We start from the raw sequence: 115,343 nt of genomic DNA on the forward strand, positions 1-115,343 counted from the left end.
GTTATATTGAATTAAATCAATGAAAATAGATTTTGTCACATCAGTGATATTTTATTTTTGTATGATATTTAATGTGAACGTCTGATAATCGCTCAATGTCGTGTGTGATTATCTTTTTATCTATTGGGCTAATTTTAACCGATTGAGGTTTTCCTATAGGTATTCATTCAAATATAACCCAGTTCAGGAGTACTACTATTGTGAGTAAACGTCGCTATCTTACCGGTAAAGAAGTTCAGGCAATGATGCAAGCGGTTTGCTATGGGGCAACGGGTGCCAGAGATTATTGTCTTATTCTGTTGGCATATCGGCACGGGATGCGTATTAGTGAGCTACTTGATCTTCATTATCAGGATCTTGATCTCAATGAAGGCCGGATAAATATTCGTCGGCTGAAGAACGGATTTTCTACTGTCCATCCACTACGTTTCGACGAGCGTGAGGCTGTAGAACGCTGGACCCTTGAACGTTCTAACTGGAAAGGTGCTGACCAGACCGATGCCATATTTATTTCTCGTCGTGGAAGCCGACTTTCTCGCCAGCAGGCCTATCGCATCATTCGTGATGCGGGTGTTGAAGCTGGAACCGTGACGCAGACTCACCCTCATATGTTAAGACATGCTTGCGGTTATGAACTGGCCGAGCGCGGTGCAGATACTCGTTTAATTCAGGATTATCTGGGGCATCGAAATATTCGCCATACTGTGCGTTATACCGCCAGTAATGCCGCACGTTTTGCCGGATTATGGGAAAGAAATAATCTAATAAATGAAAATTTAAAAAGAGAAGAGGCTTAATGTAACCTATTGATAAAAAAATAAAAAATTAGATTAATACAAGACAATTGGGGCCATTTTGACTCATAGAGGAAAGCATCGCTCGCTTACTTATTTAGTTTATTCGTTGGATTAATGAACTTTATTTAATTGATTTTATAGATTTTTATGCTATATGAGGTGGTTTTTGAAGAGAAGAATGAGGAAGTTGCTTCGAGAGTCAGAAACGCTATCTTTACGTAACGCGGAGGCAATGTGAAATTAATTTACAAGAGAAATAATTTACATATCAAATGGTTAGCTGGTTTTCGTCGATTTTTTATATTTTTATGCTTGAGAAAAAACACAAAACTTTTTTATGATATGGACAGTTTGGCCCCAAATGTTTCATTTTTTTGGGGAAAACTGTGCAGTGTTGGCAGTCAAACTATCTATCTGAACAAAGTGTACAGAACGACTGCCCATGTCGATTTATACGTAGATTTAAAAAGGAAAGCAGTATGAAAATTAAAACTCTGGCAATTGTTGTTCTGTCGGCGCTGTCCCTCAGTTCTACAGCGGCTTTGGCCGATACTACTCCCACGACGGTAAATGGTGGGACCGTTCACTTTAAAGGGGAAATCGTTAATGCTGCTTGTGCGGTTGATGCGGGTTCTGTTGATCAAACCGTTCAGTTGGGCCAGGTTCGTACTGCTACTCTGAAGCAGGCTGGAGCAACCAGCTCTGCTGTCGGTTTTAACATTCAACTGAATGATTGCGATACTGCTGTTGCAAGCACAGCCGCTGTTGCCTTCTTGGGCACAGCGATTGACAGCACTAATCCTAAAGTACTGGCTCTGCAGAGTTCTGCTGCAGGTAGCGCAACAAACGTTGGTGTGCAGATCCTTGACAGAACAGGCAATGCGCTGACGTTGGACGGTGCGACATTTAGCGCACAAACAACCCTGAATAATGGCACTAACACCATTCCGTTCCAGGCGCGTTATTATGCAATCGGGGAGGCAACCCCGGGTGCTGCTAATGCGGATGCAACCTTCAAGGTTCAGTATCAATAATCCACTCAGGTTTTAGGGAAATAATTATGGGCAAGGATGCCCGCCCCCTGCGCGATAAAAATAACGATGAAAAGGACGAAATTATTTCTAGTAGCGTCGTTACTGCCGATGTTTGCACTGGCCGGAAATAAATGGAACACCACGTTGCCCGGTGGAAATATGCAATTTCAGGGCGTCATTATTGCGGAAGCTTGCCGGATTGAAGCAGGTGACAAACAAATGACGGTCAATATGGGGCAAATCAGTAGTAACCGGTTTCATGCGGTAGGGGAAGATAGCGCCCCGGTGCCGTTTGTTATTCATTTACGGGAATGTAGCACGGTGGTGAGTGAACGTGTGGGCGTGGCGTTTTACGGTGTCGCTGATGGCAAAAATCCGGATGTGCTTTCTGTGGGTGAGGGGCCGGGAATTGCAACCAATGTTGGTATTGCCTTGTTTGATGACGAGGGAAACCTCGTACCGATTAATCGTCCACCAATACACTGGAAACGGCTTTACTCAGGCGCGACTTCGCTACATTTCATTGCTAAATATCGCGCAACAGGGCGTTGGGTTACTGGCGGCATGGCTAATGCTCAGGCCTGGTTCTCCTTAACCTATCAGTAATTGTTCAGCAGATATTGTGATAACAGGAACAGGACAGTGAGTAATAAAAACGTCAATGTAAGAAAATCGCAGGAAATAACATTCTGCTTACTGGCAGGTATCCTGATGATCGTTGCAATGATGCTTGCCGGACGCGCTGAAGCGGGAGTGGCATTAGGTGCGACTCGCGTAATTTATCCGGCAGGGCAGAAACAAGTTCAACTTGCCGTGACAAATAATGATGAAAATAGCACTTATTTAATTCAATCATGGGTAGAAAATGCTGATGGTGTAAAGGATGGTCGTTTTATTGTGACGCCACCTCTGTTTGCGATGAAGGGAAAAAAAGAGAATACCCTGCGTATTCTTGATGCCACAAATAATCAATTGCCGCAGGATCGGGAAAGTTTGTTCTGGATGAATGTAAAAGCGATTCCGTCAATGGATAAATCAAAATTGAACGAGAATACGTTACAGCTCGCGATAATCAGCCGCATTAAACTCTATTACCGCCCGGCTAAATTAGCGTTGCCACCCGATCAGGCCGCAGAAAAATTAAGATTCCGTCGCGGCACAAATTCTCTGACGCTGATTAACCCGACACCCTATTACCTGACGGTAACAGAGCTTAATGCCGGAACTCGGATTCTTGATAATGCATTGGTGCCTCCAATGGGCGAAAGCACGGTTAAATTGCCTTCTGATGCCGGAAGCAGCATAACTTATCGAACAATAAATGATTATGGTGCACTTACCCCAAAAATGAAGGGCGTAATGGAATAACGCAGGGGGAATTTTTCGCCTGAATAAAAAGAATTGACTGCCGGGTGATTTTAAACCGGAGGAATAATGTCATATCTGAATTTAAGATTTTACCAGCGAAACACGCAATGCTTGCATAATCGTAAGCCTTGTCTGGCTGGTTTTTTTATCCGGCTCTCTGTTGCCTGTGCATTTGCTGCACAGGCACCTTTTTCATCTGCCGAACTCTATTTTAACCCGCGCTTTTTAGCGGATGATCCTCAGGCTGTTGCCGATTTATCGAGTTTTGAAAATGGACAAGAATTACCGCCGGGAACGTATCGTGTCGATATCTATATGAATAATGGTTATATGGCAACACGAGATGTCACGTTTAATACGGGGGAGAGTGAACAAGGGATTGTCCCTTGTCTGACACGCGCACAACTCGCCAGTATGGGGCTGAATACGGCCTCTGTTTCCGGTATGAATCTGCTGGCGGCTGATGCCTGCGTACCATTAACTTCGATGATCAATGAAGCCACTGCGCATTTAGATGTTGGCCTGCAGCGGCTTAACCTCACGATCCCGCAGGCATTTATGAATCAGCGTGCGCGTGGCTATATTCCACCAGAGTTGTGGGATTCAGGTATTAATGCCGGATTACTCAATTATAACTTCAGTGGAAATAGTGTGCAGAATCGGATTGGGGGTAACAGCCATTATGCATATTTAAACCTGCAGAGTGGGTTAAATATTGGTGCGTGGCGTTTACGCGACAATACTACCTGGAGTTATAACAGTAGCGGCAGTTCATCAGGTAGCAAAAATAAATGGCAACATATCAATACCTGGCTTGAGCGAGACATAATTCCGTTACGTTCTCGCCTGACGTTGGGCGATGGTTATACCCAGGGCGATATTTTCGATGGTATTAACTTTCGCGGCGCACAGTTGGCCTCAGATGACAATATGTTACCCGATAGCCAGAGAGGATTTGCCCCGGTGATCCACGGTATTGCACGTGGTACTGCACAAGTATCTATTAAACAGAACGGGTATGACATTTATAATAGTACGGTGCCACCGGGGCCTTTTACTATTAATGATCTCTATGCCGCAGGTAATAGTGGTGACTTGCAGGTAACGATTAAAGAGGCCGACGGCAGCACACAGATCTTTACCGTACCCTATTCGTCAGTACCGCTCCTGCAGCGTGAGGGACATACACGTTATTCCATTACGGCTGGAGAGTACCGCAGTGGTAATGCGCAACAGGAAAACCCCCGCTTTTTCCAGAGTACGTTACTCCACGGCCTCCCGGCTGGCTGGACAATATACGGCGGTACTCAACTGGCGGATCGTTATCGTGCTTTTAATTTCGGTGTCGGGAAAAACATGGGGACATTGGGGGCTCTGTCCGTGGATATGACGCAGGCTAATGCCACACTTCCCGATGAAAGTCAGCATGACGGACAATCAGTGCGTTTTCTTTATAACAAATCGCTCAATGAGTCAGGCACGAATATTCAGTTAGTGGGTTACCGCTATTCGACCAGCGGATATTTCAATTTCGCTGATACAACATACCGCCGAATGAATGGCTACAACATTGAAACGCAGGATGGTGTTATTCAGGTTAAGCCGAAATTCACCGACTATTACAACCTCGCTTATAACAAACGCGGAAAACTACAACTTACTGTCACTCAGCAAGTTGGGCGCACATCAACACTTTATTTGAGTGGTAGCCATCAGACTTATTGGGGAACGAGTAATGTCGATGAGCAATTCCAGGCCGGATTAAATACCGCATTCGAGGATATCAACTGGACGCTCAGCTATAGCCTGACGAAAAACGCCTGGCAAAAAGGACGAGATCAGATGTTGGCTCTTAACGTCAATATTCCTTTCAGCCACTGGCTGCGTTCTGACAGTAAATCTCAGTGGCGACATGCCAGTGCCAGCTACAGCATGTCACACGATCTCAATGGTCGGATGACCAACCTGGCCGGTGTATACGGTACGTTGCTGGAAGACAACAACCTAAGCTACAGCGTACAAACCGGATATGCCGGAGGTGGCGATGGGAATAGCGGAAGTACAGGCTACGCAGCGCTGAATTATCGCGGCGGTTATGGCAATGCCAACATAGGTTACAGCCATAGCGATGATATTAAGCAGGTCTATTACGGAGTCAGCGGTGGGGTATTGGCCCATGCCAATGGCGTAACGCTGGGGCAGCCGTTAAACGATACGGTTGTGCTGATTAAAGCGCCTGGAGCAAAAGATGTAAAAGTCGAAAACCAGACAGGTGTTCGTACCGACTGGCGCGGTTATGCCGTGCTGCCTTATGCCACTGAATATCGGGAAAATAGAGTGGCACTGGATACCAATACCCTGGCTGATAACGTCGATTTAGATAACGCGGTCGCTAACGTTGTTCCCACCCGTGGGGCAATCGTGCGAGCAGAGTTTAAAGCGCGCGTTGGGATAAAACTGCTCATGACGCTGACCCACAATAATAAGCCGCTGCCGTTTGGTGCGATGGTCACATCAGAGAGTAGCCAGAGTAGCGGCATTGTTGCGGATAATGGCCAGGTTTACCTCAGCGGGATGCCTTTAGCGGGAAAAGTTCAGGTGAAATGGGGAGAAGGGGAGAATGCTCACTGTGTCGCAGATTACAAACTGCCACCTGAGAGTCAGCAGCAGTTATTAACCCAGCTATCAGTTGAATGTCGTTAAGGGGGCGTGATGAAAAGCAAACCTTTTTATCTTCTGTGCGCTTTTTTGTGGCTGGTTGTCAGTCACGCTTTGGCTGCGGATAGCACGATTACTATCCGCGGCTATGTCAGGGATAACGGCTGTAGTGTGGCAGTTGAATCAACCAATTTTACCGTTGATTTGCTGGAAAATGCGGCGAAGCAATTTAACAACATTGGGGCGACGACTCCGGTCGTTCCTTTTCGTATTTTGCTGTCACCCTGTGGTAATGCCGTCTCTGCTGTAAAGATCGGATTTACCGGTGTTGCAGATAGTCATAATTCCAACCTGCTTGCACTTGAAAAGACTGTGTCAGCGGCTGCGGGACTGGGAATACAGCTTCTGAATGAGCAACAAAATCAGATACCACTTAATGCCCCATCGTCCGCGATTTCGTGGACGACCCTGACGCCGGGTAAACCAAATACGCTGAATTTTTACGCCCGGCTAATGGCGACACAGGTGCCTGTCACTGCGGGGCATATCAATGCCACGGCAACCTTCACTCTTGAATATCAGTAACTGGAGATGCTCATGAAATGGCGCAAACGTGGGTATTTATTGGCGGCAATGTTGGCGCTCGCAAGCGCGACGGTACGGGCAGCCGATGTCACCATTACGGTGAATGGTAAGGTCGTCGCCAAACCGTGCACAGTTTCCACCACCAATGCCACGGTTGATCTCGGCGATCTTTATTCTTTCAGCCTGATGTCTGCCGGAGCGGCATCGTCCTGGCATGATGTTGCGCTTGAGTTGACGAATTGTCCGGTGGGAACGTCCAGAGTCACCGCCAGTTTCAGCGGGGCGGCTGACAGCACCGGATATTATAAAAACCAGGGAACCGCGCAAAACATCCAGTTAGAGCTACAGGATGACAACGGCAACACATTGAACACCGGCGCAACCAAAACTGTTCAGGTGGATGATTCCTCTCAATCTGCGCACTTTCCGTTGCAGGTCAGAGCATTGACGGTAAATGGTGGTGCCACCCAGGGAACCATTCAGGCAGTGATTAGCATCACCTATACCTACAGCTAACCCGAAGAGATGATTGTAATGAAACGCGTTATTACCTTGTTTGCTGTACTGCTGATGGGCTGGTCGGTAAATGCCTGGTCATTCGCCTGTAAAACCGCTAATGGTACGGCTATTCCTATTGGCGGCGGCAGCGCCAATGTCTATGTTAACCTTGCGCCCGCAGTGAATGTGGGGCAAAACCTGGTTGTGGATCTTTCGACGCAGATCTTTTGCCATAACGATTACCCGGAAACCATTACAGACTATGTAACACTGCAACGAGGTTCAGCTTATGGCGGCGTGTTATCTAATTTTTCCGGAACCGTAAAATATAATGGCAGTAGCTATCCTTTTCCTACCACCAGCGAAACGCCACGCGTTGTTTATAATTCGAGAACGGATAAGCCCTGGCCAGTGGCGCTTTATCTGACGCCTGTCAGCAGTGCGGGCGGAGTGGCGATTAAGGCTGGTTCATTAATAGCCGTGCTCATTTTGCGCCAGACCAACAACTATAACGGCGATGATTTCCAGTTTGTCTGGAATATTTATGCCAATAACGATGTGGTGGTGCCTACCGGTGGTTGTGATGTTTCTGCGCGAGATGTCACCGTCACTCTGCCGGACTACCCCGGCTCGGTGCCGATTCCTCTTACTGTTTATTGTGCGAAAAGCCAAAACCTGGGGTATTACCTTTCAGGTACAACCGCAGATGCGGACAACTCGATTTTCACCAACACGGCGTCGTTTTCGCCAGCACAGGGCGTCGGCGTGCAGTTGACGCGCAACGGTACGATTATTCCAGCGAATAGCACTGTGTCATTAGGGGCAGTAGGGACTTCAGCGGTAAGTCTTGGGTTAACGGCAAATTACGCACGTACTGGAGGGCAGGTGACTGCAGGTAATGTGCAGTCAATTATTGGTGTGACTTTTGTTTATCAATAAAGAAATCACAGGGGTTGCCAATGCGAGTACGCAATATTTGCCTGATGGCTATCAGGCTTACAAAACCTGTATGTTAGCTTTTTGTAGGCCAGATAAGACGCGCCAGCGCCGCATCTGGCATAAACAAGGCGCACGTTGCCAACCATCCGAACTGAGCCTGCCAATGGCAGGCTCTGATATTCCTTTACGCCACCATACTGATAATCAACACAATAATCAGCCCAACCACGGAGTTGACCAGCTCCAGCAGACCCCAGGTTTTCAGGGTGTCTTTTACTGACAGATCAAAATAACCTTTGAACAGCCAGAAAGAGGCATCGTTAATGTGGGTGAGGGTGTTGGAACCCGCGGCAGTTGCCAGAACCAGCAGCGCCGGATTTACACCAACCAATTGACCGGTTGCCGGATCAAGAATTGCGGCACTGATAATCCCGGCGGCGGTCATCGCTGAAACGACACCCTGACCAGTCGCCAGACGAATCAGCACGGTGATCAGCCACGCCATGATGTATGGAGAAATGTTGCCGTGCGACATCAGCATGCCGATGGTGTCACCAATGCCTGTGTCGATAATGGTTTGCTTCAGCACGCCGCCTGCACCGATGATCAGAATCACCATCGCAATACTTTTTACCGCGCTTTCAAAGGCGTTCATCACCCACTGCATGTCGTGGCCGCGTGCGGTGCCAAAGAGTACGAACGCAACCACCATCGCGATAAACATCGCAATTGGGGAGGAACCAATAAAGTTAACCACTTCCCATGCCGGTGTGTCTTTTACTAACCAAATATTAGCGATGGTGGTGGAGATCATAATGATCGCCGGGATCAACGGCACAAGAATGGAAATGCCGAAAGAGGGCAGGTTATTCATATCTACCGGTTGATCCGCTTTCAGGAATGACGGCGTTGGGCGCTCAAGATTACCGAGAAACTTCGGCAGGATCAGCCCCGCACAGATAACGCTGGGAATAGTCACCAGCACGCCATAGATGTAAACCATCCCCATATCTGCGCCGTAAGCATTGACCAGCGCCACCGGACCCGGCTGCGGTGGGAACAGTGAATGTGCGGTGGTTGCAGCCGCTACTGCCGGGATAGCCAGTTTCAGGAAGGGAATTTTAGCTTCGGCGGCAATCACGATCACCAGCGGTGCCAGCATGATAAAGGCCACTTCATAGAACATCGCCAGACCGAAAATCAGGCCGATGATGATCACCGATATCTGAACATAGCGCAGGCCGAGACGCGCCAGCAGCGTGTGCGCTATCTGGTGAGCCGCACCAGAGTCAACCATCAGCTTACCGATGACCGCACCGAACACCACGATGATCGCCAGTTCCCCCAGCGTGTTGCCAAAGCCCGCTTTCATGGTGTGCAGCAGCGACATCAGATCCATACCCGCCAGCATCCCAACGGACAACGCTGCCACCAGCAAAGCCACCATCGAGTTGATCTTGAACTTCAAATTCAGTACCAGCATCAGGCCGATGCCGAATACCACCCAAAGAATGTTAAGCACATGCATAACGTTTTACCTTACCTGGTTGAACCATTGCTATTTTGGGCGACATGTTATGCAAATTGGTCAACCATTGTTGCGATGAATATCACATCCCCCGATCAATAACCGCTGAATACCCTTTGCTGTAATTTGCATCAACCTGTGTGAGAGTGGATTTCTTGTGATGTGGTTAACCAATTTTAGAATTCGGGTTGACATGTCTTACCAAAAGGTAGAACTTATACGCCATCTCATCCGATGCAACGCCACGGCTGCGGTCTGGTTGTTCATCCGGATACCTAAACAACTCCGGGGTTCCGCGTCTCTTCGCTGTGGAACCCGCTATGTGAAAGAGGAAATATCATGGAACAGACCTGGCGCTGGTACGGCCCTAACGATCCGGTTTCTTTAGCAGATGTCCGTCAGGCGGGCGCAACTGGCGTGGTTACCGCGCTGCACCATATCCCGAACGGCGAAGTATGGTCCGTTGAAGAAATCCTCAAACGCAAGGCTATCATTGAAGACGCGGGCCTGGTGTGGTCTGTCGTGGAAAGCGTGCCAATTCACGAAGATATCAAAACTCACACTGGCAACTATGAGCAGTGGATTGCTAACTATCAGCAGACCCTGCGCAACCTGGCGCAGTGCGGCATTCGCACCGTGTGCTACAACTTCATGCCGGTTCTCGACTGGACCCGTACTGACCTCGAATATGTGCTACCGGACGGCTCCAAAGCACTGCGCTTCGACCAGATCGAATTTGCTGCATTCGAAATGCACATCCTGAAACGTCCAGGCGCAGAAGCGGATTACACCGAAGAAGAAATTGCTCAGGCAGCAGAACGCTTCGCCACCATGAGCGATGAAGACAAAGCGCGTCTGACTCGTAACATCATTGCGGGTCTGCCGGGCGCGGAAGAAGGCTACACCCTCGATCAGTTCCGTAAGCACCTGGAACTGTACAAAGATATCGACAAAGCCAAACTGCGCGAAAACTTTGCTGTCTTCCTGAAGGCGATCATTCCGGTTGCGGAAGAAGTTGGCGTGCGCATGGCTGTTCACCCGGACGATCCGCCGCGCCCGATCCTCGGCCTGCCGCGCATCGTTTCCACCATTGAAGATATGCAGTGGATGGTTGACACCGTAAACAGCATGGCGAACGGTTTCACCATGTGTACCGGTTCTTACGGCGTGCGTGCTGACAACGATCTGGTTGATATGATCAAGCAGTTCGGTCCGCGTATTTACTTCACCCATCTGCGTTCCACCATGCGTGAAGAAAACCCGAAAACCTTCCACGAAGCGGCGCACCTGAACGGTGACGTTGATATGTACGAAGTGGTGAAAGCGATCGTTGAAGAAGAGCACCGTCGTAAAGCGGAAGGCAAAGAAGACCTGATCCCGATGCGTCCGGACCACGGTCACCAGATGCTGGATGACCTGAAGAAGAAAACCAACCCTGGTTACTCCGCTATTGGTCGTCTGAAAGGCCTGGCCGAAGTTCGCGGTGTCGAACTGGCGATCCAACGCGCTTTCTTTAGCCGTTAATACTCACCGGCATGGCTTCGCGCCGTGCCGGTTCCTTCTTCCTTGCCGTCACTCTCTGAAGACGGATTCTGGAGTTTACGATGACTACTATTGTTGACAGCAATCTGCCGGTTGCCCGCCCGTCATGGGATCATTCTCGTCTGGAATCACGCATTGTGCATCTCGGTTGCGGGGCGTTCCACCGCGCGCACCAGGCGCTGTATACCCACCATTTGCTGGAAAGCACCGACAGCGACTGGGGGATCTGCGAAGTTAACCTGATGCCAGGTAACGACCGCGTGCTGATCGAAAACCTGAAAAAACAGCAACTGTTGTATACCGTGGCGGAAAAAGGCGCAGAAAGCACCGAGCTGAAAATTATCGGTTCGATGAAAGAAGCGCTGCACCCTGAAATCGACGGTTGCGAAGGCATTCTGAACGCGATGGCGCGTCCGCAGACGGCAATTGTTTCCCTGACTGTCACGGAAAAAGGCTACTGTGCCGACGCGGCAAGCGGTCAGTTGGATCTCAATAACCCGCTGATTAAGCACGATCTGGAAAACCCGACCGCGCCGAAGTCTGCAATTGGTTACATCGTAGAAGCCCTGCGTCTGCGTCGTGAAAAAGGGCTGAAAGCTTTTACGGTGATGTCTTGCGACAACGTGCGTGAGAACGGTCATGTGGCGAAAGTCGCAGTACTGGGACTGGCTCAGGCTCGTGATCCGCAACTGGCGGCATGGATTGAAGAGAACGTGACTTTCCCGTGCACAATGGTTGACCGCATTGTTCCGGCGGCTACTCCTGAAACATTGCAGGAAATTGCTGACCAGTTGGGCGTTTACGATCCGTGTGCCATTGCCTGCGAGCCGTTCCGTCAGTGGGTGATTGAAGATAACTTCGTCAATGGTCGCCCGGACTGGGATAAAGTCGGCGCACAGTTCGTTGCGGACGTTGTTCCGTTCGAAATGATGAAACTGCGTATGCTTAACGGCAGTCACTCTTTCCTGGCGTACCTCGGTTACCTCGGTGGTTATGAAACCATCGCTGATACCATGACCAACGCGGATTATCGCAAAGCGGCCTTTGCTCTGATGATGCAGGAACAAGCGCCGACGCTGTCGATGCCGGAAGGTACAGACCTGAACGCGTATGCGACGCTGCTGATCGAGCGTTTCAGCAACCCGTCTCTGCGTCATCGCACCTGGCAGATTGCGATGGACGGCAGCCAGAAGTTGCCGCAGCGTCTGCTGGATCCTGTTCGCTTGCATTTGCAAAACGGCGGTAGCTGGCGTCATCTGGCACTCGGTGTCGCGGGCTGGATGCGTTACACCCAAGGGGTTGATGAGCAAGGCAACGCCATCGACGTGGTCGACCCGATGCTGGCGGAGTTCCAGAAGATCAACGCGCAATATCAGGGGGCGGAACGTGTGAAAGCTCTGCTGGGTCTGAGCGGTATTTTTGCCGATGATCTGCCGCAGAACGCGGACTTTGTTGGCGCGGTGACGACTGCATATCAGCAACTGTGCGAACGTGGTGCGCGTGAGTGCGTGGCTGCTCTGTAACTGACTGATTACCCTACAGACTGACTGGTCAATCAAATTTATATTTGGTTGACCAGTTTTCGTTTTTTTGCCCACCTGTACGTGCCAACTTCCAGTGCAAATGGTATAGTTTGAGATTAACGGGTGCCGTAAAATTGCCCGTTGTAGGCCGGATAAGGCGTTCACGCCGCATCCGGCAAAAATTTGATTAACCGCACCTAACGGACACAACACCATGAAATCTGCCACCTCTGCGCAAAGACCTTACCAGGAAGTCGGGGCAATGATCCGCGATCTGATCATTAAGACGCCGTACAATCCTGGCGAACGGCTGCCGCCGGAGCGTGAGATCGCAGAAATGCTCGACGTCACGCGTACTGTGGTACGTGAAGCATTGATCATGCTGGAGATCAAAGGGCTGGTAGAAGTACGCCGTGGTGCCGGTATCTATGTTCTTGACAGTTCCACCAGTAAGAGTGCGGACAGCGCAGATGTTAACGCCTGCAACGACGCTGGTCCTTTTGAGCTGTTACAGGCGCGCCAGTTGCTGGAGAGCAACATAGCCGAGTTTGCCGCCTTGCAGGCAACACGGGAAGACATTGTGAAAATGCGCCAGGCATTGCAGCTTGAAGAACGCGAACTGGCTTCCAGTGCGCCGGGCAGCAGCGAAAGCGGTGACATGCAGTTTCACCTCGCCATTGCCGAAGCAACCCATAACAGTATGCTGGTGGAGTTGTTCCGTCAGTCCTGGCAGTGGCGGGAAAACAATCCGATGTGGATCCAGTTGCACAGCCATCTGGATGACAGCTTATACCGCAAAGAGTGGCTGGGCGATCACAAACAGATCCTCGCGGCGTTAATCAAAAAAGACGCCCGTGCGGCGAAGCTGGCAATGTGGCAGCATCTGGAAAATGTGAAACAGCGTTTGCTGGAATTTTCCAACGTCGATGATATCTATTTTGATGGTTATCTCTTTGACTCCTGGCCATTGGATAAAGTTGACGCCTGAACCCTTATTTCTGGTGCAAAGTTGAGCTGCTTTGCACCGGGTCTTGTAGCCATGTAATAACATATATTATTAATAATAAACTATGAATAATTTAATAATTACTTATTACATATCTTTTATAAATATTATATCTCTATTTAAATCTGAGTAATCATTCGGAATAATCAAAATATATTGATTTGTTTCTATCTGATTTAGTGATTTTTATCAAATTATATCTTTTTAAATAAAAAGTAAGTGGATCTTCATTTCTGTTCAGGGTCTTATACTTCGCGGGCAAGAATTAGGCCTGTATCAGTCACGGACGTAATGAGCAAAAAGGAATGACTATGGAAAATGAGCATCAACTCAGTGGTATCCTGCCGTCAGGGCAAGATATCGATGCCGCTAAACGTCAGGAGTGCGCAAAATGATGCGCCAATTACTTCAGACCGTATTACCTGAAAAAACAGGAAGCAATACATCATTGCTGCGTGATTCCGTATGCCAGGATCTCTTTCAACTTTTTAATTCTCCTCATTCACCGCTACCAACATTACTTGTTTCTGGCATGCCTGAGTGGCAAGGGCATAATAAGTGCGACAAACGTCTCCAGAGTTGGTATTGCCGCCAGTTGCGTTCCGCTCTTTTATTTCATGAACCACGTATTGCAGCATTGCAGGTGAGTCTGAAAGAAGTATATTGCCACGATCTGGCAATCAGTCTGGAGATGATGCTGTACCACGACGATGAACCGCTAACATTGGAATTGATCTGGCAGCATGGCGGTTGGTGCAGTGCGATGTTGGGGAAAGTCAGCTAAATACAATCTCCTGCGTTTTACTCAGTCAGCCACCCGTGCGGGCATTCTACGTCTATTCGGGCGGCTGACAACCGCTTATGCAGTTTCAAACGTTCCTTTCACACACGCCTTGCCGTCTTTGACCATCAGTTTGCCGCGAGCGTATACCTGCGCAATGCGCAGCTTCGGTGTCAATACCAGCAAATCCGCGTCATTACCTGGCAGGATTTCACCTTTCCCGGTCAGGTTAAGGAAACCGGCTACGCTACTGGTGAGCGGGCGCAGGGCATCGCTGATACTGAAACCGTAGTCTTTAACCAGCACCTGTACGGTTTCCAGCAACGTCTCAAAACCCGCAACGCCGATATGGGTTAAATTCCCTTCGTCGTCGAAGAAGGGTTGGCTGCCGTTGCCGTCGGAGCTAAGGGTGACGCGTGCCAGCGGAATACCCGCCTGAACGGCGCGGGCAATACCTTCGGCAGGGGCGACCGGTTCGTCAATGCTGCTGGTAATGTCGATGGTGCCACCCTGGCGCGCGAACTCCAGCGCCTGCTCAAACAAAGGCACGTTGCGGTTAACATGCGTCGGCAGCAACTTACTGATTGGCACATCGCAGTTTTCCAGGAGGTCATAGATGGGCTGTAACGCCTTTTTGCTGTCGCCCATGTGGAACACGGTGACGCCAGGCTTACCGCCGAGCAAGCCACCAACGCGGGATTCTGCTGCCATATTGGCCAGATGGTAAACATCCGGCGCGGCGGAGCGGTGATCAGAGATGGCACATTTCACGCCAATCACGCGATCGATAATCGCCACATCCTTTTCCACAGAACCCGTAATGGTGCGGGAAGGTACATGATAAGCACCGGTCAGCATCCAGGCGCTGATGCCTTCTTCATTGAGTGCTCGGGTCTTGGCGAGTAGGGATTCCGGATGGCGAGAGATAGAGTCAGTGCCCAGCAGGCCAACTACCGACGTGACGCCCGCTTCCGTCAGGCGGCTTAATGCTACTTCCGGCGTGCGTGTTGTGGGGCCAGCTTCACCGCCGCCGCCAATCAAATGGACGTGTTGATCAATAAAACCCGGACAGAGGATCTGCCCGCTGAGATCGACAACCGTGCAGTCCGGTACGATGTCAGAAGGGATATTGCTGGCAACGGCGATAATCTTGCCGTTAGCGATTAACACATCGCAAATACCCCGATCCTCCGGCGCATACAAATGCGCTCCCTGCAACAGGGTAAAACCGGCTGCGGAATAATCAATCATGGTAACTCCTTGTTAAACAATAAGCTGCATAACCCAAATCGACAGCAATGCGTTAATCACGCAGACCGTAATGATATGCGGGTAATATTTGGCATTCACTTCGGCTGTCTCCAGGCAGCGACCGACATTTTGCACCGGGTTGCCCATTAAATACATCGCGAGCAGTAAAACGGTGACATCATGAGCGGTTAATGCGCCCGCGGTCGCCTGGCTGGCAGCAACGCCGACCGCGTCGTCCATACTCATCAACGTGGCTAAAAGACAGTTGCCGCTTCACCGGGCATTCCCACAACGTTTTTGTGACCGTGTGTTGCTACGTGTTTTTTGCAGAGTGGAAAAATAGGATTGAGTTGCAGAAAATTCATAAACACAGTGACAATAACGATGAGTAAGTAAAGGCAGAAAATACAAGGATGAATGCAAAATGGCAAAGTACAGTGAAAAAGATCTGGCGGATACGAGTAAGTTTTTAAGTTTTGTCCTCCGACATAAACCAGAGGCGATTGGCATCGTGCTGGATCGTGAAGGGTGGGCGAATATCGATAAGCTCATACTCTGTGCACAAAAAGCGGGCAAGCGGTTAACGCGTGCATTACTGGATTCCGTGGTCGCCACCAGTGATAAGAAGCGCTTTAGTTATTCCAGTGATGGTAGGTGTATTCGTGCTGTTCAGGGGCATTCGACTTCGCAGGTCGCTATTGCTTTCACCGAAAAAACACCGCCACAATTTCTCTACCACGGTACGGCAAGTCGTTTCCTTGAGGCGATAAAAAGTCAGGGATTAATTGCAGGGGAGCGTCACTATGTGCATCTCTCTGCTGATGAAGCGACAGCTCGCAAAGTAGGAGAAAGACACGGAGCGCCGGTTATCTTAACCGTCAAAGCACAGGAAATGGCGAAACGAGGAATACCTTTCTGGCAAGCGGAAAACGGGGTCTGGCTGACATCAACCGTTGCGGTTGAGTTTCTTGACTGGCAAGGGAAACAGCCCTTATGAAGTCACCACTTGCAGCTTAAACAATTGCACTGTGCAGATCAGCGCCGCAATAAACAACGCCGCTGCGCCACAGAGAGTGGCACTGGCGAGAGCCGATGTTCCGTTGCCGAGCAAACTGGTCAGCGCCGGGCCAAGAATTTGCCCAATGCCGTAAATAAGCGTCACAAAGCCTAACAGGTTGAGGTTTCCCGGCACACTAAGCTGGCGGGCGATGGTCATCACCAGCGAGGTGGTGCCCATAAAGGTGCCGCCAAACCCAACACTACTGATGATGAGTAATAAAGGCGAGCTGCTGGCGAGGGTTAACAGTACGCAGATCGCCTGCACCAGTAAGTTCGCTGTCAGGCAAGGTAACGCTCCCCAGCGTTTTGCCGCCCACAGCCAGCTAAAGCAACCCGGGACAATCGACAAGCCAACCAGCGTCCAGAGATGGGCGGTTAACAATGGCGAGCCTGCATCTTTCGCCATCAGCGGCAGGTAAGTGGCGACGATGATATAACCAAAACCTGCCAGACCATACAGAATCGCCAGCAACCACCAACTCATCATCTGTTGATCGTTTTTTGCCAACGGCGCAGGCGCGATGAGGTGTTTTTTCGACGGGATCAATAGTGCCAGAACAATCAATATAATGGCAGAAAGCGCTCCGGCTCCTTGCCACAATGTTTGCGAGGAGAGGGTAAAATGCAGTCCCGCCAGCACATATTCATTGCCCAGCGCGATACCGACGCCAACGCCAGAAAACAGCGCCGCAAGCACAAAGGGATGGCGGGTATGTTGCATAATCAGCGTCGAGCCGAATATCAGCATTCCGGCGCTGGCGACGCCCGCCAGAAAGCGAATCAACAACACCAGAACAAAAGTTGGCAACCATGCCATCGCGAGGATCAATAATCCGGTTGCCAGGGCGCAAGCCAATAAAAACGGGCGCAGACGCGACGGCAGATGAAACGCGCCGAATGAAAACAGCATGCTGCCTGCCAGATACCCTGCGTAGTTGCCGCTGGCAATCCACGACAGTTCGCTAAATGAAAACGTTCCTTCCGCCAGCATGACAGGTAGCATTGGCGTATACAGAAAGCGGCCTAACCCCATCCCTAAGGTCAGAACCAGCATCCCAAAAAACGCGGTGCTGAAAGAGAAGCGTTCTACGGGATGCAATGAAGGGGACATGTTTTACCTTATTTGTATTTTTTTGTTGTTAACAAGTTAATAACAAAAAAGGAAAACATGCCAGCCTGTTAATGTGATGATGTAGGGGTAAAGCGATAAAAAAGATTGGGTTCGCCAACGATATAGATATTGCCAGTGGCGTCCATCGCTATCCCTTCGGCCTGTTTGATGTTATGTGACAAACCCCGGCTACCTTTGGTAAGCGACATCTCACCGATGACCTCGCCTGTTTGGGTGACTTCCTGGAGTGCGCGAGACTCATGAGACAGCACCAGAAGTGTATTTTTTTGTGGGTTAAATTCCGCGCCAGACACGTCGTCTAAAGTAAATTGCCGTTGTAATGATTTATCCTTGCTAATGTGCAACTCGTCACTACGTAATAGTCCGGTAACTTTATAGATCTCAATCGGGTTTTTCTCTTTAAAAAACCAAAAAGTGTGGTCCTGGCGAGAATAAGCCAGTCCTTCAAAACCACTATTGGTCGGCGTTTCCTGCAGCGGGATTTTTATTTTTTTGAGGATTTTCACCTCTGAGTTTTCATTAAGAGAAATGACATAAATGGCATAATCGCGCTCATCGCTAATGACAAACTGATTATCGCCAATGTATTCGATCGTCTCGAGATCTTTCACAAAATCCAGAGGAATAGTGCGGATCAAGTCGCCATTGGTGGTCATTTCAACAATTGCCGCGGGCTTGTTGATAGTGCTAAACAGGGTATTGCTCTGTGCCGACCAGGTCAGCGAGGAGATATTATTCGTTACACCTTCAATTTCTTTGCCGTCAATGGTGGCGTGGTAATTCTGAAATGATGTCGCATGATTGCTTTTACGGGCGCAAGATTGCACAAAGAAAAAACTCACGACTACGATGGCAAAAAGAATAGCAATACCCGTGATGCGTTTATGTAACGAAAAACTTTTTGTCATGGCATTCCCTTTAAGGCAAATCAATAAGATATCGAGAAGTATACGTAGCGATCTTAATGAATCCTTAACGCGGAGTTGAATCGTAATCTGCAATACACAGCCAGCTCCCATCCTGCTGATAATAAATTGACTCTGTTTGACCTGGGATAACCCATTGTGTTTCCTCACCAGCAGGACACCTCAACCAGATGCATAGCCCACAGCCTCCACGTAACTCACGGGGAATATCCGAGACGCGAAAAGCCATGCCCGCTGCTTGCAACGCCTTGCGCGTTTGCACGACGCCGACCGTTGAGTGAAATAAAAAAAGATACTCTTTCATGTGCGTTTTCTCTGCCGCTGACCAATCACCGCTGCGCCAATTGCGCCAGCGAATTGTGCATCAGGATGGGTATGTACTGGCATTCCCAGGTGAGTTTCCAGCATCCGGGAAAAGACCTGGCAATGGCTGACACCGCCAGTAAACAGAATCGGCGCTTCACAGGAGAGACGAGCAATGAAATTGGCGCTGCGGCGCGCCATAGCGTTAATCACTCCGGCGAGAATCGCTTCCGGCGCTACCCCGGCAGAACGCAGACTGATCACTTCTGATTCGGCAAACACCGTACACATACTGCTGATGGCGTGCGGTGGCACATTTTCGGTAATACAGTCGAGTTCCTCGATGCTGGTGCCCAGCGTACGCGAAATCACTTCCAGAAAACGTCCGGTTCCTGCCGCACATTTGTCATTCATCAGGAAGTCACACAGATTACCGTCACCATCAAGTTGAATCACTTTGCTGTCCTGGCCGCCGATGTCGATCACCGCGCGCGTTGCTGGCGCAAGAAATCGCGCTCCCAGCCCGTGGCAGGAGATTTCCGTCACCTGTTTATCGGCAAAATCCACCAGTTGCCGCCCGTAACCGGTGAGCGTCAGAAACGGCGTTGTCTCTAACCCTTCGCGCAGAGTTTCCCAGGCTTCTGTAATTGCTATTGCCGGGCGAAATGGCGTTGGAACGAGGAAACGGCGCATAATTACGCCGTCTGCCAGTAAGATCCCTTTGGTGGCGGTAGAACCGGAATCAATGCCTATCGAATACCTCACAGCCACCTCTTACAGCATCTCAATAAAGGCCGCGACGCGGGTACTGAGCTGCCCGATATCCGAAGTGGAGTAGTCCGTTTCAATGGCGATATAAGGAATGTTGTGCTGCTGGCGCACGTGACGTTTAATCGCCAACGATTCCACCGCGTAGGTATGGCACGCCTGCAAAATCACGTCTACCACGCCATCGACCTGATACTCCTCCACCATCTGGCTGAGCATTTTCAGACGTTGATCATTCGGAGAAACACAGGAGCAGCCAATCGCCAGATACTTGTCGGCCAGCGCATCATAGACATCGCCCGTTTCCGCCACACATTGCTCAGTCGCTTTTGCCCCCGTGCAGTTTTCATAACCGACCACCCAGCCGCCGTTCTCTTCAATCGCGCGAACCACTTTCTCTGCTGCGCCGCCAATTGGGCAGCCGGTAATTAAAATGCGTGGACGCGGCTCCAGCCGCTGACCTTCTTCCCATTGCTGACGAACGCGGGCGGTCATTGTATCCAGTTCATTGATCAATGCGTCTTTATCGAAACGGAAGGTTGCGCCGTAAACGACTTTCAGAATGTCGCTGCCGCTAAGCGCCGGGGGATTTAACTGCCCCAGATGATAGAAGTTCGCCAGTGCACGGCGTTCGCGATTTTTCAGTGTAATGGCATCGCGCAACGCGTCTTCTGTGATCTCTTGTCCGAAACGTTCTTCCACTACCTTTTGCAAGCGCAGCATTTCAGCTTTCCACAACGCGCGCGAAGCCTCGTCCTGCACACTGTTCGGCAGTTGCATCACATGCACGGGTTTAAACTCCGCCATGTACTCGTACATTTTCTTTTTGCCGTCGCAGGTAGTTTCACCGACCACCAGATCAGAAAAGTAAAAGTAAGGGCATTTATCAGTTTTGCCGAAGCCGTAGCTACTTTTAATCAGCGGACAGAGGTTGCGCGGCAGATCTTTCTCCGCTTCTTCAATGGTTTCATCAGAGGTGGAACAGAGCGAGACAACAACCGCCCCGGCGGCCATTGGGATCTCCTGCGGCATAAACGTGCAGTAGGTGCCAACCAGCGGAATGCCGCGCTCTTTGAGATCCATGACGGTGAGAAAGCCTTTTTGGCGAGCTTCGGAGAACTGATCGAAAATGGCGGGTAGATCGGTGACAAGTGACATGATTTTCCTTCCCCGTAACACGGGAGATGATGAAAAGAGGCCACATTATTACCATGTTTTTAGTGTGGTTTATTTGATCTCTCTCGCGGTTAGCCTCTTAGCGTATTTTCATTGATCTCTAAAAATTGCCGATGGATAACAAGGTCGGGATTTGCGATAAAAGATACAGTATCAACCCGATACAACCCCCAACCAGCGTGCCGTTAACGCGGATAAACTGGAGATCTTTGCCGATGTTTAACTCGATTTGCCGTGACATATCGCGCGCGTCCCAGCTTTTTACCGTGTCAGTAATGTGTCGCGTCAGGAATGCCGAAAACTCAGGCGCGACGCGGTGCGCGGCCTGTTCGAGATGACCATTTAACGACGCCCGCAAGGCGTCATCGGCAATTAACGTCTCGCCAAACCACTGACCTGCCCGCGCGATACGCTCCTTCACGCGAGAGTCTTCGCTGTTGATATCCGCTTTCAGCCACTGCCGTAAATCCCCCCACAATTCACTGAGATAGCGGTTAAAGGCTTCATCTTCTTTCAGATACGCTTTGATATTGTCGGCGCGCGCCGCCATTTCGGGATCGTTTTTTAGCTTATCGATCAACGCAAAGGTGGCGCGATCAAACGCATGGCGGATCTGATGAGCGCGATCGCGGCTGATATCATCAAGCAAAGAATTCACGGCGTCAGAAACCAACTCTGCGCTATGTTCACCCAGCCATTCGGTAGGCAAAATTTTGGCTTTTAGCGGGTGTTCACTCTCCAGCCAGCGGACAATCTGCTGGGCGATAAATTTGCGCGATTTATCACGCTGGAGCAGGGCAATCAACTGTGCGATCAGCGTATCGAGCAGCACCTGATGACGATCGTTTTTGGTCATGCTCTCCAGCATCAATGCACTGGTGCCGGAAAGATCCACTTTATCAATCGCCCGATGCACCGCGCGCTTAAGCAGACGCTGAATACGTGCATCATCGGTCAGTTCGAGAAAACCACTCATGATCTGCAACAGATGCTGACCGACACGGCGGGCGTTTTCCGGCTGGCTGAACCAGTTGCCAATCAATAATGCCGGTTCATGACGACGAATCAGCGCGACCAGCGATTGGGTATCAAGAAATTTTTCCTGAACGAACTGGCCGAGATTTTCGCCAATCCGGTCTTTATTTCGCGGAATAATCGCCGTATGGCGAGAAATAATCGGAATCGGCACGCGGCGAAACAACGCCACCACCGCAAACCAGTCTGCCAGCGCGCCGACCATTGCCGCCTCTGCGATAGCCTTAACACCACTCACCCAAAAATTGGCGGGTAGAAAAAGCGTAACAACAAAGGTCGCAGCGGCGACGAGCAGCAAAGAGAGCGCCAGCATTTTGGCGCGTCGGAGTTCAATGATTTTATTCATATCGTAAGGATAGAGCCTGGCGGTAGATTCACGCAAAAATCGAGATGCCTTCCAGAAAAATGTATCGCTTGCAGGAGAACCAAAATAGCCTGGAAAGCGCCTCGGGGAATGGGAAATTACCGGGTGAGAGTCGGTTTATTAATCGCTAAAGTCAGGCCATCTCTTTTATAGGTGATGGCTCGCCATGACAAACTTCACGACCAGCACGCCGCATGACGCATTATTTAAATCCTTTCTCTCCCACCCTGACGCCGCGCGGGATTTTATGGAGATCCACTTACCCAAAGATTTACGTGAACTGTGCGATCTCGACACCTTAAAACTGGAATCAGCCCGCTTTGTCGATGAAAAATTGCGGGTGCTACACTCCGATATTCTGTGGTCGGTAAAGACCCGCGAAGGTGATGGCTATATCTATGTGATGATTGAACATTAGAGCCGCGAGGATATTCATATGGCCTTTCGTCTGATGCGATATTCCATGGCGGTGATGCAGCGCCATATAGAGCATGATAAACGCCAACCGCTACCGCTGGTCATCCCTATGCTGTTTTATCACGGTAGCCGTAGTCCTTATCCCTGGTCTTTGTGCTGGCTGGATGAATTTGCCGACCCGGCTACCGCACGGAAACTTTATTCCGCCGCGTTCCCGCTGGTGGATGTCACCGTGGTGCCGGACGACGAGATCGTGCAGCATCGCAGAGTCGCCCTGTTGGAGTTGATCCAAAAGCATATTCGCCAGCGCGATCTGATGGGGCTTATCGATCAACTGGTAGTATTACTGGTTACAGAGTGTGCTAATGACAGCCAGATAACTGCGCTGTTAAATTACATTTTACTGACTGGTGATGAAGCGCGTTTTAAGAAGTTTATCAGCGAACTTACCCGTCGAATGCCACAACAAAGGGAGCGAATAATGACGATTGCAGAGCGAATTCATCATGATGGATGGCTGTTGGGGAGGGAGAAAGGGAAAGAAGAAGGGGAACAGCGCCTCCTCCGATTGTTATTGCAGAATGGGGCAGATCCTGAATGGATACAAAAAATCACCGGACTTTCGGCAGATCAAATGCAGGCATTAGAGCAGCCCTTGCCTGAAAGCAAGCGCGATCCATGGATCGAGTACTAATCAGAGACTGATGGCATACGAAAAACTGCCTGATGCGCTACGCTTATCAGACTTACATTTTATCTGCAATCTATTGAATTTACGATATTTGTAGGCTGAATAAGGCGTTCACGCCGCATCCGGCATGAACAAAGTGCACTTTGCCTAAGTCAGGTTGGAACGTGGCGATGATCCAGCAGAGATAAAACGAGTTACAGGCGATTCGTGAGAGGAAATTCCAGCGCTTCGCTACTATTTCGTATTTATTCCATTGCCCGATACACGGCCTCGCCAATGTGCTTCAGCGCTTCGCGATAAGTTTCGCTGAGCGGTAAAGCGCAGTTGATGCGCAGACAATTACGGTATTTGCCGGAAACTGAGAAAATCGAGCCTGCCGCTACCTGGATTTTCATGCGGCACAGTTGCCGCGCGACGCAGACCATATCGACCTGTTCAGGCAGTTCTATCCACAGTAAAAATCCGCCTTTCGGGCGTGTAATACAGATTTCGCAGGGAAAATATTCCCGTATCCAGCAGGTATAAAGTGCCATATTGCGCTGATAGTTCTGCCGCATCTGCCGGATATGGCGATGATAGTGACCTTCCAGCACAAACGTTGCTGCCGCCATTTGCGTGGACGGTACATTAAAGCTGCTGGTGGCTGGGTTTTATGTTGCGCAACAAAATAGCCCGAACGTGGCTGCGGAGTGATGAGCTTCATCGTCTCCAGCGTCTGATACGCCTGCTGCACGGTACTGATGCTGACGCCGTGCTCCTGACTTAAGCTGCGCACCGACGGTAATTTCTCCCCGTGACGATACAGCCCTTGCTCAATCTAACGTTAATTCAGAATGGCCGGATAACAAAGTGTATCCGGCCTTCATAATTAATTTAAAGCACTCATATGATGTTCTTTAAAATTCTCTGCCTGTGCCAGCACACCCATATAAACATCATCATTCGCTACTGGCGGGAATTTATGCTTGTGTAGAAGCAGAATAAGTTCAACTTTTAGTTTCGCTTTAATATCATCGCGTTTACTCCAGTCAGGATATTTCGATGTGTTGTCAACCACGCTTTTCATCTCTTTTGCCAGCGACAGCATTTTTTCATCGTCATAGGTGAACTGATATTTATCGCGCATATGGGCAAGAATGTCGTAAAACGCTTTTTCTTCAATATCAATACCTAAATCGGCCCAGGTGCCCATTTCGGTTTTAATATCATAGATAATATCGGTCATTTCCTGGCTGAATGTATCAAATTCTTCACCGTTGAGTACATCATCTTCTCGTCGCTCATTATAACGATCTATAATCGCCTGGAAGCGGCGGGTGAAGTTAATCCCTTGCAACTGGTTCACTTTTTTGAAGTCGCTGATCGCTTTCTCCAGTAATTTTTGCAATAACTGGATCTTCGTTGCCGGAAGTTTGATCTTGTTAATTCGTGCCAGATAATCTTCGTCAAAAATATCGATAGATTCCGCTTTTTTGTCGCCAAGAAAATAAATTTCTTCTACGCCATCAGCTTTTAACGCTTCTGCAATCATTTCACGAACGCGTGCATTCATCTGGGTGACATCCGGTGCGTCACCTTTCGTCAGCTTGAAAACAATTGAACGAACAGCAAGATAATAGTGAATATAGTCACGTTCTGTCTGTGATAGTGCTTCGCTGCCACAGCAGACGTCGTAGGCGGCTTTCATGCGTTTAACCAGTCCCATAAAACGACGTTCAACTTTCTGGGTGCGCAGAACAAATTCCGCTGCGCGGTTGAGGCAGGATAATTGCGCTTGTGGTTCACCACTAAAATAATCCCGGCTGTCAAATTCGTAAAAGACTTGCCCCAACAAATCGAGATGGTTTTTAACTTCTATAACCGATTGCTGAATATCTTCAAAGTTGGTGGCATCAATGCGGGAATACATTGCCAATGCCTGGTTCATCTGGCTCTTAATGCCGATGTAGTCCACCACTAACCCTTTGCTTTTGCCTTCCAGTTTACGGTTAACGCGCGAAATGGTCTGGATAAGGTTATGTTTTTGTAAGGGTTTATCAATATAGATAGTATCCAGTTCCGGGACGTCGAAACCGGTCAGCCACATATCAACAACAATGGCAATTTTGAAATTCGATTTAGCGTTTTTGAACTGCTTATCCAGCTCTTTACGATATTCTTTTGTGCCCAGTAAATCATAAAGCGCCTCGTCGTCATCTTTACCGCGCGTCATGACCATCTTCACCATTTCAGAAGGCGGTAACTCTTTCTGCTCCTGTTCCGTCAGGACGACGCCATCGGGGGTTTGCTTCACTTCAAACCAGGCAGGGCGAATAGCTTTAAGCTGACGGTAGAAATCCCAGGCAATTTCACGGCTGGCACAAACAAACATGGCTTTACCTTTTACGGTGGAACCTTCGGCTACGCGTTTTTCATAATGTTTAGCAAAATCTTCCGCGAGGGCTTTTAACCGGTCTTCATCACCCAGAACCGCATTCATGGTTGCGGTGGCTTTTTTGCTTTCGTCGATTTGCCACTCATTGGTGCCTGCGTTTGCGCACTCTTCGTAATACTTTTCGACTTCTTCCAGTTTGCTGGAGTCCAGGATCACTTTAGCCGCACGGCCTTCGTATACGATGCGCACAGTGATTTCATCCTGAACGGATTCGGTCATGGTGTAACTGTCGATCACCTCACCGAAGACATCGAGCGTCGCGTCAATCGGTGTGCCGGTAAAGCCAACATAGGTGGCGTTTGGCAGTGAATCGTGCAGATATTTCGCAAAGCCATAAGTTTTGCGCACTTTTCCGCTTTCTTTATCGACGATGACTTTCTGGTCGAGGTTAACCTGGCTACGATGTGCTTCGTCCGAGATGCAAATGATATTGCTGCGTTCAGAAAGGAGTTCGGTGTCTTCGGTGAATTTATGGATCGTTGTCAGGAAGACACCGCCACTATTGCGTCCCGCTAGCTGATTACGCAGATCTTCACGGCTGGTAACGGGAACGATGGTGTCGTCGCCAATGTAATTTTTGGCGTTGCACATTTGCGCAGAAAGCTGATCGTCCAGATCGGTGCGGTCGGTGATCAAAACAATGGTCGGGCTGGCAAACTCCACGCTCTTCATCAAAAGACGCGTTAAAAATTGCATGGTGTAACTTTTGCCACAGCCCGTTGCGCCAAAGTAGGTGCCGCCTTTACCGCTACCGAAAGGTTTACGCGCTTGCTTGATGCTGTAATAGAGTTTGCGGGCGGCATAGTACTGCGGATATCGGCAGCAAATTTTAGCTTCGTGCTTGGCTTTATCCGGGAAGCAGATAAAGTTTTTAATTACATCCAGCAGACGTACCGGATGAAACAGCCCCTGAATCATTGAGTGCAATGACGGAATTCCGTCCTGTTCACGGTTTTCATTACCGGTAACTTTGCGCCATGAGTAAAAGTATTCATAGGGCGCAAACAGGTTACCCATCCGGTTATTTACGCCATCGCTAATAATGCAGAGCGCGTTGTAGATAAACAGTTGCGGAATATCCCGGCGATAGCGTTTACAGAGCTGCTTCCAGGCATCGCCAATACTGGCATCCTGCTCGCGCACCGCACTTTTAAATTCAAAGACGACCAGTGGCAGACCGTTGATATAGAGAATGCCGTCAGGAATACGAGTCTGATTATCTTTACCGGAGATTTTAAGCTGGTTAACAATCTTAATCCGGTTAAGCGGCGGATTAATATAGGAAGGCGGGAGTTCCGCCGCCTGTTGCAACGGGACATCTTCGGCGTCAAATATCTGGCGCAGTGCGGCAGGTAGATGCCGGGTGTCGAGCAATTCAATATAGAGATCTTTTTGTTGCCGATCGTCGCGTTTGAACAGAAAACCATTTGCCAGCCAGCGACAAAATGTTTTGTTGCTTTCATAAAGATCGGAAGCAGGAAGCGTGGTGAACTGTTTGATCAGTCGCTGAATCTCTTCTTCAGTAATGCCATCAGGCTGGTAGCGTGCCGCTAAATAATGACGGAGATCGTCTTCGATAATGACCTGATCGAGACTCGAACGTGGGACATTATCGCCGATCAGGTGTTGATATCCCTGATCCTGTAACAGTTCAATGATCGCTTGTTCTAATTTTGCTTCACTGAAAGAGAGACTCATATCGCGCTCCAACCCTGGCTAATTTCTGGTAAGCATTCCCGTATCAGTAGAAAACCTTACCAGAAAGCCCCTGATTTTACAGGGGCAAAATGCGTTACGCGGCTTCTGTATCGGTGCTGAGATCGGGAAGATCTTCCAGGGATAGCTCGCCGGAGATGAGTTTTGGGAGTAGGGTGTCGCGGAGGTTGCTCAGGACTATTTGATTATTATTATGTGACTTGTCAATCCAAGGCATAACGATATTATAAAAAGTATTAATTATTTCAACATCTGGCATAACTATATGTTCAGCCTCAAGAAAATATTTTGTCTGGAAGTTAGCGATTCCTGTACTTTGGTTTTGGTATTCCCACATTTTTCCATCGTTATATATTTTATTGAGGTGTAAACTAATTATTAGCCCTATCTCTATAGATAACGGCTCAAACTTGCGACAAAAACTAGCAGGTTCAATAATACCCCCTAATCGGCTTATAATCTGTTCAGTCATGAAAATTGAACGGCCAGTTGACTGCGTTGGACTTCCTCCTGAAACTTCTATTATAATATCACCATTATTAATTTTTCTTTTTTCAAGTTTTTTGGGTTCTACCCATCTACATGGAGCAGAACTCATTCTCCCTGAAATTAACTCAGGGATATCAGTACCGCGCACTATCACTGCTTGAATTGTATGCTTTTCATCTCTGGAATCACACCCCCAGTCACCACCAATTGTATTTTTTAGTAAGCTATTAACATTTGAAAATTTCCAACCTTTAGGAATTAAACCCAACTCCGTTTCTTCAAATTCACTTGGGAAAAGCGAGCGGATTTCCGCCGGAAGCGGTTTGAAATCTGCACTATTACGTACTTTTTGACGTAATTCGGCGCGAGTTTGCAGGGCTTCCGGGATTGGATTTCCCGTATCCAGAGCGTTATCAATCACCGGATCAAAATCCACAAACCAGGATTTGAACAGGGCTTGGGACATTTGTTCTAAGGTTTGGCTGATTTTTGTATTGATCTCAATACGATCATCAAGGCATTTCAATGTTTTTACGATTGATTTTTGTATTTCTAGCGGAGGAAGATTAATCTCGAATTTAGAGCAATCACCAACCCTTATATGACTAACAACAGATCCGGAACCTTCATGCATTGAGAACTGTTGCTGAAGATCTGGTGATAAAAATGAATACAATAAAAAATACGGGTCAATTTTATTTTTATCTGCTCTATATTGCATTATCCTTTGACCCAAAAAAATATTCTCGTCGGTTGTTATAATCCCAACTTCTCCAAGGGGAGCTTCGCGAGTAAGTAACACGTCTCCTTTCTGCGGCTTTGAGCGCCTTGTCCAGGTTTCATAAACTTCTTTTTCTACAAAACGGCAGCCATCTAGTGTTACTTTGCCTGAACGAATATTAGGTGTCCGAATCATTTTATAATTAGTTGGATATTCCACAACAGGCGCAGTCTTATTCACACAATCAACAATTGAAGTGCATACATCTGCTACTGTAATTCGTTCCCACTTACTCCCCATAACCTAACCTCTCCAAATTCTGGCGAATCACACGATCCAGTTCTTCCGCCTGCTTCATCTGCTCAAACAACGTCTTCGACAACTCCCGCATTTTTGTCTCGAACGCTACGCCGTCTTCTTCCTGCTCGGCTGCACCCACATAGCGGCCCGGTGTCAGAACGTAGTCGTTATCTTTAATGTCTTGCAGGGTCGCAACTTTGCAGAAGCCTGCCAGGTCTTCATATTTTTCCAGCTTGCTGTCACCGCGCGCAATCCGTGCAGCCAGTTCTTCCGGCGTACTGCGCCAGGCATGGTAGGTATCGGCGATGGTGGCAATATCTTCCGTCGTTAACTCTTTAGTTGTGCGGCTAATCATAGTGCCGAGGTTACGCGCATCAATAAACAGCGTCTCGCCCTGACGATCACGATAACCTTTGGCCGGATCGGCAGCCTTCGATTTGGTCATAAACCATAAACACACCGGGATCTGTGTGGTGTAAAACAACTGGCCTGGCAGAGCGATCATGCAGTCGATCAGATCATTTTCGATCATCTGTGCACGGATCTCGCCTTCGCCGCTGGTGTTAGAACTCATCGAACCGTTTGCCAGCACAAAACCTGCTGTACCGTTAGCCGACAGCTTGGAGAGCATATGCAAAATCCAGCCGTAGTTGGCGTTACCGGTTGGCGGCATACGATAACCGGCAAAACGTGGATCTTCGGTTAATTCGGCTTCATTACGCCAGTCTTTCAGGTTGAACGGCGGGTTCGCCAGAATGTAGTCGGCTTTCAGATCCGGGTGCTGGTCGTTAAAGAAAGTGTTTGCCGGGCGTTCGCCAAGGTTTGCTGAAAGACCGCGAATAGCGAGGTTCATTTTTGCCAGTTTATACGTCGTGGCTGTCAGTTCCTGACCATACAGCGCGATATCACGGCTTTTACCCTGGTGGCTCTCGACAAATTTCACCGACTGCACGAACATCCCCGCCGAGCCGCAGCACGGGTCATAAATTTTGCCCTGGAAGGGTTCGAGCATTTCAGTTAACAGCGTAACCACACATTTGGGCGTGTAGAACTCACCACCGCCTTTGCCTTCGGTTGCGGCAAACTTACCGAGAAAGTATTCGTAAACGCGTCCGACCAGGTCTTCTTTCGATAACGTTTCAACGTCAGTTTCGTGTGCCAGCGTTTCGATGTTGTCGATGGTATCAATCAGTGACGCCAGCTTTTTGGTTTCCAGATTCTGGCGGCTGAAGTAGTTATCTGGCAGCGCGCCTTTCAGGGTTGGGTTACGTTTCTCAATGGTCGAGAGGGCGGTATCAATACGAACCGCAATATCGTCCTGTTTGGCATTTTGTTTGATAAACGACCAGCGCGCCTCTTCCGGCAGGTAGAAAATGTTGTCCTGCTGGTAAAACACTTCCATCTCAAGGAAGTCTGCTTGCCCATCGGCAATCATTTTTTTGCGGCGTGCTTCAAACTTATCGCTGATGAATTTCAGGAACACGAGGCTTAACACCACGTGCTTGTATTCGGAGGATTCAACGCTACCGCGAAGCTGGTTTGCGGTATCCCATAATGTTTCTTCAAAGCCTTTTTTTGCTTTGGCTTTTTTAGTTGGTGCTTTGGCCATGATGAACTCTGTTCAGATAAATTGGGTCGCTATTGTAATGGTAGAGGCGGCAGATTTCGCCCTTTAATCCATCTCCAGCTCATCAAACAACTGCAAATCTACATCCAGCAATTCCACTGCATTGCTGCGGCGAATGCCGACGTTATTTTCGATTAACAGTTCCAGTAAGCGATCGCCATCGATAAGCGTAATGGGCGCGGCACCCGGAAAGAGTGCTGCTTCTGCACATTTTGCCGCAAATTTCCCGGTGGTGATGAGCGTACCGCGAATGGCTTTGTGGTAAGGCAACGCCCCGCGCAACTGGTCGATATACGGGCGAGTGATAGTGTTCTGCATTCTTTTGACCTGCACCACTTCGGTAATGGTGGTGATGCCGACCTGCACCTGACCAATCACGTCCACACCTTTATCGCCTGAGGCTTTGGTCACTTCGACCTGTTCGTAGCCCATTGCCTCCAGTAATTGGCCGACCAGTTGCTCAAACTTGTACGGGTTCATCGTGCTGATTTGTTCGCGCAACAGCTCTTTTTGCTGCTCGTTGTAGCGTTTCACTGCTTCCAGCAGCTCTTTACGGGGATCGCTTTTTCGTGCTGGCAACGCTTTTCCAAGCCAGGCGCGCCCGGTGTCGGTGATGCGATAGCTCATGCCTTCACGGTTAACCATGTCACGGTCGATAAGGTTATAGAGACGGGAGTAGAGCGTGCTTTTTACCGAACTGGCGGAAGCGAATTTCGAATGCTGATGCAAAAAGGCCTGCCATTCCGGCAATAAATCGGCGCGGCGCGACATTTCGCGGCCAGCCAGCAGCTCAAGCAGTTGCAGAATGCCTTCCTGATCGTCCAGTGAACGCAGCGTTTTTTCGTCATCTTGCAGGAATTTTTCCCCGCGCGAGGTGGGCTGCCAGGTATCATCTGGCGTGCTTTCCATCAGCTCAAACTGAGGATAGTTGAGGAATAAGTAGCAGCCGTAGCTGTGGCGCGGGTTCAGAATATGATTATCAGTATCCCAAATACGACGGGCGATGTCGGCATCTTCACCCGTTAAGCGTTCGCTGATCCACAGGTCGGGTTCTGACCAGTCAACGGGTTTTTGCGGCGTACCGGTTTGCTCGTGAATGGCGGTAATCATATTGCGCACCGCTTTCAGAGAATAGCCTGATACGGCTTTCATCATAGCCTTAACTTGCGCATAGGTAGGAAAAAGCGGAGTAATAACTTTGTAGTTTTTCACGGTAATCCCTTAACGACAGCGAGGTGCTTAGTGTGCCACGTCAGGCGAGAAATTCTATTGGATGAATCAAGTCCAACTCACACATTGTCAATTTCATGGTTGATTATCCAAAACGTGATGCTATTTCCAACATCAACGCTATAATTACAGAACAATTGTAGATACATTTTTGTATATACAATCAGGGATGGCAATTATGCCAATGGAGTTTGAATGGGATGCAAACAAGGTCAAAAGTAATCGGGTGAAACATGGCATCCGCTTTGAAGATGCGGTGTTAGTGTTTGATGATCCACAACATTTGTCACAGCAAGATCGCGTAGGAAACGGTGAGTATCGCTGGCAGACTATCGGCCTGGTACACGGCATCGTAGTTATTCTGGTTGCGCATACCATCCGTTTCGAAAGCGGAAATGAAATTATTCGAATCATTAGTGCACGAAAAGCAGATCGTAAAGAGAGGAGTCGCTATGAGCATGGTTAAACATAAACGAGGGACACCCTCTACACTCGATGTGCAGCATGAGGCCGAACTGAAGGCTCTGGCGAATAAATCCGACGAGGATATTGATTACAGTGATATCCCTCCTTCCAGCGATGAGCAATGGTCAAACGCCGAACGGGGTAAGTTTTATCGGCCATTGAAAACCCAGGCTTCGGTGCGTATTGATGCTGATGTGATGGAATGGCTGAAGCGGCCAGGTAAAGGCTATCAAACCCGCCTGAATGCAATTTTACGTGAAGCGATGCTGCGCGATCAGAACAAAAAATAATTCAGGCCGCCAAGTGGCGGCCATCATCCCAACTTACTTCCTCAACCCCGCAAACGCTGCCCTTATTTCTTCCTCCGGCAACTGGATCCCAATAAACACCATCGTGCTATGCGGTTTTTCATCGCCCCACGGGCGGTCCCAGTCGGCGCTGTAGAGGCGCTGGACGCCCTGGAACAGCAGGCGGTTAGGTTCGCCGTCAATCCATAGCATCCCTTTGTAACGCAGCAGCTTATCTGCCGATTCCAGCAGCAGGTTTTCCATCACCCGGGAAACTTCGCTGATATCTACCGGGTAATCCAGTTCCACCACAATCGACGAAATATCGTTTTGTTTATCCGCGATAAAGTGGAAACGCGGTTTGGTGCTGACAACGTTTTCTTCCAGCATAAAACCGTTGGTGTTGAACAGCAGACCCAGGTCGATGTCGCCGTGAGTGACGGTGTAGACCGGTGCACGGGCGTTGATTCGCGCCAGACGTTCACGCAGTTTTTCTGCTTCGCCTGCGACGTCGGTTTTGGTCAGCAGAATACGGTCGGCGTAGCCAACCTGTGACTGGGCGATAGTGAACTGGTTCATCTGCTCATCGGCATGTACCGCATCCACCAGCGCAATCACGCCGTCCAGCAGGTAACGTTGGCATAAAATCTCATGGGAGAAAAAGGTCTGAATAATCGGGCCGGGATCGGCCATGCCGGTGCATTCAATCACCAGACGGTCGAACTGAATATTGCCCTTGTCGAGATTATCCAGCAGGTCGAGCAGCGCATCTTCCAATTCGTTGGAGCGGGAACAGCAGATGCAGCCGTTGGTCAGCGTTTTGATCTGCGTGGCGCGGTCGCCAATCAGTTGATCATCGACGGAGACTTCGCCAAATTCGTTTTCAATTACGGCAATCTTATAGCCGTGCTGTTCGTTAAGAATATGGCGTAGCAGGGTGGTTTTGCCCGCGCCTAAAAAACCGGTGAGTAGGGTGACTGCAATCGGGTTCATGCTCTCTCCATTAACAACAGCGCATACCGCCTTTACCATCGCCGCCGTAGCGCGCGTTCTGGCGTTCGCGGAAGAATTCTTCATAGCTCATGTACGGCTTGTCGGGATGGTTGGTCTTCATATGCTCGACGTAGTTGTCGTAGTCTGGAATGCCAATCAACATCTTCGCCGCCTGGCCGAGATATTTTTTTGCCTGTCCTAAGTTACCAAACATTTTGCCTTCCAGATATGCGTAAAGCCCGGAAGAGCCGGGCCGGGGATTTGCCGGATGCGGCGTAAAACGCCTTATCCGGCCTACGATAGACACTTTGTAGGCCGGATACGCGCAGCGCATCCGGCAACCGGTTAGTGATGCGAAGAGATCTTCACGCCGCCTTCCGGGATTGGAACGTACGGTGTTTCTTTGTCAGTACGTTTGTCACTGTTACGCACCTTCAGCCAGGTTTTGAAACCGTAGAAGATGATGCTGTACACCACAATCAGGAACAGAATACTCAGGCCTGCGTTGGTGTAGTTGTTCACAACGATGTGGTTCATGTTGGCAATCTGCTGTGCCGTCAGGTCAGTACCGTTAGCAATCTTCTCTTTGTACTGGCTTGCCATGTAGAAGAAGCCTTCCATCTGCGGGTTGTTGCTGAACAGCTTCAGACCCAGCGCCCAGGTAGTGCAGATAAGCAGCCATACTGCCGGGATAACGGTAACCCAGATGTATTTAGTGCGCTTCATCTTAATCAGCACCACAGTGCTCAGTACCAGCGCCACGGCTGCCAGCATCTGGTTAGAGATACCGAACAGCGGCCACAGGCTCTTAACGCCGCCCAGCGGATCGACCACACCCTGATACAGCAGGTAGCCCCACAGACCCACACAGCCCGCAGTACCGATGATACCGGCAACCAGAGAGTCGGTTTTTTTCAGGAACGGGATGAAGTTGCCCAGCAGGTCTTGCAGCATAAAGCGGCCAGAACGCGTACCGGCATCCAGCGCGGTCAGGATGAACAGTGCTTCGAACAGAATACCGAAGTGATACCAGAAGCCCATGTCAGCCATCGGCAGCACTTTGTGGAACACGTGAGCGATACCTACCGCCAGCGTCGGCGCGCCACCCGCACGGTTCAGGACAGAGGGTTCACCAATGTCTTTCGCAGTTTGCAGGATCTGTTCCGGCGAAATCACGAAGCCCCAGGAACTGACAGTTGCCGCCGCGTGTGCGGTAACGTCTTTCAGTTGTGCCATGATGACAGGCGCGTTCTCGCCACCCATTTCATGCAGGTTAGGCATGGTGATGCCGAGACCCGCTGGCGGGGTGTTCATTGCGAAGTAAAGACCCGGTTCGATGATGGACGCAGCAACCAGCGCCATAATCGCCACGAAGGACTCCATCAGCATTGCGCCGTAGCCAATGAAACGCGCGTCGGTTTCGTTAGCCAGCAGTTTCGGCGTCGTACCGGAAGAGATCAGCGCGTGGAAGCCAGATACCGCACCACAGGCGATGGTGATGAACAGGAACGGGAACAGAGCGCCTTTCCACAGCGGGCCAGTACCATCAATGTACTGAGTCATCGCAGGCATTTTCAGTTCCGGGTTCAGCACCACGATACCCAGCGCCAGGCCGACGATAACGCCGATTTTCAGGAAGGTTGCCAGATAGTCGCGCGGTGCGAGGATCAACCACACCGGCAGCAGCGCGGAAACAAACGCATAGCCAATCAGCGCGAAGGTAATGGTGGTGTCTTTAAAGGTCAGTGCCGGACCCCAGTAAGGGTCGTGAGCAATCACGCCGCCGAAGTAGATAGAGGCAACCAGCAGCACAATACCAATGACAGAGACTTCACCTACACGCCCCGGACGAATAAAGCGCATGTAGATACCCATAAACAGCGCAATCGGTACGGTTGAGCAAACGGTGAAGACACCCCACGGACTTTCGGCCAGGGCTTTAACCACGATCAGCGCCAGTACCGCCAGGATGATGATCATGATTAAGAAACAGCCAAACAGCGCGATAGTCCCAGGTACTGGCCCCATCTCTTCTTTGATCATCTCACCGAGAGATGCGCCGTTACGGCGAGAAGAGATAAACAGCACCATAAAGTCCTGAACCGCACCGGCCAGCACCACGCCTGCCAGCAGCCACAGCGTGCCCGGCAGGTAGCCCATTTGCGCGGCGAGAACCGGCCCCACCAGCGGACCAGCACCGGCGATAGCGGCGAAGTGGTGACCAAACAACACGTAACGGTTGGTCGGAACATAGTTCAGACCGTCGTTGTTAATAACCGCAGGCGTCGCGCGCGTGGGGTCGAGTTTCATCACCTTCTGGGCGATGTACAGACTGTAGTAGCGATACGCCACCAGATACACCGACACAGAGGCGACCACGATCCACAGGGCACTGACGTGCTCCCCCCGACGTAATGCAACTACCGCGAGGCAGAATGCACCGATGATTCCGAGAATCACCCAGGGTATGTGCTTGAATATCTTTTTAGTATCCATAGTAAAACCTGGCATGTATTGATTAATAGTTGGCCGAAGCCGTTCTAGGTTTGCGTTGCGTTTGAGGAGGTAAATTGACCGCTATCCTGCAGTGATGTTGCCAGAGTTACGCGCGCGTAAAGTAAGGTAAATAACTGAGCGGTTATATTAGGGATGTAAGCGGTCAGTTTTGCAGTTGAGCGGTATTGGGCGAGGTTTACGAAGGTTATTTATGTGATGATGATCACACCCAGGGCGAATTTTATCTCCCGGTTGTGTTACTCATATAAAAATTATATTTATTCTATATATATTAAATAACAATATAAAACCACACTTCCCAACCGGTAATATTGTTTTGGCCAATAATATTAAACTATTGGCAAATATTCTCATGTTCAAAATAGATACAATTAGTGTGAAAAAAATAAGAAAAGAAAATGTACCAATGCGTGGCTATTGTATTTTTGAACAAAAATAAAAAAAGTGAGGTAAATTTAGCCAGTTTAAAGCCGCTACCTATAAAGTTTTCTCATTCCAGGCCGAAAATCCTGCTATCGGTCAACAGGAAAAGAGAAACCATGCTAAAACGTATCAGGATCGTGACCAGTGTACTACTGGTTTTGGCCATTTTCGGCCTTTTACAACTAACATCAGGCGGTCTGTTCTTTAATACCTTAAAGAAGGACAAAGAATACTTCTCCGTTTTACAAACCATTCGCCAGCAGCAATCTACGCTGAATAGCAGTTGGGTTGAGTTGTTGCAGACGCGTAACACCCTCAACCGCGCGGGCATCCGCTACATGATGGATCAGAACAATATTGGCAGTGGTTCAACTGTTGCCGAGCTGATGCAGAGTGCCACTCTTTCACTGAAACAAGCGGAAAAAAACTGGGCAGATTACGAAGCACTACCGCGTAACTCGCGTCAGAGCACAGCGGCTGCTACTGAGATCAAACGCAATTACGATATCTATCACAATGCACTGGCGGAGCTGATCCAGTTGTTAAGTGCGGGCAAAATCAATGCGTTTTTTGACCAACCTACACAGGGATATCAGGACGGGTTCGAAAAGCAGTATATGGCGTATATGCAGCAAAATGATCGTCTCTATGACATCGCCGTCACCGATAATAATGCTTCCTATAACCAGGCAATGTGGGTGCTGGCGTGCGTGCTGATCGTCGTACTGGCGGTGATTTTCGCCGTCTGGTTTGGTATTAAAACGTCGCTGGTGGCACCGATGAATCGCCTGATCGACAGCATTCGCCATATTGCTGGCGGTGATCTGGTGAAATCGATTGAGGTGGACGGTTCCAATGAAGTGGGTCAACTGGCAGAGAGTTTGCGTCATATGCAAAGTGAGCTGGTACGTACCGTAGGCGATGTGCGTAACGGCGCGAATGCTATCTATAGCGGGGCCAGCGAAATCGCCACCGGCAACAATGACCTCTCTTCGCGCACCGAGCAACAGGCTGCTTCGCTGGAAGAGACGGCAGCCAGCATGGAGCAACTGACCGCGACAGTGAAACAAAATGCCGAGAACGCGCGGCAGGCCAGCCATCTGGCATTAAGTGCTTCTGAAACAGCACAACGCGGCGGAAATGTGGTGGATAGCGTGGTACAGACCATGCGTGATATTTCTACCAGTTCGCAGAAAATTGCCGACATTATCAGTGTTATCGACGGCATTGCTTTCCAGACTAATATTCTGGCCTTGAATGCGGCGGTCGAAGCGGCACGCGCGGGTGAACAAGGTCGCGGTTTTGCGGTAGTTGCGGGAGAAGTGCGTAATCTGGCTCAGCGTAGCGCTCAGGCGGCGCGTGAAATTAAGACTCTGATTGAAGACTCGGTTGGCAAAGTGGATGTTGGCTCTACGCTGGTCGAAAGTGCCGGGGAAACGATGGCGGAGATTGTCAGCGCCGTGACCCGCGTGACCGATATTATGGGTGAAATTGCCTCCGCTTCTGATGAGCAGAGTCGTGGTATCGATCAGGTTGGTTTAGCGGTTGTCGAGATGGATCGGGTAACGCAACAGAACGCTGCGCTGGTGGAAGAGTCTGCCGCCGCTGCCGCCGCGCTGGAAGAGCAGGCCAGCCGCCTGACTGAAGCTGTGGCTGTATTTCGTATTCAGCAAGAGCAAAAGCGTCAGCGCGAAGCGTTGGCAGTAAACAGTGTGGCACCGGTTGCGCCGCGCAAAATTGCCGTTGCCGATAGCGGGGATAACTGGGAGACGTTTTAACACAATGACGCCGGATGAGTGCTTCATCCGGCGTTTTTATCGTTATACCAGGAACAGCGAAATTGCCGGGATATATGTGACCAGCAACAGCATCAGCAGCAGGGCTACCAGCAGTGGCAGAGATTGCTTAAAGAAATTACCTACAGAAACTTGCGTGATATTACACACCAGCAGCATCACGGTGCCCACCGGCGGCGTGAACGCGCCAATCGACAGGTTGAAGATCATGATGATACCGAAATGTACCGGATCGATACCAAAGTGTTCGACCACCGGTTTCAGTAGCGGCACCAGGATCAACAGAATGGCGTTTCCTTCCAGAAACATCCCCAACGTCAAAAGCAATACGTTGATAATCAAAAGGAACATATATTTGTTTTCAGTCAGCGAGGTGACGAAATTCGCCACCGCGACGCCAGCATGTTCCATTGAGAAAATCCAACCCAGGGCGGCGCTGGCCATAATCACCAGCATCACCGACGCCGTGGCGCGTGCGGTTTCACCGAGAGCTTTAACTACGTGGGAAACTTTCATTTCACGGTAGATGAAAAAGCCAATCGCCAGAACGATTAATACCGCTGCGGCACCTGCTTCCGTCGGGGTGAAGATATTCGCCCGAATGCCGCCGACTACGGCAAAAATCAGAAATAGCGCTGGCCACGCCTGACCGAGAGAGAACACCACTTCTTTGCCCGTTGGCCAGCTTTCACGCGAGGGTTTGGCGTTTGTTCTGCGGGCGACGAGGTAGACGGTAAACATCAGCACGACCGCACACAGCAAACCAGGCACCAGTCCGGCGATAAACATTTTGCCGATAGAGACATCCGCAACCAGACCGTAAATAATCAGGGCAATTCCCGGCGGTATGATTGGCGTGACTAACGAACCGCCAGCGGTAATGGCGGCGGCAAAGGCACGGTTGTAACCTTTGCGTTCCATTTCCGGCACCATCATGCGTGATAACATTGCTGCATCTGCAAGGTTAGAGGCACTGACACCGCCCATCATGGTGCTGACGAGAATATTCGCTACGCCCAGACCACCGCGCATTTTCCCCACCAGGACGTTGGCAATTTGTAAAATGCGTTCTGCAATGCCGGTGTAGCTCATTAGCGTACCCAGCAAAATAAAAAACGGAATAGCCAGTAGTGAAGGACTTTGCGTCGGGGCGATTAGCCTCTGGACGGCAATTTCGATCGGCACGCTGGAGAAGAATAAAAAGTAAGCGATGATGCCAATAAACATCGCCAGATAGACCCGAATGTTAAGAAATAAACAGACGATCATTAGCGGGATAATCAATAACCAACTCATTGTTTTTCGTCTCCGCTATGGGGTTGCTTTATATCGGTGATTAACCAGTAAAGGGTATAGAGAGCAGTTGCCAGCGCGCCGACGGGGACCGCCAGATCGATCCAGAACCAGGAAACTTTCAGTATTTGTGTCACTTTAAACTGCGCCATTTCCGCCAGCCGGTAGCCCAGCCAGGCCATATAAAGCAATACGCAGAGGGAGAGAAGGGCGACCAGAACAGCAATCACTCGTCTGATGGTGGCTGGCAGCATATCCATTACAAAAGGGATGGTCAGATGTGCCCGGTCGCGCTCTGCCACGATACCACCTAGCATCACCACCCAAATCATCAGCATCCCGGACATCTCTTCTGTCCACTGAATCGGTTGGCCGATGAAATAGCGCATAAATACTGCTCCAATTGTCATCACAACCAGAACAAACAGCGCAAAGGCAGCGCTAAACTCTGCCAGTTTGCCGAAAAAACGCATGAAACCTCCTGTAAGGGCTTGTCCTGCTTTTGTGAAAAAAGCAGGACGATTAGCATCGATACTTATTTCAGTTGTTGTTGAATGGTTTCATAGAGGCCAGGTGTCCACTCCGGGAACTGTGAGTAAACTTCGCGGGCTTTCTTACGGAATGGTTCGGTATCAGGATAGATAACCTCTACACCTTCAGCTTGCATGGCTTTCAGCATTTCAGCATCGCGCTCAAGAGTGAGCTTCTGGCTATAGAGCCCAGCTTCATAACCAGTCTGGTGAATCATTTCCAGTTGTTCCGGGGAGAGGGTGCTAAAGAAAGCTTCGCCACCAATCCAGACGGAGGTGTTGGTAAGGTAATTCACCATCGTCAGGTATTTCGCCTGCTCATAGAGTTTTTGTCCTTGCAGAACAGAAATCGGGTTTTCCACTCCGTCAATAACGCCCTGGGTTAACGCAGGATAAACTTCACCTAATGGCATTGGCGTTGGGGTTGCTCCCATCGCCTGAATAGCTTTTATCTGCATGACATTATTAGGCACACGGATTTTTAATCCCGCGAGGTCTTCAACTGTGCGGATAGGTTTTTTAGAAATGATCTGCCGGGTGCCATAAAGATAATTATTCATAACCACATGAATACCTTTTTTCTTCAGGCTTTCATTTTTCTGCTTGAACCAGTCACTTTCATATATTTTGAACAGTTTTTGCGGATCGTCGGTTAAATAGGGGCCAAACAGAATGCCCAAATCTGGTTCATAATCAGCGAGGAATGCGACATCACTCAGGGTAATAACATTCATCCCCATCATGGCTTGTTCAGTCACATCCTGTTTTGATCCCAATTGGGAACTGGGGTAAAGCGCCAGTGTTATTTCACCACCACTTTTTTTATTCAACAGATCCGCCCAGTGGCGCATGACAACATCCAGTGGTTCGCCGGGGTTATTTTCATAGGCAACTTTTATCGAAATCGGTTTTGCCTGAATTATTGTCGGCAGAAAAAGGGTGCTGACAGTAATTAGCATTGCTATTATTTTACTCATCTTCCACGTACTCCATGTTATAGAATAAATAACTCCAACATTACTATCTGGAGAGAAACATCATGAAAAAGTTGTCGTCTGTGCGAAAATAATCAGCGAATAGACTGACTGCTGCAAATGTTTCGTGAATTCGTGCTCCTGGTATGACTTTGCTGCTTTTAATCGGTTTTTAATATGATTTTTATTGTATATCCTTAAGTTATGCAATGTCTGATGAGTAATGGTCTGTTTTCAGATAGATAAGCATTTTTTTAGTATGCGTGTAGTTAGCGTATTTGTTGCGATTTTATAAGGCGGCGACAGGCTATTTCACATAAGGAGTGATTGTTTTTATTTTATAATCTACTGATAATTATTTAAATTGATAATATAAACAGAATAAATTTTCGGTTGACGGTGTATAGCGATATCCTTTAAATTTGTTAAATGCTGAATTGATTCATTTTTGTCAGTTATGTTATCGCCGGGTATTAAAAATGAGAGGTTATTCATATCTGGTTGAAATGTTTGAGTAAAAAAGTTTTTCTGTTGCGTATGCATGAGGAGGGTAGATCATAACCATTCACACTATGAATAAACAAAAGAAAAATAATAAGTTGCATTTCTTAATATACTCTCGTGAGTAAATGTTGCGATTAACGATTAATTGTAAGTAATAGATTGGATGTTATTCTTATGAAGTTAGGTTAGTTATATCCATTATTTATGCATGAGGATGCGGAGTAATTATATGGAAATACTTTTAACGATTTTAATTCTTACTCTGGTTGTTTCATTAACCAGTGTGCTGACACGTCTGTCTCCCATCCAGATTCCACTTCCTTTAATCCAGATTGCTGCCGGTGCATTACTGGCTCAGCCCATTTTTGGTTTACATGTGGAATTTAATCCTGAACTTTTCCTGTTATTGTTTATTCCACCGTTGTTGTTTGCTGAAAGTTCAAAAATACAACCTAAAGAGTTGATCAAACACAGTCGGGAAATCGTAGGTCTGGCGCTGATCCTGGTCTTAATCACTATTTTTGCCGTCGGCTACGTTATTCATTTACTGTTACCGAATGTTCCGCTTATTGCGGCGTTTGCATTGGCTGCGGTGTTGTCGCCAACGGATGCTGTCGCATTGTTGGGGATCGTCGGTAAAGGACGAATCAACAAAAGCATTCAGGAAGTGCTTGAAGGCGAAGCATTAATGAATGATGCCTCCGGTTTGGTGGCGTTGAAGTTTGCTGTCGCAGTGACTATGGGGACGATGGAATTTAGCGTGTATGGTGCGACTATCGCCTTTTTTGTCGTGGCAGTGGGCGGTATTGCCGTTGGGATCGCCGTTACCTGGTTATATGGTAAAGGACTGTTGTTGATCAGCCGTTACGCTCACGATGAGCCTTCAATCCAGATCGTGTTGATGTTGCTGCTGCCGTTTATTGTTTATCTGGTGGCGGAGCATTTTGGTTTATCCGGCATCCTCGCCGCTGTTGCCGCAGGGCTAACGACCAGCCGTATTGGCGTCGTGCATCATGCGCCTATACGACTGAGAATTAAGGCGAAAAGCTCCTGGTCAATGCTGGAATATGTCTTCAACGGCATGGTATTTTTGATTCTGGGCTTGCAGCTTCCGGCCATCATTTCGGAATCACTGACCCGCGCACAACACGATCCCTTAGTGCAAACCTGGTCGCTGGTGCTGGATATTGTGTGGATCTACCTTGCATTGATGGTTATGCGCTTTGGTTGGCTATGGTTGATGCGTCTGTACAGCCGCAGGCGGAAAAGTAATCATCCAATGCTGTTTGCCGGATACAAAACACGCCACTTGTTGTTAGCGACTTTTGCTGGCGTTCGTGGGGCTATAACTCTTGCGGGGGTGCTTTCTATACCGTTATTACTGCCCGATGGTGAACCGTTCCCTGGGCGCTATTTGCTGGTGTTTCTCGCTACCGGGGTGATCCTCTTTTCGTTGCTGTGCGGCATTATCATTCTGCCGCTGTTATTGGGGAAAAATGTTAGCCTGTTTAGCGATAACCGGCAGAAAGAAGAGATCGCCGCCGATTTGTTTATGTCTAAAATGGCTATCCTGAGCGTGCAAAAAACTCAGCAACGTTTGCTTGGTGCCAGCACGGAAAACCTCGATAATGAATTAATTATGGAAACCGGGGCCAGAATTATCGATTATATGCGGCGTAATGATGATGATATGTCGGCAAACGATAATTCGTTGCATATGCAACGGACAAAACTGGAAAGAACATTTAATCTGGCGGCGCTGAATGCCAAACGTGCAGCTATTTATCAAATGCGAGCAAGGCAAGAAGTGTGTGATGAAACACTGGCTAAAATTGTCAGTGAATTAGATGTACTGGAAGCATTAATTATGGACAGCCAATAATTTTATTGTTGTTTAATCAATAAATGATGGCTGAGTGTTGTTAACTCAGCATCGTTTATTATTGGCTTGATTTTTATGCCGTGATATAAACTCGGAATAGTAGTTTTTAATCTGTACTTAATTTAACGATGATGCTGTTTGACTGAGCGAATCATCGATTGCCTGGCGGTATCGAGATGATTACGCAGCGCGAGTACGGCATCTAAATCACTGCGGCAAATTAGCGCGCTAAGAATCGTCATATGCTCATCAATGGCAATAATATTACGTTGTTTCAGATCGCTTTCATCCCACTGATAATGACAGTGAAAAATCACCGATATAATTTCAAGTGTTTGATTAAAAAAGATGTTGTCAGCAGCAGATAGCAGCATGGCATGAAAATCGCGGTCTAACTGCGAAAACATACGAAAATTACTGCCAATGCTGTCACGCAGTGTCCGGTGGCGTTCGAGCAGTGTTTTTGCCTGTAACCAGCGTGAATCATCATCTGGCAAATTCAGAAAGTGCTGTAACGCGTGTGTTTCCAGCATCTCCCGCAGTTCAAACAGTTGTTCGGCATAAGACTGATCGAACTGCTTCATGCTCCACTGCCCGCGTTTTTCGCTCTGAATCAGACCATAGCGGCCAAATTTTAAAAGGTATTCTCGTACTACGACCGGGCTGACGCCTGCCGTCCGCGCCAGTTGCAGCTCGGAAAAACTCTCTCCGGCGCGTAGCTGACGCTGGTTAATCATGGTGAAAAATGCCTGCTCGAAAATGTAGTTTTGCTCTGTCAGCGAGACTGTGATGCAATCGAAACCATCGTTCTGTTCGGGTTTGCGGGCGACAACATAATCCTTTCCCACCTGGGTGAGCACGCCGCATGCGCTTAAATGCTGGAGTATGTGGCGTACCGTGGTGCGGCTAATGTTATACATTTCTGCCAGCCCACTTTGTGAAGGGAGTGGGGATGGAATATTTCCCCGCGCCATATCTTCAATCACCTGGTTTATGACGTTATGACGTAAATTCTGTGAACGACTCATTGTTCCCTCCAGTACGGTATTAAAAACCGATTTAAAACATTTTTATGCGTGATCATCCGCATATTTCATGGGCAAATTCAGTCGCTCTTATAAATTCGACGATATCTGGGAGTAATAAAATAAAAGGAGCAGTGAATCATGTCTACAATGAAAGTCTTAATTTGTCAGAAAATAAAGAGTTTAGTCTGGAAAATCCGGGAAAGGCCGGTGGCAGGCGACGATGAAGCATTAATTAAAATTAAAGCTGTCGGAATTTGTGGTACAGATATTCATGCCTGGGCGGGTAATCAGCCATTTTTTAGCTACCCACGTGTTTTAGGTCATGAAATATGTGGGGAGATTATTGATGCAGGGAAAAATATTCACAATTTTAATATTGGGCAGCAGGTTGCAGTAATTCCGTATATCTCTTGTCAGCAGTGTCCTGCGTGTAAAAGTGGTCGCACCAACTGCTGTGAAAGAATTTCAGTCATTGGTGTGCATCAGGATGGTGGTTTTAGTGAGTATCTGGCAGTGCCTGCGGCTAATTTGCTACCCGCAGACGGCATTGACTCGCAGGCGGCTGCGTTGATTGAACCTTTCGCCATTAGCGCTCATGCGGTACGTCGTGCGGCAGTTGCGCCCGGCGAGCAGGTGCTGGTGGTCGGTGCGGGGCCAATCGGTCTGGGCGCGGCGGCAATCGCTAAAGCTGATGGTGCACAGGTGGTAGTGGCAGATACCAGTCCGACTCGCCGTGAGCATGTAGCAACGCGTCTGGAACTGCCGGTGCTGGATCCTTCAGCAGAGGATTTTGATGACCAGTTGCGGGCGCAATTTGGTGGTTCTTTGGCGCAGAAAGTGATCGACGCGACGGGTAATCAACATGCGATGAATAACACAGTTAATCTGATTCGCCACGGCGGCACGGTGGTATTTGTCGGCCTGTTTAAAGGCGAGTTGCAATTCTCTGACCCGGAGTTCCATAAAAAAGAAACCACAATGATGGGTAGCCGCAACGCCACGCCAGAAGATTTCGCGAAAGTCGGGAGATTGATGGCGGAAGGGAAAATCACGGCTGACATGATGTTAACCCATCGCTATCCGTTCGCCACGCTGGCGGAAATCTATGAGCGCGATGTAATTAACAATCCTGAGTTGATTAAGGGCGTTATTACTTTCTGATAATCGGATATTGGTAAAGTTGCCATGCAGCGCTCGGGGACGTGTTGGGCGCTGTTTTTTTACGTTTCAATAATATACCGCAGAACGGATAAGGCGTTCACGCCGCATCCGGCAGTTGTGTGCCGATGCCTGATGCGACGCTTGCGCGTCTTATCCGAACTACAACCAGGCAATATTATTACCCTTCACGCTCAACCACTTTGATTTCCACCATACCAATGCCGAGCTTACGCGGCGAGTGGCCGAGAATGTTCCCTTCGTTGGTTGCGACAGGTTCCGGTGGAACAATCACCAGCGTATCGGCATCGGTTGGGTTATCGAAATGCAGCGTATTGGTGGTCACTTCATTACTCAGCACGATGGTTTGTTCTTCATTGCCTACGCGTACCGGAATGGGGCGGCCGGCGTTATTACCATAGGCTTTGGCGGTGATCACCAGGTCAAATTTCTTCGGCAGCGGATGTTTGTACTCGATTTTCACTTCATCGCTTAACTGCGCGTTTGACCAGCGTCCCCAGGATTCCGGGCGGGAAATTCCACTGAACTGTTTCACCTCTTCCGGCGCACCAGCGACGTTAAAGATGAAACTGTCTGCTTTGTAGCGAATATCGTTATCGACAATTTTCAGCGTATCAACATTCTCTTTGTAGCGTTTCATGTCGATGACCGTGTCTTTAAACGCTGTTTTGCCTTTCCATTCAGGCTTATCAACATGCTGCACAATTTGTTGTCCGCCAAGTTGACCTTGTGAGACGCACCAGTCGGTAGAGAGCGCCAGTTCCGGTGCCCACAGTTGCGCCATCTTGTAACAGCGGTCAACCCAGACGAAATTGTCTCGTGGGGCGAAATCAGCTAACTGGAAACGCAGAGGTGCGGAGTATTCACTTTCTGGCAGAGGCTCCACGCGTTTATCTGACACGCGTAACAGCAGTGGCAGGCGGAAGTGGCTTCCTGAGAATGCGATCATGTTTTTGTTCTGATCAATGGTGAACGTTTTCATCTCGGTAGGGAATTTCCACAAGCGGATGATATCCGGCTTCCACGCCAGCACTTTCTCTTTAATGTTGAGGAACACTTCTGATATTGACTGACCAGACAGGCTGCTGCGTCCGAGACCGAGGAAGTTATCGCCTCCGAGAATATCCAGCACGGTAGCGCCGTTATCCATCGTGTTACGCTTCACTGCCAGCGTCTCTTGCTGCGGTTTGTCGCCACGGATGACAAAAAACAGGTTGTTGCGATCCTGTTTGTTCAGGTATTTCCACGCGGTGTTGTTCATCGCCAGATGGTCGGAAGAGACCACTATAACGGTATCTTTAAACCACGGAGAGGCTTTGATTTTGTTGATAAACGCCGCGATGTTCTCCTGGCTACAACTTACCGCGCTGAATGACTGGTTCGGTTTTCCGTCAAAATCATATTTTTTGCGGTTACAGGTACGTGAGATAAAACCATCCGGGTGATGGGTATCGACCGTCAGAGTAAACAGCGAAAACCGTTGGCCGGAGCGAGACAGTTCTTCAAATTTTTTCCATGCTTCGTCCAGCACCGTATCGTCGTAGAATCCCCAGTCGTTGCGATAATGCGGGTCTGCCACCACGCTTTTCAGTTCTTCCGAACCGTACAAATGGTCGAAGCCGTGTGATTTCAGGAACACATCTTTACCCGCAAAACGCAGGTTGGCTCCCTGCACGAAATAGTTCTGATAACCGGAATTTTTCAGGATATCGCCCAGACAGATGTTCTGTGGGAAGAAGCTGGAAACGGATGCAGAGGCGTTGCCTTCAAACGGGGCAAACAGCGGAATGCCACACTGGGAGGCTACCATGCCAGCAATTGTGTAATCGGTTCCCGGCAGTTGCTGCGTATGGCTGAAATCCAGCCCTTCATTTTTTAGCGCCCCCAGTTCTGGCGTGAGATCCGGGAAAGCGTCGTTGTCAAAATAAGTTCGTTCGAGGCTTTCTCCGTAGATATAAACCAGGTTGAGTTTGGGGGAGGGGATGGTTTTTGACGGCTCTTTATAATAAGCCGCAAAGTCCGGATCGCCGTCGCGCGATTGGGATTTCACCAGTTCCGTTATCTGACGAAATGCCGGGCTGGCATCCACTGAACCCAGCGCCAGCAAGAGTGCCAAAAGGCTGTAGCCAAAATGGTGAGGATGATGTCGGCGGCGGCGAAGGATCCATCCCAGCGCGCCGAACACCGCCGTCAGTGCCAGCACAATGCCGATGCCTGGCAGGATATATTTGCTGACGCCTGCACCGGTCAGGCTGTTGGTTAAGGTATAGAGCACCGCGTCGTTAATACCATCGCCAGTAAAATAGTCGCTGGCAAACAGGGTAATATTTAAAACGACAAATAGCCCCAGCACCGTTAACGTGGCTGCAAACCACCAGGTGTTACGTCCCGCTTTCCATGCGTAGATCAGCACAGAGGCGAGAAACAGGGCGAAAGAGAGTAGTTCTGACAACGGGCGATCCTCACTAAACCAGGCCGTGTAGCCGATGTTTAAGATTTTTTGAGAAACACAATGTAATGGCGCTGCCATATTGCTGCAATTCTAGTGTCAAAAAAATGCGATGTTGTTAGGAATTAGTTTATAAACAGGCTTTTTTATTCAAGGCTGCGTCCCGCATAGCGGGGGATGAAAGCGTGAGAAGCGGGAAAAAGAGAAGGGGAGAGCCGCGCCAGCCGATTAACAGTTAAAACGCGGCATTATACAGAACAGATCAGGAGATAAAGTTCAGGCCTTGCTTTAATACCAGATCGCAGGCTTTGGTTTTCACTTTCTCCGCCAGCGGAGTGGTGCCGATGTTATCCAGATTAAGCTGCTGACCATCTTTGGTTTTCAGCAAACCCTGAATGCCATCCAGATAGTTGGTGTCTTCTTTCTGTTCTTCGCTGTTCAGGCCCAGCTTCTCCAGTACCTGATTTTTGATGTTTTCCGCGTCGGTCACTGAAGCCAGCTTTTGTTTCGCGCAATATTGCAGAATACCTGCGGCATTGTTCATATTGTCTGCGCTTAACGCCTGGTTGCCACTGCTAAGCAGACTCGTTAATGAAGAGAGCGACCAACCACCTTCCTGTGTGGTGCTGCTCTGGTTGCTTAACTCGCTGGCGGCGCTGGAAAGCGCATCTTTCCAGGAAGCGGCATGTGTCCCGGCGGAAATGAATGCGGTGGTGACAATTGCACAGCACAGAAGGTGTTTAACAGTTTTCATCATCATTACTCATAATGGAATTTTGTCGCAGTATAACGCCGGAAATGGGGATTAATACTCTTTACCCGTTACCCGACTACGATAACTGTCCCAGTTGAAGATCACCCACAGGCTGTTGCCCAGGCGCATACGATCCATAACGCGTTCGCCCAGCAATTTCGTCATCTCCTCCATATTGCTGTTGGTCAGCATCCCGGTCGGGCGTTTGGAAGAAGAACGACGATCGACGATCTGGTTGATGATCACTTTTTCGTATTTCGATTCGGTCTGTACACCGATCTCGTCGATCACCAGCAGATCAACGTTGCTCAGATCGTTGAGCAGTTGCTCTTCGCTGGTGCCGCTATTTCTGAAAGTATCTTTCATCGCTGACATAATATCGGCAACAGTAATAATCAATACCGATTTGCCGCGTAGCAGTAGTTCGTTGCAGATCGCTGCCGCCAGGTGGTTTTTACCGGTTCCAGGCTTGCCAGAAAAGATAAAGCTGGCGATGTTGCCGTCGAACTCGTCGACATACTGGCGCGCTTTGCTCAACGCATTCATCTGCCCTTCGCATTCAACACGATAGTTCTCAAAGGAGCAGTTCTGATGCAGCGGACGAATGCCGGAGCGGTTAAAGGTGCGCTGCATTTTCATTGCCCGGTTCTCGCGCTCCAGAGCGGCGGCGCGGAGCGCTCCTTGTTCTTTCTGCCACGCCAGAAGCTCTTCACCCGTTTTGAAGGCGGGTTTGATATGGGCAGGCATCATTTTTTGCAGACGTTGCATCAGGTCGCCAACGTTTTTCATCGTTACCCTCTGAATCCCGGTGGAATTTGGCTGTCAGGTTCGCTGACTGTGTTCACATCTCGTTTCGGCAGTCCGCCATTGCTGGCACGACCAATTTGCAGACTGCGCGCCAGTTTTTGTTGCCATTGCACATGATGAAAGACTTTGCCTTCCGCCTGCCAGTAGGCAATGAATGAGGCCAGTTCTTCGGCGGTAGCGGGTTCTCTTAGCACCACGCCCCATAATGCGGCCAGGCGAGTAAAATCAGCATCTGGCCGCCAGTCCGGGTACATGGCGAATTTTCCCATCGGTACGGCAACGGGGGGAGTTTGCGGTTCCTGATAGAGTTGATCGTCCAGAGCGACATCGCTTCCTGGACGTGTCAGCTTTTCTTCCAGCGCCAGCAGTTCAGCAAGACGTGAGGGCGTGACGGCATAAAACGCCGGAGCGTTGTTAGCAAATACGGCAACCATACCGCCTTCAGCTTTTGCCAGAACGGTCTGGTGATCGTGTACCAGGGCGTCAATACCAACGACGTCCGGGGTCAAAACTCTGGAAGACATACTGTTTCTCAATATGGAACGATGAACGAGAAGGGAGATTACTTTTATAGTAACACACGGATGAAAGGAGGCTGTCTCTCATCCGTGTGCTTTAAGCGAGGCAATTTTATACGCGAGGGCGCTTGCGGTACAACCATAATCCAGGAATGGAAAGGCCGATGGATAACGCGCCAACAATTGATGATGCCGTAAGAAAGTTGGTTAACAGGGTAATCATCAACGGCTCGCTGTAACCTAACTGGCTGATTTTTACGGCTGAAATCATTGCTGTATAAGCAGAGATACCGGGAAACATAGGGATAACGGCTGCCACGGTAAAGACTTTCGGATGCGCCAGATACCAGCGTGACCATTGAATACCAATGGTGCCGACCAGCATGGATGCCATAAAGGTTGACCATTCAATATTCAGCCCGGTATTCATTAAGATCATTCGAGAGCCATGACCAATCGCGCCAAGCAGTGCACACCAGCGTAACGCCCGAACCGGCACATTGAATACCATCGCAAAGCCGACTGCAGGAATTGCCGCGAGGATCATATCCTGCACTAGTGCTAAGAGAAATTCGATCACACCCATCCGCGTAGTCCCCAAATCGTGAGTGCCATCACCACGCCAACGCAGGTAGCCAACGTCAATAGGCTGGCAATCGCCCAGCGTGCCAGCCCGGTATTGATGTGCCCTTTAAACATATCAGCGACGGCATTAATCAACGGAAAGCCCGGCACCAGCAGCAGAACGCTGGCAGCCATCGCGATTGTTGGCGTATTGCTGAAGGCAGGGAGTTGTAAAAGCAAACCAGAAATCGTGGTGGCGGCAAATGCGGTGATGCAAAAGTTTATCTGAGGGTGGAGATGACGTTGCGCCAGTAGCTGACGGATATACATTGCGACCGTGCTGGCAAAGAAGGTGATGACAGCACCATCCCAGCCACCTTTATTGAGCTTACAGAAACAGGCGCATGACAGACCAACCATCAAGGCGACCAGCCATCTCGGGTAACGTAAGGGTTGAATCTGGCTAAAACGTTTCTCCACGCCTTTGTAATCCAGCAGGTGATGCTCCGCCAGAATCACAATATGCTGAACTTCCGTCACTACATGCATATTAATGCCGCGATCGTGATTTTTGCGCGTAGATGTCAGGCATTGCCCATCTTTAATGGTAGTAAGCACAATGGCGTTCGAAGAGATAGAACTTTCGACGCAGTCCATTCCCAATGCCCGACCCAGTCGCGAGGAAAGCTCATCAACTAACGCGCTTTCCGCTCCATGTTGCAAAAGAAATAATCCACACTGGATACAAAGCCGTGTTACGGCTCGCTGTTGCTCAGTCTGCATAACTCGTCCTTTGTCATAGACGTGCTGCGTATTGTTCAAATAATGAGACCCCATTTGTATCATGAAGAGCGGTTGTTTTGGGGTAGGTTAAGATCAAAATTGCGCTGATTAGTCCTGGTTGGCGGGTGAAGTTCAGTGGCGAAAAGCGAATTTTTTATCGCTGCAAAAAAATTATCATATGAATATTATAATTATAATGAATTTATAATTTGTCTCTTACGGATTAGAGTAATGGATGGCCGTTCGTGCTTTTGAATTTTAAACAGATAAAATCATCAGATTTTACTGATTTTTTTTGTATAAATGCTGACGAGATGTTTTTTGTTCGATGGGAAGGCGGTATTTTAATTATATCTTAAACTAATGGAATTCCAGGGTTTCCATTAAGTATTTCTAACAAGTTAATTTAGTTATTTTAAATGTCTCCAGGCTATTTCACCAGGTTATCATTTGATGCTAACCTTCTGACACATGCCGTGGAGTTATTGTGCAGCAGGAGTATGCTGATATGAAAGTGAATGCTAAGGATAATTTATTCGCTTAATCTATTAATTTGCTGGAAGCATTTAAGGAATGAATATCCTGAATAAACCATCATGATTTTTAGACAGTGGATGTGGAGGAAATATGTTGCCAGGATGCTGCAAAAATGGAATTGTTATCAGTAAAATACCGGTTATGCAAGCAGGGTTAAAAGAGGTTATGAGGACTCACTTCCCTGAATATGAAATAATATCCAGAGCCTCCGCGGAGGATCTTACCTTATTACAATTACGTCGCTCCGGATTAGTCATTGCCGATTTAACCGGCGAAAATGACAATCCACATTCCGTTTGTGAACATTATTATTCATTGATCTCACAATACAGGGAAATTCATTGGGTTTTCATGGTTTCGCGTGCCTGGTACTCTCAGGCGGTAGAACTGCTTATGTGCCCGGCAGCGACGTTACTGTCCGATATCGAACCCATTGAGAATCTGGTTAAGACGGTTCGTTCCGGTAATGCGCATGCAGAGCGTATCAGCGCCATGCTGACCTCCCCGGCAATGACTGAAACTCAGGATTTTAGCTATCGCACCGTCATTCTGACACTTTCAGAGCGCAAGGTACTGCGGTTGTTAGGCAAAGGATGGGGCATCAACCAGATAGCTTCATTGCTTAAGAAAAGCAATAAAACCATCAGCGCACAAAAAAACAGTGCGATGCGTCGGCTGGCAATTCACAGCAACGCTGAGATGTATGCATGGATAAATAGCGCGCAGGGGGCAAGAGAACTTAACTTGCCTTCGGTTTATGGAGATGCCGCAGAATGGAACACAGCCGAATTAAGAAGAGAAATGTCGCACTCATAGAGAAGTGCGTCATGAGTAGTATCGGTATTGAAAGCTTATTCAGAAAGTTTGCGGGTAACCCTTATACACTCCATATCTATAGAAGCCAGGAGGCGTTTCAGGATGCGATGTCGCGGGTCTCATTTGCGGCGGTTATTTTTTCTTTTTCTGCCATGAGAAGTGAGCGCAGAGAGGGATTATCTTATTTGACTGAGCTGGCTATTAAATTTCCGCGTACCCGGCGTTTAGTTATTGCGGATGATGATATTGAAGCACGATTAATCGGATCATTATCGCCATCACCGTTGGACGGTGTATTAAGTAAAGCATCGACGCTGGACATTTTTTATCAGGAGCTGTTTCTGTCATTAAATGGCGTGCGTCAGGCTACCGATCGCCTGAACAATCAGTGGTACATTAATCAAAGCCGGACGCTAAGCCCAACGGAGAGAGAAATATTGCGTTTTATGTCGCGTGGCTACTCAATGACACAAATTGCCGAGCAGCTTAAACGAAATATTAAAACGATCCGCGCGCATAAATTTAATGTGATGTCGAAACTGGGCGTCAGTTCCGATGCTGGGTTGTTGGAGGCTGCAGACATTCTGTTATGTATGCGGGTTTCAGAAACAAGCAATGTGTTGCATTCCTTTTAATACGCTAATGCCGGGTTATCACCCCGGCAGAGTTTTTCATTTCAGCGTACAGTCGCCGCATTGCTGTACATCCGGCAAGCGATAACGTTGGCAGCAGGTACGGCGCACCAACAGGCCGTCGCGCAGCACCACCGTACGCCAAAGAGGATTATCTTCACCCGTGGAGAGTGTTTTCTCAAAAAAGAGAGCATGGCGAAGTGATTCAACTGTCGCATCACCAAGTAACTGCTTCATCTCAGTCAAATACCAGTTGATCAGATAGCCGGTATTACTCCAGATAAGTTTGCCATTGATTTCGCCGGTGGCTTCTAATGCCTGCACAACCGGGGCGATCGCCTGACTGATTAACTTTTCCATTCGCTGCTGTGGCAAATGCGGAGCGTTCTTGTCCTCACACACGTCGATCCAGAAACAGGCGGCACGCCCGGTTTCGTGAAACTCAACGTGAAAATGTTCCGGGGAAAGATCTAACGCTTTTTCCTGTGTTAACAGCGCCAGCATTAATGGCGGCATCATCAGACCGATATACCATTGCGCCCACAGTGAGATCAGCGGCTTATTCTCGCGGAGCATCAATGGTTGATTGCGGTAGATATGATCGGAATAAACAGCCAACAGGGAACGCAGGGCCGTTGGAGAAGACCATTGCGCCAGCGTCAGGGCGCTAAGTGGGGCGGGTTCATCCAGACGGATAAACTCCAGCAAATGTTCACGATGTTCTGCGATCGTCGCACGTACTGTTTCCGCAAGTGTTGGATCTTGCGGCTGGAGATGCGTTCGCCAGATAACATCTTCAAGAAGCGGTGCGGAACGATAGGCCATAATCGTGATAGTAATCTAAATGATAATGATTGCTAATCCTAGCGATAGGTTTAAACGATAGCAAGGGATTTTGCTAGCTTGCAAACGATAAAAATTATCATATGATATTGCTTATCATTATCAACAAAAGAGATAAAACCATGTTGCAACGTACACTGGGCAGTGGTTGGGGAGTGTTGCTGCCGGGATTGCTGATTGCAGGACTGACGTATGTGGATTTATCGCCGGAACTGTGGCGGATTGTCATGCTGATGGGATTATTGGTGACACCGCTGATGCTGTATCACAAACAGTTACGGCATTATGTTTTGTTGCCATCGTGCCTGGCGCTAATTGCGAGCGTCATACTGATGATAACGAGCTGGGATCAAGGATGATAAAACAGGGAAGAAACAAGAAAGGAAGTAAAGATAATTGGTGCGAGGGGGGGGACTTGAACCCCCACGTCCGTAAGGACACTAACACCTGAAGCTAGCGCGTCTACCAATTCCGCCACCTTCGCACAGTCATCTTACTTTTTTGATATCGCCTCGTTGGTGCGAGGGGGGGGACTTGAACCCCCACGTCCGTAAGAACACTAACACCTGAAGCTAGCGCGTCTACCAATTCCGCCACCTTCGCCCAGTGCGAGCAATATCAACGTGGTTTTTGGTGCGAGGGGGGGGACTTGAACCCCCACGTCCGTAAGGACACTAACACCTGAAGCTAGCGCGTCTACCAATTCCGCCACCTTCGCATACCATCAATTCTTAAAAAAGAATTGCTACCACGGAGGCGCATTCTAGTGGTTTTCAGTTTTTCGTCAATAGTTAATTGTCGCCTGATGTGTGATTGCTGGAAAAATGGCCATCAGTGGATTGTGGATAATTCGTTTGTCGGTCAGATCAGGCGTTCACGTCGCATCCGACATGGCTTGTGGCTGTATATGCCAGATGCGACGCTGACGCGTCTTATCTGGCCTACGGAGGGCTAACGTACAGGTTTTGTTGGTTGGATAAGGCGTTTACGCCGCATCCGACACGGCATGCGGCGACAGGTGCCAGAGACTTAACCTTTCTTCGCCTGGCGGGTCATAATGGCGCGATACACCTTGAAACGCCCGGTTTGTGCGATGACTTCATGGAAGCCAAATGTTTCATCCAGCAGATCCGGATAAGGCAGGAACGCATTCGCTACAATCCGCAACTCGCCGCCGCTATTAAGATGACGTACCGCGCCGCGAATCAACGTTTGCGCAGCATCAAGGCTGGTTTGCATTCCATCGTGGAACGGTGGGTTGGAGATAATCATGTCAAAACGACCTTTCACCTCGGAAAAGACGTTGCTGGCAAAGACTTCACCTTCAACACCGTTAGCGGAAAGTGTCGCGCGACTGGCTTCTACTGCCGGTGCGGAGACATCGCACAAGGTGAGGCGAATTTTCGGTGAATGGTGCGCAAAAGCAACCGAAAGCACGCCTGCACCGCAGCCGACATCCAGCACTTTGCCTTTCGTGTGCGGAGTAAATGTCGAAAGCAGCAACTGGCTACCGACATCCAGGCCGTCACGACTAAACACGCCCGGCAACGTTTTGACCGTCAGGCCATCAACGTTGTATTCGCCCCAGAATTTATCAGCATCAAACTCCGGCTGCTTTTCCAGACGACCAAAATAGAGGCCGCAGCGGCGGGCGCTGTCTACCTTATTCAGTGGTGCGTAGTCCGCCAACATCTGCTCGGCGCTGCGCACACCGCTGCGGTTTTCGCCCACGACGAAAATATCTGTCCCTACCGGCAGCAGTGACAGTAGGTTCATCAGTTGGAATTGCGCTTCTGGTTTGTTCTTCGGCCAGTAGTAGATCAGCGTATCGCAATCTGCGACGTCGTCCGCCGTAGCGATCAGGCTAAAACGGGCGTTATCACCCATCTGGCGACTTAACACCTGCCAATGGTGGAATTGCTGGGTATGAGCACGACTGGCCGCGGTATCTAAACGCGCGGGCAGGTCATCCTGTAAGTCACCGGCAAACAGAATACGGCTTTGTTCGAAATCATCACTGTGGCGCAGCAAGACTTCACTTGCCGGGGTAAATGCAGACATGGAATGCTCCTCAATTGATACTGGCGGCGATTATAGCCATATGTTGGCGCGGTATCGACGAATTTGCTATATTTGCGCCCCTGACAACAGGAGCGATTCGCTATGACATCCCGACGAGACTGGCAGTTACAGCAACTGGGCATTACCCAGTGGTCGCTGCGTCGCCCTGGCGCGTTGCAGGGAGAGGTAGCCATTGCGATCCCGGCACACGTTCGTCTGGTGATGGTGGCAAACGATATTCCCGCCCTGACCGATCCGCTGGTGAGTGACGTTTTGCGCGCATTAACCGTTAGCCCCGAGCAGGTACTGCAATTGACGCCCGAAAGGATCGCGATGCTACCGCAAGGTAGTCGCTGCAACAGTTGGCGGCTGGGCACTGATGAACCGCTGTCACTGGAAGGTGCCCAGATAGCATCCCCGACGCTCACTGAATTACGGGCAAACCCAACGGCACGCGCCGCGTTATGGCAACAAATTTGCACATATGAACACGATTTCTTCCCTCGAAACGACTGATTTACCAGCGGCTTTTAACATTGAACAACGCGCCCACGCCTTTCCGTGGAGCGAAAAAACCTTTGCCAGCAACCAGGGCGAACGCTATCTCAACTTTCAGTTAACGCAAAACGGCAAAATGGCGGCGTTTGCGATTACGCAAGTGGTGCTGGATGAAGCTACATTGTTCAATATTGCTGTCGATCCCGACTATCAGCGTCAGGGATTGGGAAGGGCGCTACTGGAGCATCTGATCGACGAACTGGAAAAACGCGGCGTGGCAACGCTATGGCTGGAGGTCCGCGCCTCAAACGCTGCCGCCATTGCCCTGTATGAAAGTTTAGGTTTTAACGAGGCGACGATTCGCCGCAATTACTACCCCACCACGGACGGTCGCGAAGACGCCATCATCATGGCGTTGCCAATCAGTATGTAAGACAAGGTGGAATAATGAAGTGGGACTGGATTTTCTTTGATGCCGATGAAACGCTGTTTACTTTTGACTCGTTCACCGGCCTGCAGCGGATGTTTCTTGACTACAGCGTCACCTTTACCGCTGAAGATTTTCAGGACTATCAGGCCGTTAACAAGCCACTGTGGGTGGATTATCAAAACGGCGCGATCACTTCATTACAGCTTCAGCACGGGCGTTTTGAAAGCTGGGCCGAACGACTGAACGTCGAGCCAGGTAAACTCAACGAGGCCTTTATAAATGCGATGGCGGAAATCTGCACGCCGCTGCCGGGCGCGGTTTCCCTGCTTAACGCCATTCGCGGCAACGCCAAAATCGGCATCATCACCAACGGCTTTAGCGCCTTGCAGCAGGTGCGTCTGGAACGCACGGGCCTGCGTGATTATTTCGATTTGCTAGTGATTTCCGAAGAAGTTGGTGTCGCCAAGCCGAATAAGAAAATTTTCGATTATGCCCTGGAACAGGCGGGCAATCCTGACCGTTCACGAGTGCTGATGGTCGGTGATACTGCTGAGTCCGATATTCTCGGTGGTATCAATGCCGGGCTTGCGACCTGCTGGCTGAATGCGCACAACCGTGAGCAACCAGAAGGTATCGCACCCACCTGGACCGTTTCATCGTTGCATGAACTGGAGCAACTCCTGTGTAAACACTGATTGCCTCCCCCCCGTTGATGGGTAAAATAGCCGCAATTTTTCGTTTTCAACAAGCGCGGCGCGATGCCGCTTACTCAAGAAGAAAGAATTATGACGTTGTCTCCTTATTTGCAAGAGGTGGCGAAGCGCCGCACTTTTGCCATTATTTCTCACCCGGACGCAGGTAAGACCACTATTACCGAGAAGGTGTTGCTGTTCGGACAGGCCATTCAGACCGCCGGTACAGTAAAAGGCCGTGGCTCTAACCAGCACGCGAAGTCGGACTGGATGGAGATGGAAAAGCAGCGTGGTATCTCTATTACCACTTCTGTGATGCAGTTCCCTTATAAGGATTGCCTGGTTAACCTGCTCGACACCCCGGGGCACGAAGACTTCTCGGAAGATACCTATCGTACACTGACTGCAGTGGACTGCTGCCTGATGGTGATCGACGCCGCAAAAGGTGTAGAAGATCGTACCCGCAAGCTGATGGAAGTTACCCGTCTGCGCGATACGCCGATCCTCACCTTTATGAACAAACTTGACCGTGATATCCGCGACCCGATGGAATTGCTCGATGAAGTTGAAAACGAGCTGAAAATCGGTTGTGCGCCGATCACCTGGCCGATTGGCTGCGGCAAGCTGTTTAAAGGCGTTTACCATCTTTATAAAGATGAAACGTATCTCTATCAGAGCGGTAAAGGTCACACCATTCAGGAAGTGCGCATTGTTAAAGGGCTGAACAACCCGGATCTCGATGCTGCTGTTGGTGAAGATCTGGCGCAACAACTGCGTGATGAACTGGAACTGGTGAAAGGCGCATCTAACGAGTTCGACAAAGAGCTGTTCCTTGCAGGTGAAATCACCCCGGTATTTTTTGGTACTGCGCTGGGTAACTTCGGCGTGGATCATATGCTGGACGGGCTGGTGGAGTGGGCGCCTGCGCCGATGTCGCGTCAGACAGATACTCGCACTGTAGAGGCGAGCGAAGACAAATTTACCGGCTTCGTATTTAAAATTCAGGCCAACATGGACCCGAAACACCGCGACCGCGTGGCGTTTATGCGAGTCGTGTCCGGTAAATATGAAAAAGGCATGAAACTGCGCCAGGTGCGTACCGCGAAAGACGTGGTGATTTCCGACGCATTGACCTTTATGGCGGGCGACCGTTCGCACGTTGAAGAAGCTTATCCGGGCGATATCCTTGGTCTGCACAACCACGGCACTATTCAGATTGGCGACACCTTTACCCAGGGCGAGATGATGAAGTTCACCGGTATTCCGAACTTCGCACCAGAACTGTTCCGCCGTATCCGCCTGAAAGATCCGCTGAAGCAAAAACAACTGCTCAAAGGGCTGGTACAGCTTTCCGAAGAGGGCGCGGTACAGGTGTTCCGTCCGCTCTCCAACAACGACCTGATCGTAGGTGCGGTTGGTGTGCTGCAGTTTGATGTGGTGGTATCGCGCCTGAAGAGCGAATACAACGTTGAAGCCGTGTACGAGTCGGTCAACGTTGCCACCGCCCGTTGGGTAGAATGTGCGGACGCGAAGAAATTCGAAGAGTTCAAGCGTAAGAACGAAAGCCAACTGGCGCTTGATGGCGGCGACAACCTCGCTTACATCGCTACCAGCATGGTGAACTTGCGCTTAGCGCAAGAGCGTTACCCGGATGTTCAGTTCCACCAGACTCGCGAACATTAATTCTTGCCTCAAGGGCGCGGCAACCGCTGCGCCCTGTCACTTTCCCTTCCTTATTAGCTGCTTGCGGAATGTTCTTAAAACATTCGCTTTTGCTTATGTTTGCGCGTTTTTTAGCCGATGCGGCGAGCGGTTTCAAAATTGTGATCTATATTTAACAAAGTGATGACATTTGTGACGGCTTTAAATACCGTTCAATTCGTGGATATCAGTATTTAAAACCGTTAAATGTCATTCGATTGATATTAATAACTGATCCAGAGGCTGTGATGGTCGTTATTCATCACTCATCGCTTTTGTGATGGCGACCATTGACTTCTGTACAGGGTGAAGTCTCTCCCTTTCAGCAATGCAACCTCGTGTTGCCAGGCTCAAATTATGAGCAAACATACAGGAATACATCGATGACTATGACAAAACTGAAGATTTCGAAAACGCTGCTGGCCGTAATGTTGACCTCTGCCGTGGCGACAGGCTCTGCTTTTGCGGAAAACAACGCGCAGACCACCAACGAAACCGCAGGGCAAAAAGTCGATAGCTCTATGAATAAAGTCGGTAATTTCATGGATGACAGCGCCATCACTGCGAAAGTGAAGGCGGCTCTGGTGGATCATGACAACATCAAAAGCACCGATATCTCTGTTAAAACCGATCAAAAAGTCGTGACTCTGAGCGGATTTGTTGAAAGCCAGGCACAGGCTGAAGAGGCCGTGAAAGCGGCTAAAGGAGTTGAGGGTGTGACCTCTGTCAGCGACAAACTGCACGTTCGCGACGCTAAAGAAGGCTCTGTGAAGGGTTACGCAGGTGATACCGCCACCACCAGTGAAATCAAAGCCAAACTGCTGGCAGACGATATCGTCCCTTCCCGTCATGTGAAAGTTGAAACCACCGACGGCGTGGTTCAGCTCTCCGGTACTGTTGATTCTCAGGCACAAAGCGACCGTGCTGAAAGTATCGCTAAAGCGGTAGATGGTGTGAAAAGCGTTAAAAATGATCTGAAAACTAAGTAATTCGTCGTAATTCGTCCTCCCGAACTTTGTCGGGAGGCGCGATGTGCACCACACTAAAAATATCGCATTGAGTGATTTGCACGCTCATATCAAGCGGTGACATTAACTATGGTAAAGGAGACGCTTATGTTTCGTTGGGGCATCATATTTCTGGTTATCGCGTTAATCGCCGCCGCACTTGGGTTTGGTGGTCTGGCCGGTACTGCTGCAGGTGCAGCAAAAATTGTCTTTGTCGTCGGGATTATTCTGTTCTTGGTGAGTTTGTTCATGGGCCGAAAACGACCCTAGATTTCAGACCATTAAGAAAATTTTATACAAAGCCAGTCCAGCGGACTGGCTTTTACGGTTTTAGCGAATAATAAATTGCGTTACTTTGTCAGTCTTTCACATTAAAAAAACAGGAAGGCAGAGGTGGGGCAGCGAATACCTGTAACGCTTGGTAATATTGCGCCGTTGTCGCTAAGGCCGTTCCAGCCCGGGCGTATTGCGCTGGTGTGCGAAGGCGGTGGGCAACGCGGAATCTTCACGGCTGGCGTGCTGGATGAGTTTATGCGCGCGCAGTTTAATCCTTTCGATCTTTATTTTGGCACGTCTGCCGGGGCGCAGAACCTTTCGGCGTATATTTGTAACCAGCCTGGTTACGCCCGCAAAGTCATCATGCGCTATACCACAAAACGCGAATTTTTCGATCCAGTGCGTTTTGTGCGTGGCGGAAATCTTATCGATCTGGACTGGCTGATAGAGGCGACGGCCAGCCAGATGCCGTTGCAGATGGATACTGCCGCGCGGCTGTTTGAGAGCGGCAAATCGTTTTATATGTGTGCCTGTCGTCAGGACGATTACACGCCGAACTACTTTTTGCCGACCAAACAAAACTGGCTGGATTTGATTCGCGCCTCAAGTGCGATTCCTGGTTTTTATCGCACCGGAGTTTCACTTGATGGAATTAACTATTTTGATGGTGGCGTCAGCGATGCGATCCCGGTTAAGGAAGCGGCAAGACAAGGAGCGAAAACGCTGGTGGTGATCCGCACTGTGCCGTCGCAAATGTATTACACACCGCAGTGGTTTAAACGCATGGAACGCTGGCTGGGCGACAGTAGCCTGCAACCGCTGGTGAATTTGGTGCAGCACCATGAAACCAGTTATCGTGACATCCAGCAATTTATTGAAAAACCACCGGGCAAGCTGCGGATATTCGAAATTTATCCGCCGAAGCCGCTGCATAGTATCGCCCTGGGAAGTCGGCTTCCGGCGCTGCGCGATGACTATAAACTCGGGCGTTTATGCGGTCGTTATTTTCTGGCAACCGTCGGTAAAATGCTAACCGAAAAAGCGCCGCTTACCCGCCATCTGGTGCCCGCGGCGACGCCTGAATCGATCGTCATTCCGCCTGCGCCAGTCGCCAACGATACGCTGGTTGCCGGGGTGAGTGACGCTCCGCAGGCGAATGACCCGACATTTAATAATGAGGATCTGGCTTGATTTGCCGTTTTATCGATACCCACTGTCATTTTGATTTTCCGCCGTTTCGTGGCGATGAAGAGTCCAGCCTGCAACGCGCGGCACAAGCGGGCGTAGGCAAGATCATTGTTCCGGCAACCGAGGCGGCAAACTTTGCCCGCGTGTTGGCGCTGGCGGAAAATTATCAACCGCTGTACGCCGCGTTAGGGCTACACCCAGGGATGTTGGATCAACACACCGATGAGTCGCTGGAACAGTTACAGCAGGCGCTGGAAAGACGTCCCGCAAAGGTGGTGGCAGTGGGGGAGATCGGTCTGGATCTCTTTGGCGATGATCCAAAATTCGATCACCAACAGTGGTTGCTCGACGAACAACTGAAACTGGCGAAACGCTATGATCTGCCGGTGATCCTCCATTCGCGCCGTACTCATGACAAACTGGCGATGCACCTTAAACGCCACGATTTGCCACGCACTGGCGTAGTCCACGGTTTTTCCGGCAGCCTGCAACAGGCCGAACGGTTTGTACAATTGAACTACAAAATCGGTGTAGGCGGCACCATCACTTATCCACGCGCCAGTAAAACTCGCGATGTAATAGCGAAACTGCCACTGGCGTCGTTGTTACTGGAAACCGACGCGCCGGATATGCCGCTCAACGGTTTTCAGGGGCAGCCCAACCGCCCGGAACAGGCCGCCCGGGTGTTTGCCGTGCTGTGCGAGTTACGTCCGGAAGCAGAAGATGAGATTGCTGAAGCGTTGCGTAATAACACATATGCGATGTTTAACGTGCCGTAGGACGGGTAAGGCGTTCACGCCGTATCTGGCAGTTGGCGCACAATGCCGGATGCGACGCTGACGCGTCTTGTCATGCCTACTGGCCTGTGCCACCGGCATGTCACAAATACAGCGCCGGAAATATCAATCGACTCACCTCACGCTCCTTTAACGCGCCAGCCAACTGCTCAACATCTTCCGGCGTGGCGCTCGGCCAGTTTTGCGCTTCTCCATACACACCGTGCGCATGAAACGCGTTCAGCCGTACAGGAACGTCACCAAGTTGCCTGATAAACGCTGCCAATTCATCAATATGCTGCAAATAATCCACCTGATTGGGGATTACCAGCAAACGCAGTTCCGCCAGTTTACCGCGCTCTGCAAGCAAACAGATGCTGTGCTTAATCTGTTGATTATCGCGTCCGGTTAACTGTTGATGGCAGGCGCTATCCCACGCTTTAAGATCGAGCATCGCGCCGTCGCACACCGGGAGTAATTTTTCCCAGCCGGTTTCGCTCAACATGCCGTTGCTGTCCACCAGACAGGTAAGGTGGTGCAGTTGTGGATCGCTTTTGATGGCAGTAAACAGTGCCACCACAAACGGGAGCTGGGTCGTGGCTTCGCCGCCGCTCACCGTTATCCCTTCGATAAACAGCACCACTTTGCGGATATGACTAAGCACTTCGTCCACACTCATCGATTGTGCCATCGGCGTGGCGTGTTGTGGGCACATCTTCAGGCAGGTATCGCACTGCTCACAGACCGCAACGCTCCACACCACTTTGCTGTCGACAATCTGCAACGCCTGATGTGGACACTGCGGCACGCACTCCCCGCAATCATTACAGCGCCCCATCGTCCACGGATTGTGGCAATTTTTGCAGCGCAGATTACAGCCCTGTAAAAACAGAGCCAGACGACTGCCTGGCCCGTCAACGCAGGAGAAGGGGATGATCTTACTGACTAAAGCGCATCTGCTGTTCATGGCTTATCACGCGCGGTTGGCGTTCCAGAATACGAGTGTTACGTGCAGCTTCTTCGCCCAGCCATGTGGTGTTGGTACGTGAGCCTTCGGCGCGATATTTTTCTAAATCTGACAAACGCACCATATAACCGGTAACACGAACCAAATCGTTACCGCTGACGTTGGCAGTAAATTCGCGCATTCCGGCTTTAAAGGCACCGAGGCAAAGCTGCACCAGTGCCTGCGGATTACGCTTGATGGTTTCGTCGAGCGTCAGAATGTCGCTGATCCCGGAGTAGTAATATGCATGATGTGGAGCGACGGTTTGCAGATGGGTGATCGGATCTGGCTCATCGCCATACGGCAAGCGCGCCCCCGGTGTGGTGCCAACATCAGAACTGATCCCCGACTGTGCGTGTAACATGGCGCGTTTTTGCCAGCCATATTTTACGGGAGTATTGGCGACAAACTCCGCCAGTTGCGCGCTGATGCGATAACCCACTTCATTTGCGGCGGCTTCTTTACCGTAGCGCGCGGCAATCCCTTCTTTCTCGCACAGCAAGTTAACCGCTTCTGCCAGCCCGTACATGCCAAACATCGGCACAAAACGTTCAGGATCAATCAACCCTTCTTTCACCAGGAAGCTATTCTCAAAGAAGTGTGATTGTTGATAGAGGAATTCACACCGCGCATCGATGATGGCGATCTGCTGCTGGCAGTAGTGCGGTAGAGTGCGCGTAAAAAAGTCATCCAGCGACTCACTACGTTCAGCAATGGCCTTCAGGTTAAGGCGCACCAGCGTGCTGCCACCACCGGCCAGCGGCAGTGAGTTGTAGCAGCTCACAATCCCGTAGCCCCCTTTTGTGAAAATTTTATCATGTACCGGACCGTTGGCGATGTGCGGTTTGCTACATTCACAGATGTTCTTCGCCACTTCCAGCAGCAGGTCATCAGGAGTGATTTCGGGATCGTAGATAAAGGTCAGATTCGGTGAAACCTGCTTCAACTCGGCATCTGCGCGCAGTATTGCACGAGTGATGGGGGAATCGAACGGGCCGATATTGGCGTGCATAAAGGCGTCTGGCAGGGTTCTGTCGAGATAACGCCAGAAACGTTTTATTCGAATATCAATCTCGTCCTGTGTTAGAATTTTCACATATGGTTGCAACAACGCATCCAATTGCCCAAGGTAGACCGGCATCGATGTGACTGACGGGACATGGTGATAAAGAATGGTCAGCAGGGAGAGCGCATCATCAAGATCTTTGGCGCCTTCCAGCTCCAGCCATTCAGAACCGTTGGCCAGAAAACGGGCGTAATCGGGTAAGACATAGCGCGGTTTGTACGGCGCATGACCTTCAAACATATCGCAGATTATACCTTCATCCAGCGCACGGCGGGCTTCGGCAGGCAGCTCCGGGTAAGGCAGATTGTTTTCTGCTTCCAGCGCCAGAAAATGGCGCTTCTGCTCCGGGCTAAGTACCGGGCTGGTGACAATTTGCTGGCAACGTTGTTGCAGTGCAATTTCATGAGAAGTGGGCATCTTCTTTTCCTTTTATGCCGAAGGTGATGCGCCATTGTAAGAAGTTTCGTGATGTTCACTTTGATCCTGATGCGTTTGCCGCCACTGACGCATTCATTTGAAAGTGAATTATTTGAACCAGATCGCATTACCGTAATGCAAATTTGTAAGTAGATTTTCTTAATTGTGATGTATATCGAAGTGCGTTGCGAAGTCGATGTTAGAATACTAACAAACTCGCAAGGTGAATTTTATTGGCGACAAGCCAGGAGAATGAAATGACTGATCTGAAAGCAAGCAGCCTGCGTGCACTGAAATTGATGGACCTGACTACCCTGAATGACGACGACACCGACGAGAAAGTGATCGCCCTGTGTCATCAGGCCAAAACTCCGGTCGGCAATACCGCCGCTATCTGTATCTATCCTCGCTTTATCCCAATTGCTCGCAAAACGCTGAAAGAGCAGGGTACCCCGGAAATCCGTATTGCTACGGTAACCAACTTCCCACACGGTAACGACGACATCGAAATCGCACTGGCAGAAACCCGTGCGGCAATTGCTTACGGTGCCGATGAAGTTGACGTGGTGTTCCCGTACCGCGCGCTGATGGCGGGTAACGAGCAGGTTGGTTTTGACCTGGTGAAAGCCTGTAAAGAGGCTTGCGCAGCGGCGAATGTGCTGCTGAAAGTGATCATCGAAACCGGTGAACTGAAAGACGAAGCGCTGATCCGCAAAGCGTCTGAAATCTCCATTAAAGCGGGTGCTGACTTCATCAAAACCTCTACCGGTAAAGTGGCAGTGAACGCGACGCCGGAAAGCGCGCGCATCATGATGGAAGTGATCCGTGATATGGGCGTAGAGAAAACCGTTGGTTTCAAACCGGCGGGCGGCGTGCGTACTGCGGAAGATGCGCAGAAATATCTCGCGATTGCCGATGAACTGTTCGGTGCTGACTGGGCAGATGCGCGTCACTATCGCTTTGGCGCTTCCAGCCTGCTGGCAAGCCTGCTGAAAGCGCTGGGTCACGGCGACGGTAAGAGCGCCAGCAGCTACTAAGCTGCCTTGTGCCAGAGGGTGGATGCCGGATGCCCCTGTAGGCCTGATAAGACGCGTCAGCGTCGCATCAGGCTGTCAGCAGTGATGCCGGATGCGGCGTGAACGCCTTATCCGGCCTACGGGGCGAGTGCCATGCAGGCTTGATAAGAAGCTGCCAGCATCAGGCAATAACAACATCCGCCATCTGGCAACAACGCCTTCAAACTTATTCCACGGGAGGTTACCTTGTTTCTCGCACAAGAAATTATTCGTAAAAAACGTGATGGTCATGCGCTGAGCGATGAAGAAATTCGTTTCTTTATCAACGGCATTCGCGACAACACTATCTCCGAAGGGCAGATTGCCGCCCTCGCGATGACCATTTTCTTCCACGATATGACAATGCCGGAGCGTGTCTCGCTGACCATGGCGATGCGAGATTCAGGAACCGTTCTCGACTGGAAAAGCCTGCATCTGAATGGCCCGATTGTTGATAAACACTCCACCGGTGGCGTCGGTGATGTCACTTCGCTGATGCTTGGGCCAATGGTCGCTGCCTGCGGCGGCTACATTCCGATGATCTCCGGTCGTGGCCTCGGTCATACTGGCGGCACGCTCGACAAACTGGAGTCAATCCCTGGCTTTGATATCTTCCCGGATGACAACCGTTTCCGCGAAATCATTAAAGATGTTGGCGTAGCAATTATCGGCCAGACCAGCTCACTGGCTCCGGCGGATAAACGTTTCTACGCGACCCGCGACATTACCGCTACTGTTGACTCAATCCCGCTGATCACTGCCTCGATCCTGGCGAAGAAACTGGCGGAAGGTCTGGACGCACTGGTGATGGACGTGAAAGTGGGTAGCGGCGCGTTTATGCCGACCTATGAACTCTCTGAAGCCCTTGCCGAAGCGATTGTTGGCGTGGCAAATGGCGCAGGCGTACGCACCACCGCGCTGCTGACCGACATGAACCAGGTGCTGGCATCCAGCGCTGGTAACGCGGTCGAAGTGCGTGAAGCGGTACAGTTCCTGACAGGTGAATACCGTAACCCGCGACTGTTTGACGTCACAATGGCGCTGTGCGTGGAGATGCTTACCTCCGGCAAACTGGCGAAAGATGATGCCGAAGCGCGCGCGAAATTGCAGGCTGTGCTGGACAACGGTAAAGCGGCAGAAGTCTTCGGACGTATGGTAGCGGCACAAAAAGGCCCGACCGACTTCGTTGAGAACTACGCGAAGTATCTGCCGACAGCGATGCTGACGAAAGCAGTCTATGCTGATACCGAAGGTTTTGTCAGTGAAATGGATACCCGTGCGCTGGGGATGGCAGTGGTTGCGATGGGCGGTGGTCGCCGTCAGGCATCTGACACCATTGATTACAGCGTCGGCTTTACTGATATGGCGCGTCTGGGCGACCAGGTTGACGGTCAGCGCCCACTGGCGGTGATCCACGCGAAAGACGAAACCACCTGGCAGGAAGCGGCGAAAGCGGTGAAAGCGGCAATTAAACTTGCCGATAAAGCCCCGGAAAGCACCCCAACTGTCTATCGTCGTATCAGTGAATAACGGTATACTGATCTGATCATTTAAATTTGAAGCACTGAGTACGGAGAACATATGAAACGTGCATTTATTATGGTGCTGGACTCATTCGGCATCGGCGCTACAGAAGATGCAGAACGCTTTGGTGACGTCGGGGCTGACACCCTGGGTCATATCGCAGAAGCTTGTGCCAAAGGCGAAGCTGACCACGGTCGTAAAGGTCCGCTCAATCTGCCAAATCTGACCCGTCTGGGGCTGGCGAAAGCACACGAAGGTTCTACCGGTTTCATTCCGGCAGGAATGGACGGCAACGCTGAAGTTATTGGCGCGTATGCATGGGCGCACGAAATGTCATCCGGTAAAGATACCCCGTCGGGGCACTGGGAAATCGCCGGTGTACCGGTTCTGTTTGAGTGGGGATACTTCTCCGATCACGAAAACAGCTTCCCGCAAGAACTGCTGGATAAACTGGTTGAACGCGCTAACCTGCCGGGTTACCTCGGTAACTGCCACTCTTCTGGTACGGTCATTCTGGATCAACTGGGCGAAGAGCACATGAAAACCGGCAAGCCGATTTTCTATACCTCCGCTGACTCAGTGTTCCAGATTGCCTGCCACGAAGAAACGTTTGGTCTGGATAAACTCTACGAACTGTGCGAAATCGCCCGTGAAGAGCTGACCAACGGCGGCTACAACATCGGTCGCGTTATTGCCCGTCCGTTTATCGGTGACAAAGCCGGTAACTTCCAGCGTACTGGCAACCGCCACGACCTGGCAGTTGAACCGCCAGCACCGACCGTGCTGCAAAAACTGGTTGATGAAAAACACGGCCAGGTGGTTTCGGTCGGTAAAATTGCAGACATCTATGCCAACTGCGGTATCACCAAAAAAGTGAAAGCGACCGGCCTGGACGCGCTGTTTGACGCCACCATCAAAGAGATGAAGGAAGCGGGTGATAACACCATCGTCTTCACCAACTTTGTTGACTTTGACTCTTCCTGGGGCCACCGTCGCGACGTCGCAGGCTATGCCGCGGGTCTGGAACTGTTCGACCGCCGTCTGCCGGAACTGATGTCTCTGCTGCGCGACGACGACATCCTGATCCTCACCGCCGACCACGGTTGTGACCCGACCTGGACTGGTACTGACCACACGCGTGAACACATTCCGGTACTGGTTTACGGCCCGAAAGTGAAACCGGGTTCGCTGGGGCACCGCGAAACCTTCGCAGATATCGGCCAGACTCTGGCAAAATATTTTGGTACTTCTGATATGGAATATGGCAAAGCCATGTTCTGATGGATTTGGGCGGAGCAGTGACTCCGCCTTTAATATGTCACAAAAAGGATAAAACGATGGCTACTCCACACATTAATGCAGAAATGGGCGATTTTGCTGACGTAGTTTTGATGCCAGGCGACCCGCTGCGTGCGAAGTATATTGCTGAAACTTTCCTTGAAGATGCCCGTGAAGTGAACAACGTTCGCGGTATGCTGGGCTTCACCGGTACTTACAAAGGCCGCAAAATTTCTGTAATGGGACACGGTATGGGTATCCCGTCCTGCTCCATCTACACCAAAGAACTGATCACCGATTTCGGCGTGAAGAAAATTATCCGCGTAGGTTCCTGTGGTGCAGTTCTGCCGCACGTAAAACTGCGTGATGTAGTTATCGGTATGGGTGCCTGCACCGATTCCAAAGTTAACCGCATCCGTTTTAAAGACCATGATTTTGCAGCTATCGCTGATTTCGACATGGTGCGTAACGCAGTAGACGCAGCTAAAGCACTGGGCGTTGATGCACGTGTTGGTAACCTGTTCTCCGCTGACCTGTTCTACTCTCCGGACGGCGAAATGTTCGATGTGATGGAAAAATACGGCATCCTCGGCGTGGAAATGGAAGCGGCAGGTATCTACGGTGTGGCTGCAGAATTTGGTGCGAAAGCACTGGCTATCTGCACCGTGTCTGACCACATCCGCACTCACGAGCAGACCACTGCCGAAGAGCGTCAGACCACCTTCAACGACATGATCAAAATCGCACTGGAATCTGTTCTTCTGGGCGATAAAGAGTAATTGTGTTTTGCTGAAAGGCGATTGTCGTGTGAAGCCGGAGTGGGAGACTGCTCCGGCTTTTTAGTATTTATTCATCAATAGCAACTGATTTATAGATTTACTATTATTTTTCATATGGATAGAAAATAAAATCCATTCAAGTATCTATTCACGAATCTATTCATTTATGTTCAGCCGTCATCCAGGAAGGGCATATCAGCAACTCTGGTGGACAACCATAAATTCCTGCCATTTTGCTTTTGATGTTTGAACTAAGCCGTTCCGTCTTTTCGATCTGTTTTAGAGAATTAATGGAGATACCTAACATTTTACTTACTTCAGCAAGTGATAGTTTATGCCTGATACGCACGGCGGTTAGCCAGGATATACCCTGGCTGAACATTAAATTGATAATCTCCCGTTCCTGGTTTTCCAGATCGATCATATTTCCTTCCCTGGATATTTTAATCAGCGAGTTACCTTACCGCCCCTGCCATCCACGCTGACAACTCCCGTAGCTCTTTTTCCTGTTCCGGGAAGTCAACCAGCAGCGCTTCGCACTCCTGTTGCAGCATATCCGCGCGGTACAGACAGCCTTGCAGTCGCCCGGCGAGGGCTTCCAGCGGCGCGGGGTTGAGGCTGTCGGTAAACACCTGGGCGCGGGTGATATGGCCTTTTTCAACGTCGAAATGCAGTTCCACGCCGCCCCAGGTAAAGCGTTCATCCAGCAGATGCGAAAACGCCGGAGCCTGACCGAAGTTCCACTCCCAGCTACTCTGGCGGGCAAAGGTTTCGATGAAGTTTGGCAAGTCTGGCGTTTTGTCCGGGGAGATGATTTCCGCTGCTACGCGCTCGCCATAATGGGCGAAAAAGGCCTCGGTTATGGCCTCGCAAACATGCTCATGGGTAATTCCCGGTAGCAATTCGGTCAGATTGGTCACGCGGGAACGTACCGATGTGATGCCTTTCGCCGCCAGTTTCTTTTTATCCGGGTTGAGGTAGTTTGCCAGGCGACTCAGGTCGGCATTGAGCAGCAAAGTGCCGTGGTGGAAGCCGCGATCTTTGGTTTCGCGATAGGCCGAGCCAGAGACTTTACGGTCTCCCTCGGTTGTTTTCACCACCAGATCGTTACGTCCGGAGGCTTCGGCGCTGACGCCGAGCGCGTTCAGTGCATTGAGTACAATTGACGTAGAGATGGTTTTATCGTACTCCGGCTTGCCAGCCATAAAGGTAAAGCAGGTATTACCGAGATCGTGGAACACCGCGCCGCCGCCACTACTGCGCCGCGCCAGGCGGACATTATCTTCTTCCATCCGCCGGGTATTACACTCTTTCCACGGGTTTTGTGCGCGGCCAATCACTACCGTGTCGGCGTTACGCCAGAGAAACAGAACGCGCTGCGTGGCGGGCATCTGGCGAAAAATACACTCTTCCACCGCCAGGTTAAACCACGGGTCGTAAGAGTCAGAGATAAGCAGGCGTAATGTATTCATAACGATTTCCTTTCTTGTTGTAATGGGTCACTCTTTTTTCTCGCCTTCTTCCTCTTCCGGCACCGGTTTGCTGGCGGTTAGCAGGAAGGGCGATTGTTGCCAGCGGGTGCGTTTACCCTGTAATAGCGTGCGGGTCAGCACCACGCCGATTGCCAGCGAGAGCAGCAGCATCAGGCGTAAAATGTTGGTGGTGTTATCCACCTGTTTGGCTTCGGTGGCGAGTGTGTGGGTGTCGAGCGTCAGGCGCAGATAGCCGAGCGGACCATTTTTCCCCGCAATGGGTTCGACAATTTGCTGGTTAAAATAGCCACCTGCTTTTTTACCGTCGAGTGCCAGACGGTCGCGTACTTCTACGCTTTCGCCTGCGCGGGCAATAAGATCGCCTTGTTCGTCATATACGCCTGCGTCAAGGATGCGGCTTTCATCTGTTAACTGGTTGAGTATTGACTGAATGCGCTTTTCATCCGGCGAGTCGGTACGCATCAGCGGCGCAACGTTCAGCGTCACCTGACGTGCCAGGGTGCGGGCCAGCTCTTCAAGCTGCGGATTACGCTGGCGCTGGTGGTTTTGACTGAACCAGGAAGCACCTTGCATCAACGCGACCAACAAAGCGAGACAGAACAGGACAATCACTGCCCGATGCAGCCGGAATTTTAGTTTTGTGCGAGCCATATTCCACCCGTTGAAAATTTGAGACTTAATGTTGCCAGAAGCAATGGATACAAGGTAGCCTCATGCGTTATTTTCCCTGCTTCGAACGATTTTACAGGAGCCTTAATGCCTAACATTACCTGGTGCGACCTGCCTGAAGATGTCTCTTTATGGCCAGGTCTGCCTCTTTCATTAAGTGGTGATGAAGTGATGCCACTGGATTACCACGCAGGTCGTAGCGGCTGGCTGCTGTATGGTCGTGGGCTGGATAAACAACGACTGACCCAGTATCAGAGCAAACTGGGCGCGGCGATGGTGATTGTTGCCGCCTGGTGCGTGGAAGATTATCAGGTGATTCGTCTGGCAGGTTCGCTCACCGCGCGTGCTACGCGCCTGGCCCATGAAGCACAACTGGATGTCGCGCCACTGGGGAAAATTCCACATTTGCGTACGCCGGGGCTGCTGGTAATGGACATGGACTCTACAGCCATCCAGATTGAATGTATTGATGAGATCGCCAAACTGGCCGGGACAGGTGAGATGGTGGCGGAAGTGACCGAACGGGCGATGCGCGGAGAACTCGATTTTACCGCCAGCCTGCGTAGCCGCGTGGCGACGCTGAAAGGCGCTGATGCGAACATTTTGCTTCAGGTTCGGGAAAATCTGCCGTTGATGCCAGGCTTAACGCAACTGGTGCTGAAGCTGGAAACGCTGGGCTGGAAAGTGGCAATTGCCTCCGGTGGCTTTACCTTCTTTGCCGAATATCTGCGTGACAAACTGCGACTCACTGCCGTGGTAGCCAATGAACTGGAGATCATGGACGGTAAATTTACCGGCAATGTGATCGGTGACATCGTCGATGCACAGTACAAAGCGAAAACCCTGACCCGTCTGGCGCAGGAGTATGAAATCCCACTGGCGCAGACCGTGGCGATTGGCGATGGTGCCAACGACCTGCCGATGATCAAAGCGGCAGGGCTGGGGATTGCCTACCATGCCAAACCAAAAGTGAATGAAAAGACGGAAGTCACCATCCGTCACGCTGATCTGATGGGAGTGTTCTGCATCCTCTCTGGCAGCCTGAATCAGAAGTAATTGCCCGCCCGTCATCCTGCGGGCGGCACAGCATTAACGAGGTACACCGTGGCAAAAGCTCCAAAACGCGCCTTTGTTTGTAATGAATGCGGGGCCGATTATCCGCGCTGGCAGGGGCAGTGCAGTGCCTGTCATGCCTGGAACACCATCACCGAGGTGCGTCTTGCTGCGTCGCCAACGGTGGCGCGTAACGAGCGTCTCAGTGGCTATGCCGGTAGCGCCGGGGTGGCAAAAGTCCAGAAACTCTCCGATATCAGCCTTGAAGAGCTGCCGCGTTTTTCAACCGGATTTAAAGAGTTTGACCGCGTATTAGGCGGCGGCGTGGTGCCGGGAAGCGCCATTCTGATTGGCGGTAACCCAGGTGCCGGGAAATCCACGCTGTTGCTGCAAACGCTGTGCAAACTGGCCCAGCAGATGAAAACGCTGTATGTCACCGGCGAAGAGTCGCTGCAACAGGTGGCAATGCGCGCTCATCGCCTTGGCCTGCCGACTGACAATCTCAATATGTTGTCGGAAACCAGCATCGAGCAGATCTGCCTGATTGCCGAAGAAGAGCAACCGAAGCTGATGGTAATTGACTCCATCCAGGTGATGCATATGGCGGATGTACAGTCATCGCCTGGCAGCGTGGCGCAGGTGCGTGAAACGGCAGCTTACCTGACGCGCTTCGCCAAAACGCGCGGGGTGGCAATCGTCATGGTTGGTCACGTAACCAAAGATGGTTCGCTGGCTGGCCCTAAAGTGCTGGAACACTGTATTGACTGTTCGGTGCTGCTGGACGGCGATGCTGATTCCCGTTTTCGCACCTTACGCAGCCATAAAAACCGCTTTGGCGCGGTAAATGAGCTGGGCGTATTCGCGATGACTGAACAGGGGCTACGCGAAGTCAGCAACCCTTCAGCAATCTTCTTAAGTCGTGGCGATGAAGTGACGTCCGGCAGTTCAGTGATGGTTGTGTGGGAAGGAACGCGTCCGCTGCTGGTGGAGATTCAGGCGCTGGTCGATCACTCGATGATGGCGAATCCACGCCGCGTGGCGGTGGGGCTGGAACAAAACCGTCTGGCAATCCTGCTGGCGGTGCTGCACCGTCACGGTGGTCTGCAAATGGCCGATCAGGATGTGTTTGTAAACGTGGTCGGCGGCGTGAAGGTGACTGAAACCAGCGCCGACTTAGCGTTACTGCTGGCGATGGTTTCCAGCCTGCGTGACAGACCGCTGCCGCAGGATCTGGTTGTGTTTGGTGAAGTTGGGCTGGCAGGAGAGATCCGCCCGGTGCCCAGCGGTCAGGAGCGAATTTCAGAAGCGGCGAAACACGGCTTTCGGCGGGCGATTGTACCGGCGGCCAACGTACCGAAAAAAGTGCCGGAAGGGATGCAGATTTTTGGCGTTAAAAAACTCTCCGACGCGCTTAGCGTGTTCGACGACTTATAATGAGAGATACGGAGGGAGATATGTCGTCATTTGATTACCTGAAAACTGCCATCAAGCAACAGGGCTGCACGCTACAGCAGGTGGCCGATGCCAGCGGTATGACCAAAGGGTATTTAAGCCAGTTACTGAATGCCAAAATTAAAAGCCCCAGCGCGCAAAAGCTGGAGGCGTTGCACCGTTTCCTCGGGCTGGAATTTCCCCGGCAGAAGAAAACCATCGGTGTCGTATTCGGTAAATTTTATCCGCTACATACCGGACATATCTATCTTATCCAGCGTGCCTGTAGTCAGGTTGATGAGCTGCATATCATTATGGGGTTTGACGACACCCGTGACCGCGCGTTGTTTGAAGATAGCGCCATGTCGCAGCAACCAACGGTGCCGGATCGTCTGCGCTGGTTATTGCAGACTTTTAAATATCAGAAAAATATCCGCATTCATTCCTTCAATGAAGAGGGCATGGAACCGTATCCGCACGGATGGGATGTGTGGAGCAACGGCATCAAAAAGTTTATGGCCGAAAAGGGCATTCAGCCGGATCTGATCTACACCTCGGAAGAAGCCGACGCGCCGCAGTATATGGAACATCTGGGGATCGAAACGGTGCTGATCGATCCGAAACGCACCTTTATGAGTATCAGTGGTGCGCAGATCCGCGAAAACCCGTTCCGCTACTGGGAATATATTCCTACCGAAGTGAAGCCGTTCTTTGTGCGTACTGTAGCGATCCTCGGTGGCGAGTCGAGCGGTAAATCCACTCTGGTAAATAAACTCGCTAACATTTTCAACACCACCAGTGCGTGGGAGTTTGGTCGTGATTATGTTTTTTCGCATCTTGGCGGTGACGAGATTGCGTTACAGTATTCTGACTACGATAAAATCGCGCTGGGACACGCACAATATATTGATTTTGCAGTGAAATACGCCAATAAAGTGGCGTTTATCGACACCGATTTTGTCACTACTCAGGCGTTCTGCAAAAAGTACGAAGGGCGTGAGCATCCGTTCGTGCAGGCGCTGATTGATGAATACCGTTTTGATCTGGTGATCCTGCTTGAGAATAACACCCCGTGGGTGGCGGATGGTTTACGTAGCCTTGGCAGTTCGGTGGATCGCAAAGAGTTCCAGAACCTGCTGGTGGAGATGCTCGAAGAGAATAATATCGAATTCGTGCGGGTCGAAGAGGACGATTACGACAGCCGTTTCCTGCGTTGTGTGGAGCTGGTGCGGGAAATGATGGGGGAGCAGGGATAAGACCCAATGCCTGATGAGACGCTTACCGCGTCTTATCAGGCCTGGAGTTTCACAACGTATTGAAATCGCTGTGTTTGTAGGCCGGATAAGGCGTTCACGCCGCACCCGGCATTTTACGCATTACTTCGCAATACGCTTGTACTTGATACGCTTCGGCTCCAGCGCGTCTGCGCCCAGCGTGCGTTTCTTGTACTCTTCGTACTCGGTAAAGTTACCTTCGAAGAACTCAACCTTACCTTCATCCTGGTAATCCAGAATGTGCGTGGCAATACGGTCGAGGAACCAACGGTCGTGCGAGATAACCATCGCGCAGCCAGGGAACTCCAGCAGGGCGTTTTCCAGCGCGCGCAGGGTTTCGATATCCAGATCGTTGGTCGGTTCGTCGAGCAGCAACATATTGCCGCCAACCTGCAGCAGCTTCGCCAGATGCAGACGACCACGCTCACCGCCGGAGAGTTCGCCAACACGTTTACCCTGATCAACCCCTTTAAAGTTAAAGCGGCCAACGTAGGCGCGGCTTGGCATCTCGGTGTTACCGATCTTCATGATATCCAGCCCGCCGGAAACTTCTTCCCAAACGGTTTTGCTGTTATCCATTGAGTCACGGAACTGATCAACCGACGCCAGTTTCACCGTTTCACCTAAAGTGATGGTGCCGCTGTCCGGCTGTTCCTGACCGGAGATCATGCGGAACAGGGTCGATTTACCCGCTCCGTTCGGCCCGATGATCCCGACGATCGCCCCTTTCGGGATCGAGAAGGTCAGATCATCAATCAGCAGGCGATCGCCGTAGGATTTACGCAGATTGCTGACTTCCAACACTTTATCGCCCAGACGTGGTCCAGGTGGAATAAACAGTTCGTTGGTTTCGTTACGTTTCTGGTATTCGGTGCTGTTCAGCTCTTCAAAGCGTGCCAGACGTGCTTTACCTTTCGACTGACGGCCTTTCGTGCCCTGACGTACCCACTCCAGCTCTTTTTCAATCGACTTACGACGCGCCGCTTCTTGCGAAGCTTCCTGCGCCAGACGCTGATCTTTTTGCTCCAGCCAGGAGGAGTAGTTACCTTCCCACGGAATACCTTCACCGCGGTCAAGTTCGAGGATCCAGCCCGCGACGTTATCGAGGAAGTAACGGTCGTGGGTAATCGCCACAACGGTCCCTTCGAAGTCATGCAGGAAGCGTTCCAGCCACGCTACGGATTCCGCATCCAGGTGGTTGGTCGGTTCGTCGAGCAGCAGCATGTCTGGTTTTTCCAGCAGCAGGCGGCACAACGCTACGCGACGACGCTCACCACCGGAGAGGTTAGCAATTTTCGCGTCCCAGTCCGGCAGACGCAGCGCATCCGCCGCACGCTCCAACTGAACATTCAGGTTGTGACCGTCGTGAGCCTGGATGATCTCTTCCAGACGGCCTTGCTCTGCGGCCAGCTTGTCAAAGTCTGCATCTGGATCGGCGTACAGCGCATACACTTCGTCCAGACGTTTCAGGGCATTAACTACTTCGGAAACCGCTTCTTCAACGGACTCACGTACAGTGTGTTCCGGGTTTAGCTGCGGTTCCTGCGGCAGATAGCCAATCTTGATATCTGGTTGTGGACGCGCTTCACCTTCGATGTCTTTATCAATGCCCGCCATAATGCGTAGCAGGGTAGACTTACCCGCGCCGTTCAGACCCAGAACGCCGATTTTTGCCCCGGGGAAGAAACTCAGAGAGATGTTTTTCAAAATATGACGTTTCGGCGGAACAACTTTGCCGACACGATGCATGGTATAAACGAATTGAGCCACGTTGGACTTCGCCTCTATGTTTATCGTGATGATGAGTTTTCAAAGGCGAAGTGTAGCCTGTTTCCCTGCCTAATCCCAGCCGGTCGATCACCCTCGCAGTAAAAGTAAAAAAGTGTCCATAACGTGGCGGAAACGGCAATGACTGGTTAGCATAAATCTATTACGCGGCATGACGCTGCATTGATGTATTTACACTTAGAGGAAGCGCTTGTGGAAAAAGCCAAACACGTTACCTGGCGGCTGTTGGCTGCCGGTGTCTGTCTGCTGACGGTCAGCAGCGTGGCGCGAGCCGACTCACTGGATGAGCAGCGTAGCCGCTACGCGCAAATCAAGCAGGCCTGGGATAATCGACAAATGGATGTGGTTGAGCAGATGATGCCATCCCTGAAGGATTATCCCCTTTATCCCTACCTGGAATACCGCCAGATTACCGATGACCTGATGAATCAACCGGCGGTCACGGTCACTAACTTTGTTCGCGCTAACCCCACGCTTCCTCCGGCTCGCACGCTGCAATCTCGTTTCGTCAATGAACTGGCGCGACGTGAAGACTGGCGCGGCCTGTTAGCTTTTAGTCCGGAAAAGCCAGGCACAACCGAAGCGCAATGTAATTACTACTATGCAAAATGGAATACCGGGCAGAGCGAAGAAGCCTGGCAGGGGGCGAAAGAGCTGTGGCTGACAGGAAAGAGCCAGCCTAACGCTTGTGACAAGTTATTTAGCGTCTGGCGCGCGTCCGGCAAACAAGATCCGCGGGCGTATTTAGAGCGTATCCGCCTGGCGATGAAGGCGGGTAATACCGGCCTGGTGACGGTGCTGGCAGGGCAGATGCCCGCCGATTACCAGACTATTTCTACGGCAATTATTTCACTGGCAAACAATCCCAATACGGTGCTGACTTTTGCACGAACGACCGGCGCGACTGATTTTACCCGTCAGATGGCCGCGGTGGCGTTTGCCAGTGTGGCGCGGCAGGATGTAGAAAACGCACGACTGATGATCCCTTCACTTGCCCAGGCACAACAGCTTAATGAAGATCAGATTCAGGAGCTACGTGATATCGTTGCCTGGCGTTTGATGGGCAACGATGTCACCGACGAACAGGCGAAGTGGCGTGATGATGCAATTATGCGTTCGCAATCCACGTCGTTGATTGAACGCCGTATAAGGATGGCGCTTGGCACCGGCGACCGTTCGGGGCTGAATACATGGCTGGCGCGCTTGCCGATGGAAGCGAAAGAGAAAGATGAATGGCGCTACTGGCAGGCGGATTTGCTGCTGGAACGTGGGCGTGAAGCTGAAGCAAAAGAGATTTTGCATCAACTCATGCAACAGCGTGGCTTCTACCCAATGGTTGCTGCGCAGCGCATAGGCGAAGAGTATCAACTGAAGATTGATAAAGTGCCGCAGAACGTCGATAGCGCCCTGACTCAGGGGGCGGAAATGGCGCGCGTGCGCGAGTTGATGTACTGGAACCTCGATAATACCGCCCGTAGCGAGTGGGCCAATCTGGTGAAGAGCAAGTCGAAAGCAGAGCAAGCGCAACTGGCGCGTTATGCTTTTAACAACCACTGGTGGGATCTCAGCGTTCAGGCGACGATTGCCGGGAAACTTTGGGATCATCTGGAAGAACGATTCCCACTGGCCTATAACGATCTCTTCGCACGTTACACTAACGACAAAGATATCCCGCAAAGCTATGCAATGGCGATTGCCCGTCAGGAGAGCGCCTGGAATCCGAAAGTGAAATCACCGGTAGGGGCCAGCGGGCTGATGCAGATTATGCCTGGTACGGCGACTCATACGGTGAAGATGTTCTCTATTCCTGGTTACAGCAGCCCGGCACAATTGCTTGATCCGGAAACGAACATCAACATTGGCACCAGCTATCTGCAATATGTTTATCAACAGTTCGGCAATAACCGTATTTTCTCATCCGCAGCATACAACGCCGGGCCGGGGCGGGTGCGCACCTGGCTTGGTAACAGCGCCGGGCGTATCGATGCGGTGGCATTTGTCGAGAGTATCCCATTCTCCGAGACGCGTGGTTATGTGAAGAACGTATTGGCTTATGACGCGTACTATCGCTATTTCATGGGCGATAAACCGACGTTGATGAGCGCCACGGAATGGGGGCGTCGTTACTGAACTGATCTGCACGTTTATGATATGCTATCGTACTCTTTAGCGAGTACAACCGGGGGAGGCATCAGGCTTCCCCCGCTAACAATGGCGACACACTATGGCCCAACAATCACCCTATTCAGCAGCGATGGCAGAACAGCGTCACCAGGAGTGGTTACGTTTTGTCGACCTGCTTAAGAATGCCTACGAAAACGATCTCCATTTACCGTTGTTAAACCTGATGCTGACGCCGGATGAGCGCGAAGCGTTAGGGACTCGTGTGCGTATTGTCGAAGAGTTATTGCGCGGTGAAATGAGTCAGCGCGAGTTAAAAAATGAACTCGGTGCGGGCATCGCGACGATTACGCGTGGATCTAACAGCCTGAAAGCGGCACCCGTCGAGCTACGTCAGTGGCTGGAAGGCGTGTTGCTGAAAAGCGATTGATTTTGTAGGCCTGATAAGACGCATCAGCGTCGCATCAGGCATCGTGCACCGAATGCCGGATGCGGCGTGAACGCCTTATCCGTCCTGCAATGGCTGATACACGGCATTATGAAACGGACTTAGCGCCAGGATCACCGCCTGGTGATAGACACTGGCGCGGGTGAGTTTCCCGGCGGTAAACACGCCGATCGCCCCTTCTTTACGACCAATCTCATCAATGCCGGTATAGCGCGACATTACTGGCCCAAGCGCCTCGCCCTCACGCACTTTTTCCAGAATCACCTCAGGCAACGGCAAGGTTGCCGAACGTGCTTCACCACGCTGGCTGGCGTTTTCAATTACCACCCAACTGAAGGTGCTGTCACCATCTATACCCGCTTCAATGGCCACCCAAAAATCAGCCTCTGGACGTAAACGGCGGGCATTTGCTACCCGATTTCGTGCGCCAGCGCGCGTTTCCTCACTACCAAAAGGCTGTTCCGGTACGCCGCTCTCGACGACAACGGATTCAATATGGCAGGATCCTTCGTCGAAGATCTCGTGAAATGCCTGCAGAATGGCCTGAATCTTAGCGGGGTTAGTGGTCGCACAGACAACATGGTGCATAATCAGGATTACTCAAAAAATTAACGTTAAAGCAGTATACGGAAAAAAAGCATGTTACAGGTATACCTTGTCCGCCACGGCGAAACGCAGTGGAACGCCGAGCGGCGTATTCAGGGCCAGTCTGACAGCCCGCTAACCGCAAAAGGTGAGCAACAGGCAATGCAGGTGGCGAACCGTGCCAAAGAACTTGGCATCACCCACATTATCAGTAGCGATTTAGGTCGCACCCGGCGTACAGCGGAAATCATCGCCCAGGCTTGCGGTTGTGACATCATCCTTGATCCCCGCCTGCGTGAGTTAAATATGGGGGTGCTGGAAAAAAGACATATTGATTCTCTGACCGAAGAAGAAGAGAACTGGCGTCGCCAGTTAGTGAATGGCACCGTTGACGGGCGTATTCCTGAAGGCGAGTCAATGCAGGAACTGAGCGATCGCGTCAATGCCGCACTGGAATCTTGTCGGGATTTACCGCAGGGAAGTCGACCGCTGCTGGTGAGTCACGGTATCGCGCTGGGGTGTCTGGTGAGTACCATTCTGGGCTTACCGGCGTGGGCAGAACGCCGTTTACGCCTGCGTAACTGTTCTATTTCGCGCGTGGATTATCAGGAAAGCCTGTGGCTGGCGTCTGGCTGGGTTGTTGAAACTGCAGGGGACATCTCGCATCTGGACGCCCCTGCATTAGATGAGTTACAGCGTTAACGACGCACTGGAATCAGCAGTTCGCAGCGCAGATTAATTGGGCGATCTCCCGCTTTGGCATCTTCTGCCGGGTAGTATCGCTCAATATCCTGACCTTTACGGCGTGTCAGGTTGAGCATTGGCATGCATGTTCCGTATACCGTCAGGATAAACTCCTGCACGCCTGTTCCCAGACCTTCGTAGGTAAACATCACATATTCGCCGCCTTGCAACATCACTGGATGCCCGGTTAATACATAGCCGTCAGCCTGATCCTGGGCTAACGCAGTGGTGTAGAACACCTCTTGTTCGTCGTCTTTATCCTGGCTTGGGCGCGTTTCATTCAGACCGTAAAGTACTGGCGGAATAGAAGGCGAGTTGCCGAGAAAATCATGCCAGAACTGGTAGCGCATTTCGTGGCGGAAATCAGAGATTTGCTCCAGCGAGCAGGAGTAGCTCTGGGTAACACCAATCAGCGGCGTATCTTCCAGGGTGACAAATTTGTGTTCCGGCATAGTGAATTCACCCAGACGTAGCGGCGGGCGAATGCCAAAAGCACTCCATTCCGGGGAACGACGGTACAGCGCAGGTGTTTGAGCAAATTGCTTTTTAAATGCGCGGGTAAATGTCTGTTGAGAGTCGAAGCGGTACTGCAGCGCAATATCCAGAATCGGGCGCGCGGTCAGGCGTAGTGCTACCGCTGATTTCGACAAACGACGAGCACGAATATACGCGCCAATAGCATGGCCAGTGACATCTTTAAACATTCTCTGTAAGTGCCACTTGGAATAACCTGCTTTCGCCGCTACATTGTCGAGCGACAGGGGCTGATCCAGATGACCTTCCAGCCAGATTAAAAGGTCGCGAATAATGCCGGCCTGATCCATAAAATTTCCTCATCCTTTCAACAACGAGCACCTGACATCAGGTAATTGGATAATAGCATTTTTTGTTGTTTTAGCATTCAGTGTTTTTTTCTTAGTAGAGTATGTTTCAGGTCTTTACGGGAATAAAAGTATTGAGATTTTGTTCTTAATCAATATGTTATTTACCGTGACGAACTAATTGCTTAATGTAACTTATAAAAATGGTAACAATATGAAATACAAGCATTTGATCCTATCTTTAAGCCTGATAATGCTGGGGCCGTTGGCACATGCGGAAGAAATTGGTTCGGTTGATACCGTATTTAAAATGATCGGCCCGGATCACAAAATTGTCGTAGAAGCCTTCGACGATCCTGATGTAAAAAATGTCACCTGCTATGTGAGCCGGGCGAAAACGGGCGGTATTAAAGGCGGATTGGGGCTGGCGGAAGATACTTCCGACGCGGCTATTTCCTGCCAGCAAGTCGGACCGATTGAACTGTCAGAACGCATTAAAAACGGCAAAGCCCAGGGCGAAGTGGTATTCAAGAAACGTACATCGCTGGTCTTTAAGTCGTTACAGGTCGTGCGCTTCTATGATGCCAAACGCAATGCGCTCGCCTATCTGGCTTACTCCGACAAAGTTGTCGATGGTTCACCGAAAAATGCCATCAGCGCCGTCCCTGTCATGCCGTGGCGACAATAACAGAGGCGATTTATGCAACGGGAAACGGTCTGGTTAGTAGAAGACGAGCAAGGGATAGCCGACACGCTGGTCTACATGTTGCAGCAGGAAGGTTTTGCCGTCGACGTTTTTGAGCGGGGCTTGCCGGTGCTCGATAAAGCGCGCCAGCGGGTTCCCGACGTTATTATTCTCGATGTTGGTCTGCCTGATATCAGCGGCTTTGAATTATGCCGCCAGTTGCTGGCGATCCATCCGGCGTTGCCAGTGCTGTTCCTGACGGCCCGTAGTGAAGAGGTCGATCGTCTGCTTGGGCTGGAAATTGGTGCTGACGACTACGTGGCTAAACCGTTTTCACCTCGCGAAGTGTGCGCCAGAGTGCGCACCTTGCTGCGTCGGGTGAAGAAATTTTCTACGCCGCCTCCCGTCATCCGTATTGGTCATTTTGAACTGAATGAACCTGCGGCGCAGATAAGCTGGTTTGACACGCCATTAACGCTGACGCGATACGAGTTTTTATTGCTGAAAACGTTACTCAAGTCGCCAGGCCGCGTCTGGTCACGCCAGCAATTGATGGATAGTGTCTGGGAAGACGCGCAGGACACTTACGATCGCACCGTCGATACCCACATTAAAACGCTGCGTGCCAAGCTGCGCTGCATCAATCCCGAGCTTTCACCGATTAATACCCACCGCGGCATGGGATACAGCCTGAGGAGTCTGTAATGCGCATCGGCATGCGACTGTTGCTGGGCTATTTTTTACTGGTAGCAGTGGCTGCCTGGTTCGTGCTGGCTATTTTTGTCAAAGAAGTTAAACCGGGCGTGCGAAGGGCGACGGAAGGGACGTTGATCGACACCGCAACGTTGCTGGCGGAGCTGGCGCGCCCTGATTTGCTCTCTGGCGATCCTGCGCATGGGCAATTGGCACAGGCGTTTGACCAACTACAAAATCGCCCGTTTCGCGCCAATATCGGCGGCATTCACAAAGTGCGCAACGAATACCATGTTTATATGACTGATGCACAGGGCAAAGTTTTGTTCGACTCGGCAAATAAAGCCGTTGGGCAGGATTACTCACGCTGGAATGATGTCTGGCTAACGTTGCGCGGTCAGTATGGCGCGCGCAGTACGTTGCAAAATCCCGCCGATCCCGAAAGTTCTGTGATGTATGTTGCTGCCCCCATTATGGACGGCTCGCGGCTTATTGGTGTTTTGAGCGTAGGCAAACCGAACGCGGCGATGGCACCGGTGATTAAACGCAGCGAGCGGCGAATATTATGGGCGAGCGGCATTTTGCTGGGAATTGCACTAGTGATTGGTACCGGAATGGTTTGGTGGATCAACCGCTCCATTGCCCGACTCACCCGTTATGCTGATTCCGTCACCGATAATAAACCCGTTCCGCTCCCTGATCTTGGCAGCAGCGAGTTGCGTAAGTTAGCGCAGGCGTTGGAAAGTATGCGCGTGAAGCTGGAAGGGAAAAACTATATTGAGCAGTATGTCTACGCGTTAACCCATGAGCTGAAAAGTCCGTTGGCAGCAATTCGTGGCGCGGCGGAAATCTTACGCGAAGGACCGCCACCGGAAGTGGTAGCCCGTTTTACCGACAATATTTTGACACAAAACGCGAGAATGCAGGCGCTGGTTGAAACGCTACTACGCCAGGCAAGACTGGAAAATCGTCAGGAGGTCGTTCTTTCTGCGGTTGATGTGGCGGCATTATTTCTCCGCGTCAGCGAAGCGCGCACCGTACAGTTGGCAGAAAAAAATATCACTCTGAATGTTATGCCCATCGAGGTTAACGTTGTTGCTGAACCGGCGTTGCTGGAACAGGCGCTGGGGAATTTACTGGATAACGCCATCGATTTTACCCCCGAGCATGGCTGTATAACGCTTAGTGCTGAGGTGGATCAGGAGCAAGTTACGCTTAACGTGCAGGATACCGGTAGCGGCATTCCTGACTACGCGCTGTCGCGTATTTTTGAACGCTTTTACTCTTTGCCGCGCGAGAATGGACAAAAAAGCAGTGGGTTGGGACTGGCGTTTGTCAGCGAAGTTGCCCGTTTGCTTAATGGTGAAGTCACACTGCGCAACGTGCCGCAAGGCGGCGTGCTGGCCTCGCTCCGACTTCACCGTCACTTCACATAACTTCAAATTCTTCCCACATAGTCTTCATACACTGCAGCCATTGCAAAGGAGAAGACTATGTTGAAATCCCCCCTGTTCTGGAAAATGGCCACTTTGTTTGGTGCCGTGTTGCTGCTGTTAATTCCATTAATGTTGATTCGGCAGGTGATTGTCGAACGTGCCGATTACCGTAGTGATGTTGAGGATGCAATTCGTCAAAGCACCAGTGGGTCGCAAAAGTTGGTCGGGCCGCTCATCGCTATCCCTGTAACTGAGCTTTATACGGTGCAGGAAGAAGAAAAAACCGTGGAGCGGAAACGAAGTTTTATCCATTTCTGGTTACCTGAGTCGTTGATGGTTGATGGCAATCAGAACGTGGAAGAACGGAAGATAGGCATTTATACCGGTCAGGTCTGGCACAGTGATTTAACGCTAAAAGCCGATTTTGACGTTTCGCGTCTTAGCGAACTCAACGCGCCCAATATCACCTTAGGCAAGCCGTTTATTGTGATTAGTGTAGGTGATGCGCGTGGCATTGGGGTGGTGAAAGCACCTGAACTTAACGGAACGACGCTGACCATTGAACCCGGAACAGGGTTAGAGCAAGGCGGGCAGGGCGTGCATATTCCTTTAACCGAAGGGAACTGGCTGAAGCAGAACCTGAAGCTGAATATGGCGCTGAATTTAAGCGGAACAAGGAGCCTTTCCGTGGTGCCGACGGGGCGTAATAGCGAATTGACCTTAACCAGTAACTGGCCGCACCCCAGTTTTTTAGGTGATTTTTTGCCCGCAAAACGGGAGGTCAGCGAGACCGGTTTTCAGGCGCAATGGCAAAGTAGTTGGTTTGCCAATAACCTCGGTGAGCGTTTTGCTTCAGGCAATAATACCCGTTGGGACAATTTCCCGGCGTTTAGCGTCGCAGTCACTACGCCAGCCGATCAGTATCAATTAACGGACCGGGCGACCAAATACGCCATTTTGCTCATTGCGCTGACTTTTATGGCCTTCTTTGTTTTTGAAATGCTAACCGCACAACGTTTACACCCAATGCAATATTTGCTGGTGGGGTTGTCATTGGTGATGTTTTATTTACTCTTGCTGGCGTTTTCTGAACATACCGGTTTTACCGTGGCCTGGATAATCGCCAGCCTGATAGGGGCGTTAATGAACGGTGTTTACTTGCAGGCGGTATTAAAAGGTTGGCGCAACAGCATGTTGTTTACCCTGGCTTTGTTGTTGCTGGATGGTGTGATGTGGGGACTGCTGAATTCTGCCGATAGCGCGCTGTTGTTGGGGACGAGTGTGCTGGTGGTGGCGCTGGCAGGTATGATGTTTGTGACTCGCAATATCGACTGGTATGCGTTTTCAATGCCGAAAATGAAAATCAGTAAAGAAGTCACAACGGACGATGAGTTACGTATCTGGAAATAATGTTGGCTAATAAAAACGGCGCTAAAAAGCGCCGTTTTTTTGACGGTGGTAAAGCCGATTAATCTTCCAGATCACCGCAGAAGCGATAACCTTCACCGTGAATGGTGGCGATGATTTCCGGCGTATCCGGCGTAGATTCGAAATGCTTACGAATACGACGGATCGTCACGTCTACAGTACGGTCGTGTGGTTTCAGCTCACGGCCGGTCATTTTCTTCAGCAGTTCAGCACGGGACTGAATTTTGCCAGGGTTTTCACAGAAGTGAAGCATGGCGCGGAACTCGCTGCGCGGCAGTTTGTACTGCTCGCCATCAGGGCCGATCAACGAACGGCTGTTGATGTCCAGTTCCCAACCATTGAACTTGTAGCTTTCAACGCTACGGCGTTCTTCGCTGACAGTACCCAGATTCATGGTACGAGACAGCAGGTTGCGTGCACGGATAGTCAGTTCACGCGGGTTAAACGGTTTGGTGATGTAGTCATCTGCACCGATTTCGAGGCCGAGAATTTTATCGACTTCGTTGTCACGGCCAGTCAGGAACATCAACGCAACATTCGCCTGCTCGCGCAGTTCACGCGCTAACAGAAGACCGTTCTTACCCGGCAGATTGATATCCATGATCACCAGGTTGATGTCATATTCAGAGAGGATCTGATGCATTTCCGCGCCATCTGTCGCTTCGAAAACATCATAGCCTTCCGCTTCGAAAATACTTTTCAACGTGTTGCGTGTTACCAACTCGTCTTCAACGATAAGAATGTGCGGGGTCTGCATGTTTGCTACCTAAATTGCCAACTAAATCGAAACAGGAAGTACAAAAGTCCCTGACCTGCCTGATACATGCTGCAAATTAACATGATCGGCGTAACATGACTAAAGTACGTAATTGCGTTCTTGATGCACTTTCCATCAACGTCAACAACATCATTAGCTTGGTCGTGGGTACTTTCCCTCAGGACCCGACAGTGTCAAAAACGGCTGTCATCCTAACCATTTTAACAGCGACATAACAGGCTAAGACGTGCCGGACACCCAATAAAACTACGCTTCGTTGACATATATCAAGTTCAATTGTAGCACGTTAACAGTTTGATGAAATCATCGTATCCAAATGCTAGCTTTCGTCACATTATTTTAATAATCCAACTAGTTGCATCATACAACTAATAAACGTGGTGAATCCAATTGTCGAGATTTATTTTTTATAAAATTATCCTAAGTAAACAGAAAGATATGTAGCGTTTTTTAACAATTAAACGGTTAGTACAGTCAGGAAATAGTTTAGCTTTTTTTAAGCTAAGTAAAGGGCTTTTTCTGCGACTTGCGTTAATATTTTGTAAATTCTCTCCGCGCAGTAAGTTGACATTCATCACCCTGTTCGCGGTTATTTGGTCAAGAAGAGTAGCAACATGCGTATAACGATTATTCTGGTCGCACCCGCCAGAGCAGAAAATATAGGTGCAGCGGCGCGGGCAATGAAAACAATGGGATTTAGCGAACTGCGCATTGTCGATAGCCAGGCCCATCTGGAGCCCGCCACCCGCTGGGTTGCACATGGCTCCGGTGATGTTATTGATAATATTAAAGTTTTTCCAACACTGGCTGAATCTTTACACGATGTCGACTTTACTGTCGCCACCACTGCGCGTAGCCGGGCGAAATATCATTACTATGCGACGCCGGTGGAACTGGTGCCGTTGTTGGAGGAAAAATCGACGTGGATGAATCATGTGGCGTTGGTATTTGGCCGGGAAGATTCCGGTCTGACAAACGAAGAACTGGCGCTGGCTGATATTCTTACTGGCGTGCCGATGGTGGCAGATTACCCTTCGCTTAATCTGGGGCAGGCGGTGATGGTTTATTGCTATCAATTAGCAACATTAATACAACAACCGACGAAAAGTGACGCAACTGCAGACCAACATCAACTGCGTGCTTTACGCGAACGAGTCATGTCATTGTTAACGACGTTAGCGGTGGCAGATGACACAAAACTGATCGACTGGTTACAACAACGCCTGGGACTTTTAGAGCAACGAGACACCGCAATGTTGCACCGTTTGCTGCATGATATTGAAAAAAATATCACCAAATAAAAAACTGTAGGGAATGTTATCTTTAGGTTTTAATTCTGACTGCAACGGGAAATATGTCTCAGTGTGGATTAAAAAAAGAGCACTTGCCAGCAGCTTATGGACGGGTAGCCTTCCGTGAGTAAATTAAAATTTTATTGACTTAGGTCACTAAATACTTTAACCAATATAGGCATAGCGCACAGACAGATAAAAATTACAGAGTACACAACATCCATGAAACGCATCAGCACCACCATTACCACCACCATCACCATTACCACAGGTAACGGTGCGGGCTGACGCGTACAGGAAACACAGAAAAAAGCCCGCACCTGACAGTGCGGGCTTTTTTTTCGACCAAAGGTAACGAGGTAACAACCATGCGAGTGTTGAAGTTCGGCGGTACATCAGTGGCAAATGCAGAACGTTTTCTGCGGGTTGCCGATATTCTGGAGAGCAATGCCAGGCAGGGGCAGGTGGCTACCGTCCTCTCTGCCCCCGCCAAAATTACCAACCATCTGGTGGCGATGATTGAAAAAACCATTAGCGGCCAGGATGCTTTACCCAATATCAGCGATGCCGAACGTATTTTTGCCGAACTTCTGACTGGACTCGCCGCCGCCCAGCCGGGATTCCCGCTGGCGCAACTGAAAACGTTTGTCGATCAAGAATTTGCCCAAATTAAGCATGTCCTGCACGGTATTAGCCTGCTGGGACAATGTCCGGACAGCATCAACGCTGCGCTGATCTGTCGTGGCGAAAAAATGTCGATCGCTATTATGGCCGGTGTACTGGAAGCGCGCGGTCACAACGTTACCGTTATCGATCCGGTCGAAAAACTGCTGGCAGTCGGTCATTACCTCGAATCTACCGTCGATATTGCCGAATCTACCCGCCGTATTGCTGCAAGCCGCATTCCGGCTGACCACATGGTGCTGATGGCTGGTTTCACCGCCGGTAATGAAAAAGGCGAACTGGTGGTGCTGGGGCGCAATGGTTCCGACTACTCCGCTGCGGTACTGGCTGCTTGTTTACGCGCCGATTGCTGCGAGATCTGGACGGACGTTGACGGTGTTTATACCTGCGACCCGCGTCAGGTGCCCGATGCGAGGTTGTTGAAGTCGATGTCCTATCAGGAAGCGATGGAGCTTTCTTACTTCGGCGCTAAAGTTCTTCATCCTCGCACCATTACCCCTATCGCCCAGTTCCAGATCCCTTGCCTGATTAAAAACACCGGAAACCCACAAGCGCCCGGTACGCTTATTGGCGCCAGCCGTGACGAAGACGAACTACCGGTAAAAGGGATTTCCAATCTGAATAATATGGCGATGTTCAGCGTTTCCGGTCCAGGAATGAAGGGGATGGTTGGCATGGCGGCGCGTGTGTTTGCTGCAATGTCACGTGCCAGAATTTCGGTGGTGCTGATTACCCAATCGTCTTCCGAATACAGTATCAGTTTCTGCGTTCCACAAAGCGACTGTGCACGCGCTGAACGGGCGATGCAGGAAGAGTTCTACCTTGAACTGAAAGAAGGTTTACTGGAGCCGCTGGCGGTCACTGAACGGCTGGCAATAATTTCGGTGGTGGGTGATGGTATGCGCACCTTGCGCGGGATCTCAGCGAAATTCTTTGCCGCGCTGGCTCGCGCCAATATCAATATTGTCGCCATTGCCCAGGGGTCTTCTGAACGCTCAATCTCCGTGGTGGTAAATAACGATGACGCGACGACGGGTGTGCGTGTAACCCACCAGATGCTGTTCAATACCGATCAGGTTATCGAAGTCTTTGTGATTGGCGTCGGTGGCGTTGGCGGTGCGCTGCTGGAGCAACTGAAGCGTCAGCAAAGCTGGCTGAAGAACAAACATATCGACTTACGTGTCTGCGGCGTTGCCAACTCGAAGGCGTTGCTGACCAATGTGCATGGCCTTAACCTGGAAAACTGGCAGGAAGAACTGGCGCAAGCCAAAGAGCCGTTTAATCTCGGGCGTTTAATTCGCCTGGTGAAAGAATATCATCTGTTGAACCCGGTGATTGTCGACTGCACCTCCAGCCAGGCGGTGGCGGATCAATATGCCGACTTCCTGCGTGAAGGTTTCCACGTGGTGACGCCGAATAAAAAGGCCAACACCTCGTCGATGGATTACTACCATCAGTTGCGTTACGCGGCGGAAAAATCACGGCGTAAATTCCTCTACGACACCAATGTCGGTGCGGGATTGCCGGTTATTGAGAACCTACAAAACTTGCTCAGCGCTGGCGATGAATTGATGAAATTCTCCGGCATTCTTTCTGGCTCGCTCTCGTTTATCTTCGGCAAGTTAGATGAAGGTATGAGCTTCTCTGAAGCGACCACGCTGGCGCGGGAAATGGGTTATACCGAACCGGATCCGCGAGATGACCTGTCCGGTATGGATGTGGCGCGTAAGCTGTTGATTCTCGCCCGTGAAACCGGGCGTGAACTGGAACTGGCGGATATTGAAATCGAACCTGTGCTGCCAGCCGGGTTTAACGCTGAGGGTGATGTTGCGGCTTTTATGGCGAACCTGTCACAGCTTGACGATCTCTTTGCCGCACGCGTGGCGAAGGCTCGTGATGAAGGCAAAGTTTTGCGCTATGTTGGCAACATTGATGAAGATGGTGTCTGCCGCGTGAAGATTGCTGAAGTGGATGGTAACGATCCGCTGTTCAAAGTGAAAAACGGCGAAAACGCATTAGCCTTCTATAGCCACTATTATCAGCCGCTGCCGCTGGTTTTGCGCGGTTACGGCGCGGGCAATGATGTTACGGCTGCCGGTGTCTTTGCCGATCTGCTACGCACCCTCTCATGGAAGTTAGGAGTCTGAAATGGTTAAAGTTTATGCTCCGGCTTCCAGTGCCAATATAAGCGTCGGGTTTGATGTGCTCGGCGCGGCGGTAACGCCTGTTGATGGCGAATTGCTTGGGGATGTGGTGACGGTTGAGGCGGCAGAGGCATTCAGTCTCAACAACCTCGGACAGTTTGCCGACAAACTACCGTCAGAACCGCGAGAAAATATCGTTTATCAGTGCTGGGAGCGTTTTTGCCAGGAACTGGGCAAGCAAATTCCAGTGGCGATGACCCTGGAAAAGAATATGCCGATCGGTTCTGGCTTAGGTTCCAGCGCCTGTTCAGTGGTCGCGGCACTGGTCGCGATGAATGAGCACTGTGGCAAGCCGCTCAACGATACCCGCCTGTTGGCCTTGATGGGCGAGCTGGAAGGGCGTATTTCTGGCAGCATTCATTACGACAATGTGGCTCCGTGCTTTCTTGGCGGTATGCAGTTGATGATCGAAGAAAACGGCATCATCAGCCAGCAGGTGCCGGGGTTTGATGAGTGGTTGTGGGTGCTGGCGTATCCGGGGATTAAAGTCTCGACGGCAGAAGCTCGGGCTATTTTACCGGCGCAGTACCGCCGTCAGGATTGCATTGCTCACGGGCGGCATCTGGCGGGCTTCATTCACGCCTGCTATTCCCGTCAGCCTGAGCTTGCCGCGAAGCTGATGAAAGATGTTATCGCTGAACCCTACCGTGAACGTTTACTGCCGGGCTTCAGGCAGGCACGGCAGGCGGTAGCGGAAATCGGCGCAGTAGCGAGCGGTATCTCCGGCTCTGGCCCGACCTTGTTCGCTCTGTGTGACAAGCCGGATACCGCCCAACGCGTTGCTGACTGGTTGGGTAAGAACTACCTGCAAAATCAGGAAGGTTTTGTTCATATTTGCCGGCTGGATACGGCGGGCGCACGAGTACTGGAAAACTAAATGAAACTCTACAATCTGAAAGATCACAACGAACAGGTCAGCTTTGCGCAAGCCGTAACGCAGGGGTTGGGTAAAAATCAGGGGCTATTTTTTCCGCACGATCTACCGGAATTTAGTCTGACCGAAATTGATGAGATGCTGAAGCTGGATTTCGTTACCCGCAGCGCGAAGATCCTCTCAGCGTTTATTGGTGATGAGATCCCGCAGGACGCACTGGAAGAGCGCGTGCGTGCAGCGTTTGCATTCCCGGCTCCGGTTGCCAAAGTTACAAGCGATGTCGGTTGCCTGGAACTGTTCCACGGGCCAACGCTGGCATTTAAAGATTTCGGCGGTCGCTTTATGGCGCAAATGCTGACTCATATTGCGGGCGATAAACCGGTGACTATTCTGACCGCGACCTCCGGCGATACCGGGGCGGCAGTGGCTCACGCGTTCTATGGTTTACCGAATGTAAAAGTGGTTATCCTCTATCCGCGCGGCAAAATCAGCCCACTGCAAGAAAAACTGTTCTGTACATTAGGTGGCAACATTGAAACTGTCGCTATCGACGGCGATTTCGATGCCTGTCAGGCACTGGTGAAGCAGGCGTTTAATGATGAAGAGCTGAAAGTGGCGCTTGGGCTGAACTCAGCTAACTCCATTAATATCAGCCGGTTGCTGGCGCAGATTTGCTACTACTTTGAGGCTGTGGCGCAGTTGCCGCAGGAGGCGCGGAACCAGTTGGTTGTCTCGGTGCCAAGCGGTAACTTCGGTGATTTAACTGCAGGCCTGCTGGCAAAATCTCTCGGTCTGCCGGTGAAGCGTTTTATCGCTGCCACTAACGTTAACGATACAGTGCCGCGTTTCCTGCACGACGGGCAGTGGTCGCCAAAAGCCACCCAGGCGACATTATCCAATGCGATGGATGTTAGCCAGCCGAATAACTGGCCGCGTGTGGAAGAGTTGTTCCGCCGCAAAATTTGGCAATTGAAGGAGTTGGGCTATGCGGCGGTGGATGATGAATCGACCCGGCAGACGATGCGCGAATTAAAAGATCTGGGATATACCTCAGAACCGCATGCTGCCGTGGCTTACCGTGCGCTGCGTGACCAGCTTCACCCAGGCGAATATGGTCTGTTCCTCGGCACCGCGCATCCGGCGAAATTTAAAGAGAGCGTGGAGGTAATTCTTGGTGAAACGCTGGAGCTGCCAAAAGAGCTGGCAGAACGTGCTGATTTACCGCTGCTTTCTCATAATCTGCCCGCTGATTTTGCCGCGCTGCGCAAGCTGATGATGAATCATAAGTAGTATCCATTAATTTCCTGAAAATGGCCGGGCTTGCGTTTATGCAGTTCGGCTTTTTTGTGGAGAAAATATGAGAAAAATCGACAGAAAAAAAGGAGAAATTTTCAATAAATGCGGTAACTTAGCTCTTTTAATTGTAGAGAATGACAACGGGGATTCTTTTACCGTAAGCTCCGGATATCGGCCCATAACTGGCAATGATAAAAGGAGTCACCTGTGAAAAAGATGCAATCTATCCTGCTCGCACTTTCCCTGATTCTGGTCGCTCCTATGGCAGCGCAGGCAGAGGAAATAATGCTAGTACCATCAGTGAAATTACAGATTGGCGATCGCGATCATCGCGGTTACTACTGGGATGGCGGTTACTGGCGTGACCATAACTGGTGGTATAGAAATTACGAATGGCGAGATAATCGCTGGCACCCACACGGATCGCAGCCGCACCATAATTGGTATAATGATCATCGAAATGATCACCGCGGAGATCATCGAAACGATCACGGCGGCGATCATCGTCCAGGTCCGGACAGACACCATCGGTAAACATAACTGCCGGATGACCTCCGGCATTTGAGCCTGATGGCAAACGCAAAATTGCCTGATGCGCTACACTTATCAGGCCTACGTGATCTCTACAATATATTGAATCTGCATGCTTTTGTAGGCCGGATAAGGCGTTTACGCCGTATCCGGCATTTACCGCAAACTTAACGCAGCTCGTAGCGTTTAAACACCAGTTCGCTATTGCTGGAGGTGGCTTCATCAAAGAAGTAACCTTCACGATTAAAGCCAGTCAGTTGTTCTGGTTTGGTCAGGCGATTCTCAATAATAAAACGACTCATCAGGCCGCGCGCTTTCTTAGCGTAGAAACTAATAACCTTAAACTTGCCGTTCTTCTCATCGAGGAACACCGGCTTGATAATCTCAGCATTCAGTTTCTTCGGTTTCACTGATTTAAAATACTCATCTGACGCCAGGTTAATTACTACCTGATCGCCTTGCGCTTCGAGCGCCTCGTTCAGCTTGTTGGTGATCACATCACCCCAGAATTGGTACAGATCTTTGCCCCGGGCGTTCTCAAGACGGATCCCCATTTCCAGACGGTATGGCTGCATTAAATCGAGTGGACGCAGTACGCCATACAAACCGGAAAGCATACGCAGATGCTGCTGGGCAAAAGCGAAATCTTCTTCGCTGAAGGTTTCGGCCTGCAAACCGGTGTAGACATCGCCTTTGAACGCCAGAATCGCCTGCCGGGCATTCTCCGGCGTGAAATCTGGCTGCCAGTCATGAAAGCGAGCGGCGTTGATACCCGCCAGTTTGTCGCTGATATGCATCAGCGTGCTAATCTGCGGGGGTGTCAGCTTCCGCGCTTCGTGAATAAGCTGCTGTGAGTGATCTAACAGCTCCGGCAACGTATAGCGCGTGGTAGCCAACGGGCTTTGATAATCAAGCGTTTTCGCAGGTGAAATCAGAATCAGCATATCCAGTCCTTGCAGGAAATTTACAGCGACTGTAGCAAAAAATGCGGATGAATTGATCGATAGTTGTGATTAGTCCTGCGAAACATCATCCCACGTATCAGGTGCGAGTTGCTGGCCGATGTCCGGGTAGCGCAGCGGATCAAACATCGGGCGTATGCCGAGTTTACGCTGGCGCAGATAATCACTGGCAATGGTATGCACTACCGGAGAGAGCAGCAAAATAGCGGTCAGATTAGTGATCGCCATACACGCCATAATAATATCAGCCAGTTGCCACATCATGGGGAGGCTAAGTAGCGTGCCACCAATCACGGTGGCAAAGATGCAGATACGCAGACACCAGATCGCTTTAGTGTTGTTCATACGTAAAAAGAAAAGGTTATTTTCCGCATAAATGTAATTGGCGACGATAGAGCTGAAGGCAAACAGAATCACCACTATTGTGACAAACTCTGCCCCCCAGGAACCCATTAGTGCTCGCATCGCTTTCTGGAGAAGCTGAATACCCTCCAGCGGTATATAGGTTGTACCGTTTCCGGCCAGCAATATTAGCATGGCGCTTGCCGTGCAGATGACCAGGGTGTCGATAAAAATGCCGATCATCTGAACAATACCTTGTGCTGCCGGATGCGGCGGCCAGGATGCTGCCGCCGCCGCTGCATTTGGTGTCGACCCCATTCCCGCCTCATTAGAAAACATACTGCGCTGAAAGCCGTTCGTAACTGCCTGGCTCAGGGTGTAACCCGCGGTGCCGCCTGCCGCTTCCTGCCAGCCAAAGGCGCTGTCAAAAATAGACCAAATGATGTGAGGAAGTTGCTCGATATTCATCGCACAAATGATCAGACTGGCGAGTACCCAAATTAATGCCATTACAGGGACAAACCATTGCATCAGTCGGGCGACACCATAAATACCGTGGGTTATCGCCAACAGGGCAAAGACAGCGAGTATGATGCCAGTTACTAATGGTGGAACATCAAACGCAAAATGCATCGCGCGGGCGACGGCGTTTGCCTGAACACCGCTGAAAATCAATCCGTAGGCGATGAGCAAAAAGATAGCGAATAGCACGCCCATCCAGCGCATCCCCAATCCACGCGCCATATACCATGCCGGACCACCGCGAAACTGCCCATTAGCGTCACGTTCTTTATAAAGTTGGGCAAGGGAACATTCGGCAAAAGAGGTCGCCATGCCGATAAACGCGGCAATCCACATCCAGAAGATGGCACCGGGTCCACCGGCAGTAATGGCCAGCGCAACACCGGCGAGGTTACCGCTGCCGACGCGCGCGGCAAGACTGGTACACAGTGACTGAAAAGACGTTAAGCCCCCCGGTTGTGGATGAACGCTATTTTTGAGACTTTTGCCAAACTGGCGAATGTAGCGAAACTGAACGAATCTGGTGCGAAAAGTGAACCAGCAACCTGCGCCGAAGAGCAGGTAGATCATCACTGATCCCCATAGAACACTGTTAATAAAAGAGAAAAAGTCAGGCATTCGTATCCCTCTTGTCGCCGGCACGCGGTTACATTCCTGTGTAAACGTTACCAATTGATTAAGAATTATATACGATGTGCATTGGTAGATAACGCTTGTGTAGCATACTTGAGTTTTTGCTTAAAAATGGCGAGCGATATCAACGCAGTGTCAGAAAACCTAAACAGTCTCGCCTGGCGATAACCCTCTCGTCTGCGGTTGCGCTGTCGTTGCGTCGTGATATCATCAGGGCAGACCGGTTACATCCCCCTAACAAGCTGTTTAAAGAGAAATACTATCATGACGGACAAATTGACCTCCCTTCGTCAGTACACCACTGTAGTGGCCGACACTGGGGACATCGCGGCAATGAAGCTGTATCAACCGCAGGATGCCACAACCAACCCTTCTCTCATTCTTAACGCAGCGCAGATTCCGGAATACCGCAAGTTGATTGATGATGCTGTCGCATGGGCGAAACAGCAGAGCAACGATCGCGCACAGCAAATCGTGGACGCGACTGACAAACTGGCAGTAAACATTGGTCTGGAAATCCTGAAACTGGTTCCTGGCCGTATCTCAACTGAAGTTGATGCGCGTCTTTCCTATGACACCGAAGCGTCAATTGCAAAAGCAAAACGTCTGATCAAGCTCTACAACGATGCGGGTATCAGCAACGATCGTATTCTGATCAAACTGGCGTCTACCTGGCAGGGTATCCGTGCTGCTGAACAGCTAGAAAAAGAAGGTATCAACTGTAACCTGACTCTGCTGTTTTCCTTCGCCCAGGCGCGTGCTTGTGCAGAAGCTGGCGTATTCCTGATCTCTCCGTTTGTTGGCCGTATTCTTGACTGGTACAAAGCCAATACCGACAAGAAAGAGTACGCTCCGGCAGAAGATCCTGGCGTGGTTTCTGTATCGGAAATCTACCAGTACTACAAAGAGCATGGTTATGAAACCGTGGTTATGGGCGCAAGCTTCCGTAACATCGGTGAAATTCTGGAACTGGCAGGTTGCGACCGTCTGACCATTGCTCCGGCACTGCTGAAAGAACTGGCAGAGAGCGAAGGGGCTATTGAACGTAAACTGTCCTACACTGGCGAAGTGAAAGCGCGTCCGGCACGTATCACTGAGTCCGAGTTCCTGTGGCAGCACAACCAGGATCCAATGGCTGTAGATAAACTGGCGGAAGGTATCCGTAAGTTTGCTGTTGACCAGGAAAAACTGGAAAAAATGATCGGCGCTCTGCTGTAATCATTCTTAGCGTGGCCGGGAAGTCGGTCACGCTACCTCTTCTGAAGCCTGTCTGTCACTCCCTTCGCAGTGTATCATTCTGTTTAACGAGACTGTTTAAACGGAAAAATCTTGATGAATACTTTACGTATCGGCTTAGTTTCCATTTCTGATCGCGCGTCCAGCGGCGTTTATCAGGATAAAGGCATTCCTGCACTGGAAGAGTGGCTGGCATCGGCGCTGACGACGCCATTTGAGCTGGAAACCCGTTTAATCCCTGATGAGCAGGCGATCATTGAGCAAACCTTGTGTGAGCTGGTGGACGAAATGAGTTGCCATCTGGTGCTGACAACCGGCGGTACTGGCCCCGCGCGCCGTGACGTGACACCCGATGCAACGTTGGCAGTAGCCGATCGCGAGATGCCGGGTTTTGGCGAACAGATGCGCCAGATTAGCCTGCATTTTGTTCCAACCGCGATCCTTTCGCGGCAGGTGGGCGTGATTCGTAAACAGGCATTGATTCTTAATTTGCCTGGTCAGCCGAAGTCCATCAAAGAGACGCTGGAAGGCGTGAAGGATGGCGAGGGCAATGTCGTGGTGCACGGTATTTTTGCCAGTGTGCCGTACTGCATTCAGTTGCTGGAAGGACCATACGTTGAAACGGCACCTGAAGTGGTAGCGGCATTCAGACCGAAGAGTGCAAGACGTGAAGTTAGCGAATAAAAAAATCCCCCCAGGCGGGGGGATCAGACTGATGACAAACGCAAAACTGCCTGATGCGCTACGCTTATCAGGCCTACGATCTTCCTGCAATATATTGAATTTGCATGATTATATAGGCCGGATAAGGCGTTCACGCCGCATCCGGCATGAATAAAGCGCACGCTGATATCCCCCGTGCGGGGGATATCAAGCAATTAGTGGGATTCACCAATTGGCAGAACGGTGCGACCAAACTGCTCGTTCAGCACTTCACCCATTGCCAGGTAGATCGCGCTGGCACCGCAGATCAGACCTATCCAGCCCGCGAAGTGGATGATCGCAGCGTTACCGGCAATGTTACCGATAGCCAGTAGGGCAAACAGCACGGTCAGGCTGAAGAAAACGAATTGCAGAACGCGTGCACCTTTTAGCGTGCCGAAGAACATAAACAGCGTAAACACGCCCCACAGCCCCAGATAAACACCGAGGAACTGCGCATTCGGCGCGTCGGTCAGACCCAGTTTCGGCATCAGCAGAATCGCAACCAGCGTCAGCCAAAAAGAGCCGTAAGAAGTGAAGGCAGTTAAGCCGAAAGTGTTGCCTTTTTTATACTCCAGCAGACCGGCAAAAATTTGCGCGATACCGCCGTAGAAGATGCCCATGGCGAGAATAATACCGTCCAGAGCGAAATAACCCACGTTGTGCAGGTTAAGCAGAATGGTGGTCATGCCGAAGCCCATCAGGCCCAGCGGTGCCGGGTTAGCCAACTTAGTGTTGCCCAAGTTTGAAAAGATGATATTCTCAGAATGTCTATTATTCAAAGTGTTAGCCATGAAAAAACTTTATTCCTATATACGTTGGTCTACTGACAAACAAACAGGGAATACATCCCTGGAGCGTCAGACTGAAAAAGCGAAACAATACGCTGCAATTCATGGTTTGGAGTATGTCCAGATCCTTGATGCAGGCGTCTCTGCGTTTCGGGGTAAGAATACTACACAAGGTGCGTTTTCTGGATTTATTAACGCTGTTAAAGCTGGGGTTATTTCATCTGATTCATGGCTGTATGTTGAGAATCTCGACCGCCTAACAAGACAGGACGTCATGACGGCTCTGAATCTATTCACTAGCTTGTTAAAGTTGGGGCTGACAATCGTTACTGGTATGGATGGGAAAATTTATACAGAGGAGAGTATTAGTAACAACGTTAACGATTTAATTATGTCTCTTTTCTTGTTCAGCCGAGCAAATGAAGAGTCACTGACTAAGCAAAAACGTGCTTATGAAACCACATTGAAGCTGATTGAGCGACATAAATCGGGGCTACCTACGAACATAAAAAGTGCTGGCTCAACTCCTTTCTGGATTGATGCAACAGGGCCAAATACTGAAGCAGTAAAGCCACATCCAATATACTTTAAGGCCGCAAAAGAGGCTGTGAGATTGTTGCTTTCGGGGTGGGGTAACTATCGGGTAGCAAATTACCTCAATGAAAATAGCGACATTTACCCGCCGCCGCCGGGTAAAAAGACACGAAATAAAAATAGAGAAGCTCGTTGGACTGTACCGAATATCAAAAAAATGCGGTTAAATCGGGCACTGATGGGGGAAAAAGTCTTAACATTGAACAATGTTACTTATCATCTGGAGGATTATTTTCCGCCTGTCTGTACGCCCGCTGAATTTGCACGGCTTCAAGATGTTGCTTGCAACAACAAAATGCCACAAGGTTGTAAGAAAAAAGTTATAACACTGCTTTCTGGTATGGGGATTTTACGTTGTGGTCACTGTGGCGGTGCGATGACTTCATTCAGTAAGCAAGGAAAAATTCGCTACCTGTGTGAGTCGGGTAAGAAAAGAATGTCTTCCTGTAAAGCTTGGAGTGTTTCAGGCGAGTTGGTCGAACGTTGTTTGTTATACCCACTTATCAGTGGATATATGTCGTTAGTAATAGAAGATCAGAATGCGGGAGAGTCGCTTGCAGATCAGATTGATTCGAAACGTAGCGAATTGGAGCTTGTCGAATCCCAGATTGGAAATCTGACAACAGCAATTACAATGGGAGGGAATCTGGAGTCTTTGGTCACCCAGCTTCAGGAACTGGAGTCGCGTAAACGTGGGCTACTGTTGGAACTGGACAAATTGAGTCAACGTGAGCTTTTACAAGGTTCTCGTGAGCAACAAATTGAAAAAATAGTAGATACTGTAGAGATGCTCACCCCGCAATTGCTTGAGGATACAACGCACCCAAATCGATTGAATATTCGTGAAGTTGTGCGAGCAGTGATCAGTAGTGTGACAATCAGTAAAGCGAAAGATAAGACGTTGACTCTTAGATATGAGATTTATGATAGGCAACGCTACCTTTTCGAGGGGCAAATCAAAACTGACAATAATGGTAATAAGCTTTGCGGATATGCAATGTATGTTGAAACTCCGGTTTTCTCAGATAAAGTTCCACCAGAAGTGATAAAGAAGTATCATGACTCAGGTAAATTGTTAGTACAAAAAATAGATGAAATGTTAATTGGTTTTCCTCGAATAAATCCATCATGCTTCGTTAGTAAGCAGTAGATGCTTGGTAGGGGCGGCGTCCCCTATAGAGTCCCATCACGGCGCTAAATAGTTGCTATTGCATTTTATTTCTTAAGTGATATAGTGAACTTAGGCGCCAGCCTAAGTTTTGGACAGCTTAAAAAGGCAGTAGTCATTCTTTCTTAAACCTTATTCATAGTGTCAGATCTGGCAAATGGTTGAAGGTAACAAAATGTCCAATGCCAAACCTTAAATGATTGCCAAAAGATCTGATGTGTTGGAGTGGTTTATCATGAATGATGCAATCAAAGCAATTTGCTACAACATTTCCATTAATACATCCTTAAAACGCTCTCATACCCGCGAAGTCATTGCTGCTCTCTTAGGTTATGCCAGCTATGCGGCAATGCTTGAAGAAGACAAGAATCCACCTCGTAAATATAGCCTTGCGGATGCAGAATACATCGTTCTAAATATGCCCTTAGGTATGGAAAGAGCGAAAAAGTTCGGTGTGTCTGATGATAACTTTGGTGTCTTTATCTCAGAGTTAAAGGCCGGCTTGTCTGTGAAAGTATCTGAATCAGTGGATGATTTTTATGATGATCATATTCGGGAAATTCTTGAAGAGGCGATATATCAAGATGCAGCAGAATCCGGGGAAATGGCTGAAAGTAATGCTTATTTTCCTGATTATCCCGACATGGATTATGATCTTGTAACTAGCGGTGATCTTTGGAAGTCGGTTGAAGAATGGTCAATTTCTGATACGGGAACACTTTCAGGCGAGTATGAGCTCGAAGAAGAACAGATGTACAACGGGCATCAGCTTAACGTTCAATGTAAGTTAACGTTTATGAAAGCAGGGCGTGCAGGGCTAGTTTTATTGGATGACATAACAGAGTGCTCTACGTCACGCGATTATTCATGGTTGGACGATGAACCATTGGATATTGATGATTAACACCCTTTAAAGAATCCAGCCAATCGGCTTTATTCGTTGGCTGGTTGCTTTTTGTAGTCATCAATAGTGAAAGTTTTCACACTGGAACAGTGTTTGCTTTTGGTCACATAGTTAATAAGTAAACGCTGTTCTCATATCTACAGAACTTCTTACCGTTCTCCGTTTCGATCAGCCAAATTCTGAGTGGGACGTAATCCGCGAAAAGTTTCACAAGAATTTCGGTCGCCATCTCGTTAAAACGGTTTTTGCCTTGGGCTATTTCTATGTTGCATCCTGTTGTTCACTGTCGGAACAGGGTTACTCAGTTATGGCATAAGGCACCAGCAAATGGTTATCTTCTACCAAGGACACGAGTTTACAAGTTGCGACTGAATAGTTATACATCCTGCATTGCCGTTAAACGGCAACAACAAACCACAAAACATTAACTTTCCCCCTCTCTGATTGTTCGTTATCTCCTAATGATTGGCTACTTCTCTCCGTTTTCTCTTAGAGGATTTTCAACGACTTAATTGATCAGTTTTACCGATCGGTTTTATAATATTGATCGATCAAAATGATCGATGGTATTTTTTCGTATTCGTATCAATGTGTTACACATATTCACGGAGGCTAATTTTGAAAAAGATCCTGGTGTTACCTTTCATGCTCTTTTCGTTCATGTCTTTCGCTGATGAGAGGATTACTTCAAACATACAGCCATATCCTGAGTACGTAGTGAATTATCTCAAAACGCTTATGACTGTAAGTTGTGAGCAGGCACTGAAAGGTGAGTCTGAGGATGTATTGATAAAGCAAGTAACACGGGGGATGCAGAAGGATACGGAGAGTTACGCTACGATACATAATGCCATTGTTTTCGGCTCGGCGGAGGGTAAAAAACTCAAAGAGAGTAAGATTATCACCGAAGATAAAACTGTGATTGATAGTTGTGGCGAAGGAGCGACTTACGTCACGACGCAAAAAGATTTTATAAAAATAGTGGTTGCTACAATGGTAAATCCTGAACAATTGCAAGTTGCCGATGGGGAATTAAAGAAAGTCGTTTCTAATGATCATATTTATCGAACAACGGCAAAAGCCCTGGCTGAGTTATATGACGCCAATGAAGTCGCCGCCGATGATGAAATTGGTGGGCGTAAAGTAGAAATCACAGGTACAGTCCAGGAAATAGCTAAGAATTTTACAAATGATGTAATCGTTCGGCTGGAAAGTGGCAACCGTTTTTTACCTGTAATGTTAAGCATGGAAGATTCAGAAAAGTCAAAAGCCTCAAAACTGAAGAAAGGGCAGAAGATAGTTGTTACCTGCGAAAAGATGCAGTTGTTCATTGGTGCACCATCAGGTAGTAACTGTACATTCGTACAATAAACACGTATATCGTGATGTAGAACATTTTGGTGTCAGTTATAAGCTAATTTGTAGCATGGCAGGTATCCTTTAATGGCATATAACGAATTGAAAATAAAAAATATTTATTTCTATTTTTATATGGTAGTTCCACTGCTTTGTCCAATAGTTTACTTTCTCACAACGGATGCTCAGATTGCTATAATTGTTTTCTTTGTAACCGCTCTTATCTGTGCAGAACTTGACTTAAAGGAGATAGCTAATGTTTATAGGGCGTCAGTTCCCAAGTTTGTAAATCCTGCTATTAGTGTTCTCTTTTTCCCGCCGCTGTATGTTTACAGTAGATCTCAATTTGCAGGCGTTAAGTCGAGCAACCGATGGGCATGGTTTTTTGTTTACATTGCCATTGCGTTGAGTTGTGTTCCTGTTGTTGGTGCTTTGGCTTACAGCAAAGAGCTTAAAGTAGGTGCGTGTGAACTTACGACTTCAATATTGAAAGATGAAGGAAGTGATGTGAAATGTCTTGTTGTTGAAGATGTTAAAGAAATCACTGATAAGCATTACCGCGCTAAGGCTGTATTATCCAATGGCGTAGATATGCCTATTGTCATTGAAGAGGATGATGATGGTTATATTTACGTCAAGCTAGTCCCCTTGAGCGATCTATTCGATTTATTCGATTAACTACTTTGGGGGAATTACCTGCTTTCCTCCTAAACACTTCATCATGTTATCAACCATAGCGCATGAGCTGCACGGATTAGCGTCGGTCGTGCTCGCAAGCGTCACGCTAACTAATTATCAAATATCGGTGAGGGATGCGGCGATCTCATTTGAGTAGACGTAATTGATACGTGTCGTTGATGTTGGAACTGAGTATCAAAATTGCTTTATTTTAACTTATTTGATACTGTATCGTTGATGTCATTGATATGAGACTTTTTGGGGGGACTATGGGAACTTTCGGGTATGTACGAGTAAGCAGCAAAGATCAGAATGAATCACGCCAGATTGAAGCGTTAGAAACACTGGTTGATGAGATTTTGATTGATAAGGCCAGCGGTAAGAATGCAGACAGGCCAGCTTTAAAAGAGTTAATGAGTAAAGTTCGCTCTGGTGACACAGTTCGAGTTAAAAGCGTTGACCGTCTGGCACGTAATACCCGTGACCTTCTGGATATACTGGATGAACTGACTACAAAGGGCGTGAGAGTTGAGTTTATAGATAATCACATGACTTTTGATGATTCCCCCACCAGCAAGTTCATAACCACCATGTTGGGAGCCGTTGGTGAGTTGGAACGCTCTTTTATTCGTCAAAGACAGGCAGAGGGTATCAAGATTGCAAAGGCGAAAGGTGTGTTCAAAGGGCGACAAAAAGATGATGAAATCCGCAAGAAGGTCGCTGAATATTTGGCTAAGGGAACATATACCAACGAAGAGATTTATAAGTTAGTTGGATGTGGGCGAGCTACATTTTTTCGAATCAAGAAGGAATTAAGTAAATCTCTGTAGATTGAAATATATGTCCGATTATTAATATCAACGCCCATGATAGCCAGGGCGTTTGATAGAGCTTCAGAAATGAGAATTATGCGCCATATTTTTATGTCGCCTAAGATAGCGGGGAGAAAACGTTGTTAAACGCGCTACAAAGGGCCTACAGCGCGTTTTTTTGGTATAGGCAAGGAGAATGTTTTTTTGTTTACGGCCTTAGAGGCTGCTATATTAATTATTTCGCGAGCGAGTTATTCTGTTACGAAGTTGCGAGGTTGAATGCACTCGATCGTATTTTCCTGTTTGATACTTCCCGCGAACTTTAGCCAGATACGATAGCCAGTAGATCGGTCCCTCCAGTGTTTCAGGTTGACCGCGCTCAATAACATAATGGTTTGGGTATTCGGCCTTCTTCTTCGCTAAATGCACCAGCGTATGCTCACCACCAGTTAGTTGACACCAGATATCAATGATTGCGCTTCCCACTCCGTATGATCTCCCTCCCAATCGGTTTATTTGCCGATGTGGTAGTGCAATCCAGCAATGGTAATGGTCTTTTTCTACCTCATGTCTCTCACGCACCCAACTGAAAGCGAATTCATTGATTGGGCTTGTTACACCTTCTGGCCTTTTAGTTTTTGACTTGAGACGCTCGCGCAATTTCTTAAATAGCTGTCGTACCCATTTGTTGCTTTCTTCTACGGCAGTACCATCAGGCAGACGCAAATCGAAGCGACTCAAGAAGACTCGACTGTAACTAGATAACATGGCATCAAGTTCCTCTACTATCGGCCTGAGGATATCTAACCGAACACCGGATTTCTCCGTAGTGTTGATTTGGTACGCGCGACCATTATGGTAAAACGTATCACCAGCAATGACTGGATACCTACCGTGAGTGTGAGTTATGACTGTGTAAGGTGTGGTTTGTGTGATCTGTGATTGCACTGACTGCGGATGTACTAATTCTAACAATATACCTCCTCTTACTTTACATAAATTTACTCTCATCTGTTAAATACTGATCCATATAACATATAGTTATTACCATCAGACCACCGACAAATGCTGCTACCATGATGACTATAAAGGTGCATGAATAAAGGGTTCGCAGGCAAATAATGGCATCAGTATTTTTTCGTACAAAGTTTACAATTCAAATTATTCCATTATCTATATTATAGTCAAGTGTATCGATATGCAAGGATTTTTTTATCCGTTGGTGCTTTTCGGGTTTGCATCCACAATTTTTTGATTTTTGGATGGCGTTAATATGGTTTGGTGTATCAGTTAACGGTGTTGCAGGTTGGACAATGGTTAGTGCGTTCAGCGGTCAAAAGATACCACCGACAGACACCCAAACGGTCAACGATGAAATCAACCAAACTAAAATCAGCAATGCGGACAAGTTTCTATAGATAGTTGATAAAGGAATATCCGTTAGCTGTGACAGGCCTGAAAGCTGTAACTGGGATCTGAGTTTACGTCAGGTGGTGAAGAAGATTGAGCTTAGAAATAGTCAAGGACAAATCTGTGGTCTTCAAGATGCTGATCATCGTCTTACGTTTTTCTGAGGAAGGCGATGAAAACGCTGGTGGTGTTAAGATAAAACACAAAATGGAATGCATGTAACATATTGATTATAAATAATATTTGCCATTGATTTTGATAAGAATTAATTCAAGCGAGAATCATTATCACATGCTGTGTTACCTGTTTGTCTAAATGATAATGGGCTTGCCCATAATTCCTCAAAAATCATCATCGAATGAATGGTGAAATAATTTCCCTGAATAACTGTAGTGTTTTCGGGGCGCGGCATAATAATCAGCCAGTGGGGCAGTGTCTATGATCTTTTGATGGGAAAATGAAAATTTTCCCCGGTATCAGGTATCACACTTGAGTGGTGTTAACTATTCGCCGCAGGAAGGCGATTTGTAGTAGTGCCGGGATCGTGACGCGAAGGACGCTACCGCTGACGGCTTTAACCCCATTTAATGCTGCGCCACAGGCCTCCCTGACTCGCTTTAAAAGTCGCTTAACTGTAAATCGCCATGATCGGCGGTGAGTTGTATGTGTTTTACAACGCGGCAAACGGGGCATTGCAGTGCGGGATCGTTAGTTTCATTACGCGTCATGGCAATGACGTCGAGGATTTTATGGTCGTTAGCCTGCGCGGCACAGCACAACATAAGGCCAATAGCCAGGCTGACAGAAATCGTAAAAACAGATTTCATAAGGATTCTCCTTGTGGGGAGCACCAGGAGGACAAATAGCGACTGGTTTGTTGGCAGGGAAAACATGACGCATGAACGTAATATGTTATTTTTATTACAATTTTTTGGTGATAATTTTGTGTTGAATTCATCCTTTATAGGAATTAAATTCCAGTCCGTTTCTCGTCTTCTTCCGCCATATCGCGAAATTTCTGCGCAAAAGCACAAAAAATTTTTGCATCTCCCCCTTGATGACGTGGGTTACGACCCCATTTAGTAGTCAACCGCAGTGAGTGAGTCTGCAAAAAAATGAAATTGGGCAGTTGAAACCAGACGTTTCGCCCCTATTACAGACTCACAACCACATGATGACCGAATATATAGTGGAGACGTTTAGATGGGTAAAATAATTGGTATCGACCTGGGTACTACCAACTCTTGTGTAGCGATTATGGATGGCACCACTCCTCGTGTGCTGGAGAACGCCGAAGGCGATCGCACCACGCCTTCTATCATTGCCTATACCCAGGATGGTGAAACTCTGGTTGGTCAGCCGGCTAAACGTCAGGCAGTGACGAACCCGCAAAACACCCTGTTTGCGATTAAACGCCTGATTGGCCGCCGCTTCCAGGACGAAGAAGTACAGCGTGATGTTTCCATCATGCCGTTCAAAATTATTGCTGCTGATAACGGCGACGCATGGGTCGAAGTTAAAGGCCAGAAAATGGCACCGCCGCAGATTTCTGCCGAAGTGCTGAAAAAAATGAAGAAAACTGCAGAAGATTACCTGGGTGAACCGGTAACTGAAGCAGTTATCACCGTACCGGCATACTTTAACGATGCTCAGCGTCAGGCAACGAAAGACGCAGGCCGTATCGCTGGTCTGGAAGTAAAACGTATCATCAACGAACCGACCGCCGCTGCACTGGCTTACGGTCTGGACAAAGGTACAGGCAACCGTACTATCGCTGTTTATGACCTTGGTGGTGGTACTTTCGATATTTCCATTATCGAAATCGACGAAGTTGACGGTGAAAAAACCTTCGAAGTTCTGGCAACCAACGGTGATACCCACCTGGGTGGTGAAGACTTCGACAGCCGCCTGATCAACTACCTGGTTGAAGAATTCAAGAAAGATCAGGGCATTGACCTGCGTAACGATCCGCTGGCAATGCAGCGTCTGAAAGAAGCGGCAGAAAAAGCGAAAATCGAGCTGTCTTCTGCTCAGCAGACCGACGTTAACCTGCCGTACATCACTGCAGACGCGACCGGTCCGAAACACATGAACATCAAAGTGACTCGTGCAAAACTGGAAAGCCTGGTAGAAGACCTGGTGAACCGTTCCATCGAGCCGCTGAAAGTTGCTCTGCAGGACGCTGGCCTGTCCGTATCTGATATCGACGATGTTATCCTCGTTGGTGGTCAGACTCGTATGCCAATGGTTCAGAAGAAAGTTGCTGAATTCTTTGGTAAAGAGCCGCGTAAAGACGTTAACCCGGACGAAGCTGTGGCAATCGGTGCTGCCGTTCAGGGTGGTGTACTGACTGGCGACGTGAAAGACGTACTGCTGCTGGACGTTACCCCGCTGTCTCTGGGTATCGAAACCATGGGCGGTGTGATGACGACGCTGATCGCGAAAAACACCACTATCCCGACCAAGCACAGCCAGGTGTTCTCTACCGCTGAAGACAACCAGTCTGCAGTAACCATCCACGTGCTGCAGGGTGAACGTAAACGTGCGGCTGATAACAAATCTCTGGGTCAGTTCAACCTGGATGGTATCAACCCGGCACCGCGCGGTATGCCGCAGATCGAAGTTACCTTCGATATCGATGCTGACGGTATCCTGCACGTTTCTGCGAAAGACAAAAACAGCGGTAAAGAGCAGAAGATCACCATTAAGGCTTCTTCTGGTCTGAACGAAGATGAAATCCAGAAAATGGTACGCGACGCTGAAGCTAACGCCGAAGCAGACCGTAAGTTTGAAGAGCTGGTACAGACTCGCAACCAGGGCGACCATCTGCTGCACAGCACCCGTAAGCAGGTTGAAGAAGCAGGCGACAAACTGCCGGCTGACGACAAAACTGCCATCGAGTCTGCGCTGACTGCGCTGGAAACTGCTCTGAAAGGTGAAGACAAAGCCGCTATCGAAGCGAAAATGCAGGAACTGGCACAGGTTTCCCAGAAACTGATGGAAATCGCCCAGCAGCAACATGCCCAGCAGCAGACTGCCGGTGCTGATGCTTCTGCAAACAACGCGAAAGATGACGATGTTGTCGACGCTGAATTCGAAGAAGTCAAAGACAAAAAATAATCGCCCTATAAACGGGTAATTATACTGACACGGGCGAAGGGGATTTTCCTCTCCGCCCGTGCATTCATCTAGGGGCAAATTAAAAAAGATGGCTAAGCAAGATTATTACGAGATTTTAGGCGTTTCCAAAACTGCGGAAGAGCGTGAAATCAAAAAGGCCTATAAACGCCTGGCCATGAAATATCACCCGGACCGTAACCAGGGTGACAAAGAGGCCGAGGCGAAATTTAAAGAGATCAAGGAAGCTTATGAAGTTCTGACCGATTCGCAAAAACGCGCGGCATACGATCAGTATGGTCATGCGGCGTTTGAGCAAGGCGGCATGGGCGGCGGCGGTTTTGGCGGCGGCGCAGACTTCAGCGATATTTTTGGTGACGTTTTTGGCGATATTTTTGGCGGCGGACGTGGTCGTCAACGTGCGGCGCGTGGTGCTGATTTACGCTATAACATGGAGCTCACCCTCGAAGAAGCTGTACGTGGCGTGACCAAAGAGATCCGCATTCCGACTCTGGAAGAGTGTGACGTTTGCCACGGTAGCGGTGCAAAACCGGGTACGCAACCGCAGACCTGTCCGACCTGTCATGGTTCTGGTCAAGTGCAGATGCGCCAGGGGTTCTTTGCCGTACAGCAGACCTGTCCACACTGTCAGGGCCGAGGTACGCTGATCAAAGATCCGTGCAACAAATGTCATGGTCATGGTCGTGTTGAGCGTAGCAAAACGCTGTCCGTTAAAATCCCGGCAGGGGTGGACACTGGAGACCGCATCCGTCTTGCGGGCGAAGGTGAAGCGGGCGAGCACGGCGCACCAGCAGGCGATCTGTACGTTCAGGTTCAGGTTAAACAGCACCCGATTTTCGAACGTGAAGGTAACAACCTGTATTGCGAAGTGCCGATCAACTTCGCGATGGCCGCACTTGGTGGTGAAATCGAAGTGCCGACCCTCGATGGTCGCGTCAAACTGAAAGTGCCTGGAGAAACCCAGACCGGTAAGCTGTTCCGCATGCGTGGTAAAGGCGTGAAGTCTGTCCGCGGCGGTGCGCAGGGGGATTTACTGTGCCGCGTCGTGGTCGAAACACCGGTAGGTCTGAACGAGAAGCAGAAACAACTGCTGCAAGATCTGCAAGAAAGCTTCGGAGGCCCAACCGGCGAGCACAACAGCCCGCGTTCGAAGAGTTTCTTCGACGGCGTGAAGAAGTTTTTTGACGACCTGACTCGCTAATTTCCTGAAAAGCCTACCCGTGGGCAGGCTTAGGTAAAAACAAGGGTGCGTTGAAGATATGCGAGCACCTGTAAAGTGGCGGGGATTACTCCCCGCCGTTGCTCTTACTCGGATTCGTAAGCCGTGAAAACAGCAACCTCCGTCTGGCCAGTTCGGATGTGAACCTCACAGAGGTCTTTTCTCGTTACCAGCGCCGCCACTACGGCGGTGATACAGATGACGATCAGGGCGACAATCATCGCCTTATGCTGCTTCATTGCTCTCTTCTCCTTGACCTTACGGTCAGTAAGAGGCACTCTACATGTGTTCAGCATATAGGGGGCCTCGGGTTGATGGTAAAATATCACTCGGGGCTTTTCTCTATCTGCCATCCAGCTAATGCCTGAGACAGACAGCCTCAAGCACCCGCCGCTATTATACTATTCACTTTAATCCATTTGATTATATCAACCCCAATCCTGAAGGCGCCTCGCATTTTTATGGCGTAATTTTTTAAGGATTCAATTAGTTAACGTTGATTTGTCCCTTTATTGCAATTATTGAGGACAAGTTGGATATATTTGAAATATCGCCCTAACAAACAGCTCTGGCTTACCACAAATTAATTATTACTTTTCCGAATAAATCCTTCAGAAATCGTGACCTTAAGCTATGATTATTGAGTTTTGAGGTCATCAGCCACCGCTTTCTGGCGTCAAAAAATCTTCCTCCGCTGGTGACGCAACCTCCTTTATAGATCGTAAAAAGCGAACTATTCCTACATTATAATCTGATTTTAACGATGATTCTTGCGGGGTAAAATAGTAAAAACGATCTATTCACCTGAAAGAGAAATAAAAAGTGAAACATCTGCATCGATTCTTTAGTAGTGATGCCTCGGGAGGCATTATTCTCATTATTGCCGCTGTTCTGGCGATGATTATGGCCAACAGCGGCGCAACCAGTGGATGGTATCACGACTTTCTTGAAACGCCGGTTCAGCTTCGGGTTGGTTCACTTGAGATCAACAAAAACATGCTGTTATGGATAAATGACGCACTGATGGCGATATTTTTCCTGTTAGTTGGTCTGGAAGTTAAACGCGAACTGATGCAAGGATCGCTGGCCAGCCTGCGGCAGGCTGCGTTTCCGGTCATTGCCGCTATCGGCGGGATGATTGTCCCGGCATTGCTCTATCTGGCTTTTAACTATGCTGATCCTATCACTCGTGAAGGGTGGGCGATCCCGGCGGCTACTGACATTGCCTTTGCGCTTGGTGTACTGGCGTTATTGGGAAGCCGTGTGCCGTTAGCGCTGAAGATCTTTTTGATGGCGCTGGCTATTATCGATGATCTTGGTGCCATCATTATCATCGCCTTGTTTTACACCAATGACTTGTCGATGGCTTCTCTTGGCGTTGCTGCAGTGGCGATTGCTGTACTCGCTGTGTTGAACATGTGTGGCGTGCGCCGTACAGGGGTTTATATTCTGGTTGGTGTGGTGCTGTGGACGGCCGTGCTGAAATCAGGCGTCCATGCAACGCTGGCTGGGGTTATTGTTGGCTTCTTTATTCCGTTAAAAGAGAAACATGGGCGTTCTCCGGCGAAGCGCCTGGAGCATGTATTGCATCCGTGGGTGGCTTATCTGATCTTGCCGCTATTTGCTTTTGCCAATGCTGGTGTTTCTCTGCAAGGCGTGACGCTGGATGGCCTGACCTCCATTCTGCCATTAGGGATCATCGCCGGTTTGCTGATTGGCAAGCCGCTGGGTATTAGTCTGTTCTGCTGGCTGGCGCTGCGTTTGAAGCTGGCACATCTGCCAGAGGGAACGACTTATCAGCAAATTATGGCTGTTGGGATCCTGTGCGGTATCGGTTTTACTATGTCTATTTTTATCGCCAGCCTGGCCTTTGGTAGCGTAGATCCAGAACTGATTAACTGGGCGAAATTAGGCATTCTGGTCGGTTCAATCTCTTCGGCGGTAATTGGATATAGCTGGCTACGCATTCGTCTACGTCCATCTGTTTGATCGGGCGATGTACCGGGGAGCCATAAATGGCTCCCTTTTCATTGTTATCAGGGAGAGAAATGAGCATGTCTCATATCAATTACAACCACTTGTATTACTTCTGGCATGTCTACAAAGAAGGTTCTGTGGTTGGCGCAGCGGAGGCGCTTTATTTAACACCACAAACGATTACCGGGCAGATCAGGGCGCTGGAAGAGCGTCTGCAAGGGAAACTATTTAAGCGCAAAGGACGTGGCCTGGAACCCAGTGAACTGGGGGAACTGGTTTATCGCTATGCCGATAAAATGTTCACGTTAAGCCAGGAAATGCTGGATATCGTCAACTATCGCAAAGAGTCTAACTTATTGTTTGATGTTGGCGTTGCAGATGCACTTTCGAAACGCCTGGTCAGCAGTGTTCTGGATGCCGCAGTTGTAGAAGACGAGCAGATCCATCTACGCTGCTTTGAATCGACGCACGAGATGCTGTTGGAGCAACTGAGTCAGCATAAGTTGGATATGATCATCTCTGACTGTCCGATCGACTCCACCCAGCAGGAGGGGCTATTTTCCATAAAAATTGGCGAGTGTGGTGTCAGTTTCTGGTGCACTAACCCGCTGCCAGAAAAACCGTTTCCAGCCTGTCTGGAGCAACGTCGCTTACTTATACCGGGGCGGCGCTCAATGTTGGGACGCAAGCTATTAAACTGGTTTAACTCCCAGGGATTGAATGTTGAAATTCTGGGGGAGTTTGATGATGCGGCGTTGATGAAAGCCTTTGGTGCGACGCACAATGCTATTTTTGTTGCACCTTCACTTTACGCCAATGATTTTTATACCGATAACTCGGTTGTGGAGATTGGTCGCGTTGAGAACGTCATGGAAGAGTACCATGCGATTTTTGCCGAAAGGATGATCCAGCACCCTGCGGTACAGCGTATTTGCAATACAGATTACTCTGCGCTGTTTACTTCAGCCGCGAAATAGCCATTCGTACTTTGCAGGCTACAGTGTTGGCCTGCTTTTGCTCGTTGGCATAAAAAAACCCGCTTGCGCGGGTTTTTTTACAAAGCTGACAACAAAAGGCGATTAAGCCAGTTTGTTGATCTGTGCAGCCAGGTTAGCCTTATGACGTGCAGCTTTGTTTTTGTGGATCAGACCTTTAGCAGCCTGACGGTCCACGATCGGTTGCATTTCGTTAAATGCTTTCAGTGCAGCAGCTTTGTCGCCAGCTTCGATAGCTGCGTATACTTTCTTGATGAAAGTACGCATCATAGAGCGACGGCTTGCGTTGTGCTTACGAGCCTTTTCAGACTGAATGGCGCGCTTCTTAGCTGATTTGATATTAGCCAAGGTCCAACTCCCAAATGTGTTCTATATGGACAATTCAAAGGCCGAGGAATATGCCCTTTTAGCCTTCTTTTGTCAATGGATTTGTGCAAATAAGCGCCGTTAATATGGCAGCGCTCGTTGCGTAGTGATGGCGCAGGATTCTACCAGCTTGCAGGGTGTGAATACAGCTTTTCCGCGAGAAAAATTGCAGCAGGCCGTTAGTTTCTTACCGTGATTTGCGCCATGGCAATGAAAAGCCACTTCTTTCTAATTTCAGTACTCAATCGCCGGTTAACCTTGACCGCTGTACAAGGTATACTCGGACGATTTTCACTGTTTTGAGCCAGACATGAAGCTGATACGCGGCATACATAATCTCAGCCAGGCCCCGCAAGAAGGGTGTGTGCTGACTATTGGTAATTTCGACGGCGTGCATCGCGGTCATCGCGCGCTGTTGCAGGGCTTGCAGGAAGAAGGGCGCAGGCGCAACTTACCGGTGATGGTGATGATTTTTGAGCCTCAACCACTGGAACTGTTTGCCACCGACAAAGCCCCGGCACGCCTGACCCGGCTGCGGGAAAAACTGCGTTATCTTGCCGAGTGCGGCGTAGATTACGTGCTGTGCGTGCGTTTTGACAGGCGCTTTGCGGCGCTGACGGCGCAAAATTTTATCAGCGATCTACTGGTGAAGCAGTTGCGGGTAAAATTTCTTGCTGTGGGTGATGATTTCCGCTTTGGCGCTGGTCGTGAAGGCGATTTCTTGTTATTACAGAAAGCTGGCGCAGAATACGGCTTCGACATCACCAGTACGCAAACTTTCTGTGAAGGTGGCGTGCGTATCAGTAGTACTGCCGTGCGTCAGGCCCTGGCGGATGACAACCTGGCTCTGGCTGAAAGTTTACTGGGGCACCCGTTTGCCATCTCCGGGCGTGTTGTCCACGGTGATGAGTTAGGGCGCACTATTGGTTTCCCGACGGCGAATGTACCGCTGCGTCGTCAGGTTTCCCCGGTGAAAGGGGTTTA

104 protein-coding genes, 3 tRNA genes, 7 pseudogenes and 1 other annotated feature (1 of these 115 running past the window's edge) are annotated in these 115,343 nt (G+C 49.7%); of the genes and pseudogenes, 64 read left to right on the forward strand and 50 right to left on the reverse strand.

Going from position 1 to position 115,343, the window contains the following annotated elements; genetic code table 11:
• Window positions 1-200 precede the first annotated feature (200 nt).
• From fimE to fimH, 8 genes are all read left to right on the forward strand, one after another.
• Entirely contained in the window at window positions 201-797 is a 597-nt protein-coding gene (gene fimE / locus A9587_RS07805) for a type 1 fimbria switch DNA invertase FimE (RefSeq protein ID WP_000044701.1), read from the forward strand.
• Window positions 798-1,276: 479 nt separating this feature from the next.
• Window positions 1,277-1,831 (forward strand): type 1 fimbrial major subunit FimA, encoded by a 555-nt coding sequence (gene fimA, locus A9587_RS07815; protein ID WP_085448609.1) that lies wholly within the window; start codon window positions 1,277-1,279, stop codon window positions 1,829-1,831.
• A gap of 66 nt (window positions 1,832-1,897) precedes the next feature.
• Window positions 1,898-2,437 carry a fimbrial protein gene (locus A9587_RS07820; protein WP_105263731.1) on the forward strand — a complete coding sequence of 180 codons (540 nt, stop codon included), beginning with the start codon at window positions 1,898-1,900 and terminating at the stop codon, window positions 2,435-2,437.
• Window positions 2,438-2,473: 36 nt separating this feature from the next.
• On the forward strand, window positions 2,474-3,199 hold the full coding sequence (gene fimC / locus A9587_RS07825; protein WP_001517673.1) for a type 1 fimbria chaperone FimC: 726 nt from the start codon (window positions 2,474-2,476) through the stop codon (window positions 3,197-3,199).
• A gap of 66 nt (window positions 3,200-3,265) precedes the next feature.
• Window positions 3,266-5,902: a fimbrial usher FimD gene (gene fimD, locus A9587_RS07830; protein WP_000120906.1), complete on the forward strand. Its 2,637-nt coding sequence runs from the start codon at window positions 3,266-3,268 to the stop codon at window positions 5,900-5,902.
• A gap of 9 nt (window positions 5,903-5,911) precedes the next feature.
• A complete protein-coding gene (gene fimF, locus A9587_RS07835) occupies window positions 5,912-6,442 on the forward strand; it encodes a type 1 fimbria minor subunit FimF (protein ID WP_000837649.1) in 531 nt (176 codons plus the stop codon).
• 12 nt (window positions 6,443-6,454) lie between these two features.
• Window positions 6,455-6,958: a type 1 fimbria minor subunit FimG gene (gene fimG / locus A9587_RS07840; protein ID WP_000872022.1), complete on the forward strand. Its 504-nt coding sequence runs from the start codon at window positions 6,455-6,457 to the stop codon at window positions 6,956-6,958.
• Between the two features lie 18 nt (window positions 6,959-6,976).
• Window positions 6,977-7,879 carry a type 1 fimbria D-mannose specific adhesin FimH gene (gene fimH / locus A9587_RS07845; RefSeq protein ID WP_010378345.1) on the forward strand — a complete coding sequence of 301 codons (903 nt, stop codon included), beginning with the start codon at window positions 6,977-6,979 and terminating at the stop codon, window positions 7,877-7,879.
• Window positions 7,880-8,063: 184 nt separating this feature from the next.
• Here fimH and gntP read toward each other — a convergent pair whose 3' ends face one another.
• On the reverse strand, window positions 8,064-9,407 hold the full coding sequence (gntP, locus tag A9587_RS07850; RefSeq protein ID WP_000558241.1) for a gluconate permease GntP: 1,344 nt from the start codon (window positions 9,405-9,407) through the stop codon (window positions 8,064-8,066).
• 339 nt (window positions 9,408-9,746) lie between these two features.
• On the opposite strand from gntP, the gene uxuA reads away from it, so the two are divergent.
• The 4 genes from uxuA to iraD all read left to right on the forward strand — a co-directional run bounded on the left by uxuA (window position 9,747) and on the right by iraD (window position 14,262).
• Entirely contained in the window at window positions 9,747-10,931 is a 1,185-nt protein-coding gene (gene uxuA, locus A9587_RS07860; protein ID WP_001517676.1) for a mannonate dehydratase, read from the forward strand.
• 80 nt (window positions 10,932-11,011) lie between these two features.
• The gene (locus A9587_RS07865) at window positions 11,012-12,472 is read left to right on the forward strand and encodes a fructuronate reductase (RefSeq protein ID WP_016262830.1); all 1,461 of its coding nucleotides are present in this window, start codon (window positions 11,012-11,014) and stop codon (window positions 12,470-12,472) included.
• Window positions 12,473-12,686: 214 nt separating this feature from the next.
• Window positions 12,687-13,460, forward strand: a complete 774-nt coding sequence (uxuR, locus tag A9587_RS07870; protein WP_000833695.1) for a Uxu operon transcriptional regulator — start codon at window positions 12,687-12,689, stop codon at window positions 13,458-13,460.
• 409 nt (window positions 13,461-13,869) lie between these two features.
• On the forward strand, window positions 13,870-14,262 hold the full coding sequence (gene iraD, locus A9587_RS07875) for an anti-adapter protein IraD (protein WP_001517680.1): 393 nt from the start codon (window positions 13,870-13,872) through the stop codon (window positions 14,260-14,262).
• A 75-nt stretch (window positions 14,263-14,337) separates the two neighbouring features.
• Here the strand turns inward: iraD and iadA are convergent, their stop codons facing one another.
• Both iadA and A9587_RS07885 read right to left on the reverse strand, forming a co-directional pair.
• Window positions 14,338-15,510: a beta-aspartyl-peptidase gene (gene iadA, locus A9587_RS07880; RefSeq protein WP_016249540.1), complete on the reverse strand. Its 1,173-nt coding sequence runs from the start codon at window positions 15,508-15,510 to the stop codon at window positions 14,338-14,340.
• A gap of 12 nt (window positions 15,511-15,522) precedes the next feature.
• Window positions 15,523-15,797 (reverse strand): annotated as a pseudogene (locus A9587_RS07885) (hypothetical protein); the annotation flags it as partial.
• A 137-nt stretch (window positions 15,798-15,934) separates the two neighbouring features.
• Here A9587_RS07885 and kptA point away from each other — a divergent pair.
• Entirely contained in the window at window positions 15,935-16,507 is a 573-nt protein-coding gene (gene kptA, locus A9587_RS07890; protein WP_001151954.1) for an RNA 2'-phosphotransferase, read from the forward strand.
• Here kptA and A9587_RS07895 read toward each other — a convergent pair.
• The 6 genes from A9587_RS07895 to A9587_RS07920 form a co-directional block, all read right to left on the reverse strand.
• Window positions 16,502-17,680: an MFS transporter gene (locus tag A9587_RS07895; protein WP_000075091.1), complete on the reverse strand. Its 1,179-nt coding sequence runs from the start codon at window positions 17,678-17,680 to the stop codon at window positions 16,502-16,504. The genes kptA and A9587_RS07895 overlap by 6 nt on opposite strands.
• 68 nt (window positions 17,681-17,748) lie before the next feature.
• Window positions 17,749-18,609 (reverse strand): SdiA-regulated domain-containing protein, encoded by an 861-nt coding sequence (locus A9587_RS07900; RefSeq protein ID WP_001517684.1) that lies wholly within the window; start codon window positions 18,607-18,609, stop codon window positions 17,749-17,751.
• A 64-nt stretch (window positions 18,610-18,673) separates the two neighbouring features.
• Window positions 18,674-18,931, reverse strand: a complete 258-nt coding sequence (locus A9587_RS07905) for a DUF3343 domain-containing protein (RefSeq protein WP_010378310.1) — start codon at window positions 18,929-18,931, stop codon at window positions 18,674-18,676.
• Entirely contained in the window at window positions 18,928-19,695 is a 768-nt protein-coding gene (yjiL, locus tag A9587_RS07910) for a putative 2-hydroxyacyl-CoA dehydratase activator YjiL (RefSeq protein WP_105263732.1), read from the reverse strand. Before yjiL ends, A9587_RS07905 begins: the two co-directional genes overlap by 4 nt.
• A 9-nt stretch (window positions 19,696-19,704) precedes the next feature.
• Window positions 19,705-20,856, reverse strand: a complete 1,152-nt coding sequence (locus tag A9587_RS07915) for a double-cubane-cluster-containing anaerobic reductase (RefSeq protein ID WP_061091165.1) — start codon at window positions 20,854-20,856, stop codon at window positions 19,705-19,707.
• A gap of 118 nt (window positions 20,857-20,974) precedes the next feature.
• Window positions 20,975-22,255, reverse strand: coding sequence for a DUF445 domain-containing protein (locus tag A9587_RS07920; RefSeq protein WP_010378299.1), 1,281 nt, complete (start codon window positions 22,253-22,255; stop codon window positions 20,975-20,977).
• Window positions 22,256-22,439: 184 nt separating this feature from the next.
• Between A9587_RS07920 and A9587_RS07925 the strand changes: the two are divergent.
• A pseudogene (locus tag A9587_RS07925) lies at window positions 22,440-23,384 on the forward strand (Rpn family recombination-promoting nuclease/putative transposase).
• A 242-nt stretch (window positions 23,385-23,626) separates the two neighbouring features.
• Here A9587_RS07925 and A9587_RS24990 read toward each other — a convergent pair.
• The 6 genes and pseudogenes from A9587_RS24990 to A9587_RS07955 form a co-directional block, all read right to left on the reverse strand.
• Window positions 23,627-24,025: pseudogene (locus A9587_RS24990) on the reverse strand (aminotransferase class I/II-fold pyridoxal phosphate-dependent enzyme); the annotation flags it as partial.
• 77 nt (window positions 24,026-24,102) lie between these two features.
• Window positions 24,103-24,156: pseudogene (locus tag A9587_RS25640) on the reverse strand (GntR family transcriptional regulator); the annotation flags it as partial.
• A 93-nt stretch (window positions 24,157-24,249) separates the two neighbouring features.
• Window positions 24,250-27,513 (reverse strand): type I restriction endonuclease subunit R, encoded by a 3,264-nt coding sequence (locus A9587_RS07940; RefSeq protein ID WP_105263734.1) that lies wholly within the window; start codon window positions 27,511-27,513, stop codon window positions 24,250-24,252.
• Window positions 27,514-27,607: 94 nt separating this feature from the next.
• Entirely contained in the window at window positions 27,608-29,041 is a 1,434-nt protein-coding gene (locus A9587_RS24995; protein ID WP_105263735.1) for a restriction endonuclease subunit S, read from the reverse strand.
• Entirely contained in the window at window positions 29,031-30,650 is a 1,620-nt protein-coding gene (locus A9587_RS07950) for a type I restriction-modification system subunit M (RefSeq protein ID WP_105263736.1), read from the reverse strand. The genes A9587_RS24995 and A9587_RS07950 overlap by 11 nt, the downstream gene beginning before the upstream one ends.
• A gap of 63 nt (window positions 30,651-30,713) precedes the next feature.
• Window positions 30,714-31,880, reverse strand: coding sequence for a restriction endonuclease (locus tag A9587_RS07955; protein WP_016249549.1), 1,167 nt, complete (start codon window positions 31,878-31,880; stop codon window positions 30,714-30,716).
• A 196-nt stretch (window positions 31,881-32,076) separates the two neighbouring features.
• Here A9587_RS07955 and A9587_RS07960 point away from each other — a divergent pair, with 196 nt between their 5' ends.
• Both A9587_RS07960 and A9587_RS07965 read left to right on the forward strand, forming a co-directional pair.
• Entirely contained in the window at window positions 32,077-32,364 is a 288-nt protein-coding gene (locus A9587_RS07960; RefSeq protein ID WP_105263737.1) for a BrnT family toxin, read from the forward strand.
• Entirely contained in the window at window positions 32,351-32,653 is a 303-nt protein-coding gene (locus A9587_RS07965) for a BrnA antitoxin family protein (protein ID WP_000063150.1), read from the forward strand. Before A9587_RS07960 ends, A9587_RS07965 begins: the two co-directional genes overlap by 14 nt.
• A gap of 33 nt (window positions 32,654-32,686) precedes the next feature.
• Here the strand turns inward: A9587_RS07965 and yjiA are convergent, their stop codons facing one another.
• The 3 genes from yjiA to btsT all read right to left on the reverse strand — a co-directional run bounded on the left by yjiA (window position 32,687) and on the right by btsT (window position 36,139).
• Window positions 32,687-33,643, reverse strand: a complete 957-nt coding sequence (gene yjiA / locus A9587_RS07970) for a GTPase (protein ID WP_001297640.1) — start codon at window positions 33,641-33,643, stop codon at window positions 32,687-32,689.
• 10 nt (window positions 33,644-33,653) lie between these two features.
• The gene (locus A9587_RS07975) at window positions 33,654-33,857 is read right to left on the reverse strand and encodes a YbdD/YjiX family protein (protein ID WP_000467859.1); all 204 of its coding nucleotides are present in this window, start codon (window positions 33,855-33,857) and stop codon (window positions 33,654-33,656) included.
• A gap of 131 nt (window positions 33,858-33,988) precedes the next feature.
• On the reverse strand, window positions 33,989-36,139 hold the full coding sequence (gene btsT, locus A9587_RS07980; RefSeq protein ID WP_019841686.1) for a pyruvate/proton symporter BtsT: 2,151 nt from the start codon (window positions 36,137-36,139) through the stop codon (window positions 33,989-33,991).
• A gap of 560 nt (window positions 36,140-36,699) precedes the next feature.
• Between btsT and tsr the strand changes: the two genes are divergently transcribed.
• Complete coding sequence (gene tsr, locus A9587_RS07990; RefSeq protein WP_105263738.1) at window positions 36,700-38,361, forward strand: methyl-accepting chemotaxis protein; 1,662 nt, start codon at window positions 36,700-36,702, stop codon at window positions 38,359-38,361.
• 42 nt (window positions 38,362-38,403) lie between these two features.
• On the opposite strand, the gene A9587_RS07995 is transcribed toward tsr, so the two are convergent.
• The 3 genes from A9587_RS07995 to A9587_RS08005 all read right to left on the reverse strand — a co-directional run bounded on the left by A9587_RS07995 (window position 38,404) and on the right by A9587_RS08005 (window position 41,179).
• Entirely contained in the window at window positions 38,404-39,675 is a 1,272-nt protein-coding gene (locus tag A9587_RS07995) for a TRAP transporter large permease (RefSeq protein ID WP_000118645.1), read from the reverse strand.
• A complete protein-coding gene (locus tag A9587_RS08000) occupies window positions 39,672-40,145 on the reverse strand; it encodes a TRAP transporter small permease (RefSeq protein ID WP_001210260.1) in 474 nt (157 codons plus the stop codon). The genes A9587_RS07995 and A9587_RS08000 overlap by 4 nt, the downstream gene beginning before the upstream one ends.
• 62 nt (window positions 40,146-40,207) lie before the next feature.
• On the reverse strand, window positions 40,208-41,179 hold the full coding sequence (locus A9587_RS08005; RefSeq protein ID WP_001468480.1) for a C4-dicarboxylate TRAP transporter substrate-binding protein: 972 nt from the start codon (window positions 41,177-41,179) through the stop codon (window positions 40,208-40,210).
• A gap of 730 nt (window positions 41,180-41,909) precedes the next feature.
• On the opposite strand from A9587_RS08005, the gene A9587_RS08010 reads away from it, so the two are divergent.
• Window positions 41,910-43,562: a Na+/H+ antiporter gene (locus tag A9587_RS08010; protein WP_001468481.1), complete on the forward strand. Its 1,653-nt coding sequence runs from the start codon at window positions 41,910-41,912 to the stop codon at window positions 43,560-43,562.
• Between the two features lie 122 nt (window positions 43,563-43,684).
• Here the strand turns inward: A9587_RS08010 and A9587_RS08015 are convergent, their stop codons facing one another.
• Window positions 43,685-44,590, reverse strand: coding sequence for a GntR family transcriptional regulator (locus tag A9587_RS08015; RefSeq protein ID WP_000091590.1), 906 nt, complete (start codon window positions 44,588-44,590; stop codon window positions 43,685-43,687).
• A 138-nt stretch (window positions 44,591-44,728) separates the two neighbouring features.
• Between A9587_RS08015 and A9587_RS08020 the strand changes: the two genes are divergently transcribed.
• Window positions 44,729-45,751 carry a zinc-binding alcohol dehydrogenase family protein gene (locus A9587_RS08020; protein WP_105264010.1) on the forward strand — a complete coding sequence of 341 codons (1,023 nt, stop codon included), beginning with the start codon at window positions 44,729-44,731 and terminating at the stop codon, window positions 45,749-45,751.
• Between the two features lie 178 nt (window positions 45,752-45,929).
• Here A9587_RS08020 and opgB read toward each other — a convergent pair whose 3' ends face one another.
• The 6 genes from opgB to A9587_RS08050 all read right to left on the reverse strand — a co-directional run bounded on the left by opgB (window position 45,930) and on the right by A9587_RS08050 (window position 51,644).
• Entirely contained in the window at window positions 45,930-48,221 is a 2,292-nt protein-coding gene (gene opgB / locus A9587_RS08025) for a phosphatidylglycerol--membrane-oligosaccharide glycerophosphotransferase (protein ID WP_105264012.1), read from the reverse strand.
• A 259-nt stretch (window positions 48,222-48,480) separates the two neighbouring features.
• Complete coding sequence (yjjA, locus tag A9587_RS08030) at window positions 48,481-48,975, reverse strand: DUF2501 domain-containing protein YjjA (RefSeq protein WP_001517700.1); 495 nt, start codon at window positions 48,973-48,975, stop codon at window positions 48,481-48,483.
• Window positions 48,976-49,023: 48 nt separating this feature from the next.
• On the reverse strand, window positions 49,024-49,761 hold the full coding sequence (dnaC, locus tag A9587_RS08035) for a DNA replication protein DnaC (RefSeq protein WP_001468484.1): 738 nt from the start codon (window positions 49,759-49,761) through the stop codon (window positions 49,024-49,026).
• A gap of 2 nt (window positions 49,762-49,763) precedes the next feature.
• A complete protein-coding gene (gene dnaT, locus A9587_RS08040) occupies window positions 49,764-50,303 on the reverse strand; it encodes a primosomal protein DnaT (protein WP_105264011.1) in 540 nt (179 codons plus the stop codon).
• A gap of 106 nt (window positions 50,304-50,409) precedes the next feature.
• Complete coding sequence (locus A9587_RS08045; protein WP_000538195.1) at window positions 50,410-50,883, reverse strand: threonine/serine exporter; 474 nt, start codon at window positions 50,881-50,883, stop codon at window positions 50,410-50,412.
• The gene (locus A9587_RS08050) at window positions 50,874-51,644 is read right to left on the reverse strand and encodes a threonine/serine ThrE exporter family protein (protein ID WP_001468486.1); all 771 of its coding nucleotides are present in this window, start codon (window positions 51,642-51,644) and stop codon (window positions 50,874-50,876) included. Before A9587_RS08050 ends, A9587_RS08045 begins: the two co-directional genes overlap by 10 nt.
• Window positions 51,645-52,271: 627 nt before the next feature.
• Between A9587_RS08050 and A9587_RS08055 the strand changes: the two genes are divergently transcribed.
• Together A9587_RS08055 and bglJ are read left to right on the forward strand one after the other, a co-directional pair.
• Window positions 52,272-52,997: a helix-turn-helix domain-containing protein gene (locus A9587_RS08055; RefSeq protein WP_000936620.1), complete on the forward strand. Its 726-nt coding sequence runs from the start codon at window positions 52,272-52,274 to the stop codon at window positions 52,995-52,997.
• Window positions 52,955-53,632 (forward strand): DNA-binding transcriptional activator BglJ, encoded by a 678-nt coding sequence (gene bglJ / locus A9587_RS08060; protein WP_001517702.1) that lies wholly within the window; start codon window positions 52,955-52,957, stop codon window positions 53,630-53,632. The genes A9587_RS08055 and bglJ overlap by 43 nt, the downstream gene beginning before the upstream one ends.
• A gap of 36 nt (window positions 53,633-53,668) precedes the next feature.
• On the opposite strand, the gene fhuF is transcribed toward bglJ, so the two are convergent.
• Window positions 53,669-54,454, reverse strand: a complete 786-nt coding sequence (gene fhuF / locus A9587_RS08065; RefSeq protein WP_016262840.1) for a siderophore-iron reductase FhuF — start codon at window positions 54,452-54,454, stop codon at window positions 53,669-53,671.
• A gap of 140 nt (window positions 54,455-54,594) precedes the next feature.
• On the opposite strand from fhuF, the gene A9587_RS08070 reads away from it, so the two are divergent.
• The gene (locus tag A9587_RS08070; RefSeq protein ID WP_001468488.1) at window positions 54,595-54,831 is read left to right on the forward strand and encodes a DUF1435 domain-containing protein; all 237 of its coding nucleotides are present in this window, start codon (window positions 54,595-54,597) and stop codon (window positions 54,829-54,831) included.
• Window positions 54,832-54,869: 38 nt separating this feature from the next.
• On the opposite strand, the gene A9587_RS08075 is transcribed toward A9587_RS08070, so the two are convergent.
• From A9587_RS08075 to rsmC, 4 genes are all read right to left on the reverse strand, one after another.
• Window positions 54,870-54,956: transfer RNA gene (locus A9587_RS08075), tRNA-Leu, on the reverse strand.
• Between the two features lie 32 nt (window positions 54,957-54,988).
• Window positions 54,989-55,075, reverse strand: a tRNA-Leu gene (locus tag A9587_RS08080).
• A 28-nt stretch (window positions 55,076-55,103) separates the two neighbouring features.
• A tRNA-Leu gene (locus A9587_RS08085) sits at window positions 55,104-55,190 on the reverse strand.
• Window positions 55,191-55,501: 311 nt separating this feature from the next.
• Window positions 55,502-56,533 (reverse strand): 16S rRNA (guanine(1207)-N(2))-methyltransferase RsmC, encoded by a 1,032-nt coding sequence (gene rsmC, locus A9587_RS08090; protein WP_001272304.1) that lies wholly within the window; start codon window positions 56,531-56,533, stop codon window positions 55,502-55,504.
• Window positions 56,534-56,635: 102 nt separating this feature from the next.
• Here rsmC and holD point away from each other — a divergent pair, with 102 nt between their 5' ends.
• The 8 genes from holD to A9587_RS08130 all read left to right on the forward strand — a co-directional run bounded on the left by holD (window position 56,636) and on the right by A9587_RS08130 (window position 63,104).
• Window positions 56,636-57,049 carry a DNA polymerase III subunit psi gene (gene holD, locus A9587_RS08095; protein ID WP_000204034.1) on the forward strand — a complete coding sequence of 138 codons (414 nt, stop codon included), beginning with the start codon at window positions 56,636-56,638 and terminating at the stop codon, window positions 57,047-57,049.
• Window positions 57,018-57,464: a ribosomal protein S18-alanine N-acetyltransferase gene (gene rimI, locus A9587_RS08100; protein ID WP_001092453.1), complete on the forward strand. Its 447-nt coding sequence runs from the start codon at window positions 57,018-57,020 to the stop codon at window positions 57,462-57,464. The genes holD and rimI overlap by 32 nt, the downstream gene beginning before the upstream one ends.
• 14 nt (window positions 57,465-57,478) lie before the next feature.
• The gene (yjjG, locus tag A9587_RS08105; protein ID WP_000870712.1) at window positions 57,479-58,156 is read left to right on the forward strand and encodes a pyrimidine 5'-nucleotidase; all 678 of its coding nucleotides are present in this window, start codon (window positions 57,479-57,481) and stop codon (window positions 58,154-58,156) included.
• 90 nt (window positions 58,157-58,246) lie between these two features.
• Window positions 58,247-59,836, forward strand: a complete 1,590-nt coding sequence (gene prfC / locus A9587_RS08110; protein ID WP_000175960.1) for a peptide chain release factor 3 — start codon at window positions 58,247-58,249, stop codon at window positions 59,834-59,836.
• A 401-nt stretch (window positions 59,837-60,237) separates the two neighbouring features.
• Window positions 60,238-60,843, forward strand: coding sequence for a molecular chaperone OsmY (gene osmY / locus A9587_RS08115; RefSeq protein ID WP_020237791.1), 606 nt, complete (start codon window positions 60,238-60,240; stop codon window positions 60,841-60,843).
• A gap of 126 nt (window positions 60,844-60,969) precedes the next feature.
• The gene (locus A9587_RS08120) at window positions 60,970-61,131 is read left to right on the forward strand and encodes a DUF1328 domain-containing protein (RefSeq protein WP_000490275.1); all 162 of its coding nucleotides are present in this window, start codon (window positions 60,970-60,972) and stop codon (window positions 61,129-61,131) included.
• Between the two features lie 123 nt (window positions 61,132-61,254).
• Window positions 61,255-62,328 carry a patatin-like phospholipase family protein gene (locus A9587_RS08125; protein ID WP_000531526.1) on the forward strand — a complete coding sequence of 358 codons (1,074 nt, stop codon included), beginning with the start codon at window positions 61,255-61,257 and terminating at the stop codon, window positions 62,326-62,328.
• Entirely contained in the window at window positions 62,325-63,104 is a 780-nt protein-coding gene (locus A9587_RS08130; RefSeq protein ID WP_105263651.1) for a metal-dependent hydrolase, read from the forward strand. The genes A9587_RS08125 and A9587_RS08130 overlap by 4 nt, the downstream gene beginning before the upstream one ends.
• Window positions 63,105-63,204: 100 nt before the next feature.
• Here the strand turns inward: A9587_RS08130 and A9587_RS08135 are convergent, their stop codons facing one another.
• Window positions 63,205-64,068: a YjjW family glycine radical enzyme activase gene (locus tag A9587_RS08135; protein WP_001088424.1), complete on the reverse strand. Its 864-nt coding sequence runs from the start codon at window positions 64,066-64,068 to the stop codon at window positions 63,205-63,207.
• Complete coding sequence (locus A9587_RS08140; protein ID WP_001143195.1) at window positions 64,040-65,590, reverse strand: YjjI family glycine radical enzyme; 1,551 nt, start codon at window positions 65,588-65,590, stop codon at window positions 64,040-64,042. The genes A9587_RS08135 and A9587_RS08140 overlap by 29 nt, the downstream gene beginning before the upstream one ends.
• 257 nt (window positions 65,591-65,847) lie before the next feature.
• Between A9587_RS08140 and deoC the strand changes: the two genes are divergently transcribed.
• The 4 genes from deoC to deoD all read left to right on the forward strand — a co-directional run bounded on the left by deoC (window position 65,848) and on the right by deoD (window position 70,226).
• Window positions 65,848-66,627 carry a deoxyribose-phosphate aldolase gene (deoC, locus tag A9587_RS08145; protein ID WP_001295412.1) on the forward strand — a complete coding sequence of 260 codons (780 nt, stop codon included), beginning with the start codon at window positions 65,848-65,850 and terminating at the stop codon, window positions 66,625-66,627.
• A 225-nt stretch (window positions 66,628-66,852) separates the two neighbouring features.
• Complete coding sequence (gene deoA, locus A9587_RS08150; protein WP_000477830.1) at window positions 66,853-68,175, forward strand: thymidine phosphorylase; 1,323 nt, start codon at window positions 66,853-66,855, stop codon at window positions 68,173-68,175.
• Window positions 68,176-68,226: 51 nt separating this feature from the next.
• Window positions 68,227-69,450, forward strand: coding sequence for a phosphopentomutase (deoB, locus tag A9587_RS08155; protein WP_000816460.1), 1,224 nt, complete (start codon window positions 68,227-68,229; stop codon window positions 69,448-69,450).
• Between the two features lie 56 nt (window positions 69,451-69,506).
• Window positions 69,507-70,226, forward strand: a complete 720-nt coding sequence (deoD, locus tag A9587_RS08160; protein WP_000224878.1) for a purine-nucleoside phosphorylase — start codon at window positions 69,507-69,509, stop codon at window positions 70,224-70,226.
• A gap of 160 nt (window positions 70,227-70,386) precedes the next feature.
• Here the strand turns inward: deoD and A9587_RS08165 are convergent, their stop codons facing one another.
• From A9587_RS08165 to A9587_RS08175, 3 genes are read right to left on the reverse strand one after another with little or no spacing between them, the layout of a single operon-like run.
• A complete protein-coding gene (locus A9587_RS08165) occupies window positions 70,387-70,650 on the reverse strand; it encodes a helix-turn-helix domain-containing protein (RefSeq protein WP_000566145.1) in 264 nt (87 codons plus the stop codon).
• A 31-nt stretch (window positions 70,651-70,681) separates the two neighbouring features.
• Window positions 70,682-71,698, reverse strand: coding sequence for a lipoate--protein ligase LplA (gene lplA, locus A9587_RS08170; protein WP_001094692.1), 1,017 nt, complete (start codon window positions 71,696-71,698; stop codon window positions 70,682-70,684).
• A 27-nt stretch (window positions 71,699-71,725) separates the two neighbouring features.
• On the reverse strand, window positions 71,726-72,370 hold the full coding sequence (locus A9587_RS08175; RefSeq protein WP_000124620.1) for a YtjB family periplasmic protein: 645 nt from the start codon (window positions 72,368-72,370) through the stop codon (window positions 71,726-71,728).
• A 105-nt stretch (window positions 72,371-72,475) separates the two neighbouring features.
• Here A9587_RS08175 and serB point away from each other — a divergent pair, with 105 nt between their 5' ends.
• The 3 genes from serB to nadR are packed head-to-tail and all read left to right on the forward strand — an operon-like array spanning window position 72,476 to window position 76,128.
• Entirely contained in the window at window positions 72,476-73,444 is a 969-nt protein-coding gene (serB, locus tag A9587_RS08180; protein ID WP_001132950.1) for a phosphoserine phosphatase, read from the forward strand.
• 48 nt (window positions 73,445-73,492) lie between these two features.
• A complete protein-coding gene (gene radA / locus A9587_RS08185) occupies window positions 73,493-74,875 on the forward strand; it encodes a DNA repair protein RadA (RefSeq protein ID WP_001029699.1) in 1,383 nt (460 codons plus the stop codon).
• 20 nt (window positions 74,876-74,895) lie between these two features.
• Entirely contained in the window at window positions 74,896-76,128 is a 1,233-nt protein-coding gene (nadR, locus tag A9587_RS08190) for a multifunctional transcriptional regulator/nicotinamide-nucleotide adenylyltransferase/ribosylnicotinamide kinase NadR (RefSeq protein ID WP_000093824.1), read from the forward strand.
• 120 nt (window positions 76,129-76,248) lie between these two features.
• Here nadR and ettA read toward each other — a convergent pair whose 3' ends face one another.
• Entirely contained in the window at window positions 76,249-77,916 is a 1,668-nt protein-coding gene (gene ettA / locus A9587_RS08195; protein ID WP_000046765.1) for an energy-dependent translational throttle protein EttA, read from the reverse strand.
• 210 nt (window positions 77,917-78,126) lie between these two features.
• On the opposite strand from ettA, the gene sltY reads away from it, so the two are divergent.
• Together sltY and trpR are read left to right on the forward strand one after the other, a co-directional pair.
• A complete protein-coding gene (gene sltY / locus A9587_RS08205) occupies window positions 78,127-80,064 on the forward strand; it encodes a murein transglycosylase (protein WP_000409422.1) in 1,938 nt (645 codons plus the stop codon).
• A 94-nt stretch (window positions 80,065-80,158) separates the two neighbouring features.
• Window positions 80,159-80,485: a trp operon repressor gene (trpR, locus tag A9587_RS08210; RefSeq protein ID WP_000068671.1), complete on the forward strand. Its 327-nt coding sequence runs from the start codon at window positions 80,159-80,161 to the stop codon at window positions 80,483-80,485.
• Between the two features lie 75 nt (window positions 80,486-80,560).
• Here the strand turns inward: trpR and yjjX are convergent, their stop codons facing one another.
• Complete coding sequence (yjjX, locus tag A9587_RS08215; protein WP_000546619.1) at window positions 80,561-81,091, reverse strand: inosine/xanthosine triphosphatase; 531 nt, start codon at window positions 81,089-81,091, stop codon at window positions 80,561-80,563.
• Between the two features lie 51 nt (window positions 81,092-81,142).
• Here yjjX and gpmB point away from each other — a divergent pair, with 51 nt between their 5' ends.
• The gene (gene gpmB / locus A9587_RS08220) at window positions 81,143-81,790 is read left to right on the forward strand and encodes a 2,3-diphosphoglycerate-dependent phosphoglycerate mutase GpmB (protein ID WP_016249587.1); all 648 of its coding nucleotides are present in this window, start codon (window positions 81,143-81,145) and stop codon (window positions 81,788-81,790) included.
• Here gpmB and robA read toward each other — a convergent pair.
• Window positions 81,787-82,656 (reverse strand): MDR efflux pump AcrAB transcriptional activator RobA, encoded by an 870-nt coding sequence (robA, locus tag A9587_RS08225; protein ID WP_000371670.1) that lies wholly within the window; start codon window positions 82,654-82,656, stop codon window positions 81,787-81,789. The two genes, gpmB and robA, sit on opposite strands and share 4 nt — an antisense overlap.
• 211 nt (window positions 82,657-82,867) lie before the next feature.
• Here robA and creA point away from each other — a divergent pair, with 211 nt between their 5' ends.
• The 4 genes from creA to creD are packed head-to-tail and all read left to right on the forward strand — an operon-like array spanning window position 82,868 to window position 86,877.
• Window positions 82,868-83,341 (forward strand): protein CreA, encoded by a 474-nt coding sequence (gene creA, locus A9587_RS08230; RefSeq protein WP_000875488.1) that lies wholly within the window; start codon window positions 82,868-82,870, stop codon window positions 83,339-83,341.
• Between the two features lie 12 nt (window positions 83,342-83,353).
• Window positions 83,354-84,043, forward strand: coding sequence for a two-component system response regulator CreB (gene creB / locus A9587_RS08235; RefSeq protein ID WP_001188652.1), 690 nt, complete (start codon window positions 83,354-83,356; stop codon window positions 84,041-84,043).
• Window positions 84,043-85,467 carry a two-component system sensor histidine kinase CreC gene (gene creC / locus A9587_RS08240; RefSeq protein ID WP_016242575.1) on the forward strand — a complete coding sequence of 475 codons (1,425 nt, stop codon included), beginning with the start codon at window positions 84,043-84,045 and terminating at the stop codon, window positions 85,465-85,467. The genes creB and creC overlap by 1 nt, the downstream gene beginning before the upstream one ends.
• Window positions 85,468-85,524: 57 nt before the next feature.
• Window positions 85,525-86,877 (forward strand): cell envelope integrity protein CreD, encoded by a 1,353-nt coding sequence (gene creD / locus A9587_RS08245; RefSeq protein WP_000920292.1) that lies wholly within the window; start codon window positions 85,525-85,527, stop codon window positions 86,875-86,877.
• Window positions 86,878-86,935: 58 nt separating this feature from the next.
• Here creD and arcA read toward each other — a convergent pair whose 3' ends face one another.
• Window positions 86,936-87,652, reverse strand: a complete 717-nt coding sequence (gene arcA, locus A9587_RS08250) for a two-component system response regulator ArcA (RefSeq protein ID WP_001194358.1) — start codon at window positions 87,650-87,652, stop codon at window positions 86,936-86,938.
• Window positions 87,653-87,747: 95 nt separating this feature from the next.
• Here arcA and yjjY point away from each other — a divergent pair, with 95 nt between their 5' ends.
• The 7 genes from yjjY (at window position 87,748) to A9587_RS08285 (ending at window position 94,557) form a co-directional block, all read left to right on the forward strand.
• Window positions 87,748-87,888, forward strand: coding sequence for a protein YjjY (gene yjjY / locus A9587_RS08255; protein ID WP_001303782.1), 141 nt, complete (start codon window positions 87,748-87,750; stop codon window positions 87,886-87,888).
• A gap of 399 nt (window positions 87,889-88,287) precedes the next feature.
• On the forward strand, window positions 88,288-88,974 hold the full coding sequence (locus A9587_RS08260) for a tRNA/rRNA methyltransferase (protein WP_001517710.1): 687 nt from the start codon (window positions 88,288-88,290) through the stop codon (window positions 88,972-88,974).
• A gap of 213 nt (window positions 88,975-89,187) precedes the next feature.
• Window positions 89,188-89,253 carry a thr operon leader peptide gene (gene thrL / locus A9587_RS08265; RefSeq protein ID WP_001386572.1) on the forward strand — a complete coding sequence of 22 codons (66 nt, stop codon included), beginning with the start codon at window positions 89,188-89,190 and terminating at the stop codon, window positions 89,251-89,253.
• Window positions 89,189-89,308: a sequence feature (Thr leader region), on the forward strand. It overlaps the preceding gene by 65 nt.
• 25 nt (window positions 89,309-89,333) lie before the next feature.
• A complete protein-coding gene (gene thrA, locus A9587_RS08270) occupies window positions 89,334-91,796 on the forward strand; it encodes a bifunctional aspartate kinase/homoserine dehydrogenase I (RefSeq protein WP_010378218.1) in 2,463 nt (820 codons plus the stop codon).
• A 1-nt stretch (window position 91,797) separates the two neighbouring features.
• On the forward strand, window positions 91,798-92,730 hold the full coding sequence (thrB, locus tag A9587_RS08275) for a homoserine kinase (protein WP_105263652.1): 933 nt from the start codon (window positions 91,798-91,800) through the stop codon (window positions 92,728-92,730).
• Window positions 92,731-94,017 (forward strand): threonine synthase, encoded by a 1,287-nt coding sequence (gene thrC / locus A9587_RS08280; RefSeq protein ID WP_105263653.1) that lies wholly within the window; start codon window positions 92,731-92,733, stop codon window positions 94,015-94,017.
• Between the two features lie 213 nt (window positions 94,018-94,230).
• Window positions 94,231-94,557 (forward strand): DUF2502 domain-containing protein, encoded by a 327-nt coding sequence (locus A9587_RS08285; RefSeq protein WP_032159450.1) that lies wholly within the window; start codon window positions 94,231-94,233, stop codon window positions 94,555-94,557.
• Window positions 94,558-94,721: 164 nt separating this feature from the next.
• Here A9587_RS08285 and yaaA read toward each other — a convergent pair whose 3' ends face one another.
• Both yaaA and A9587_RS08295 read right to left on the reverse strand, forming a co-directional pair.
• Complete coding sequence (gene yaaA, locus A9587_RS08290) at window positions 94,722-95,498, reverse strand: peroxide stress protein YaaA (RefSeq protein ID WP_000906159.1); 777 nt, start codon at window positions 95,496-95,498, stop codon at window positions 94,722-94,724.
• A gap of 69 nt (window positions 95,499-95,567) precedes the next feature.
• The gene (locus A9587_RS08295) at window positions 95,568-96,998 is read right to left on the reverse strand and encodes an alanine/glycine:cation symporter family protein (protein ID WP_105263654.1); all 1,431 of its coding nucleotides are present in this window, start codon (window positions 96,996-96,998) and stop codon (window positions 95,568-95,570) included.
• A 279-nt stretch (window positions 96,999-97,277) separates the two neighbouring features.
• Between A9587_RS08295 and tal the strand changes: the two genes are divergently transcribed.
• Both tal and mog read left to right on the forward strand, forming a co-directional pair.
• The gene (tal, locus tag A9587_RS08300) at window positions 97,278-98,231 is read left to right on the forward strand and encodes a transaldolase (RefSeq protein WP_000130186.1); all 954 of its coding nucleotides are present in this window, start codon (window positions 97,278-97,280) and stop codon (window positions 98,229-98,231) included.
• A gap of 114 nt (window positions 98,232-98,345) precedes the next feature.
• Window positions 98,346-98,933: a molybdopterin adenylyltransferase gene (gene mog, locus A9587_RS08305; RefSeq protein WP_001517716.1), complete on the forward strand. Its 588-nt coding sequence runs from the start codon at window positions 98,346-98,348 to the stop codon at window positions 98,931-98,933.
• A 194-nt stretch (window positions 98,934-99,127) separates the two neighbouring features.
• Here mog and satP read toward each other — a convergent pair whose 3' ends face one another.
• Window positions 99,128-99,694 (reverse strand): acetate uptake transporter, encoded by a 567-nt coding sequence (gene satP / locus A9587_RS08310; protein WP_000528538.1) that lies wholly within the window; start codon window positions 99,692-99,694, stop codon window positions 99,128-99,130.
• Window positions 99,695-99,743: 49 nt separating this feature from the next.
• On the opposite strand from satP, the gene A9587_RS08315 reads away from it, so the two are divergent.
• The 5 genes from A9587_RS08315 (at window position 99,744) to A9587_RS08335 (ending at window position 105,272) form a co-directional block, all read left to right on the forward strand.
• Window positions 99,744-101,486 (forward strand): recombinase family protein, encoded by a 1,743-nt coding sequence (locus A9587_RS08315; protein WP_172955457.1) that lies wholly within the window; start codon window positions 99,744-99,746, stop codon window positions 101,484-101,486.
• Between the two features lie 253 nt (window positions 101,487-101,739).
• Window positions 101,740-102,408: a hypothetical protein gene (locus A9587_RS08320; RefSeq protein ID WP_140159818.1), complete on the forward strand. Its 669-nt coding sequence runs from the start codon at window positions 101,740-101,742 to the stop codon at window positions 102,406-102,408.
• Between the two features lie 618 nt (window positions 102,409-103,026).
• Window positions 103,027-103,779, forward strand: coding sequence for an OB-fold protein (locus A9587_RS08325; protein WP_105281908.1), 753 nt, complete (start codon window positions 103,027-103,029; stop codon window positions 103,777-103,779).
• Window positions 103,780-103,851: 72 nt separating this feature from the next.
• Window positions 103,852-104,442 (forward strand): hypothetical protein, encoded by a 591-nt coding sequence (locus tag A9587_RS08330; protein ID WP_105281909.1) that lies wholly within the window; start codon window positions 103,852-103,854, stop codon window positions 104,440-104,442.
• 269 nt (window positions 104,443-104,711) lie between these two features.
• Window positions 104,712-105,272, forward strand: a complete 561-nt coding sequence (locus A9587_RS08335; RefSeq protein ID WP_028132707.1) for a recombinase family protein — start codon at window positions 104,712-104,714, stop codon at window positions 105,270-105,272.
• A 213-nt stretch (window positions 105,273-105,485) separates the two neighbouring features.
• On the opposite strand, the gene A9587_RS08340 is transcribed toward A9587_RS08335, so the two are convergent.
• The 3 genes and pseudogenes from A9587_RS08340 to A9587_RS08345 form a co-directional block, all read right to left on the reverse strand.
• Window positions 105,486-106,229, reverse strand: a complete 744-nt coding sequence (locus tag A9587_RS08340; RefSeq protein WP_105281910.1) for a YagK/YfjJ domain-containing protein — start codon at window positions 106,227-106,229, stop codon at window positions 105,486-105,488.
• Between the two features lie 918 nt (window positions 106,230-107,147).
• Window positions 107,148-107,261: pseudogene (locus tag A9587_RS25000) on the reverse strand (hypothetical protein); the annotation flags it as partial.
• 29 nt (window positions 107,262-107,290) lie between these two features.
• Window positions 107,291-107,491: pseudogene (locus A9587_RS08345) on the reverse strand (DUF2541 family protein); the annotation flags it as partial.
• A 376-nt stretch (window positions 107,492-107,867) separates the two neighbouring features.
• Here A9587_RS08345 and dnaK point away from each other — a divergent pair.
• The gene (gene dnaK / locus A9587_RS08350; RefSeq protein WP_000516135.1) at window positions 107,868-109,784 is read left to right on the forward strand and encodes a molecular chaperone DnaK; all 1,917 of its coding nucleotides are present in this window, start codon (window positions 107,868-107,870) and stop codon (window positions 109,782-109,784) included.
• Window positions 109,785-109,872: 88 nt separating this feature from the next.
• On the forward strand, window positions 109,873-111,003 hold the full coding sequence (gene dnaJ, locus A9587_RS08355) for a molecular chaperone DnaJ (RefSeq protein ID WP_001118463.1): 1,131 nt from the start codon (window positions 109,873-109,875) through the stop codon (window positions 111,001-111,003).
• A 104-nt stretch (window positions 111,004-111,107) separates the two neighbouring features.
• Here the strand turns inward: dnaJ and mokC are convergent, their stop codons facing one another.
• Window positions 111,108-111,260 carry a type I toxin-antitoxin system toxin MokC gene (gene mokC / locus A9587_RS08360; RefSeq protein ID WP_000809168.1) on the reverse strand — a complete coding sequence of 51 codons (153 nt, stop codon included), beginning with the start codon at window positions 111,258-111,260 and terminating at the stop codon, window positions 111,108-111,110.
• 583 nt (window positions 111,261-111,843) lie between these two features.
• Here mokC and nhaA point away from each other — a divergent pair.
• Both nhaA and nhaR read left to right on the forward strand, forming a co-directional pair.
• Window positions 111,844-113,010: a Na+/H+ antiporter NhaA gene (gene nhaA / locus A9587_RS08370; protein ID WP_000681378.1), complete on the forward strand. Its 1,167-nt coding sequence runs from the start codon at window positions 111,844-111,846 to the stop codon at window positions 113,008-113,010.
• 59 nt (window positions 113,011-113,069) lie between these two features.
• Window positions 113,070-113,975, forward strand: coding sequence for a transcriptional activator NhaR (gene nhaR, locus A9587_RS08375; RefSeq protein WP_000062876.1), 906 nt, complete (start codon window positions 113,070-113,072; stop codon window positions 113,973-113,975).
• Between the two features lie 102 nt (window positions 113,976-114,077).
• On the opposite strand, the gene rpsT is transcribed toward nhaR, so the two are convergent.
• Entirely contained in the window at window positions 114,078-114,341 is a 264-nt protein-coding gene (gene rpsT, locus A9587_RS08380) for a 30S ribosomal protein S20 (RefSeq protein WP_001274018.1), read from the reverse strand.
• A gap of 102 nt (window positions 114,342-114,443) precedes the next feature.
• Between rpsT and A9587_RS08385 the strand changes: the two are divergent.
• Together A9587_RS08385 and ribF are read left to right on the forward strand one after the other, a co-directional pair.
• Window positions 114,444-114,662: pseudogene (locus A9587_RS08385) on the forward strand (DUF2575 domain-containing protein).
• A 7-nt stretch (window positions 114,663-114,669) separates the two neighbouring features.
• Window positions 114,670-115,343: the 5' portion of a bifunctional riboflavin kinase/FAD synthetase gene (gene ribF, locus A9587_RS08390; protein ID WP_000767344.1), read on the forward strand. It continues 268 nt past the right edge of the window; 674 of the gene's 942 nt are visible here — the first part of the coding sequence; its start codon is at window positions 114,670-114,672; its stop codon lies beyond the right edge, outside the window.

It is taken from the genome of Escherichia sp. MOD1-EC6162 (genome assembly GCF_002965125.1).
Classification (GTDB): domain Bacteria; phylum Pseudomonadota; class Gammaproteobacteria; order Enterobacterales; family Enterobacteriaceae; genus Escherichia; species Escherichia marmotae.

Bases quoted from the DNA above. Each gene is read 5' to 3' on its own strand.
- creB (WP_001188652.1), top strand. From the start codon at position 83,354: ATGCAACGGGAAACGGTCTGGTTAGTAGAAGACGAGCAAGGGATAGCC.
- A9587_RS08005 (WP_001468480.1), bottom strand. From the start codon at position 41,179: ATGAGTAAAATAATAGCAATGCTAATTACTGTCAGCACCCTTTTTCTG.
- mokC (WP_000809168.1), bottom strand. From the start codon at position 111,260: ATGAAGCAGCATAAGGCGATGATTGTCGCCCTGATCGTCATCTGTATC.
- A9587_RS07965 (WP_000063150.1), top strand. From the start codon at position 32,351: ATGAGCATGGTTAAACATAAACGAGGGACACCCTCTACACTCGATGTG.
- fimF (WP_000837649.1), top strand. From the start codon at position 5,912: ATGAAAAGCAAACCTTTTTATCTTCTGTGCGCTTTTTTGTGGCTGGTT.
- gntP (WP_000558241.1), bottom strand. From the start codon at position 9,407: ATGCATGTGCTTAACATTCTTTGGGTGGTATTCGGCATCGGCCTGATG.
- fimD (WP_000120906.1), top strand. From the start codon at position 3,266: ATGTCATATCTGAATTTAAGATTTTACCAGCGAAACACGCAATGCTTG.
- prfC (WP_000175960.1), top strand. From the start codon at position 58,247: ATGACGTTGTCTCCTTATTTGCAAGAGGTGGCGAAGCGCCGCACTTTT.
- A9587_RS24995 (WP_105263735.1), bottom strand. From the start codon at position 29,041: ATGGGGAGTAAGTGGGAACGAATTACAGTAGCAGATGTATGCACTTCA.
- A9587_RS08330 (WP_105281909.1), top strand. From the start codon at position 103,852: ATGGCATATAACGAATTGAAAATAAAAAATATTTATTTCTATTTTTAT.
- A9587_RS08045 (WP_000538195.1), bottom strand. From the start codon at position 50,883: ATGGGTGTGATCGAATTTCTCTTAGCACTAGTGCAGGATATGATCCTC.
- A9587_RS08260 (WP_001517710.1), top strand. From the start codon at position 88,288: ATGCGTATAACGATTATTCTGGTCGCACCCGCCAGAGCAGAAAATATA.
- fimG (WP_000872022.1), top strand. From the start codon at position 6,455: ATGAAATGGCGCAAACGTGGGTATTTATTGGCGGCAATGTTGGCGCTC.
- A9587_RS08120 (WP_000490275.1), top strand. From the start codon at position 60,970: ATGTTTCGTTGGGGCATCATATTTCTGGTTATCGCGTTAATCGCCGCC.
- A9587_RS08015 (WP_000091590.1), bottom strand. From the start codon at position 44,590: ATGAGTCGTTCACAGAATTTACGTCATAACGTCATAAACCAGGTGATT.
- A9587_RS07995 (WP_000118645.1), bottom strand. From the start codon at position 39,675: ATGAGTTGGTTATTGATTATCCCGCTAATGATCGTCTGTTTATTTCTT.
- dnaK (WP_000516135.1), top strand. From the start codon at position 107,868: ATGGGTAAAATAATTGGTATCGACCTGGGTACTACCAACTCTTGTGTA.
- nadR (WP_000093824.1), top strand. From the start codon at position 74,896: ATGTCGTCATTTGATTACCTGAAAACTGCCATCAAGCAACAGGGCTGC.
- deoB (WP_000816460.1), top strand. From the start codon at position 68,227: ATGAAACGTGCATTTATTATGGTGCTGGACTCATTCGGCATCGGCGCT.
- A9587_RS07960 (WP_105263737.1), top strand. From the start codon at position 32,077: ATGCCAATGGAGTTTGAATGGGATGCAAACAAGGTCAAAAGTAATCGG.
- kptA (WP_001151954.1), top strand. From the start codon at position 15,935: ATGGCAAAGTACAGTGAAAAAGATCTGGCGGATACGAGTAAGTTTTTA.
- iraD (WP_001517680.1), top strand. From the start codon at position 13,870: ATGATGCGCCAATTACTTCAGACCGTATTACCTGAAAAAACAGGAAGC.
- dnaT (WP_105264011.1), bottom strand. From the start codon at position 50,303: ATGTCTTCCAGAGTTTTGACCCCGGACGTCGTTGGTATTGACGCCCTG.
- bglJ (WP_001517702.1), top strand. From the start codon at position 52,955: ATGGAACACAGCCGAATTAAGAAGAGAAATGTCGCACTCATAGAGAAG.
- fhuF (WP_016262840.1), bottom strand. From the start codon at position 54,454: ATGGCCTATCGTTCCGCACCGCTTCTTGAAGATGTTATCTGGCGAACG.
- A9587_RS08135 (WP_001088424.1), bottom strand. From the start codon at position 64,068: ATGAACAGCAGATGCGCTTTAGTCAGTAAGATCATCCCCTTCTCCTGC.
- A9587_RS08175 (WP_000124620.1), bottom strand. From the start codon at position 72,370: ATGGCTCGCACAAAACTAAAATTCCGGCTGCATCGGGCAGTGATTGTC.
- yjjG (WP_000870712.1), top strand. From the start codon at position 57,479: ATGAAGTGGGACTGGATTTTCTTTGATGCCGATGAAACGCTGTTTACT.
- A9587_RS08320 (WP_140159818.1), top strand. From the start codon at position 101,740: ATGAATGATGCAATCAAAGCAATTTGCTACAACATTTCCATTAATACA.
- A9587_RS07940 (WP_105263734.1), bottom strand. From the start codon at position 27,513: ATGAGTCTCTCTTTCAGTGAAGCAAAATTAGAACAAGCGATCATTGAA.
- A9587_RS08020 (WP_105264010.1), top strand. From the start codon at position 44,729: ATGTCTACAATGAAAGTCTTAATTTGTCAGAAAATAAAGAGTTTAGTC.
- A9587_RS07905 (WP_010378310.1), bottom strand. From the start codon at position 18,931: ATGAAAGAGTATCTTTTTTTATTTCACTCAACGGTCGGCGTCGTGCAA.
- A9587_RS07920 (WP_010378299.1), bottom strand. From the start codon at position 22,255: ATGAATAAAATCATTGAACTCCGACGCGCCAAAATGCTGGCGCTCTCT.
- deoC (WP_001295412.1), top strand. From the start codon at position 65,848: ATGACTGATCTGAAAGCAAGCAGCCTGCGTGCACTGAAATTGATGGAC.
- fimA (WP_085448609.1), top strand. From the start codon at position 1,277: ATGAAAATTAAAACTCTGGCAATTGTTGTTCTGTCGGCGCTGTCCCTC.
- A9587_RS08165 (WP_000566145.1), bottom strand. From the start codon at position 70,650: ATGATCGATCTGGAAAACCAGGAACGGGAGATTATCAATTTAATGTTC.
- thrA (WP_010378218.1), top strand. From the start codon at position 89,334: ATGCGAGTGTTGAAGTTCGGCGGTACATCAGTGGCAAATGCAGAACGT.
- osmY (WP_020237791.1), top strand. From the start codon at position 60,238: ATGACTATGACAAAACTGAAGATTTCGAAAACGCTGCTGGCCGTAATG.
- arcA (WP_001194358.1), bottom strand. From the start codon at position 87,652: ATGCAGACCCCGCACATTCTTATCGTTGAAGACGAGTTGGTAACACGC.
- btsT (WP_019841686.1), bottom strand. From the start codon at position 36,139: ATGGATACTAAAAAGATATTCAAGCACATACCCTGGGTGATTCTCGGA.
- uxuR (WP_000833695.1), top strand. From the start codon at position 12,687: ATGAAATCTGCCACCTCTGCGCAAAGACCTTACCAGGAAGTCGGGGCA.
- fimH (WP_010378345.1), top strand. From the start codon at position 6,977: ATGAAACGCGTTATTACCTTGTTTGCTGTACTGCTGATGGGCTGGTCG.
- creD (WP_000920292.1), top strand. From the start codon at position 85,525: ATGTTGAAATCCCCCCTGTTCTGGAAAATGGCCACTTTGTTTGGTGCC.
- A9587_RS08010 (WP_001468481.1), top strand. From the start codon at position 41,910: ATGGAAATACTTTTAACGATTTTAATTCTTACTCTGGTTGTTTCATTA.
- lplA (WP_001094692.1), bottom strand. From the start codon at position 71,698: ATGAATACATTACGCCTGCTTATCTCTGACTCTTACGACCCGTGGTTT.
- holD (WP_000204034.1), top strand. From the start codon at position 56,636: ATGACATCCCGACGAGACTGGCAGTTACAGCAACTGGGCATTACCCAG.
- dnaJ (WP_001118463.1), top strand. From the start codon at position 109,873: ATGGCTAAGCAAGATTATTACGAGATTTTAGGCGTTTCCAAAACTGCG.
- serB (WP_001132950.1), top strand. From the start codon at position 72,476: ATGCCTAACATTACCTGGTGCGACCTGCCTGAAGATGTCTCTTTATGG.
- A9587_RS08070 (WP_001468488.1), top strand. From the start codon at position 54,595: ATGTTGCAACGTACACTGGGCAGTGGTTGGGGAGTGTTGCTGCCGGGA.
- A9587_RS07950 (WP_105263736.1), bottom strand. From the start codon at position 30,650: ATGGCCAAAGCACCAACTAAAAAAGCCAAAGCAAAAAAAGGCTTTGAA.
- deoD (WP_000224878.1), top strand. From the start codon at position 69,507: ATGGCTACTCCACACATTAATGCAGAAATGGGCGATTTTGCTGACGTA.
- creC (WP_016242575.1), top strand. From the start codon at position 84,043: ATGCGCATCGGCATGCGACTGTTGCTGGGCTATTTTTTACTGGTAGCA.
- A9587_RS08000 (WP_001210260.1), bottom strand. From the start codon at position 40,145: ATGCGTTTTTTCGGCAAACTGGCAGAGTTTAGCGCTGCCTTTGCGCTG.
- A9587_RS08140 (WP_001143195.1), bottom strand. From the start codon at position 65,590: ATGCCCACTTCTCATGAAATTGCACTGCAACAACGTTGCCAGCAAATT.
- A9587_RS08050 (WP_001468486.1), bottom strand. From the start codon at position 51,644: ATGCAGACTGAGCAACAGCGAGCCGTAACACGGCTTTGTATCCAGTGT.
- A9587_RS08055 (WP_000936620.1), top strand. From the start codon at position 52,272: ATGTTGCCAGGATGCTGCAAAAATGGAATTGTTATCAGTAAAATACCG.
- nhaR (WP_000062876.1), top strand. From the start codon at position 113,070: ATGAGCATGTCTCATATCAATTACAACCACTTGTATTACTTCTGGCAT.
- thrC (WP_105263653.1), top strand. From the start codon at position 92,731: ATGAAACTCTACAATCTGAAAGATCACAACGAACAGGTCAGCTTTGCG.
- robA (WP_000371670.1), bottom strand. From the start codon at position 82,656: ATGGATCAGGCCGGCATTATTCGCGACCTTTTAATCTGGCTGGAAGGT.
- A9587_RS07915 (WP_061091165.1), bottom strand. From the start codon at position 20,856: ATGTCACTTGTCACCGATCTACCCGCCATTTTCGATCAGTTCTCCGAA.
- tal (WP_000130186.1), top strand. From the start codon at position 97,278: ATGACGGACAAATTGACCTCCCTTCGTCAGTACACCACTGTAGTGGCC.
- uxuA (WP_001517676.1), top strand. From the start codon at position 9,747: ATGGAACAGACCTGGCGCTGGTACGGCCCTAACGATCCGGTTTCTTTA.
- A9587_RS07820 (WP_105263731.1), top strand. From the start codon at position 1,898: ATGAAAAGGACGAAATTATTTCTAGTAGCGTCGTTACTGCCGATGTTT.
- yaaA (WP_000906159.1), bottom strand. From the start codon at position 95,498: ATGCTGATTCTGATTTCACCTGCGAAAACGCTTGATTATCAAAGCCCG.
- trpR (WP_000068671.1), top strand. From the start codon at position 80,159: ATGGCCCAACAATCACCCTATTCAGCAGCGATGGCAGAACAGCGTCAC.
- rimI (WP_001092453.1), top strand. From the start codon at position 57,018: ATGAACACGATTTCTTCCCTCGAAACGACTGATTTACCAGCGGCTTTT.
- A9587_RS08295 (WP_105263654.1), bottom strand. From the start codon at position 96,998: ATGCCTGACTTTTTCTCTTTTATTAACAGTGTTCTATGGGGATCAGTG.
- A9587_RS07900 (WP_001517684.1), bottom strand. From the start codon at position 18,609: ATGACAAAAAGTTTTTCGTTACATAAACGCATCACGGGTATTGCTATT.
- yjiA (WP_001297640.1), bottom strand. From the start codon at position 33,643: ATGAACCCGATTGCAGTCACCCTACTCACCGGTTTTTTAGGCGCGGGC.
- yjjA (WP_001517700.1), bottom strand. From the start codon at position 48,975: ATGATGAAAACTGTTAAACACCTTCTGTGCTGTGCAATTGTCACCACC.
- A9587_RS08335 (WP_028132707.1), top strand. From the start codon at position 104,712: ATGGGAACTTTCGGGTATGTACGAGTAAGCAGCAAAGATCAGAATGAA.
- tsr (WP_105263738.1), top strand. From the start codon at position 36,700: ATGCTAAAACGTATCAGGATCGTGACCAGTGTACTACTGGTTTTGGCC.
- gpmB (WP_016249587.1), top strand. From the start codon at position 81,143: ATGTTACAGGTATACCTTGTCCGCCACGGCGAAACGCAGTGGAACGCC.
- A9587_RS07975 (WP_000467859.1), bottom strand. From the start codon at position 33,857: ATGTTTGGTAACTTAGGACAGGCAAAAAAATATCTCGGCCAGGCGGCG.
- A9587_RS08315 (WP_172955457.1), top strand. From the start codon at position 99,744: ATGAAAAAACTTTATTCCTATATACGTTGGTCTACTGACAAACAAACA.
- dnaC (WP_001468484.1), bottom strand. From the start codon at position 49,761: ATGAAAAACGTTGGCGACCTGATGCAACGTCTGCAAAAAATGATGCCT.
- A9587_RS07895 (WP_000075091.1), bottom strand. From the start codon at position 17,680: ATGTCCCCTTCATTGCATCCCGTAGAACGCTTCTCTTTCAGCACCGCG.
- rsmC (WP_001272304.1), bottom strand. From the start codon at position 56,533: ATGTCTGCATTTACCCCGGCAAGTGAAGTCTTGCTGCGCCACAGTGAT.
- creA (WP_000875488.1), top strand. From the start codon at position 82,868: ATGAAATACAAGCATTTGATCCTATCTTTAAGCCTGATAATGCTGGGG.
- yjjY (WP_001303782.1), top strand. From the start codon at position 87,748: ATGACTAAAGTACGTAATTGCGTTCTTGATGCACTTTCCATCAACGTC.
- A9587_RS07865 (WP_016262830.1), top strand. From the start codon at position 11,012: ATGACTACTATTGTTGACAGCAATCTGCCGGTTGCCCGCCCGTCATGG.
- mog (WP_001517716.1), top strand. From the start codon at position 98,346: ATGAATACTTTACGTATCGGCTTAGTTTCCATTTCTGATCGCGCGTCC.
- iadA (WP_016249540.1), bottom strand. From the start codon at position 15,510: ATGATTGATTATTCCGCAGCCGGTTTTACCCTGTTGCAGGGAGCGCAT.
- yjjX (WP_000546619.1), bottom strand. From the start codon at position 81,091: ATGCACCATGTTGTCTGTGCGACCACTAACCCCGCTAAGATTCAGGCC.
- thrB (WP_105263652.1), top strand. From the start codon at position 91,798: ATGGTTAAAGTTTATGCTCCGGCTTCCAGTGCCAATATAAGCGTCGGG.